Origin of the sequence: Amycolatopsis acidicola (assembly GCF_007713735.2) — a bacterium.
Classification (GTDB): domain Bacteria; phylum Actinomycetota; class Actinomycetes; order Mycobacteriales; family Pseudonocardiaceae; genus Amycolatopsis_E; species Amycolatopsis_E acidicola.
The window spans coordinates 1-115,343 of sequence record NZ_VMNW02000016.1; the positions used below are offsets into that span (position 1 = coordinate 1).

At 68.8% G+C, this 115,343-nt stretch carries 103 protein-coding genes and 1 tRNA gene (1 of these 104 running past the window's edge); 53 read left to right on the forward strand and 51 right to left on the reverse strand.

The genetic code is table 11. From position 1 onward, the window contains the following. Window positions 1-478: 478 nt before the first annotated feature. The 6 genes from rbfA to rimP all read right to left on the reverse strand — a co-directional run bounded on the left by rbfA (window position 479) and on the right by rimP (window position 6,296). The gene (rbfA, locus tag FPZ12_RS13650) at window positions 479-946 is read right to left on the reverse strand and encodes a 30S ribosome-binding factor RbfA (protein WP_144762619.1); all 468 of its coding nucleotides are present in this window, start codon (window positions 944-946) and stop codon (window positions 479-481) included. Window positions 947-962: 16 nt separating this feature from the next. Then, complete coding sequence (locus FPZ12_RS13655) at window positions 963-1,256, reverse strand: DUF503 domain-containing protein (protein WP_144762616.1); 294 nt, start codon at window positions 1,254-1,256, stop codon at window positions 963-965. Window positions 1,257-1,318: 62 nt separating this feature from the next. Then, on the reverse strand, window positions 1,319-4,279 hold the full coding sequence (gene infB / locus FPZ12_RS13660) for a translation initiation factor IF-2 (RefSeq protein WP_150980317.1): 2,961 nt from the start codon (window positions 4,277-4,279) through the stop codon (window positions 1,319-1,321). Between the two features lie 117 nt (window positions 4,280-4,396). After that, window positions 4,397-4,735, reverse strand: a complete 339-nt coding sequence (locus tag FPZ12_RS13665; RefSeq protein WP_144761127.1) for a YlxR family protein — start codon at window positions 4,733-4,735, stop codon at window positions 4,397-4,399. Between the two features lie 23 nt (window positions 4,736-4,758). After that, window positions 4,759-5,787: a transcription termination factor NusA gene (gene nusA / locus FPZ12_RS13670; RefSeq protein WP_144761130.1), complete on the reverse strand. Its 1,029-nt coding sequence runs from the start codon at window positions 5,785-5,787 to the stop codon at window positions 4,759-4,761. Next, window positions 5,784-6,296 (reverse strand): ribosome maturation factor RimP, encoded by a 513-nt coding sequence (rimP, locus tag FPZ12_RS13675; protein WP_144761133.1) that lies wholly within the window; start codon window positions 6,294-6,296, stop codon window positions 5,784-5,786. Before rimP ends, nusA begins: the two co-directional genes overlap by 4 nt. Window positions 6,297-6,436: 140 nt before the next feature. Between rimP and FPZ12_RS13680 the strand changes: the two genes are divergently transcribed. Further along, entirely contained in the window at window positions 6,437-7,312 is an 876-nt protein-coding gene (locus FPZ12_RS13680; RefSeq protein WP_166462734.1) for a ferritin-like domain-containing protein, read from the forward strand. A gap of 7 nt (window positions 7,313-7,319) precedes the next feature. Here the strand turns inward: FPZ12_RS13680 and FPZ12_RS13685 are convergent, their stop codons facing one another. The 3 genes from FPZ12_RS13685 to FPZ12_RS13695 are packed head-to-tail and all read right to left on the reverse strand — an operon-like array spanning window position 7,320 to window position 10,542. Continuing rightward, window positions 7,320-7,952, reverse strand: a complete 633-nt coding sequence (locus tag FPZ12_RS13685) for a hypothetical protein (RefSeq protein WP_144761139.1) — start codon at window positions 7,950-7,952, stop codon at window positions 7,320-7,322. A 33-nt stretch (window positions 7,953-7,985) separates the two neighbouring features. Then, window positions 7,986-9,008 carry an aminotransferase class V-fold PLP-dependent enzyme gene (locus tag FPZ12_RS13690; protein WP_144761142.1) on the reverse strand — a complete coding sequence of 341 codons (1,023 nt, stop codon included), beginning with the start codon at window positions 9,006-9,008 and terminating at the stop codon, window positions 7,986-7,988. A gap of 25 nt (window positions 9,009-9,033) precedes the next feature. Beyond that, complete coding sequence (locus FPZ12_RS13695) at window positions 9,034-10,542, reverse strand: ArnT family glycosyltransferase (protein WP_144761146.1); 1,509 nt, start codon at window positions 10,540-10,542, stop codon at window positions 9,034-9,036. Between the two features lie 134 nt (window positions 10,543-10,676). Between FPZ12_RS13695 and FPZ12_RS13700 the strand changes: the two genes are divergently transcribed. Both FPZ12_RS13700 and FPZ12_RS13705 read left to right on the forward strand, forming a co-directional pair. Continuing rightward, window positions 10,677-11,435 carry a rhomboid-like protein gene (locus tag FPZ12_RS13700; RefSeq protein WP_208025842.1) on the forward strand — a complete coding sequence of 253 codons (759 nt, stop codon included), beginning with the start codon at window positions 10,677-10,679 and terminating at the stop codon, window positions 11,433-11,435. Window positions 11,436-11,446: 11 nt separating this feature from the next. After that, entirely contained in the window at window positions 11,447-12,232 is a 786-nt protein-coding gene (locus tag FPZ12_RS13705) for a tyrosine-protein phosphatase (RefSeq protein WP_144761149.1), read from the forward strand. On the opposite strand, the gene FPZ12_RS13710 is transcribed toward FPZ12_RS13705, so the two are convergent. The 5 genes from FPZ12_RS13710 to cysD all read right to left on the reverse strand — a co-directional run bounded on the left by FPZ12_RS13710 (window position 12,233) and on the right by cysD (window position 17,073). After that, window positions 12,233-12,862, reverse strand: a complete 630-nt coding sequence (locus tag FPZ12_RS13710; RefSeq protein ID WP_144761152.1) for a dihydrofolate reductase family protein — start codon at window positions 12,860-12,862, stop codon at window positions 12,233-12,235. A 69-nt stretch (window positions 12,863-12,931) separates the two neighbouring features. Further along, window positions 12,932-13,528, reverse strand: coding sequence for a DUF5684 domain-containing protein (locus tag FPZ12_RS46005; protein ID WP_208025843.1), 597 nt, complete (start codon window positions 13,526-13,528; stop codon window positions 12,932-12,934). 331 nt (window positions 13,529-13,859) lie between these two features. Next, on the reverse strand, window positions 13,860-14,351 hold the full coding sequence (locus FPZ12_RS13720) for a pyridoxamine 5'-phosphate oxidase family protein (protein WP_144746074.1): 492 nt from the start codon (window positions 14,349-14,351) through the stop codon (window positions 13,860-13,862). Next, entirely contained in the window at window positions 14,351-16,168 is a 1,818-nt protein-coding gene (gene cysC, locus FPZ12_RS13725; protein ID WP_144746073.1) for an adenylyl-sulfate kinase, read from the reverse strand. The genes FPZ12_RS13720 and cysC overlap by 1 nt, the downstream gene beginning before the upstream one ends. After that, the gene (cysD, locus tag FPZ12_RS13730; RefSeq protein WP_144746072.1) at window positions 16,168-17,073 is read right to left on the reverse strand and encodes a sulfate adenylyltransferase subunit CysD; all 906 of its coding nucleotides are present in this window, start codon (window positions 17,071-17,073) and stop codon (window positions 16,168-16,170) included. The genes cysC and cysD overlap by 1 nt, the downstream gene beginning before the upstream one ends. A gap of 59 nt (window positions 17,074-17,132) precedes the next feature. On the opposite strand from cysD, the gene FPZ12_RS13735 reads away from it, so the two are divergent. The 4 genes from FPZ12_RS13735 to FPZ12_RS13750 are packed head-to-tail and all read left to right on the forward strand — an operon-like array spanning window position 17,133 to window position 20,731. Beyond that, window positions 17,133-17,603: a nuclear transport factor 2 family protein gene (locus tag FPZ12_RS13735; RefSeq protein ID WP_144746082.1), complete on the forward strand. Its 471-nt coding sequence runs from the start codon at window positions 17,133-17,135 to the stop codon at window positions 17,601-17,603. 28 nt (window positions 17,604-17,631) lie between these two features. Further along, window positions 17,632-18,795, forward strand: a complete 1,164-nt coding sequence (locus tag FPZ12_RS13740) for a hypothetical protein (protein WP_144746071.1) — start codon at window positions 17,632-17,634, stop codon at window positions 18,793-18,795. Next, a complete protein-coding gene (locus tag FPZ12_RS13745) occupies window positions 18,795-19,571 on the forward strand; it encodes an SDR family oxidoreductase (protein WP_144746070.1) in 777 nt (258 codons plus the stop codon). Before FPZ12_RS13740 ends, FPZ12_RS13745 begins: the two co-directional genes overlap by 1 nt. After that, the gene (locus FPZ12_RS13750) at window positions 19,568-20,731 is read left to right on the forward strand and encodes a sulfotransferase family protein (protein WP_144746069.1); all 1,164 of its coding nucleotides are present in this window, start codon (window positions 19,568-19,570) and stop codon (window positions 20,729-20,731) included. The genes FPZ12_RS13745 and FPZ12_RS13750 overlap by 4 nt, the downstream gene beginning before the upstream one ends. Here FPZ12_RS13750 and FPZ12_RS13755 read toward each other — a convergent pair. Together FPZ12_RS13755 and FPZ12_RS13760 are read right to left on the reverse strand one after the other, a co-directional pair. Then, window positions 20,644-21,657, reverse strand: a complete 1,014-nt coding sequence (locus FPZ12_RS13755) for an asparaginase (RefSeq protein ID WP_144746068.1) — start codon at window positions 21,655-21,657, stop codon at window positions 20,644-20,646. The genes FPZ12_RS13750 and FPZ12_RS13755 overlap by 88 nt on opposite strands. A gap of 59 nt (window positions 21,658-21,716) precedes the next feature. After that, entirely contained in the window at window positions 21,717-23,369 is a 1,653-nt protein-coding gene (locus FPZ12_RS13760) for a homocysteine S-methyltransferase family protein (RefSeq protein WP_243769828.1), read from the reverse strand. Window positions 23,370-23,682: 313 nt separating this feature from the next. Between FPZ12_RS13760 and FPZ12_RS13765 the strand changes: the two genes are divergently transcribed. Then, window positions 23,683-23,756: transfer RNA gene (locus FPZ12_RS13765), tRNA-Ile, on the forward strand. 262 nt (window positions 23,757-24,018) lie between these two features. Then, a complete protein-coding gene (locus FPZ12_RS13770; protein ID WP_208025844.1) occupies window positions 24,019-25,923 on the forward strand; it encodes a DNA/RNA helicase domain-containing protein in 1,905 nt (634 codons plus the stop codon). On the opposite strand, the gene FPZ12_RS13775 is transcribed toward FPZ12_RS13770, so the two are convergent. Beyond that, on the reverse strand, window positions 25,924-29,073 hold the full coding sequence (locus tag FPZ12_RS13775) for a DEAD/DEAH box helicase (RefSeq protein WP_166462726.1): 3,150 nt from the start codon (window positions 29,071-29,073) through the stop codon (window positions 25,924-25,926). Between the two features lie 310 nt (window positions 29,074-29,383). Here FPZ12_RS13775 and FPZ12_RS13780 point away from each other — a divergent pair, with 310 nt between their 5' ends. The 4 genes from FPZ12_RS13780 to FPZ12_RS13795 are packed head-to-tail and all read left to right on the forward strand — an operon-like array spanning window position 29,384 to window position 37,675. Continuing rightward, complete coding sequence (locus FPZ12_RS13780) at window positions 29,384-30,826, forward strand: PD-(D/E)XK nuclease family protein (RefSeq protein ID WP_166462727.1); 1,443 nt, start codon at window positions 29,384-29,386, stop codon at window positions 30,824-30,826. Next, window positions 30,823-31,980, forward strand: coding sequence for a restriction endonuclease-related protein (locus FPZ12_RS13785; protein ID WP_144746064.1), 1,158 nt, complete (start codon window positions 30,823-30,825; stop codon window positions 31,978-31,980). The genes FPZ12_RS13780 and FPZ12_RS13785 overlap by 4 nt, the downstream gene beginning before the upstream one ends. Next, window positions 31,977-35,207, forward strand: a complete 3,231-nt coding sequence (locus FPZ12_RS13790; RefSeq protein ID WP_208025845.1) for a hypothetical protein — start codon at window positions 31,977-31,979, stop codon at window positions 35,205-35,207. The genes FPZ12_RS13785 and FPZ12_RS13790 overlap by 4 nt, the downstream gene beginning before the upstream one ends. Window positions 35,208-35,209: 2 nt before the next feature. Further along, window positions 35,210-37,675: an RNaseH domain-containing protein gene (locus FPZ12_RS13795; protein ID WP_144746063.1), complete on the forward strand. Its 2,466-nt coding sequence runs from the start codon at window positions 35,210-35,212 to the stop codon at window positions 37,673-37,675. On the opposite strand, the gene FPZ12_RS13800 is transcribed toward FPZ12_RS13795, so the two are convergent. Further along, complete coding sequence (locus tag FPZ12_RS13800; protein ID WP_144746062.1) at window positions 37,669-38,871, reverse strand: SEFIR domain-containing protein; 1,203 nt, start codon at window positions 38,869-38,871, stop codon at window positions 37,669-37,671. The genes FPZ12_RS13795 and FPZ12_RS13800 overlap by 7 nt on opposite strands. 88 nt (window positions 38,872-38,959) lie before the next feature. Here FPZ12_RS13800 and FPZ12_RS13805 point away from each other — a divergent pair, with 88 nt between their 5' ends. The 5 genes from FPZ12_RS13805 to FPZ12_RS13825 are packed head-to-tail and all read left to right on the forward strand — an operon-like array spanning window position 38,960 to window position 47,529. Beyond that, complete coding sequence (locus FPZ12_RS13805) at window positions 38,960-40,492, forward strand: TIGR02677 family protein (RefSeq protein ID WP_144746061.1); 1,533 nt, start codon at window positions 38,960-38,962, stop codon at window positions 40,490-40,492. Then, on the forward strand, window positions 40,489-41,703 hold the full coding sequence (locus FPZ12_RS13810) for a TIGR02678 family protein (RefSeq protein ID WP_144746060.1): 1,215 nt from the start codon (window positions 40,489-40,491) through the stop codon (window positions 41,701-41,703). Before FPZ12_RS13805 ends, FPZ12_RS13810 begins: the two co-directional genes overlap by 4 nt. After that, complete coding sequence (locus FPZ12_RS13815; protein WP_144746059.1) at window positions 41,700-45,725, forward strand: TIGR02680 family protein; 4,026 nt, start codon at window positions 41,700-41,702, stop codon at window positions 45,723-45,725. The genes FPZ12_RS13810 and FPZ12_RS13815 overlap by 4 nt, the downstream gene beginning before the upstream one ends. Beyond that, window positions 45,722-46,939 (forward strand): TIGR02679 family protein, encoded by a 1,218-nt coding sequence (locus FPZ12_RS13820; RefSeq protein WP_144746058.1) that lies wholly within the window; start codon window positions 45,722-45,724, stop codon window positions 46,937-46,939. Before FPZ12_RS13815 ends, FPZ12_RS13820 begins: the two co-directional genes overlap by 4 nt. Before the next feature lie 23 nt (window positions 46,940-46,962). Then, window positions 46,963-47,529 carry a hypothetical protein gene (locus FPZ12_RS13825; RefSeq protein ID WP_144746057.1) on the forward strand — a complete coding sequence of 189 codons (567 nt, stop codon included), beginning with the start codon at window positions 46,963-46,965 and terminating at the stop codon, window positions 47,527-47,529. Between the two features lie 155 nt (window positions 47,530-47,684). On the opposite strand, the gene FPZ12_RS45555 is transcribed toward FPZ12_RS13825, so the two are convergent. Beyond that, on the reverse strand, window positions 47,685-47,837 hold the full coding sequence (locus FPZ12_RS45555) for a hypothetical protein (protein WP_166462728.1): 153 nt from the start codon (window positions 47,835-47,837) through the stop codon (window positions 47,685-47,687). 232 nt (window positions 47,838-48,069) lie between these two features. Between FPZ12_RS45555 and FPZ12_RS13830 the strand changes: the two genes are divergently transcribed. Together FPZ12_RS13830 and FPZ12_RS13835 are read left to right on the forward strand one after the other, a co-directional pair. Then, on the forward strand, window positions 48,070-48,618 hold the full coding sequence (locus FPZ12_RS13830; protein WP_166462729.1) for a response regulator: 549 nt from the start codon (window positions 48,070-48,072) through the stop codon (window positions 48,616-48,618). A gap of 491 nt (window positions 48,619-49,109) precedes the next feature. Next, window positions 49,110-49,952, forward strand: coding sequence for an SAM-dependent methyltransferase (locus FPZ12_RS13835; protein ID WP_144746055.1), 843 nt, complete (start codon window positions 49,110-49,112; stop codon window positions 49,950-49,952). A gap of 41 nt (window positions 49,953-49,993) precedes the next feature. On the opposite strand, the gene helR is transcribed toward FPZ12_RS13835, so the two are convergent. The 3 genes from helR to FPZ12_RS45560 all read right to left on the reverse strand — a co-directional run bounded on the left by helR (window position 49,994) and on the right by FPZ12_RS45560 (window position 54,610). Further along, on the reverse strand, window positions 49,994-52,159 hold the full coding sequence (gene helR / locus FPZ12_RS13840) for an RNA polymerase recycling motor ATPase HelR (protein WP_208025846.1): 2,166 nt from the start codon (window positions 52,157-52,159) through the stop codon (window positions 49,994-49,996). A 1,106-nt stretch (window positions 52,160-53,265) separates the two neighbouring features. Continuing rightward, the gene (locus tag FPZ12_RS13845) at window positions 53,266-54,366 is read right to left on the reverse strand and encodes a ketopantoate reductase family protein (RefSeq protein ID WP_166462730.1); all 1,101 of its coding nucleotides are present in this window, start codon (window positions 54,364-54,366) and stop codon (window positions 53,266-53,268) included. 88 nt (window positions 54,367-54,454) lie between these two features. Beyond that, complete coding sequence (locus FPZ12_RS45560) at window positions 54,455-54,610, reverse strand: hypothetical protein (protein ID WP_166462731.1); 156 nt, start codon at window positions 54,608-54,610, stop codon at window positions 54,455-54,457. A gap of 153 nt (window positions 54,611-54,763) precedes the next feature. On the opposite strand from FPZ12_RS45560, the gene FPZ12_RS13855 reads away from it, so the two are divergent. After that, window positions 54,764-55,861 carry an aldo/keto reductase gene (locus FPZ12_RS13855; protein WP_144746053.1) on the forward strand — a complete coding sequence of 366 codons (1,098 nt, stop codon included), beginning with the start codon at window positions 54,764-54,766 and terminating at the stop codon, window positions 55,859-55,861. Here FPZ12_RS13855 and FPZ12_RS13860 read toward each other — a convergent pair whose 3' ends face one another. Then, window positions 55,862-56,461, reverse strand: a complete 600-nt coding sequence (locus tag FPZ12_RS13860; RefSeq protein ID WP_144746052.1) for a TetR/AcrR family transcriptional regulator — start codon at window positions 56,459-56,461, stop codon at window positions 55,862-55,864. 127 nt (window positions 56,462-56,588) lie between these two features. Between FPZ12_RS13860 and FPZ12_RS13865 the strand changes: the two genes are divergently transcribed. Further along, entirely contained in the window at window positions 56,589-57,329 is a 741-nt protein-coding gene (locus FPZ12_RS13865) for an SDR family NAD(P)-dependent oxidoreductase (RefSeq protein ID WP_144746051.1), read from the forward strand. 1 nt (window position 57,330) lies between these two features. Here the strand turns inward: FPZ12_RS13865 and FPZ12_RS13870 are convergent, their stop codons facing one another. Both FPZ12_RS13870 and FPZ12_RS13875 read right to left on the reverse strand, forming a co-directional pair. After that, window positions 57,331-58,296: a quinone oxidoreductase family protein gene (locus FPZ12_RS13870; protein WP_144746050.1), complete on the reverse strand. Its 966-nt coding sequence runs from the start codon at window positions 58,294-58,296 to the stop codon at window positions 57,331-57,333. Window positions 58,297-58,365: 69 nt separating this feature from the next. Beyond that, entirely contained in the window at window positions 58,366-58,959 is a 594-nt protein-coding gene (locus tag FPZ12_RS13875; RefSeq protein ID WP_144746049.1) for a TetR/AcrR family transcriptional regulator, read from the reverse strand. An 87-nt stretch (window positions 58,960-59,046) separates the two neighbouring features. On the opposite strand from FPZ12_RS13875, the gene FPZ12_RS13880 reads away from it, so the two are divergent. Both FPZ12_RS13880 and FPZ12_RS13885 read left to right on the forward strand, forming a co-directional pair. Further along, on the forward strand, window positions 59,047-59,883 hold the full coding sequence (locus FPZ12_RS13880; protein WP_144746048.1) for a mycofactocin-coupled SDR family oxidoreductase: 837 nt from the start codon (window positions 59,047-59,049) through the stop codon (window positions 59,881-59,883). 18 nt (window positions 59,884-59,901) lie between these two features. Next, entirely contained in the window at window positions 59,902-61,092 is a 1,191-nt protein-coding gene (locus FPZ12_RS13885; RefSeq protein ID WP_144746047.1) for a cytochrome P450, read from the forward strand. A 241-nt stretch (window positions 61,093-61,333) separates the two neighbouring features. On the opposite strand, the gene FPZ12_RS13890 is transcribed toward FPZ12_RS13885, so the two are convergent. Both FPZ12_RS13890 and FPZ12_RS13895 read right to left on the reverse strand, forming a co-directional pair. Then, complete coding sequence (locus FPZ12_RS13890) at window positions 61,334-62,080, reverse strand: sulfite exporter TauE/SafE family protein (RefSeq protein WP_144746046.1); 747 nt, start codon at window positions 62,078-62,080, stop codon at window positions 61,334-61,336. Beyond that, on the reverse strand, window positions 62,077-62,802 hold the full coding sequence (locus tag FPZ12_RS13895) for a GntR family transcriptional regulator (protein WP_144746045.1): 726 nt from the start codon (window positions 62,800-62,802) through the stop codon (window positions 62,077-62,079). Before FPZ12_RS13895 ends, FPZ12_RS13890 begins: the two co-directional genes overlap by 4 nt. Before the next feature lie 122 nt (window positions 62,803-62,924). Between FPZ12_RS13895 and FPZ12_RS13900 the strand changes: the two genes are divergently transcribed. From FPZ12_RS13900 to FPZ12_RS13925, 6 genes are all read left to right on the forward strand, one after another. Continuing rightward, a complete protein-coding gene (locus FPZ12_RS13900; RefSeq protein ID WP_144746044.1) occupies window positions 62,925-63,842 on the forward strand; it encodes an amidohydrolase family protein in 918 nt (305 codons plus the stop codon). Window positions 63,843-63,929: 87 nt separating this feature from the next. Then, window positions 63,930-64,649, forward strand: a complete 720-nt coding sequence (locus tag FPZ12_RS13905; protein ID WP_144746043.1) for an SDR family NAD(P)-dependent oxidoreductase — start codon at window positions 63,930-63,932, stop codon at window positions 64,647-64,649. 23 nt (window positions 64,650-64,672) lie between these two features. Then, complete coding sequence (locus FPZ12_RS13910; RefSeq protein ID WP_208025847.1) at window positions 64,673-65,977, forward strand: MFS transporter; 1,305 nt, start codon at window positions 64,673-64,675, stop codon at window positions 65,975-65,977. Next, window positions 65,974-67,104, forward strand: coding sequence for a C45 family autoproteolytic acyltransferase/hydrolase (locus FPZ12_RS13915; RefSeq protein ID WP_144746042.1), 1,131 nt, complete (start codon window positions 65,974-65,976; stop codon window positions 67,102-67,104). The genes FPZ12_RS13910 and FPZ12_RS13915 overlap by 4 nt, the downstream gene beginning before the upstream one ends. Next, window positions 67,101-67,931, forward strand: coding sequence for a polysaccharide deacetylase family protein (locus tag FPZ12_RS13920; protein WP_144746041.1), 831 nt, complete (start codon window positions 67,101-67,103; stop codon window positions 67,929-67,931). Before FPZ12_RS13915 ends, FPZ12_RS13920 begins: the two co-directional genes overlap by 4 nt. Next, entirely contained in the window at window positions 67,928-68,626 is a 699-nt protein-coding gene (locus FPZ12_RS13925; RefSeq protein WP_144746040.1) for an SDR family NAD(P)-dependent oxidoreductase, read from the forward strand. The genes FPZ12_RS13920 and FPZ12_RS13925 overlap by 4 nt, the downstream gene beginning before the upstream one ends. On the opposite strand, the gene FPZ12_RS13930 is transcribed toward FPZ12_RS13925, so the two are convergent. Beyond that, on the reverse strand, window positions 68,619-70,289 hold the full coding sequence (locus FPZ12_RS13930) for an ABC transporter substrate-binding protein (protein WP_166462732.1): 1,671 nt from the start codon (window positions 70,287-70,289) through the stop codon (window positions 68,619-68,621). The genes FPZ12_RS13925 and FPZ12_RS13930 overlap by 8 nt on opposite strands. A 160-nt stretch (window positions 70,290-70,449) precedes the next feature. On the opposite strand from FPZ12_RS13930, the gene FPZ12_RS13935 reads away from it, so the two are divergent. Further along, complete coding sequence (locus tag FPZ12_RS13935; protein WP_144746038.1) at window positions 70,450-70,872, forward strand: hypothetical protein; 423 nt, start codon at window positions 70,450-70,452, stop codon at window positions 70,870-70,872. A gap of 135 nt (window positions 70,873-71,007) precedes the next feature. Then, on the forward strand, window positions 71,008-72,342 hold the full coding sequence (locus FPZ12_RS13940) for a hypothetical protein (RefSeq protein WP_144746037.1): 1,335 nt from the start codon (window positions 71,008-71,010) through the stop codon (window positions 72,340-72,342). Window positions 72,343-72,408: 66 nt separating this feature from the next. Here FPZ12_RS13940 and FPZ12_RS13945 read toward each other — a convergent pair whose 3' ends face one another. Genes FPZ12_RS13945 through FPZ12_RS13960 form a run of 4 tightly spaced genes read right to left on the reverse strand, consistent with a single transcriptional unit; the run spans window position 72,409 to window position 77,220 of the window. Further along, window positions 72,409-73,875: a dihydroorotase gene (locus FPZ12_RS13945; protein ID WP_144746036.1), complete on the reverse strand. Its 1,467-nt coding sequence runs from the start codon at window positions 73,873-73,875 to the stop codon at window positions 72,409-72,411. Beyond that, complete coding sequence (locus tag FPZ12_RS13950; RefSeq protein WP_144746035.1) at window positions 73,872-75,251, reverse strand: FAD-dependent oxidoreductase; 1,380 nt, start codon at window positions 75,249-75,251, stop codon at window positions 73,872-73,874. Before FPZ12_RS13950 ends, FPZ12_RS13945 begins: the two co-directional genes overlap by 4 nt. Continuing rightward, window positions 75,248-75,856: an aspartate/glutamate racemase family protein gene (locus FPZ12_RS13955; protein ID WP_144746034.1), complete on the reverse strand. Its 609-nt coding sequence runs from the start codon at window positions 75,854-75,856 to the stop codon at window positions 75,248-75,250. Before FPZ12_RS13955 ends, FPZ12_RS13950 begins: the two co-directional genes overlap by 4 nt. Before the next feature lie 26 nt (window positions 75,857-75,882). Next, window positions 75,883-77,220, reverse strand: a complete 1,338-nt coding sequence (locus FPZ12_RS13960) for an MmgE/PrpD family protein (RefSeq protein WP_144746033.1) — start codon at window positions 77,218-77,220, stop codon at window positions 75,883-75,885. Between the two features lie 214 nt (window positions 77,221-77,434). On the opposite strand from FPZ12_RS13960, the gene FPZ12_RS13965 reads away from it, so the two are divergent. From FPZ12_RS13965 to FPZ12_RS14000, 8 genes are all read left to right on the forward strand, one after another. After that, window positions 77,435-78,202 carry an IclR family transcriptional regulator gene (locus FPZ12_RS13965; RefSeq protein WP_144746032.1) on the forward strand — a complete coding sequence of 256 codons (768 nt, stop codon included), beginning with the start codon at window positions 77,435-77,437 and terminating at the stop codon, window positions 78,200-78,202. Window positions 78,203-78,227: 25 nt separating this feature from the next. Then, window positions 78,228-79,415: a CaiB/BaiF CoA transferase family protein gene (locus FPZ12_RS13970; protein WP_144746031.1), complete on the forward strand. Its 1,188-nt coding sequence runs from the start codon at window positions 78,228-78,230 to the stop codon at window positions 79,413-79,415. After that, complete coding sequence (locus FPZ12_RS13975) at window positions 79,412-80,257, forward strand: HpcH/HpaI aldolase/citrate lyase family protein (RefSeq protein WP_144746030.1); 846 nt, start codon at window positions 79,412-79,414, stop codon at window positions 80,255-80,257. The genes FPZ12_RS13970 and FPZ12_RS13975 overlap by 4 nt, the downstream gene beginning before the upstream one ends. Beyond that, the gene (locus FPZ12_RS13980) at window positions 80,242-81,066 is read left to right on the forward strand and encodes a cyclase family protein (RefSeq protein ID WP_144746029.1); all 825 of its coding nucleotides are present in this window, start codon (window positions 80,242-80,244) and stop codon (window positions 81,064-81,066) included. Before FPZ12_RS13975 ends, FPZ12_RS13980 begins: the two co-directional genes overlap by 16 nt. Continuing rightward, window positions 81,063-82,469 carry an MmgE/PrpD family protein gene (locus FPZ12_RS13985; protein WP_144746028.1) on the forward strand — a complete coding sequence of 469 codons (1,407 nt, stop codon included), beginning with the start codon at window positions 81,063-81,065 and terminating at the stop codon, window positions 82,467-82,469. Before FPZ12_RS13980 ends, FPZ12_RS13985 begins: the two co-directional genes overlap by 4 nt. A 136-nt stretch (window positions 82,470-82,605) precedes the next feature. After that, on the forward strand, window positions 82,606-83,895 hold the full coding sequence (locus tag FPZ12_RS13990; protein ID WP_144746027.1) for an MFS transporter: 1,290 nt from the start codon (window positions 82,606-82,608) through the stop codon (window positions 83,893-83,895). A 736-nt stretch (window positions 83,896-84,631) separates the two neighbouring features. Beyond that, window positions 84,632-85,357, forward strand: a complete 726-nt coding sequence (locus FPZ12_RS13995; RefSeq protein WP_144746026.1) for a hypothetical protein — start codon at window positions 84,632-84,634, stop codon at window positions 85,355-85,357. Beyond that, entirely contained in the window at window positions 85,357-85,722 is a 366-nt protein-coding gene (locus tag FPZ12_RS14000) for a GntR family transcriptional regulator (RefSeq protein ID WP_144746025.1), read from the forward strand. Before FPZ12_RS13995 ends, FPZ12_RS14000 begins: the two co-directional genes overlap by 1 nt. Before the next feature lie 301 nt (window positions 85,723-86,023). Here FPZ12_RS14000 and FPZ12_RS14005 read toward each other — a convergent pair whose 3' ends face one another. Next, window positions 86,024-86,212, reverse strand: a complete 189-nt coding sequence (locus tag FPZ12_RS14005; protein ID WP_144746024.1) for a hypothetical protein — start codon at window positions 86,210-86,212, stop codon at window positions 86,024-86,026. After that, entirely contained in the window at window positions 86,209-87,090 is an 882-nt protein-coding gene (locus tag FPZ12_RS14010) for a hypothetical protein (protein WP_150980322.1), read from the reverse strand. The genes FPZ12_RS14005 and FPZ12_RS14010 overlap by 4 nt, the downstream gene beginning before the upstream one ends. A 139-nt stretch (window positions 87,091-87,229) precedes the next feature. On the opposite strand from FPZ12_RS14010, the gene FPZ12_RS14015 reads away from it, so the two are divergent. Then, complete coding sequence (locus tag FPZ12_RS14015) at window positions 87,230-88,603, forward strand: amino acid permease (RefSeq protein ID WP_144746022.1); 1,374 nt, start codon at window positions 87,230-87,232, stop codon at window positions 88,601-88,603. Window positions 88,604-88,739: 136 nt separating this feature from the next. Here FPZ12_RS14015 and FPZ12_RS14020 read toward each other — a convergent pair whose 3' ends face one another. From FPZ12_RS14020 to FPZ12_RS14030, 3 genes are all read right to left on the reverse strand, one after another. Further along, a complete protein-coding gene (locus FPZ12_RS14020) occupies window positions 88,740-90,224 on the reverse strand; it encodes a peroxidase family protein (RefSeq protein ID WP_144746021.1) in 1,485 nt (494 codons plus the stop codon). Between the two features lie 253 nt (window positions 90,225-90,477). Further along, window positions 90,478-90,879 (reverse strand): DNA glycosylase AlkZ-like family protein, encoded by a 402-nt coding sequence (locus tag FPZ12_RS47095; RefSeq protein WP_424923604.1) that lies wholly within the window; start codon window positions 90,877-90,879, stop codon window positions 90,478-90,480. Between the two features lie 412 nt (window positions 90,880-91,291). Continuing rightward, complete coding sequence (locus tag FPZ12_RS14030) at window positions 91,292-92,749, reverse strand: MFS transporter (protein WP_144746020.1); 1,458 nt, start codon at window positions 92,747-92,749, stop codon at window positions 91,292-91,294. An 80-nt stretch (window positions 92,750-92,829) separates the two neighbouring features. On the opposite strand from FPZ12_RS14030, the gene FPZ12_RS14035 reads away from it, so the two are divergent. From FPZ12_RS14035 to FPZ12_RS14045, 3 genes are all read left to right on the forward strand, one after another. Next, complete coding sequence (locus tag FPZ12_RS14035) at window positions 92,830-93,462, forward strand: TetR/AcrR family transcriptional regulator (RefSeq protein WP_144746019.1); 633 nt, start codon at window positions 92,830-92,832, stop codon at window positions 93,460-93,462. Between the two features lie 378 nt (window positions 93,463-93,840). Continuing rightward, window positions 93,841-94,188, forward strand: coding sequence for an SEFIR domain-containing protein (locus tag FPZ12_RS14040; protein WP_144746018.1), 348 nt, complete (start codon window positions 93,841-93,843; stop codon window positions 94,186-94,188). Beyond that, window positions 94,181-94,999, forward strand: a complete 819-nt coding sequence (locus FPZ12_RS14045) for a hypothetical protein (RefSeq protein ID WP_144746017.1) — start codon at window positions 94,181-94,183, stop codon at window positions 94,997-94,999. The genes FPZ12_RS14040 and FPZ12_RS14045 overlap by 8 nt, the downstream gene beginning before the upstream one ends. Here the strand turns inward: FPZ12_RS14045 and shbA are convergent. From shbA to FPZ12_RS14060, 3 genes are read right to left on the reverse strand one after another with little or no spacing between them, the layout of a single operon-like run. Continuing rightward, window positions 94,996-95,613, reverse strand: a complete 618-nt coding sequence (shbA, locus tag FPZ12_RS14050; RefSeq protein WP_144746016.1) for an RNA polymerase sigma factor ShbA — start codon at window positions 95,611-95,613, stop codon at window positions 94,996-94,998. The genes FPZ12_RS14045 and shbA overlap by 4 nt on opposite strands. After that, window positions 95,610-95,879: a hypothetical protein gene (locus tag FPZ12_RS14055; RefSeq protein ID WP_144746015.1), complete on the reverse strand. Its 270-nt coding sequence runs from the start codon at window positions 95,877-95,879 to the stop codon at window positions 95,610-95,612. The genes shbA and FPZ12_RS14055 overlap by 4 nt, the downstream gene beginning before the upstream one ends. Window positions 95,880-95,882: 3 nt before the next feature. Beyond that, a complete protein-coding gene (locus FPZ12_RS14060; protein ID WP_144746014.1) occupies window positions 95,883-96,230 on the reverse strand; it encodes a hypothetical protein in 348 nt (115 codons plus the stop codon). Between the two features lie 290 nt (window positions 96,231-96,520). Here FPZ12_RS14060 and FPZ12_RS14065 point away from each other — a divergent pair, with 290 nt between their 5' ends. Continuing rightward, window positions 96,521-97,288, forward strand: coding sequence for a toll/interleukin-1 receptor domain-containing protein (locus FPZ12_RS14065; RefSeq protein WP_144746013.1), 768 nt, complete (start codon window positions 96,521-96,523; stop codon window positions 97,286-97,288). Between the two features lie 176 nt (window positions 97,289-97,464). Next, entirely contained in the window at window positions 97,465-97,848 is a 384-nt protein-coding gene (locus FPZ12_RS14070; protein WP_144746012.1) for a hypothetical protein, read from the forward strand. Between the two features lie 477 nt (window positions 97,849-98,325). Here the strand turns inward: FPZ12_RS14070 and FPZ12_RS14075 are convergent, their stop codons facing one another. Continuing rightward, complete coding sequence (locus FPZ12_RS14075; protein ID WP_243769829.1) at window positions 98,326-99,294, reverse strand: hypothetical protein; 969 nt, start codon at window positions 99,292-99,294, stop codon at window positions 98,326-98,328. A gap of 600 nt (window positions 99,295-99,894) precedes the next feature. Between FPZ12_RS14075 and FPZ12_RS14080 the strand changes: the two genes are divergently transcribed. Then, complete coding sequence (locus tag FPZ12_RS14080) at window positions 99,895-102,063, forward strand: ATP-binding protein (protein ID WP_144746011.1); 2,169 nt, start codon at window positions 99,895-99,897, stop codon at window positions 102,061-102,063. 619 nt (window positions 102,064-102,682) lie between these two features. Continuing rightward, window positions 102,683-102,841, forward strand: a complete 159-nt coding sequence (locus FPZ12_RS45565) for a hypothetical protein (RefSeq protein WP_166462733.1) — start codon at window positions 102,683-102,685, stop codon at window positions 102,839-102,841. 43 nt (window positions 102,842-102,884) lie between these two features. Here the strand turns inward: FPZ12_RS45565 and FPZ12_RS14085 are convergent, their stop codons facing one another. Then, entirely contained in the window at window positions 102,885-103,622 is a 738-nt protein-coding gene (locus FPZ12_RS14085; RefSeq protein ID WP_144746010.1) for a TetR family transcriptional regulator, read from the reverse strand. A 198-nt stretch (window positions 103,623-103,820) separates the two neighbouring features. On the opposite strand from FPZ12_RS14085, the gene FPZ12_RS14090 reads away from it, so the two are divergent. After that, on the forward strand, window positions 103,821-104,285 hold the full coding sequence (locus tag FPZ12_RS14090; protein WP_144746009.1) for a hypothetical protein: 465 nt from the start codon (window positions 103,821-103,823) through the stop codon (window positions 104,283-104,285). 56 nt (window positions 104,286-104,341) lie between these two features. On the opposite strand, the gene FPZ12_RS14095 is transcribed toward FPZ12_RS14090, so the two are convergent. The 7 genes from FPZ12_RS14095 to FPZ12_RS14125 all read right to left on the reverse strand — a co-directional run bounded on the left by FPZ12_RS14095 (window position 104,342) and on the right by FPZ12_RS14125 (window position 110,900). Next, window positions 104,342-105,283, reverse strand: a complete 942-nt coding sequence (locus tag FPZ12_RS14095) for an NAD(P)H-dependent flavin oxidoreductase (RefSeq protein ID WP_144746008.1) — start codon at window positions 105,281-105,283, stop codon at window positions 104,342-104,344. Continuing rightward, the gene (locus FPZ12_RS14100) at window positions 105,280-106,845 is read right to left on the reverse strand and encodes an AMP-binding protein (RefSeq protein ID WP_144746007.1); all 1,566 of its coding nucleotides are present in this window, start codon (window positions 106,843-106,845) and stop codon (window positions 105,280-105,282) included. The genes FPZ12_RS14095 and FPZ12_RS14100 overlap by 4 nt, the downstream gene beginning before the upstream one ends. After that, window positions 106,836-107,576 (reverse strand): enoyl-CoA hydratase/isomerase family protein, encoded by a 741-nt coding sequence (locus FPZ12_RS14105; RefSeq protein ID WP_144746006.1) that lies wholly within the window; start codon window positions 107,574-107,576, stop codon window positions 106,836-106,838. Before FPZ12_RS14105 ends, FPZ12_RS14100 begins: the two co-directional genes overlap by 10 nt. Then, a complete protein-coding gene (locus tag FPZ12_RS14110; RefSeq protein WP_144746005.1) occupies window positions 107,576-108,754 on the reverse strand; it encodes a CaiB/BaiF CoA transferase family protein in 1,179 nt (392 codons plus the stop codon). The genes FPZ12_RS14105 and FPZ12_RS14110 overlap by 1 nt, the downstream gene beginning before the upstream one ends. After that, window positions 108,751-109,482, reverse strand: a complete 732-nt coding sequence (locus FPZ12_RS14115) for an enoyl-CoA hydratase/isomerase family protein (RefSeq protein WP_144746004.1) — start codon at window positions 109,480-109,482, stop codon at window positions 108,751-108,753. Before FPZ12_RS14115 ends, FPZ12_RS14110 begins: the two co-directional genes overlap by 4 nt. Then, window positions 109,475-110,383 (reverse strand): hydroxymethylglutaryl-CoA lyase, encoded by a 909-nt coding sequence (locus FPZ12_RS14120; protein ID WP_144746003.1) that lies wholly within the window; start codon window positions 110,381-110,383, stop codon window positions 109,475-109,477. Before FPZ12_RS14120 ends, FPZ12_RS14115 begins: the two co-directional genes overlap by 8 nt. A gap of 67 nt (window positions 110,384-110,450) precedes the next feature. Then, window positions 110,451-110,900 (reverse strand): MarR family winged helix-turn-helix transcriptional regulator, encoded by a 450-nt coding sequence (locus FPZ12_RS14125; RefSeq protein ID WP_144746002.1) that lies wholly within the window; start codon window positions 110,898-110,900, stop codon window positions 110,451-110,453. A 115-nt stretch (window positions 110,901-111,015) separates the two neighbouring features. Here FPZ12_RS14125 and FPZ12_RS14130 point away from each other — a divergent pair, with 115 nt between their 5' ends. Further along, window positions 111,016-112,341: an MFS transporter gene (locus FPZ12_RS14130; protein ID WP_243769830.1), complete on the forward strand. Its 1,326-nt coding sequence runs from the start codon at window positions 111,016-111,018 to the stop codon at window positions 112,339-112,341. Between the two features lie 19 nt (window positions 112,342-112,360). On the opposite strand, the gene FPZ12_RS14135 is transcribed toward FPZ12_RS14130, so the two are convergent. Beyond that, window positions 112,361-112,732, reverse strand: a complete 372-nt coding sequence (locus tag FPZ12_RS14135; RefSeq protein WP_144746001.1) for an STAS domain-containing protein — start codon at window positions 112,730-112,732, stop codon at window positions 112,361-112,363. 251 nt (window positions 112,733-112,983) lie between these two features. Here FPZ12_RS14135 and FPZ12_RS14140 point away from each other — a divergent pair, with 251 nt between their 5' ends. Then, a complete protein-coding gene (locus FPZ12_RS14140) occupies window positions 112,984-113,337 on the forward strand; it encodes a DUF427 domain-containing protein (protein ID WP_243769831.1) in 354 nt (117 codons plus the stop codon). A gap of 235 nt (window positions 113,338-113,572) precedes the next feature. After that, window positions 113,573-113,923 (forward strand): hypothetical protein, encoded by a 351-nt coding sequence (locus tag FPZ12_RS14145; RefSeq protein ID WP_144745999.1) that lies wholly within the window; start codon window positions 113,573-113,575, stop codon window positions 113,921-113,923. 4 nt (window positions 113,924-113,927) lie between these two features. On the opposite strand, the gene FPZ12_RS14150 is transcribed toward FPZ12_RS14145, so the two are convergent. Continuing rightward, on the reverse strand, window positions 113,928-114,791 hold the full coding sequence (locus FPZ12_RS14150) for an SAM-dependent methyltransferase (protein WP_243769832.1): 864 nt from the start codon (window positions 114,789-114,791) through the stop codon (window positions 113,928-113,930). A 207-nt stretch (window positions 114,792-114,998) separates the two neighbouring features. Between FPZ12_RS14150 and FPZ12_RS14155 the strand changes: the two genes are divergently transcribed. Further along, window positions 114,999-115,343, forward strand: partial view of a M4 family metallopeptidase gene (locus tag FPZ12_RS14155; RefSeq protein ID WP_144745997.1) — the 5' end (the start) only. The gene runs 699 nt beyond the window's last position; only the first 345 of its 1,044 coding nucleotides appear in the window; the start codon lies at window positions 114,999-115,001; its stop codon lies beyond the right edge, outside the window.

The following is a 115,343-nucleotide window of genomic DNA, read 5'->3' on the forward strand; positions in this document are numbered from 1 at the left end:
CGCGGTAAGCAGCGTCAGTTGTGTATAAGAGACAGGGTGTCCCCAGCTTTCGTTGCCGGGCGGCGGTTTTTGTCGTGGGGCGGTTGGCGAAGTGGATCCGCTCCTACTTCCCCGTCACCACGCTGGCTCGGCCCGGCGAGCGGGAGCCGCCTCTACTCCTCAGCCCGCGCCAGCTCGGCCTGGCAAGCCGGAGCCCACCACTCCCCAGCCTCCATGCCAAATCAGCCCGGCTAACCCGAGCCGCGCCAACTCCCCCGCGCCAAACTCGGCCCGGCGAAAAAGATCCGCCCCGCCCTCCAGCCCGCGCCAATTCAGCCCGGCAAACCGGAGCATCCCCAGTCCCCAGCCTCCGCGCTGGCGCGGCCCGGCAAACCCGGGCCGCGCAACTCCCCCGCGCCGACTCAACCCGGCGAAGCCGAGCATCCCCGCGACCCCAACCCGCGCCACATCAGCCGACCAAACCGAGCCGCCCCGGCCGCTACTCCTCCTCGCCGTCCTCCGCGTCTTCCTCGTCTTCGCGGGGGGCTCGGTACGGGTCCGGGTCACCGGCGTGCTGGGCACCGGCCGAACGGCGGGCCACTTCGGCGTCGGCCTCGCGGGCTTTCGCCAGCAGGTCCTCGATGTGCTGCGCCGTCTCCGGCACCTTGTCGGCGACGAAGGTGAGCGTCGGCGTGAAGCGGACACCCGTGCCTTGCCCCACCTTGCTCCGCAACACCCCGCGCGCCGAGTCCAGCGCGGCGGCCGCACCCGCGAAATCCGGTGCCGCTTCGAGGCTTTCCCCCAAAACCGTGTAGTACACGGTGGCGTCGTGCAGATCCGCGGTGACCTTCGTGTCGGTGATCGTCACGTAGCTCAGCCGCGGGTCCTTGATCTCGTGCTCGATGGCCGAGGCCACGATCTGCGAGATCCGCTTGGACAGCCTCCGCGCGCGTGCCGGATCGGCCATCACACATCCCTACTTTCTAGTCTTCCGGTCCGAACAGCCGACGGCGCGCGGACAACAGCTCCAGTTCCGGCCTGCCCGCGACCAGGCGTTCGCATTCGTCGAGGACGTCACGAACATGGTCACCGTCCGCGGCGACCACCGCGACCCCAATCAGCGCCCTGCGATGCAGATCCTGATGCCCGGCCTCGGCGACCGACACCTCGAACCGCTTCCGCAGCTCCGCGACCAAGGGCCGCACCACCGAACGTTTCTGCTTGAGCGAACGGACATCGCCCAGCAGCACGTCGAACTCATACGCACCGACGAACATGGTCTCCTCAGAGAGTGCGGGGGCCGGTCCGCTCCGGACCGGCCCCCGACACCAACTCACCCTTACGCGCGCGGCTTCTCGCGCTGTTCGTAGGTTTCGACGATGTCGCCGACCTTGATGTCGCTGTACGACCCCAAAGTCAGACCACACTCGTACCCGTCGCGCACCTCGACCACGTCGTCCTTGAACCGCCGCAGCGAGTTGACCGGCAGGTTCTGCGCGATCACCACGTCGTCCCGCAGGAGGCGGGCCTTCGCGTTGCGGCGGATCTCGCCCGAGGTGACGAGACAGCCGGCGATGGTGCCGAACTTAGAGGACTTGAAGACCTCGCGGACCTCCGCCTTGCCGAGCTCGACCTCTTCGTACTCCGGCTTGAGCATGCCCTTCAGAGCCTGCTCGATCTCCTCGATCGCCTGGTAGATCACCGTGTAGTACCGGACGTCGACGCCCTCGCGGGTGGCCCGCTCGGTCGCCTTGCCCTGCGCCCGCACGTTGAACCCGAGCACGATCGCGTCGGACGCGGTCGCCAGGTCGATGTCGGACTCGGTCACGCCACCGACACCGCGGTGCACCACGTTCAGCTCGACCTCGTCACCGACGTCCAGCTGCAGCAGCGCCGCCTCGAGAGCTTCGACGGTACCGGAGTTGTCACCCTTGATGATCAGGTTCAGGGTGGACGTCTCCTTCAGCGCGGAGTCCAGGTCCTCCAGGCTGACCCGCTTGCGCCGCTGCGCGTTCATGGCGTTGCGGATCCGGGCCTGGCGCCGCTCGGCGATCTGCCGCGCGACCCTGTCCTCCTCGACGACGAGGAACGTGTCACCGGCACCCGGCACCGAGGTGAACCCGATGACCTGCACCGGCCGCGAAGGCAGCGCCTCCGTGACGTCCTCGTTGTACTCGTCGACCATGCGCCGCACACGCCCGTAGGCGTCCCCGGCGACGACCGAGTCGCCGACCCGCAGCGTGCCGCGCTGCACCAGCACGGTGGCCACGGGACCGCGGCCGCGGTCGAGGTGCGCTTCGATCGCGACGCCCTGGGCCTCCATGTCGGGGTTGGCCCGCAGGTCCAGCGCCGCGTCGGCGGTCAGCAGGATCGCCTCGAGCAGACCGTTGATGTTGATGTTCTCCCGCGCGGAGATGTCGACGAACATCGTCTCGCCGCCGTACTCCTCGGCCACCAGCCCGTATTCGGTGAGCTGCTGGCGGATCTTCTGCGGGTTCGCACCTTCCTTGTCGATCTTGTTCACCGCGACCACGATCGGCGCCTTGGCCGCCTGGGCGTGGTTGATCGCCTCCACCGTTTGCGGCATGACGCCGTCGTCGGCGGCGACCACCAGCACCGCGATGTCCGAGGAGCTCGCGCCACGCGCACGCATGGCGGTGAACGACTCGTGACCCGGGGTGTCGATGAACGTGATCAGGCGCTCGTTGCCGTCGAGCTCGGTCTCCACCTGGTAGGCACCGATGTGCTGGGTGATGCCACCGGCTTCACCTTCGCGCACCTTCGTCTTCCGGATGGTGTCCAGCAGGCGGGTCTTACCGTGGTCGACGTGACCCATGACGGTCACGACCGGCGGCCGGACCTGCAGGTCCTCCTCGTCACCGGCGTCCTCGCCGTAGGTGATGTCGAAGGTCTCCAGCAGCTCGCGGTCCTCCTCCTCGGGGGAGACGACCTGCACCTGGTAGTTCATCTCCGAGCCGAGCAGCTCGAGGATCTCGTCCGACACCGACTGCGTGGCCGTGACCATCTCACCGAGGTGGAACAGCACCTGCACCAGCGAAGCCGGGTTCGCGTCGATCTTCTCCGCGAAGTCGGTCAGCGAGGCACCGCGCGGGAGCCGGATGGTCTCGCCGCTGCCCTTGGGCAACCGCACGCCACCGACGCTCGGCGCCTGCATGTTGTCCATGTACTCCTGGCGCTTCTGCCGCTTCGACTTGCGGCCCTTGCGCGAGGGACCACCGGGACGGCCGAAGGCACCGGCCGTGCCACCACGGCCACCGCCGCCACGGCCGCGGAAACCGCCGCCGCCCGCGGGGGCGCCGCCACCGGGACGGAAGCCACCGCCGCCGCCACCGCCACCGGGGCCGCCGCGGAAACCGCCGCCGCCACCGCCACCGCCGGGACGACCGCCGCCGCCACCGGGACGACCGCCGCCACCGGGACCGCCACGAGCGCCACCACCGGGACCACCGCGGCCACCACCGGGCGCCGGCCGCTGCGTGCGGCCGGGCATCATGCCCGGGTTCGGGCGCGGCGGCATGTTGCCGGGGCTCGGCCTGTTGCCGCCACCGGGACGCGGTGCCTGTGCCGGCCTGTCGCCACCGGAACGCTCGCCGCCCGGACGCTCGCCACCGGGGCGCGGGCCACGGTCACTGCCGGGGCCGGGACGCGGCGGAGCGGGCCTCGGCGCGGGCGAACCCGAGCCGACGCCGAACGGATTGTTGCCGACCCGCGGGGTACGCGGACCGGGCTTGGGGCCGGCGGGCTTGGGGCCCTGCGGCTTCGGCGGCACCACGGAACCGCCGCCCTGCTGGGACGACGGGGCGGGGCCGGGACGCGGAGCCTGCTGCTGTTGCTGCGGCTTCGGCTCCGCCTTCGCGGCCGGAACCTGCGGTTTCGGCTCGGCGGGCCGGGGCTGCTGCGCCGGCTTCTGCTGCTGCGGTTGCTGCTGCGGCTGCTGTTGCTGGGGCTGCTGCGCCGGGCCGGGACGCGGCCCTGGGCGCGGACCGGGGACCGCGTTCGGGCGCGGACGGTCCTGCGAGCTTTCCTGCTTGGGCGCTGCCGGAGCCTGCCCGTTCCCGCCCTGCGCGGGGCCGGGGACCGGCTTGCGGCCGCCCTGCTTACCGCCGGACTTGCCGCCACCGGCGGTGAACGCGTCCCGCAGCCGCCGGGCAACGGGTGCCTCGACGGTGGAGGACGCGGACTTCACGAACTCGCCCTGCTCCTTGAGTTTGGCGAGAACTTCCTTGCTTGTCACACCGAGCTCTTTCGCGAGCTCGTGCACACGGGCCTTGCCTGCCACTGCTCTCCTCAACTGGGGAGGCCAGCCAGGCGGTAAGGACCCGCTGACCTCGTCCTATCGTCGCGCGTTCATGGCTTCAGCTTCACGGCTGACTCATGACGGGTCGACCTGCTTCCTTCATTCCGGTCGAGCGAGGGAGGTTCCCCCACCCACAGTTCGTTCGGCGTGCGGCTCGAGACGCCTCCGCACGGCCTGGACGCCGAGCGTGCCCGGAACCCGTAACGCCCGGGGAAACGCCCGCCGCCGCTCGGCCTTGGCCAGGCATCCGGGATCGGGGTGCAGCCAAGCACCCCGGCCCGGCAACCGCCGACGCTCGTCGACGACCACCTGCCCGTCCTTCGCGACCACTCGCAGCAACTCACCGACCGAAGCCCGTTTCCGGCACCCCACGCACGTGCGGACCGGGGTTTCCCGTTCCTTGGCGCGCGCGTCCTCCGGGTACGGCCTTCGAACCACGTTCGAGTTTAGCTCGTGCCCTGTCACTCAGCCGAACCGGTTGTTGCCGCGCGTGGTGTGTCCTCCGCCTCGTCGTCCCCGGCGGCGTCGCTGCGGATGTCGATCCGCCATCCGGTGAGCCGCGCGGCGAGGCGGGCGTTCTGCCCTTCCTTGCCGATGGCCAGGGACAACTGGAAGTCGGGCACGACGACGCGGGCCGTCTTCGCCCGTTCGTCCACCACGCGCACCGACACAACCTTGGCCGGGGACAAAGCATTCCCGACGAAGCGGGCCGGGTCCTCGGAGTAGTCGATGATGTCGATCTTCTCCCCGGCCAGCTCGCTCATCACGTTGCGCACCCGCGCGCCCACCGGGCCGATGCACGCGCCCTTGGCGTTGACGCCGGGCACCGTGGAGCGGACCGCGATCTTGGAGCGGTGCCCCGGCTCGCGGGCGACGGCGGCGATTTCGACCGTGCCGTCGGCGATCTCGGGCACTTCGAGCGCGAACAGCTTGCGCACCAGGTTCGGGTGCGAGCGGGACAGCGTGACCTGCGGGCCGCGGCTGCCGCGGGACACCGTCACCACGTACGCCTTGATGCGGCTGCCGTGCGCGTAGGACTCGCCGGCCACCTGCTCGGCCGCGGGCAGCACGCCCTCGATGTCCCCGATCTGCACCACGACCATGCCGCGGGCGTTGGCGCGCGCGTCGCGCTGGATGACGCCCGCGACGATCTCGCCCTCCTTGGTGGAGAACTCGCCGTAGGTCTTCTCGTGCTCGGCGTCGCGCAGGCGCTGCAGGATGACCTGGCGCGCGGTGGTGGCCGCGATCCGGCCGAAGCCCTCCGGCGTGTCGTCCCACTCCTCGTCGACTTCGCCGTTCTCGTCCAGGGTGTGCGCGAGCACGCGCACGAACCCGGTCTTGCGGTCGATGTCGATCCTGGCGTGGGGCTGATGGCCCTCGGTGTGCTTGTACGCGGTCAGCAGCGCGGTCTCGATGGCCTCGATGACCGTATCGAAGGGGATGTCCTTGTCCCGCTCGATCGCCCTCAGCGCGGCGATGTCGACGTTCACTCCGACTCCTTCCCGGCCGCGTCCTCTTCAAGCAGCTTGAGGTCCTCCGTCGGCGGTTGCTTGAACTCGATTTCGATCACGGCTCTGGCCACGTCGCGGAACCGCACCTCACGGATCTCCCCGTCCACGAGCACGCGCGCCGACTCCTCGCCGGCGTGCCCGACGCGGCCGAGGAAGGCCGCGCCCTCGTGCGGGCTGATCTTCACCAGCCGGTACTTCGCCCGCCGCCAGTGCCTCGGCCCGCTCAGCGGCCGGTCGACGCCCGGGGACGTGACCTCGAGCGTGTAGGCCCCGGCGATGAGGTGCTCGTTCTCGTCGAGCGCGGCCGACACGGCCCGGCTGGCCTCGGCGATCTCGTCCAGGCCGACCCCGTCGTCGGAATCGACGACGACCTTCACCAGCTTGCGCCGCCCGGCTTGCTGGACGTCGAGCGCGTCGAGGTCGAAACCCGCGCCGGCGACGGCCTCGGCCACGATCGGCTCGAGCTGGCCGGCGAGTTCTCCTGGCACCTTGGCGCTCTCCTGTTTGTTCCGCGATGGTCAGTGGTGGTCAAGCTTATCTTGCTTGCCCCCGTCACCGCCCGTGGTCACTCCCGGGACTGGCAGACTGGCGCCCCGTGAGCTTCCGTACCCGTCGTGACGTCCTGCGAATGAGCGCGCTGGCGGCCCTGGCCGTCCCGCTGGCCGCCTGCCAGACCGGCTACTCCGACGAGCCCGATCCGCTCGCCCTGCTCGCCGAACAGGCCAAGGCGGACGCGGCCGCCGCGAACGGCGTGGGCGGGGATCTCGGCAGCCAGGTGGCGACCGTGCGCACGGCGCACGCGCAGGCGCTGCAGGCCGAAGTGGACAGGCTGAACCGGCCGAAGTCCTCGGTCCAGGTGGTGACGCCGTCGGGCTCGGGCACGGCCGCGCTGAAGGAGCGTCTCGCCACTGCGCGGGAGCAGGCGGAGAAGCTGGTGCCCACGTTTTCGCGCTACCGGGCCGGGCTCGTGGCCGCGGTGGCCGCGGGCTGCGCGGGGCTGCAGCAGCTGGACGACAAGCTCGGCCCGGGCACGGATCCCGGCACCGTCACGGCTTCGGCGTCGACAGTCCCGAGCGACGCGGTGTCGCCGTTGCAGAAGGCACTGGACGCCGAGCACGCGGCGGTGTGGGTGTACGCGCTGGTGAGCGCCTTCCTGCCGAGCAACTACACGGCGGGCGTGAGCGACGGGGCCGACGAACACCGCAACCGCCGCGACGCGTGCGTGCGGATGCTGGACGCCGTCGGCGCGACACCGGACGGAGCGGAGCCCGCGTACATCACGCCGAAGCCGGTGACGGACGCGACGTCGGCGAAAAGCGTTGTGGCGAGCGCGGAAGCCGACACGGCCGCGGCGTGGCGCGGCGTGCTGGAGGGCACGGACGACGAGAACCTGCGGAAGGTGGCGCTCGTCGCGCTGCTCGGCTCGGCCCGCCGCGGTACACGCTGGCGTCAGGCCGCGGGCGAGTCGCCCGCCGCCGTGCCCATGCCGGGCGCGGCGGCCTGAGCCCCGCTCAGCCCGTACGCAGCTGCGAGGAGAGGTCGAGCGCCTCGTTCGCGACGCGGCCGATCGTGGCGTCGTCCTTGTGGTCGCCGAAGAAACCGGCCAGCACGACCGTCACCTGGTTGCTGGTGAGGCGCGAGGCGTATTTGCCGGTGTAGAGCTTCGGCGCGTCGGCGATTTTCGCCGTGCCGTCGCGGACGAGGTCGTTGACGTTGCCGGTGTTGTCCCCGTCGAGGATCGTCTTGAGCTGCTGGGCGTCCGCGGGCGTCGGCATCGTCACCAGCACGACCGAAACGAGCGCCTTGTTCCCGCTCGCCGTCGTGTCGTACAGCGCGCGGGACAGGCCCTGGCACGGGTGCTCGGAGAAGTACTTCTTCACCGACGCCGTCGACTTCCCGGCGCAGTCGGTCGACGCGACGGGGCCTTCGGCGGGCGTGAAGGTGAACTCCTTCGCCGGCGCCTGCGCGACCGGCGTGGCGCCGGAATCGTGCTGGATCAGCCACCAGACCAGCCCGGCCACGACCGCGACGGCCACCAGGCCGAGGCCCTTGAACAGGGGGCCTCGGGTCTTGTTCCGGCCGGCGGGGATCCGGGGCAGCGGCGCGGTGTCGCCACGGGCCGGCGGATATTGCGGAGCAACCACGAGCCAGTACGGTACCGGGCCACCCGGCCGGACTCACCCCACAGCGTGGAGAACCCGTTCTACATCACTCTCGGTGTTGTAGAGGTGGAAGCCGAGACGCACCTTCCCGGCACGGGCGCTGGCCTTGATCCCGGCCTCGGCGAGGCGGGCCGGATCGGCCTCGATCGAGACGATCGCGCTGCCGCGTTCGGCCAGGCCAAGCCCCCTGAGCAGGGAATCCGCCAGCCCGGCGCAGTGATCCCGGACGGCCTTGAGGTCGAGGGAGTTCAAGTACTCGAGCGCGACCGCGGCGCCCGCGTGCGCGAACCAGACCGGTGACAAGTCGTATCGGCGCGCGCCTTCGGCCTGCCGCAGCGGCATCCCGTACAGCGCGTCCCACTGCCCCTCGCTCGCGTACCAGCCGGCAGCGACCGCCCTGCCGGTGTGGACCGCGCGCGGATGCACGGCCAGCCACGCGGAGCCGCGCGGGGACAGCAGCCACTTGTAGCCGGCGCCGACGACCCAGTCCGCCCAGTCGAGCTGGAGCGGCAGCCAGCCCGCGGCCTGCGAGACGTCCAGCGCGACGGGGACGCCCGCCGCTTCGGACGCGGCCCGCAGGGCGTCGAGATCCGCGATCGCCCCGTCCGCGGACTGCACGACGGCGACGGCGACGAGGTCGTGCCCTTCGACGTGCTCCGGCAGCTCGGCGAGCGGGACTTCGTGGACGGTGGCGCCCGCGGCCGCGAAGGGGAACGTGACGCTGGTGAATTCTCCTTGCGCCGCAAGGATTTTCGCCCCCGCCGGGAGCCCGGCGGCGATGTTGGCGAACAGCTGGGAAGCGCTGGCCCCGATGGCGATCCGGTCCCCAGGGACGCCGATCAGGTCCCCGAAACCCTGCCGGGAGAAGGTGACCGGCTCGTCGAAGTCGGGTGGGGAGTCGGCGCCGCGGCGCCAGCGGTCGACCAGCCGGACCACCGCGTCCGCCACGTGCCGGGGCGGGAGTCCGATGCTCGGGGTGTTGAGGTAGCCGTCCGGGACTTCGAACTCACCGTTGCCCCAGGTTCTGTGGTTCGCCATGACGCCACTATGCCCACGGGCGGGGTCAGGCGCGATGCATTTGCTGCCAGAGCCGCGGCCACGGGGCGCGCGGAGCGTGGCACAGATAGACCGGGACGTTCTGGTTGACGTTGTCCGGTTTCGTGGCGATGCGGACCGTCGCCACCTGCCGGACGTCGCCGAAGAAACGGCTCAGCTGAGCCGGATCCGAGCCCGTGTAGAGCACCGGACCGGCGTCGGCGGGCGGTTCGCCGTTGTACCAGGAGCCGCGTTCCGGGCCGTACGCCGCGGGCAGACCCTGTTGCCGCCCGTAGAAGTCGAGCGCGCTGGCCTGCCAGTAGGTGTCGCCCATCAGCACGGCGTGCTGCTGTTCCGGTGGCGGCAGCTGGTGGTACGCGGCGGCGACCGTGTCCACGAGCTGCGGCCAGCCGTAGCTGCCGCTGGCGACGAAGTTGGTGTTGGTGATCGCGGAGAGCGGCTGGACGGGCAGCCCGGCGAACACCGAAACCGCCGCGGTGACCACGAAAACGGGCCACGTCGGCACCCAGCGCCACCACCTCGCGGGCCGGTGCTGCTCGATCCGTACGGCGGAAGCGGCGAACACCAGCCCGTACAGCCCGGAAACGTAGTAGTAGCGGCCGACGGTGACGATGAAGATCAGCGTCACGAGCAACGCCGTCACGCCGAGGAACCGGTACTTTTCCGACCGCAGGAGCTGCCAGGTTCCGTGGCACACGAGGAAAGCGCCCGCCGGCAGCCCGGCGAACACGATCGCCAGCGGGGCGAACAGCCCCGGCCCGCCCATGAAGCGGTTGACCTGCTCGGCGACGATCGCCTGCATGTCGAAGTAGGGCCAGCCGTTGCGCGCCTGCCACAACACGGTCGGCACGGTCACCGCGACGGTGATCACCGCGCCCACCCACAGCAGCGGGCGGCGCAGCAGTTCCCGCGGCCCGGTGATCAGCGCCGCGATCCCCAGCCCCAGCCAGAAGAAGACGATGAGGAACTTGCCCTGCATGGCCAGCGCGGTCGCCAGCCCGGCCAGGAGCAGCAGCCGGTCCTGCCGCGTGCGCAGCCAGCGCACGACGAGCCAGCACGTCAGCGTCCACAGGAACGGGTCGACGGTGTATGTCGCGAGCAGATGCCCGGAAGCCAGTAGCTGCAAGGAAGTGGCGAAGGCGGCCGCGGCGATCGCCTGAGCGCGCCTGCCTCCGCCCATCTCCCGGGCGATCAGCGCGGTCAGCACGATCCCGCCGACGGTGAGCAGCATCGCGGGCACGCGCAGCGCGACCACCGAACCGGGCGCGATGGTGTCCATCAGCGAGGCGAGCGCGGGCACCAGCCACGGGTTGTCGGCGTAGCCCCAGGCGAAGTGGTACTTACCGGATACGAGGAAGTACAGCTCGTCGCCGAAGTAGCCGAACCGGCCGGACAGCGCGAGCAACAGCACCCCGGCCGCGGCGGCGATACCGAACACGGGCAGCCGCGCGAACGACGGGAGCGATTCCCGCCCCTCGGTGACGGGCGCCTCGGGTGCTTTCGCCGGGGAATCCACGGGTCGGCATCCTAGAGCAGCGGCTCACCACGCTTTGTCCACACACGGAAACGCTGCGCGATCCCGGCCCCGCGCCGCACCCTTCAAAGCAGGTTCACAGGCCGTTATAAGGTTGAGACTTCACACTGGGATCCGTGCCCCAGGACTCGATCACGCGCCTCGGCCGCCCGCGCTGGACCACCCGGGCGGCCGTTCTGCTGCCCAGTCCCTCGGCCACGCCGTTCACGTTCTGGTACCTCGCGCTGCTGCTCGCGACCACGCTCGTGCAGCGGATGGTCGGCGAAACGGTGTCGGCGAAGCTGCTGGCGATGGCCAGCACGGACGCGCACAACCTGTGGCACCGGCCGATCCTGAGCCTGATCAGCAGCGCGCTGTGGATCGAGGACTCCGGCTGGCTGGTGTACGTGCTGATCTTCGCGCTCGCGGTCGCCCCCCTGGAGCGGCGGGTGGGCGCGGGCTGGACGTTCGCGGTGTTCGCCAGCGGGCACGTGCTCGCGACGCTCGCCACCGAGCTGCCGGTGATGTGGGCGCTGACCCACGGCTGGCTGCCGCACGCGGATTCGCGGTGGCTGGACATCGGGGTCAGCTACGGGTTCTTCGCCACCGCGGGCGCGATGGCGCCGGTCCTCGAACGCAGGCTGCGGTTGTGGGCGGTGCTCGCGATCGAGGTGACGATAGCCGTGATATACGTCACCGACGATCCCGGTTCGCTGCTGTCGATCGTGACCGTCGCGGGGCACGCGATCGCCGCGCATATCGGGATGCTGGGCTGGCAGCCGTGGTTGCGGCGGCGCGGGCTCGTGGGCACGCTGCGCCTGCCGCGGCGATCGGAGGCTCCGATCGAAGATCCGGTTCCCGCCGCGGCTCCCTTGGCCGACTCCGTGGCGCCGTGAACTATGGGGGCATGACCTCCTGGCTCGATCTCGAAGGGGCGGCGAACGCCCGCGACGTGGGCGGTCTGCCCACCACGGACGGAAACCGGACGGCTCCGCGGCGGCTGCTGCGCTCGGACAACCTGCAGGGCCTGACCCCCAAGGACGTCAAACTGCTCGTCGGCGATCTCGGCTTGAGCACCGTGGTGGACCTGCGCAGCAGTCGTGAGGTCGAGTTGGAGGGGCCGGGGCCGCTGCGCGCGGTGGGCTCGGTGCGGCACGTGCATTTGTCGATGCTGCCCGAGGTCGGCGACGCCACGGACGCGGGCGCGGAGGCGCTGTTCGCGCGCCGGGAGGCGACGATCGCCCGGTTCCCCGGCAACACGATGACCGCGCTGTACCTGGGATATCTGGCCGACCGGCCGGAGAACGTGGTGGCCGCGCTGCGCTCGATCCGGGACTCCGAGGGCGCGGCGATCGTGCACTGCGCGGCGGGCAAGGACCGGACAGGGGTCGTCGTCGCGCTCGCGCTGAGTGTCGCCGGGGTGTCGAGGGAGGACGTGATCGCCGACTACGCGGCGAGCGGCGAACGGATCGACGGCATCCTCGGGCGGTTGCGTGCTTCCGCCACCTACGCGCGGGATCTGGACAAACGCCCGTCGTCGGACCAGAAACCGCGCGCGGAAACGATGGCGTCGTTCTTCGACCAGGTCGACCGGCTCTACGGCGGCGTCCAGCCCTGGCTGACCGAAAACGGTTTCGGCGAGGCGGAATCGGCGGCACTGCGGGAAAAACTGCTGAGTCAGCAGCGCGCGTGATCACTTCACCCGGTACTTCAGGTGCGTCACGCCCGGGGCCTCGATCACCCGTACCTGCTCGAAGGTGAGCTGCGGCGGCACGTCGGCCAGCAGGCGCGAGCCGCCACCGAGGACGACGGGAACCACGTGCAGGTCCAGCTCGTCGACGAGACCGGCGGCGAGGGCCTGGTCGATCGTCCGTGCGCCGCCGTGGATCAGGATGTCCTTGTCCCCGGCGGCTTTCCGTGCCTGCGCGCAGGCGGCATCGATCCCGTCGCCGACGAAGACGAACGTGGTGTCCGAGACGGTGAGGGGCTCGCGCCGGTGGTGGGTGAGCACGAACGTCGGGACGTGGAACGGCGGATTCTCGCCCCACCAACCGGTCCACGTCTCGTCCCACGGCCCGGTGCCCGCGAACATGCCGCGGCCCATGATCCCGGCGCCGACGCCGGCCACCGCTTCCCGCATGACCTGGTCGCTGGCGTTGACCACGCCACCTTCCTCGCCGTGGCGTTCGCGGAACACCTCGAGCGCGACGGCCCACTCGTGCAGGCCCTCCCCGCCCTCGCCGAGCGGGTTCTCCCTGGTCTGCCGGGGCCCGGCGACATACCCGTCGACGGAAACCGAAATGTCGGCGCGCACCTTGCCCATCGTTCCTCCCGTGTCAGCGGTTCCGGCTGTCACGGGGGTAGACACGCGCGGCAGCGCGAACTCACCGGTTCACCACTGGCCGGGCGGCTGCTGGCCTGGGTAGGGAGGTTGGCCGGGGTATGGGGGCTGCTGCTGGTAGGGGTTGCCCGGGTACGGCGGCTGCCCGGGGTAAGGCTGGCCGTACGGCGGCTGTCCCGGGTACGGGGCCTGGCCGGAGTAGGGCGGCTGGCCCGGGTAGGGCGGGTCCTGCTGGTACGGGCCGCCCGGGTAGGGCGGCCGCCAGTGGGGCGAACCGGCGGGGCCGAGGTAGCGGGACGAGCCGAAGCCGAGGATCGGGATGCAGATCCAGCTGAAGAACACCGTCAGCACGCCGAACCCGGTGCCGTGCCCGAACGACCGCGCCAGGTCGATGTAGATGATGAACAGCAGCACGACGTTCACGAGCGGGATGAGCATCAGCAGGATCCACCACCACGGCTTGCCGACCACGCGCAACAGCACGATCGTGTTGTAGATCGGGATGATCGCGGCCCAGCCCGGTTGTCCCGCCTTCGAGAACACGCGCCAGAACGCGGCGATCATCAGTACCGAAAATGCCAGCCCGATGAGGCCGATCGCGATCAACGCTCCCGCGCCGAGCGTCGCGTGGTACTCGTAGTGAAACACGAACGGTCCTTCCCCTCAGCGATGACGCGGACAGGGTAAGGGCCATTACGCGGCGGGACCACGCGGAAAACACAGTATGGAGTCAGTGGTGGCGGAATTCACCCGGAATGGTGTCGCATTCAGGAAAAAACCGCCCCACTGTGGCCGTTGATCACGAACGCACCATTGTCCAGAATGGTCCTCCCGAATTCGGTTTCCCCGAATAGACTCGCGGCGCCGGCGGGATCCAGGCGGTTGATTCCGGGCAATCCGGGAAAGCCGGGTATCGGTTTCATCGAGGATGATTTACCCGGCGCGATGCCAAGGCTCCGCCAGTCAGGCCGCACCTAACTCAAGGCGCCGTGCTCCCCGCCACCGGCATCGCGGGCAGGCCGAGTTTGTGGTGGTCCCACGATCGCGTGCGCCGCACATCCAGCCGCACCACCAAGCGTTTCGCCATCATGTACTCGACCGCCGGCTTGACTTCCTCGCTGTACGGGCCGTTGTAGCGCTCCCACACGCTGACCCCCACGCGCCAGATCTCGTCCGGGTCCTCGCTGATCACCGCGCGCCCCTCGAACGAAACGCCGCGCAGCGAGTCGTACGTCCGGCCGTCTTCGATGAGACAGCTCATCCGGTCGTCGCGCCGCAGGTTCTTCACCTTCTGCGACTTCGCCTTGGTTTCGATCCAGATCTGCCCGTCCAGCACGGCATACCACATCGCCACGAGGTGCGGGAACCCGTCCGGCCCCAGCGTCGCGATGGTGGCGGTGCGGCTCCGCTCGACGAACTCCGCGATCTCGGCGTCGGTCATCCTGATCTCCGCCCGCTGGTTCGTGCCCATCAGCGATCCAAAAGGGCCAGGACGGCCGAGGCCATCGCGGTCGGGTCGCCGTCGCCGGGGCGCAGCACCAGCTCCGGGGCGGCGGGTTCTTCGTACGGGTCGTCGATCCCGGTGAACCCGCGGATCTCCCCCGCCCGCGCCTTGGCGTACATGCCTTTCGGGTCACGGGATTCGCACACCTGCAGCGGTGTGTCCACAAATACCTCCACAAAGGACAGTCCAGCGCTCTCGTGCGCCGCGCGCGCACGCGCCCGGTCCACCCGATAAGGGCTGATCAGCGACACGATCGCGATCAGGCCGGCGTCGGCGAACAGTTTCGCCACTTCCCCGACCCGGCGCACGTTCTCGGCGCGGTCGGCCGCACTGAACCCGAGATCAGCGTTGAGCCCGTGGCGCAGGTTGTCGCCGTCCAACAGGTACGCGGGACGCCCCGCCGAAACCAGCAGCCGCTCCAGTTCAACGGCCACAGTGGACTTTCCGGACGCCGAAAGTCCCGTCAGCCAAACGGTTTTCCCCTGCGTCGACCGCTCGTCACGGGACACCGCGGCCGAATGCCACACCACCCGGGAGGCAGGCAGGCTCGGACCGGTGATCATGCCCGCCGCGACGGTGTTGTTCGTCGCGTTGTCGATGAGGATGAAGCTGCCCGTCTCCCGGTTGCGCCGGTACGGATCGAACAGCACCGGCTGCCGTGTCCTGATCCGCACACGGCCGATGTCGTTGAGGGACAACGAATCCGCCTGCTCGCGGTGCAGCGTGTTCACGTCGAGCCGGTAGTCCAGCGCCGCGACCTCGGCGGTGGTACTGCGCGTGGTGTGCTGCAGGGTGTACGTCCCGCCCACGCTCAGACTGCTCGGGTCCGCGAACCAGCACACCATCGCGTCCAGATCCTGACCCGTGTGCGGCCGGTTTCCCGGGCGGCACAACAGATCCCCGCGCGCGATGTCGAGCTGGTCCGCCAGTTCCAGCGTCACCGCCTGCGGCGCGAACGCCCGCTCCAGCGGCCGCCCGCCAGGGCCCCACACCGAACGAATCCTCGTGCGGTGCCCCGACGGCAGCACGAGCAGCTCGTCACCGGGACTGAACACCCCGCCCGAGATCGTGCCGGCGTAGCCGCGGAAATCGGTGTGCCGGATGACGTACTGCACCGGCAGCCGCGCGTCGATCAGGTTGCGGTCGGAGGAAATGTGCAGCTCTTCGAGGTGGTGCAGCAGCGGACTGCCCTCGTACCACGGCATGGTCGCCGATCGGTGCACGATGTTGTCCCCGTGCAGCGCCGAAACCGGGATGAACGTCAGGTCGTGGATGTCGAGTTTCGCCGCGAACGCACGGAACTCGTCCCGGATCTCGGCGAACCGCTCCCGCGAGTACCCGACGAGGTCCATCTTGTTGACGCACAACACCAGGTGCGGGATGCCGAGCAGGGTGGCGAGGAACGCGTGCCGCCGGGACTGGTCGAGGATCCCGTGCCGGGCGTCGATCAGGATCAGCGCGCAGTCGGCGGTGGACGCGCCGGTCACCATGTTGCGCGTGTACTGGATGTGCCCCGGCGTGTCGGCGATGATGAACGTCCGCCGCGGCGTCGCGAAATAGCGGTGCGCCACGTCGATCGTGATGCCCTGTTCCCGTTCGGCGCGCAGCCCGTCGGTCAGCAGCGCCAGGTTCGGGTAGTCCTCTCCCCGGTCCCTGCTGCTGCGCTCGATGGCCGCCAGCTGGTCCTCGAACAGGGTTTTCGAGTCGAACAGCAGCCTGCCGATGAGCGTGGACTTGCCGTCATCGACGCTCCCCGCGGTCGCGATCCTCAGTAACGGGGCCATCAGAAGTACCCTTCCTTCTTGCGGTCTTCCATCCCCGCCTCGGAAATCCGGTCGTCGGCGCGCGTGGCCCCGCGTTCGGTCACGCGGGTGGCCGCGGTTTCGGCGACAACGTCGGCCGGGGTCGCGGCGGTCGACTCGACGCATCCGGTGCACGTCGCGTCGCCGACGGTGCGGAAGCGCACCTGCGCCTCGTAGGGCTCTTCGCCGTCCAGCAGGGTGAGGTGCCGGGTGTGCGCGAGCAGCATCCCGTCGCGCTGCACGACCTGGCGCCGGTGCGCGAAATACAGCGGTGGCAACGGGATCTTCTCCGCCGCGATGTAGGACCAGATGTCCAGCTCGGTCCAGTTCGACAGCGGGAACACCCGGATGTGCTCGCCGCGCTTGTGCCTGCCGTTGTAGAGATGCCACAGCTCGGGGCGCTGGTTGCGCGGATCCCATTGCCCGTACTCGTCGCGGAACGAGAACACCCGCTCCTTCGCGCGGGCCTTCTCCTCGTCACGCCGCGCGCCGCCGAACACGGCGTCGAAACCGTGTTCCCGGATGGTCCGCAAAAGAGTCACCGACTGCAACCGGTTCCGGCTCGCGCGCGGGCCCGTCTCGGCGACCACGCGCCCGGCGTCGATGTCGTCCTGCACGCTGCCGACGACGAGCCGGACGCCTAGCTCTCCGACGGTGCGATCGCGGAAGGCGAGCACCTCGTCGAAGTTCTCCCCGGTGTCCACATGCACCACCGGAAACGGGATCGGCGCAGGCCAGCAGGCCTTCGCGGCGAGGTGCAGCAGGACGACGGAATCCTTGCCGCCGGAGAACAACAGCCCGGGCCGCTGATGCGTCGCCAGCACCTCGCGCACGATGTGCACCGACTCCGCCTCGAGCGCATCAAGATGCGACAACTCGTAGGTCACCTGGAAAAAATTAGAACACGTTCTTGCCTTCGGTCAACCGCCGGAGGATGCTGTTCGGCATGGACCTCGTCGCGCTCGAAGAGATCAAACGCGTGAAGTACCGCTATCTCCGCTGCGTCGACCTGAAGCAGTGGGACGACGTTGCCGACACGTTCACGGCCGACGCTGTCGCCGACTACGGCACGCCCGCCAAGGGCGACTCCTCGCCGCTCGAAGGCCGCGACGCGATCCTCGCCTTCCTGCGCCAGAGCCTGGACAACGATCTGATCACCACGCATTTCGCGGGCCAGCCCGAGATCGAGATCGACGGGGACACGGCGACCGGGACCTGGGCGTTCCAGGACAAGGTGATCTCGGTCAAGCACGGCGTGGTGATCGCCGGCGCGGCGTTCTACGAGGACGCCTACCGCCGTGACGAGGACGGCCGATGGCGGATCGCGCGCACCGGCTACACCCGCACGTACGAGCTCACCGCGTCGCTGAAGGATCTGCCGAACCTCAAGTTCACCGCGCACCGGTGGGCCGAGTAGCCAGAACGCGTTCCAGTCAGGAGAGAGAGTGCTGACCCGTTCCTTCGCCGAAGCCGTCGAAGCCGCCGAAAAGATCATCGAGGAAGCGCCGTTCGTGCGCACCGAGCAGGATCTGATCGAGGGCTACGACTACCTCGCCGGCAGCATCCGGGCCTCGCTGCAGCTGGCCTGGGCCTACGAGCGCGACTTCCCCTTCTTCGCGAACTCGACCAACCAGGGCACGAAGATGGGCCTCGACAACCCGGACACGCTCTACTACCACTCGTACCTGCGCCCGGACGCCGAGTACGTCGTCACCGGGAAACGGGGCAGCACAAGGGATCTGAACTTCCAGGTGCTCAACGGCGACTACTCCCCCGTGGACGTGCCCGACAGCCTCACCGCGTTCGACGACCGCGAGATCGACATCGAGCCCGACGGCAGCTTCGAGATCCGGTTCGGGCCGGGCAAACCGGGTCGCAACTACTTCCCCCTCGGCGCGGACGCGGCGATGCTCATCGTCCGCGAGTGCTACAGCGACTGGGCGAACGAGCAGCGCGGCACGATCCGGATCCAGCGCGCGGACAAGATCGGCCAAGCCCCGCCGCCGCTGGCGAAAAGCACGCTGGAGAAGCGCTACAACGTGGCCGGGAAGATGCTGACCTCGCGGCTCAACACGTTTCTCGCCTTCCCGAAATGGTTCTACCTCAACCTGCCGGTGAACACGATGACCGAGCCGCGCCAGACGCCGGGCGGGCTGAGCACGCAGTTCTCCTCCGCCGGGCACTACGAACTGGCCGACGACGAGGCCATGATCGTGACGGTGCCCAAGTCCGACGCGCCGTACCAGGGCATCCAGCTGGGCAGCCTCTGGTACGTGTCGCTGGACTACATCAACCACCAGACGAGCCTGAGCGCCGACCAGGCCCGCGTGGACGAGGACGGGAAGATGCGGTTCGTGATCAGCGAACGCGACCCCGGCGTGGCGAACTGGCTGGAGCGCACGGGACACGACCGCGGTTACGTGCAGATCCGCTGGCAGCGCGTGTCCCACGACGTCCCCGAGGACGACGGCCCGGAGGTCGAAGTGGTTCCGGTGGACGAGATCCCCAAGCGGCTGGCGTATTACGACCAGGCCAGGGTGACGCCGGAGGAATGGGCAGACCGGATCGCGGCCCGTCAGGCCGCCGTGGCGACAAGGATGCTCGGCTGATGCTGTTGCGGGACAAGGTGGTCGTGGTCTCCGGGATCGGTCCCGGGCTCGGCCGGTCGATCGCCGTGCAGAGCGCGCGGGCCGGCGCGGACGTGGTGCTGGCTTCGCGGACGGAATCGCGGCTGACGGAGGTGGCGAAGGAGGTCACCGACCTCGGCCGCCGTGCCGTCGCGGTGCCGACGGACATCAACGACGAGTCCGACGCGGAACGGCTCGTGTCGTCCACTTTGGACGCCTTCGGCCGAGTGGACGCGTTGGTGAACAACGCTTTCGCGATGCCGCCGATGACGGACCTGGTGAAAGTGGACGTCGACCAGGTGCGGCAGGCGTACGACACCAACGTGTTCTCGGCGCTGAAACTGACGCGGCTGTTCGTGCCCGCGCTGGAGGAGTCGCGCGGGTCGGTCGTGATGATCAACTCCGCGGTGCTGCGGCATTCCCGGCGAACCTTCGGCGCGTACAAGATGACCAAGTCGAGTCTGCTGGCGCTGGCGCAGAGCCTGGCGACGGAGCTGGGCCCGCGCGGGGTCCGGGTCAACTCGGTGGCGCCCGGCTACATCTGGGCGGACAACCTCAAGTTCTACTTCGCTTACCTGGCACAGAAACGCGGGATCACGGCGGAGGAGGTCTACGAGGAGACCGCGTCGACCATCGACCTGCGGAAGCTGCCAGAGCCCGACGAAATCGCCGACGCGGTGGTGTTCCTGGCGTCGGAGCTGGCGCGGGCGATCACCGGGCAGTGCCTGGACGTCAACGGCGGGGAGTACCACGCATGATCGGCCGCGACGATGTGGGCACGATCGACGACCTGCACGCTTCCGCGACGCGCTTCTGCGGCCTGGACGACTTCGGTGACGACGGGTACCGCGAAGGGCTCGAAGTGCTGCTGGAGTCCTACAAGCGTGACGCCCAGCTGACGCCCTTCGGGAACAAAATCAACCGCGCGTTCCTTCGCGGCGCCCTCGTGGCGCGGCTGCTGAGCGAAGCGGCGTGGAAGCAGAACCCGTCGTATGCCGATGTGCCGATCGAGCGGCCGATCTTCGTGACGGGGCTCCCCCGCACCGGCACCACGGCGTTGCACCGGCTGCTCACCGAGGATCCCGGGCATCAGGGGCTCGAGGTGTGGCTGACGGAGGTGCCACAGCCGCGGCCGCCACGGTCGACGTGGGCGGACAACCCGGTGTTCCAGCGGATCCAGGCCGGGTACGAACAGCATCACGTCGAGCGGCCGGAGTTCCTTGGGCTGCACCATTCTTCGGCCGAGATGGTCGAGGAATGCTGGCAGCTGCTGCGGCAGTCGGCGAAGTCGGTGTCCTACGAGTGCCTGGCCTACCTGCCGACGTACTCGGAGTGGCTGGCGCGGCAGGACTGGACGGATGCCTATGCGCGGCACCGGAAGAACCTGCAGCTGATCGGGCTGCCGGACAAGGACCGGCGGTGGGTGCTGAAGAACCCGAGCCACCTGTTCGCGCTGGACGCGCTGATGGCGGTGTACCCGGACGCGCTGGTGATCCAGACGCACCGCGCGCCGAGCACGATCATCGCGTCGGTGTGCAGCCTGAACGAGCAGGCGACGAAGGGCTGGTCGACGGCCTTCCACGGCGAGACGGTCGGGCGGACACAGCTCGAGCTGTGGGCTCGGGGTGCGGAAACGTTTGCTGCGTCACGGGCCCGATACAACCCGGCGCAATTCCTGGACGTCGACTACGCCGACTTCGTCAGCGACCCTATCGGGACCGTGGAATCCATCTACCGGCACTTCTCGTTGCCACTCAGCGACGAAGCCCGAACCGCGATGACCGACCTGCACACCCAGAGCGTGACCGGCGCCGGACGCCCCTCACACCACTACACCCTCGCCGACTTCGGCCTCACCACTAAAGAAGTCGACGAACGCTTCGCCAACTCCTCCCCCACCCGCTCCGGATCCCGGTGATACCGCGCGATCAACGCTGCCAGCAGAATCCGGGCCTGTGACGGGCGAAGCGCACCGGTCGGCACGGCGCCGGCCTCGATGAGGTCGGCGCCACCGCCGTTGCCGTAAAGCCCGGCGACGACTCCTTCGTGCACCCGGGTCGACAACGCGACGACGATGCCGGCGTCGGTGAGCCTCGACACGGCGTCGCGGAAAGCGAGGTTCCCGTTGCCCGCGCCGGTGGCTTCGAGCACGATCCCGGCCGCGCCCGCGGCGACCACGGCGTCGAGTGCGGCGGTGTCGGCGCCCGGGTAGATCGGCACGATGTCGACGCGGACGCCGCTGAGGTCCTCGAGGTCGAAGGCCGGGAAACGCTCGGGCGTGGCGACGAACGTGACGTCGCCTTCGCGGAGGTAACCGAGCGGGCCCGCGCCGGGCGTCGTGAACGCTCCGGTGGCGACGGTGTGGGTCTTGCGGGTGCCACGGGCGCCGAACACGCTGCCGTCGAAGGAAATCAGCACGCCGCGCCCGCGCGCTTCCGGCGAAGCGGCGATGGTGATCGCGTCGGCGAGGTTGCGCGGGCCGTCGGTGTCAGGCGCGTCGGCCGGGCGCTGGGCGCCGGTGAAAACCACGGGGCGCTCGTCGTCGTGGGTGATCTCGGCGAGGAAAGCGGTCTCCTCCATCGTGTCCGTGCCGTGCGTCACCACCACGCCGAGCACCGACTCGTCCGCCAGCGCCGCGCGGATCGTCCACACGATCCCGGCCATGTCGGACGGGGTGAGCAGGTAGCTGCCGACGCACAGGACGTCCCGCCCCTCGATCGGCACGCCGACGTCGAAGGGCAGCCGCGCGAGCAGCGCCCCGGCGTCGTCGCTGGCGACCGCGCCATTGCTGCCCGCGCGCGACGCGATGGTCCCGCCCGTCGAAATCACGACTACTCTGTTCACCCTCTCTTGCTACCCATCCGCGTACCGGATCCGCAATGAGGTGTGCCGCGAATGACTCTTCAGCCCAGGAGTTTCGTGATCTCCGAGCTGTCGCGGATGTGCAGGACCACGCCGTCGGCGAGCTTGCGGGCGGCGGCGAGCAATTCGCCCGCCACCTCGTAGCCGGTCCGCTCGCCGGCCTGGAGCGCTTCGAGGGTGTCCGGCGGCACCCGCACGTCGGGGACCTCATGGGCGAGGTACTCGGCCTCGGCGTAGCCGCTGAGGGGGTGCACGGACATCAGGATCGGGATGTCCTCTTCGGACAGTTCGGTGAGCATCCAGGCGAACGATTCGAGGTCGTAAACCGGGGTGGTGACGAGAAACTGGGCCCCGGCGGCGATTTTCGCCTTGGTCCGGACGAGCTCGGCGTCCAGGTCAGCGGCGCCGGGGTTGAAGCGCGCGCCGATGTGGAAGGCCGTGCGCGTGACGAGCGTGTGCCCGGTGCGGTCACGGCCGGCGTTGAACGCGGCGAGCAGCTCGATGAGGCCGATCGAATCGACCTCCAGGATCCCGTCGGCGTCGGGGTAGTCGCCGAGCGGCGGCGGTGAACCGGTCTCGCAGACGACGGTGCGCAGGCCGAACGCGTGGGCGCCGTGGAGTTCGTCCTGCAGCGTCGTGATCGTCTTGTCCCAGGCCGTCATGGTGGCGATGTCTTTCCCGAAGACGAGGTCGACGCCTTGGTGGTCCCCGGGTCGCGAATACTGAGCCGCGACGACGAATTCCTTGTCCCGCAAGCGTTGCGCGAGCTTGCCCCGGGCGGGTTCGCTGCTGCGCTTGTGCTTGCTCACCTTGCGGCGCTGTTCGGGTGGACGCAGGTCCGCCAGCCGCGCGACCACCTCGCGGATGTGCCCCGGCGTCGTCCCGCAACACCCGCCGACGATCGATGCCCCGCTCTCGGCGTGCGCGCGGGCGTAGCGGGCGAAGTACTCCCCGTCGACGCCGTACTCGAACCGCCGCCCGATGCGCCGCGGGATGCCGGCGTTGGGCTGGGCGCTGACCGGGAGTGTGCCCCGGAGCCGCTTCACGATGCCGAGCATGTGCTGCGGCCCGACCGTGCAGTTGGCCCCGATCGCGGCGACTTCTGTTCGTGCCAATGCCTTTGCCACTTCCTCCGGCGTCTCACCGTCGAGCGTGCGACCCTCGGCCGTGAACGTCGCCTGCGCGATCACCGGCACGTCGGTCTCGACCGCGATCGCGACCGCCTCCAGGAGCTCGCCGAGCCCCCCGAACGTCTCGAGGACCAGCAGGTCGACCCCGCCGTCGATGAGGGCCGTGACCTGCTCACGGATTACGTCGATGCGCTCGTCGGGGCTGTACGCGGCACCCTGGCCGGCCTTGGCCGCCGGTGAAACCGAGCCGCCCACGAACACCGTCCGCCGTGCCCCGCGCCGCGCCTGCCGCGCCAGCCGCACGCCCGCCATGTTCACGTCGCGCACCGTCGCGGACCCGCCCAACTCCGCCAGCCGCAACCGGTTCGCCCCGAAGGTGTTCGTGAGGAGAAGATCGGCGCCGGCCGCCACGTAACTCTCGTGGACCGTGCTGACCAGCTCGGAGTTGCTCAAGTTGAGCTCCGGTAACGCCCTGTCCAGCGAGTTCCCCGCCGCGTGCAGCATCGTGCCCATCGCGCCGTCGCACACCAGAACCCGTTCGCTGAGGTGCTCGGTGAAGTCCACAGACCCTCCATCCCGCCACGTCCCCGGCCTGGATCTACCACCCTGTCTCGCGTCGGCGCCCAGTTCAATGGTGATCGGTTGCTCTATTCGGCGGATGCACGTGCAGGTGGGCGTGCTGATCGCGGCGCACTGGCGTCGCGGGGCCTGGATGGCCGGGGTTCTGGCGCCTGGGGGGTCCGGCTCCTGCCGCAGCTGTGCCGGGATGCGCGACTTCGGAGCCGGGGTTGCCCCGGTTCGGCGGGGGTCGCCTGCTATCTTGACCTGCGACCTTGGGTCTCGGCCCGGGGTCAGGGCGCTCCCGCCGGGCGCCCGGGGGCCGGTAGCTCAGTTGGTTAGAGCAGGGGACTCATAATCCCTTGGCCGCGGGTTCGAGCCCCGCCCGGCCCACAGGGTTTGACCTGCATGTTCATGAGGGTTTCGGTGGTCAATTCCCGGATCCTCCATCTTCGGCGCCGTCCTGCCAACGCGAAACGTGATGGAGCCGGTCCTGCTCCCCGGCACTCCCGGAAGACCGCTACCGGCCGCGATACCGCGCATGATTTGCGTGATCACCGGCGCTACCATGATCACGGAAACATGAGAACTAATCGGAATACAGGCCGACGCACGGAACTGGTTCAGTATGGCAGCGAGCAGTGGATGGAAGCCCTTGGAGGCGTACTGGCCCGCCGGGGACTTTCTGCGGGACAGCGAACGATTGATTCCCGAGATCGAGCAAAGCTACGTGGATGCGCACCCGGGCAACAGCAAGCCCTCCCCGGGAGATGTGACATCCTGGCGCCAGAGTGTCTACTGGCTCGCGTCCCTGCTGGATCGCCTTGACCTCGATCAGGTCTGGATGTTCGTCGAGTACCGGGTCGATCCCGCCATGGACCCCATCGACGTGGTCCTCGCCGGCCGGCACCCCGAGGGCGGCCTCAGCTTCGGGGTGATCGAACTGAAGCAATGGAGCCACATCGATCACCCTCAACCGGATATCGTCGCCGGCTTGTGCGCGGCCTGCCGTAGAGCAGGGCCGGGAACACTGTGCCAGTCATGCTCCGTCGGCAAGGTCTTCGTGCCCGCGTACCGGAAGCACAAGAAACACCCGGCGGTCCAGGTGCACGACAATATGACGGCACTCAAAACCCACCACAACATGTTCGACGATCGCTACGTAACCCTTGTCGGCGCGACTTACCTGCACAATCTCAAAGACCCCGAGAGCCAATGGATCAGGAACGTTTCCCCGCATCCCGGAATCGACACGTTCACCGCCCGCTCCCCCGCTGGGCTCGAAACTTTCCTCAAGGAGAACTTCACCAAAGAATCGGGTGCCGACGCGGCCGAGGCGCTGCTCTCTCGTCGTCGTTCCACCGCACTGCTCGAACCGGAGATCGGATCGATCCTCAACGGGTACACGCAGTTCAGTCTTGTGGAGAACCAGCTGACCGCCGTGAACAGCGTGTTGGAGAGAGTGCGCAACCCGCGCACGCCGGGCGCCAAAAAGGTCTTCGTAATCAGCGGCCGGGCCGGTAGCGGCAAATCGCTTGTCGGCCTCACTTTGCTCGGCGAAGCGCTCAATGCCGGTTACGACGCCTCTTACGTTTCCGGAGGCGTCGCTTCGCGTGAAACGTTCAAACGCGCATCCAATGGCCGGGGCAAGGCATTTGCCACACTGAACAGCATCGCCGACCATCGGACGGCAGACGAGTTGGACCTCATTCTTTGCGACGAGGCGCACAGAATGACGGAACGTCCGATGAGAGGGTCCTACTCGATGCGACCCGGTGAATCGTCAGTGTCGGTCGTCGTCGACCGGGCCAAGGTGCCGGTTTTCTTCATCGACGGCGACCAGCGTCTCTTCGCCGACGAGGTGTGGTCTCCCGAAGAACTGACCCGCGAGATTCAGCGCCTGGGCGCGGAGGTTGTGCCGATCAGGTTGGAACGCGTGTTGCGCGCGGTCGGCAGCTCGACCTACGACACCTGGGTCAGGCACCTGCTCGCCGGCGATCAGCTTCCCTGGAAGGCGGCGGGACACCACGATCCGGAGCCGTTCGAACTGTACTATGCCGACAGCGCCGCTGTTATGGAGAGTTTCCTGCGCGGCAAGGAAGACGCTGGGGAACGCGCTCGGATGAGCGCCGGAATCTGCTGGAAATGGGAGGACCAGACCGGCACCGAACCGGAAGTCACCCCGGAACCGGGCTGGGCGCGCCCGTGGAACGCCGGCGACTACCACCACACGCCCGGGGCGCCGAAACGGAAGTACTGGGCGACCGAATCCGGCGGCTTCGGACAGATCGGCTGTGTCCACACGGCGCAGGGTCTCGAATACGAATGGGGCGGTGTCATCCTCGGCCCGGACCTGACCTGGAACGGCGCCGGTTGGGCAGTGCATCGCGAACATGTGCTGAACAAGGCCAACAAGATTCGCTCGGACGACGAACTCGCGCGGGCGATCCGAAACGCCTACGGCGTGCTCCTGTCCCGGTCGATCCGTGGCACGGTCTTGTACTCGGTCGATCCGGCGACCAGGACGCTTTTCTCCGAGCTGGACGTCCCGAGGTTGTGATCACGCGGGCTGATCATCATAGGGAGACAGGATATCCTCCAGCGACGGCTCGCCGGCTTCCTCCTTCGCGACTTGCGCGGCGGCCACCACCGATCGCCACATTTCCGCATCACCGTTCAAACATTCCACTCCACGCTGGTCCTCCGCGGAAAGAATCGCCGCATAGTCGTCGAGTCCCCCCTTCAGCAACCCGATGAACACATCCCTGGGCACTTCGATCCCCGCGTGCCGGGCGATCGACACATGGCCCGCCACGATCCCCAATTCCAGCCGGGCTGGAAGCAGGTCGGGGAGCTCGCCGAGACGTGCGCCGGGAACAACGCAACCCGCTATGTCGATGACCGCCCCGATCACGCCTGCCGCGCGTTGCATCGCCTGCTCGACCGGCCCCGGATTGGTGCGCCGCGCCCTCAAGAAAGTCGTCCCGAGCAATCGTTCGATCCTTTCCAGGCTGCTGCCACGGACCCACGCTGTACTGGCGATCGCGCGCCGGCCGGCCGATACGCCCTGTTCTCCACCCGAAGTGAACAGGCGGCTGACCACCTCCGCGGCTGCCCCTGACTTGCGCAGCCACGAGCCCAGCACGGCATCGGCGCTCTCTCGCCTCGGCAGCTCCCCCGCGAATCTGACGTCGCGAACCTCCTCGGCGAGCTGGGCCGCGCATAGCAAAGTTCCGACGGTAATCGCATCACCTGAGATCGCCCGGAGCGCCTCGGCGACCGTCGCGGCCGAAGACACGCTGATGCCAGAGCGGGCGACGATCTCACCAAGGGGGGCCAAGGCGACCCCGTTCGGGGTTTCGCGCACGAACCGGTGTTCGACCAGGTACTTGACCGCGTTCCGAATGCGGTCGCCGGGGAATGGTGCGGGCTTTCCCGCATTGTGTGCCTGATAGGCGGCCAGAGTCCGGTCGAGGAATGCCAGTATTTCGGCGTCGGTACCCCAGCCGCGGTCGGCCGACAAGGTCGACAGCACACGAACGACGAGGGTGCCGGTGTCAATCGTCGGCTCGATGAGCGCAGACCGGCCCGGCGCCGGACGAGCGGTCACGTACCGTCGCCGCTTCTCCTCGGCGTCGGCCCCGCCCTCGGTGAGGATGATCGAGCGTCCTTCGGTGATGCCGTGCCCCGGGCGACCGGCGCGGCCCGCCATGTTCTTGTACTCGGCCACCGTGTATTCGGTGTCGTCCGGATGCCGCAGCTCACAGAGGAGGACCACATCGGCGGGGAGATTCACGCCCTGCGCAAGGGTCGTGGTCGCCACGACGACCCGGATCGCGCTGTCACGGCACCGAAAAGATCTCACGACAACCCGCTGCTGCGCGTCGGACAGGTCGGCGGTGTGGAATCCGACCCCACCTCTCAGGCAGGTCATCAGATGATCGCTCACACTGCCGGCATCGTTCCGCGGTAACGCGGCAATCTCAGCATCGGCGGCCCGTAAGCTCAAGACACGGGCAAGACGTTCGGCAGTGGTCCGCGCCGCGTCTCGCGTACCTCGGAAAACGATCACTTGCCGCCCCGCCGCTACCACCTCCTCCACGACCGTGACGAGCGCGTCCTCGCGGGAGTCGGCTTGCCGCAACGAAACCCAACCTGGTTCGTCGACGTCCACCTGGCCGTCCGCGCCGCTTCGGCGACCGACGAACCGTCCGTCGAGCCCGAGGGTGCCCTCGACCAGTGGCACCTCGCGGAAATCGCTGACCACAGGAACAGCCCCCAGCCATTTCGCAAGGCTCACAGGATCGCCCAACACCGCCGACAGCCCTATCAGCTGCGGCTCGCGACCGCGGGACACCCGTGTGAACAACGTTTCCAGCGCGGGCCCGCGCTGCGGATCGAAGATCGAGTGGATCTCGTCCACCACCAGAACGCCGGTCCGGTGGAGCAGCCCAGGATCCGCCAGCACCAGACCGGTGAACTTTTCATACGTAAGCACGGCGAAGTCGTACTGGCCACGCCGAAGATCCGGGAGATGGTCCCGCAGCTCGCCGGTCGCCCGGATGACCTTGATCCCGAGCGGTGCGTACCGGTCCCGGAACCGCTCGTACTGCTCGTTCACCAGTGCCCGGCTCGGCAGCAAGAACACTGTCCGCTTCCCGGCGTATTTGGCATGGACCGCGGCCAGCTCACCGACCAGCGTCTTACCGCTTCCGGTCGGGGCGCTGACCACCACGGACCCGCCCCGGAGCACCCCTGCGACGTTGATCGCCGCGAGCTGAACGTCGTTGAGCTGCTTGATCTCGCGCCGCCAAAGCTCGATGAACGGCTCAGGAACTTCATGCGCGGCCAGCGATGACAGTGCGGGTGTCGCCTGGGGCGGAACTGTGCCGCCGAGCCGGGCGTAATGCGGGCCCGGGGTGAACACCGGCAGGCGCGCATCGCCGAGCGCACCTTCGAAACCCGCGTTCTGCCTGTTTCCGGTCAAGCCGTGCCGGTGCCATCCCACTGAGGTGAGCACACTGTGGACGAGCTTGAGAACCGACACCCCCTCGCCGTCGGCCATCTCACCCCGGCCGAGGAGCCCGTCGATGAGGTAGTGGGTGAGCAGACCGTGGCCGAATTCAGCTTTCTCGTACGCGCGTTCGTCGGCCGCGCAGGCGGCGAGAACCACCTTGCCTTTCCCCCGGACACGGTCCAGCGGTTCTGTTCGCCACGCATCCCGCGCGACATACTCGTCCATCGGCTGCGCCAGTGATTTCGCCTGATACGTCACCTCTGCCCGACGCAGCGTCTCGGTCAGGGCGTCGCCGGAGAAGCAGCAGTCGAGCACGACGATCAAGAGCCGTGCCGGAATTCGCTCGACGAGCCCGACGAAGTCCGTGAGGGGCAAGGCAGTCTCGGCCAGCCGATCACTGACCGCGTCATAGGTGGCCAATTCCCGAGTTGGGGTCCCATGTCCGGAAAACGTCACCATGACGACGTCCGATTCAGTCGAGCGCCGATGGAGCTGTCCTATTTCTGTCCTGATTCTGGCCTTGGTGGCATCGGTGTCCGCCACTAATGTGGCGCTACCGGCGGGGAAGGTGTCCCGGAACAGCGCGTCCAGCACTTCGGCATCTCGCCGGGCAAAACGCAGGTCACCGAAAGCGGGGTCCCGGTAGTGATCGAGGCCGATGAAGAGGCCGTGGAAAGTGGTTGCCTCGGTCATCCGGGGTTTCCTCCTATTCGGGAGCGCTTCCGAAACGACATCATTGCCAGCGAACGGGCGGGAGTAGACGATAGCGTTCACGACCGCGGGGAATTGGGCAGGCGGCTCGTCGCAAGGGGGAGGATCAGAAATGACCGGTTCGACAGAGCCCGGTGGCCAGGCCACGCACGCCGGCATTGTCCGGATTCAGTCATGGCAAGTACGCGGAATGCGGCAGCGGTGCCCGGCCAGATTCGCGGTTGACGTCCGTCCCGCGGTTGCCCACGCCAAAGCCGGCGCTGACGTGGGCCGGACGAGGAGCGCGTCAGCGTTGTCCGCGCTGCATGCCGTGCTCGACCTCATCGAGTTCGACCAGCTCTCCGGGGACGCCGCGATCCGGCGGTGGACGGAGAAGTCCGATCCCGATCCCACCTTGGCACGCTGGGCGGCACAAGCCGTCCGAGCGATACAGGAAGCCGAGCCGAAGATCGCGGCGACGAGGCCTGACACACCCGTTCTGGAGCCGGTATCCCGTAGCTGGGGACGGCAGCGGCTCAACGCCGAGGACGTGTACGAGGAGGCAGTCGTCGGCCGGCGGTACGAAGCAGACGGAATCCGGGAGCTTCGGCTCCTGTCCACGAACTCTGTGGCCGGTGCCGCACGGGAGCGGACCGACGACGCGGAAATCGCATTCTTGGTAGGCGTGACGGCCGGTGCCCGACCGATCCTCGGTGGACGGTGGGATCATCAGCGCCGGTTCAGCCTTGGCCGGTTCACCGCGCCGGAACGCATCCGGGTGGTGGAGGTCGGTTGCGCCGACGGCTCGATCGACGTCAGATTCGACGGAAGTCCTGCGGAGGCGCTCCGCCTCTACGAGGACGAGGCAGCCGGGCCGCTGGCCGAATTACTGGCCGACGACTCCTACCGGCCCGGCTACGACTGCGCCAAATGCTTACTCGTCGAGAGCTGCCCCGGAGTGCCTTCGGTCCCCGGCCTGCTCGGCGTCACCGGGGACACCCGGCGTACCTGGTCGGTCACTTCCGGGCGTGAGCACCAAAAATGCCCTGACCGGTATCGGTTCGGCGAGATGTTCCTGCCCCGTGAGAGGGCAGCGGAGGACAGCGATGGCACGCGGCGCGGGCGCGCTGTCCACTCTTGGATAGCCCAGCGACACGACCGGCGGCCGATCCAGGCCTGCCGCGCCTCAGATGTGCCTGCCTCCTCCGAGACATGGTCTGCCGGGTGGGCCGGCCGCGACGGGATTGAAGCCAGGCTCGGCGTCCAAATGATCGGCGACCACGCACTGGTCTGTCCTCTGGCGGGACTCGCCGGGGACACGGTGCGCACCGAGCATCTCGTCGTGGCCTTCGATCCGGTCGCGAACGCCGTGATCGTGGCCAAAACCGACCTGCTGTACCGGGATGACCACGGCTGGGTCCTCCGCGAAATCAAGACGGCCCGTTCGCCGGAGACCGGCGACCTGCTCACGAAGTACCCGCAGCTCGCACTGGCGGTGCTTCTATCAGAGGCCGGTGTTCTCGCGGAAGAAGGTGCTCCACTGCGTGTCGAATTGGAGGAGCTGACCGGCAGCGGCCCGGTGCTGGCGACGCTCGACGTGAGCAGTGACGCTGTGCTCGCGGCCGCCCGGAGAGCGGTGAACCGCTTGGCGGGACCGATGTTCACCATGGAGACTTCCGGCCCTAACCCGGGTAAGGCTTGTGCAGACTGTGGTTTCGTCCGCTGGTGCCCCGCGGCGCGAAAGACGGCGGCATGACCGACCCGCGCGAGGCACAGGCTTTCCAGCCGATCCCGCAGTGGCGCCGCGTCGTCGCGGCCGCGCTGCGCGCCGCCTATGCCTGGTCCGAACGCCGGACCCAGCCTACCGCGATGCGGGAGGTGTCCCGGATGACAGGTGTCGTCATGGCGGCGCACGGGCCCGGTGTCGGGCCCGTGACCCCTCGAGAATTCGCGACTGCGCTGCACCGGCCCCTGGGAGAGCTGCGCGCGCTCGCGGATTGCCCCGAAACCGAAGCGGCAGCGGTCGTCTTGCTCGAGGCAGGTCAGCTGACCGCCGAGGCTTTCGATCTGGCGTCCGAGTACGCGGCTCCCCTCGGTACAGCGATCGACCGAGCAACGTGGATGCCGACGTGGACACGGATGCACGCCGAGCAGATCCGGCACGAGACCTACGCCGCGATGGTCGCGTCCGGCCGGCAGGACGACTACGTACGCTCGCGGCGGTTCCTCATCGAACACCCGGCCGGCAGCTCCGCCGAGCTGGCCGATCAACGCAGCAAGGCCGGGGTGCAGCTACCGCCCAACGGGTACGGGCCCATCCCCGCCGGGCAGCTCTACCACTCGCGTAGTGGGTCGGCTTGGTGGTTCCCTTGTCCGTCGTGTCGCTGGCCGATGGCCGTAACGGGAGAACTGACCCGATGTCGCTACCGGCCGCACTCGGCGTCGTACCGGATTCGGCCCGGCGCCACACCCGAGCGGCGACCGGTGCTCGAACGGGCCGATCCCGGGCCATCGGCACGCGCTCCGAAGGCCAAGGCCGCCGCGGGGGCGGTCTGTGTGGACACCGGCGTCTGGCGATTCGTCGTCGTTCCCGGTGTCTCCGAACTGCGTCTGTTCCACGCGCTCGACAAACCCGGCGTGGACGTGGAGCTGTGGCCGGACTTCGACCGGTACGACCTCCGGGTGGAGATCGGCTCCACCGTCCACCAGGCCGACCTCAAGGAATACCAGTCGGTCGGACGACTCATAGCCGACCTCACCGCGCAACGTCCGGCCGCGGACATCGTGCTGCCCGCTACTCACGAACATCAGCTGGAGGTCCTCCGGCAGGCCCTTCCAGCAACGGTCCACATCACTACCGAAAAACGATTCCGCGACCGGATCCTCAGACAGCTCAGGAGAAACACGTGACGGAGCGGGCGAACTCGGCCAATGTCAGGCGGGTCGGGCCGCGAGTGCTCAAAACCGCGATCGGGCTGGCCGCGGAGCTGTTCCCTCTCGACACGGGCGACGGCACACCCGCCACCTCCCGGGCGCACGTGCTGTACTTGCTCGACGGGCACATCACCGCGTGGTCCGGGTGGTCCGGCAGAGTGCCCGAAGCCGACCGCATACGCGTCACGCGGCTACTGAAGCGGCGCACGAACGACTTCGCCAACGAGCAGACGACAGGCCAGTTACTGGACCGCCTTCTCACCGGCGACGAACTCGACGGATGCTTGCCCGGTCCGGACTACGAACCGGGCAGCGGGGGAACGATCGTGGTCGATGCCGGAATGCCGTTGACGGACTTCGTCGACGGTGTCCTGCGGGAACTCGACGACCTGTTCACGGCCCGCAACCGCGCGTTGTCTCCTGCGGGCCCAGGCCATTACACGACGACAGTGCGCGTACCGCGCGATGGCGCGGACAGTTACTACACCAGCTTCCGCTTCGAGATCGGGGCACAGCACCGTGACCCCGGGCTACCCCCACCGGCCGTAACAACGTCGCGACCGCTCGACCGGCTCGATGTTCCGTTCTCCGAGCTCAAGGCGGTGGCCGTTGAGCTGGACGGGCATCCGGCCGTGCCCGGCAACCACCGCACCGAAGTGGTGGAGCGGTTCGAAACATCGATCCGCTCCACCAAGGATCCTGTCACCGCACTGGATCTGACGGCCGGGTCGCTGAACGAGCTGCTCGCCTACACCGGGTTCGGAAAATCGGTGGTGCTCATCGAAGTATTCGCCTGCTGGGCTGTGACCAACGACCACGTTGCCGCCTTCGTCCTGCCCACCAACGCGGACGTGGTGAAGACTGCTCGTCAGATCGAGATCTCGCTCGCGGGACTGGGCAAGAGCGGTGACGTGGTCGCGCTCACCTCACCCCGTTCGCGTATCGACGTCGCGGAAGCGGTGACCGGCCGCGCCGCGCCCAGCGGCCCGGAACAGGACTGGGTTTGGGACCGCTTCGGCTACGGCTGCGCCATGGCGGCGGTGGCCGCCGACGAAGATGCTGTGGACACGTGGATTCCCGGCCGGGAGCCGTGCGCCACGCTGCGCCAGCCGCGCCCGGACGGAGGTACCAGGACCGTCGCCTGCCCATGGCGAACCACCTGCGGGCGGTTCAGCGCATCCCGCGGGGCCTGCACGGCGAACATCATCGTGACGTCCCACGTCAACCTGCTGCTTGGCGTTCTCCAGACTCCGGTGGATGACGGTTACGGCGTCAACGACCGCCTCAGCGTGGAAGAACTCGTGCTTCGCCGGTGTCAGATCGTCGTCATCGACGAAGTGGACGAGTTCCAGCAGCAAGCCATCGAGCTGGCCGGCCGCGGACTGGTCCTCGACAAGGCCCGGCGAACGAACACCCCGCTGCGCAAGCTCGACGCGGATTTCGCGGGCGCGCTGGGCGCGCTGCACGACGACGTCGACGCGAACGTGCGCGACGCCTACTTCAGCCTGCGCTATCTGTCGGAGAATTATGTCAGCCACCTGACTTATCACCGTCTCGGGCCTGCACGGCACAGAAGCGGGCGCCGGCAGCCAGGACCGGGACGGGCCTGGATCGTGCCCCGGCGCCGCGACAACTGGCTCGCCGCCAAATTGTTCAAGATGGAGCTCGATCAGGTCACCGGGGCCGAGCTGAAGTCGTTCGAATCGCTGTTCCCCGGTGAACCCGAGCCTGATCCGGACGCGCCGGAAGGCTTTGCCGAGGCCAGGCGACAGCTTGAAGCGATCGTCGGCAGCGGCGTGGCCGGCGCGGCCATCACGGCCGCGAGAGAAGCCGTGAGCGGGCTGGTGGAACACCTTTCCGTCGATGACCGGCGCGAGTTCGCCGACTGGGTGCTCCGGCGCGCGATGCTCGAGCGGATCCGCGGATTCCTCCACCGGCTGATGGCGAACAACTCTCAGCTCGTCGACGCCGGAGTCGAATCGGCACAGGAGGTCGCCGACGCACTCGGCACCTACGGCCGCTGGCGCGCGACGCCGACGGGGCCGCTCGGCCGTCTTGTCTTTGCCTTCAACGAATACTTCGACGACACCGGCACCGAACCGGCCTCACTGTCGACCGCCGCGTTCGGCGGGGACCCGCATTCCTACACCGTGACGCTTGGCGATGTCACAGCATTGGCGCACGCGGGCACCCGCCGCATCGTGCTGGGCCTTTCGGCGACCTCGTACTTCCCTGGCGCGCCACACCATCACCTGCACACCACTCCGAAATGGTGGGTGCCGGACGCGTCACCGGGAAAGCTGCGCATCGAGACGGCAACCGTGCTGGGCCGCGGAGACGTGCCCGAGCGGATCTCGGGTCTCGACGGCCCGGCCAGATCGGCCGCCGTGCGCCGGATCGCCGCCGGGCTCTGGAACACCCACCTGGCAGCCGAGTTCCGCCGGCTCGCTCAGGAAGATTCGAAACGTCAACGAGTCCTGCTGGCCACGACTTCCTACGCTGCTGCGCGTGAAGTGGCCGAGGGGCTGGCCGAAGCGGGCGTCAACCCGCCGAGAATCTGCCTCGCCGTGCCACCTCGAAGCGACGCACACGAAGGCAGACTCTGGCGAGAACTGCAGAGCGACCGCTTGGAGGAGTTCCCGTCACTGCCAGGTGCGGACATCCTGATCGCGCCGCTCGCGCGGGTGCAACGCGGGGTCAACATCCTCGGAAAGGATTCGCGATCGGCGCTCGGCTCGGTATGGCTGATCGTGCGCCCCGTTCCGGTCATCGACGAGCCAGCGGAACTGGTCGCGCACATCCAGTCCGCAGCGCTCGCCGAACATCCAGGCCCCGCGACTGATCCACTGTCCCTGCTGGCCGCGCGGCGCCGGGAAGCAGGTCAGTTCCTCGACTCCATCTTCCGTTGTCCGCCGTACTTCCAGGCACAGCCCGAGCGAGTCAAGCTCGGGGTGGCCGCAGAGATCATGATCGGGGCGATCCAGCTCATCGGCCGGGCTCGTCGTGGGGGCACGCCCGCCGTGCTGCACCTCGTGGATGGGGCGTTCCACACCGCGGACCGCGGCACTGACCTGGCATCGCTCATCAACCGCCTTCGCGGCCGATGGCGGCCCGATCAGCTCGACGCGATGACCGAGTACTACGGCGACATGCTGCAGGCGTTTCTCGACTACGCGGCCGAAGACGCCGGTGAGAGGGAATGAACATGTTGAGCACACTGGCCTACCGGATTCCGCGTGAACACATCACCGCGTTGCTCGGCACGGTGACGGCCTATCCGCTTTCCGAAGACTTCGTGACAGCGTGGTCGACGCTTCCGGGAGAGCAGCCGAGGTACTCGGCCCTGGCTACCGGCCTGGTCGCGGCGACCGGCAAACCAGTACGTCTGTTCGGCGAAACCACGCTCGGCGGACGCGATACCGAGGAGGGCACCAAGGCGCTGTTGCTGACCACCGACAACGGCCTGGACAACCGGCTCAGGATCGCTGTTCGCGCCTGGGAACGGCATCTGCGAAGCGGCGGTGTTCCCGTACTCCCCGAGCTCATCCCGGAGCCCGAGGCCGCCCGGCCGTTCACCGACTTCTTCGAGTTCCGGCCTGGCCACGCCCCACATGCCCCCGCCTGGGTCTTCCGTGTAGCCGCCTGGCAAATCGCACGCGCTCTGGCAGCACACCCGATCGCGGTGGACACGCGCGAGATCAGGCTGCGAATGGATACGGTAGGCCGGGTTGTCGCCTGGGACAGCCATGATCTCGTCCAGAGCCCGCGAGGCAACGCCTTCTCGCTGGCCAATGTGACCGTACAGCTCGTCACGCGCCCGGGAATCGAGGACCCGGTACTCGCCTTCGACGCGCACCTTTCGAGGCTCGACCCCCAACGACAGTGGTATCGGAACGCCTGGGTGGAGCGCGAAGAAGGCCAGGCGCCGATCCCCTATCTTCCCGTCCCAGCCCGCAAAGTCCGAACGAACGGTGAATACGCCAACCGCTTCGACCCCGCGATCGCGACCATCCTCGCCGACTGCCAACTCGCACCGCTGCAAGTTCCGGAAGACGAAGAGTGGCCCGGAAAGTTTCGGCCGAAGCTCAGATCGACCGGTTTCCACGCACTGGGCAGCGGCCTGGGACCGCGGTTTATGGCCCGTCTGCACGAGCACATCACGGCTTGCCTGCCGCTGCTGGTGCCGTTGACCTACGTTTCGGACACCGCGATCAAGTTGCCGCGCCGGATCACGAAGTACTCACCGGGCGGCTTGCTTCCCCAGACGATCGGCCCCACCGGCCACAAGAAACTGACCATCGCATGTCTTTACCGGACTCCCGAAGCACGGAAACGCATGTTCGACGAACTCGAGAAACTCACGGGCATCCGCCCGGTCGATACCGTGCCCACCGTCGTGCACGAACGACTCACCGTGATCAACAGGTACTGCCCGGCACTGCTCGACCACCAGACCATCAACCGGGCCGCCGAGCTGGACGCGATCGAGCTCCCTGCCGATCCCGAAGTCCTCGTGGGCGCGTGGGTGGAGACCGAATACCACCCTGAGATGGAAAAACCACAGCTGGATGCCAAGCCACACCTGCGGAGACTGCTGGCACACCGGGGAATTCCTGCGCAGTTCCTGGCGACCGAGCCCGCGGCGCTGCCGCCAGGAGCAAAACCGCAGAAGCCCGGATCGAAGGAACATTCAGCGCGTGCGGCCTTGCGCGACCTCCTGCGCGCTTGCGGTGTGCTGGACGAACGGATCCGCGATTCGGTGGCCAAGAAGGATCTCACGACACGACTGAATCGGCGGACGCTTCTGGTGGGGATCAGCGCGAGAGCGCAGCAGACCAGAACCGGACCGAGCTCGTTCGTCCTCGTCATGACGGCCGTCCTGGCCGATCCGGACCACCTCGAGCACTGGCGGGTCCTGGTGTACAGCGAGTTGCGCCATCGGTGGGTGCGAGCAGCCGAAGGTGTCACCGACTTTCACGCGGGGCCGATCGGCTCCCTGCATTTCGGCAGAAGCGGCGAGAAGGCAACGCTGACACGTGCGGAGGTCGAACGCCGCCTTCGCGCACTCGTCACCAGCGATCTGGCGGGGTTTCCGGTCGTGGTGTTCGTCGACGCGCAAGCCACCCGTACCGTGTGGCCCGGGCTGCGGAACCCCCAGATCGGCGAAGGAGAACTCCCCGGAGACACCTTGCGGGCGACAGGTGCCGATGTTGCTGTCGTGCGCACACACGCGGACATGGCAGATCTCGGCAGGCCCGTCGCCCGGCTCGACCGGCGCAATCGCCCTCACGACCCGCGCCAGCCCGCCGCGCCGGGCAAGGGGGTTTACAAGCTGACTGAAGCCAAAATTCCTTCGTGGCTGTTCGGGGGCGCGTCAGTGACGCTGCTCGCCAAGGGTGGGAACGCGGGAGCGAAGTACACTCGCTGGACTCTGCCTGGTAAGGATCGGGCGGAACTGGGTATTCCTTGGCACTCCTACACCGGCCGGGAGATCGTGGTCGTCCGAACCGGACGGTGGCGCTCGGTGGAGCTGGCTGCGATGGCGGCCCGGCTGTGCGAACAACCGATCGCCTGGGACGGCCGAACGCTCACCCCGAGCCCGCTACACCTCGGGATCAGCATGGACAAAGACCATCCGGACTACCGGCTGAAGGGGGAGGACGCCTATTGAAGGGACCAGGTGCGCCGCTCGGTCCCGCGGATCACGGACAGGAGCTCGACAACTCCCGCGGCCGTGTAGTCGAGCACTGGATAGTAATTCTTCGTCTCGGGCGCGAGGAACCACGGAATATCCAATTTGGACTGTTCAGGCAGCACAACGGGGAGGACGTACCGAGCCCACTGGGCATAACGCTGGTACAACGTCCGCAATGCGTCAAACTCGGACCGCAAACCGGCATGTTTGGTGAGATCGGCTTTACCGTCCCCCACCTCTTTGCACATCGGCGATGCCATGACAAGGACGAAATCCCGCTCACGGAGGTTCTCGTAGGCCCAATGTGCCCAATCCTTGCGGAACCCCGGGTCGTATTGATCGAGGTGCACGTCCACACCTTCGTCGAGCAGCACATCCGCGAAGCGCTGCACGTTGGCCTTGTGCTGCGGCGTATCGTGCGCATAACAGATGAACACCGAACGAGCTGTTTCGTCCGTAACGACGCGCATGTCACTGACGACGGGAGTCACGGCAGGCCGCGATTCCGGCGGCCGCAGTGTCACACTGAACTCCGCCGGCTCCTGCGCCGGCAGATATCCGGAATCGTTGTCAGCGCGGAGGTCGTACCGCACGGACACGCGGACCGGTTGCTCTGTCTGACGCTCGGGAACCACGAGCACGAGCCAAGCCGACCGAGATCCCGGCTGCACGCCCTCGGTATGGCCGGACACGTGGCGCCACCGGATCGAGGCTCCGGGAACTCCGTACCGGTACACCGAGTCATCCACGGCCGGCTGGTGTACGTGGTCCTGCCGCGGGGACTCTGCCCGGACCAGCTCGAGGTAGTTCGTGAGGTCGTAGGTCGCCGCTGGCACGGCGGATCGGGCGTTACGGGGTACGGCGTCCACAACAGTCACCGAGTCACTCCCGTGGAATTCCAGCCCCAGCTCGAACCAGCGCATCGGCGACAATTCCGGAACCAGCTGCAAATCGTAGTTCACCTTGACGAGGTAACCAGCCATTCCATCGAACTCGCCCGGCTCCAATGCGACCTTGTGAACCTGCCACGGAAGCAGCCGCACTTCGCCGATACCAGTCCCATCGGGCGCCGTATCGAACCAGCGGCCACTGTCATCGACGATCGCCAACTCGACGACTGCTACAAAACCCGACGACACAGAAACACCCCCAGAATCATCCGTGGCTTCCACGTGCCGAACAGTACCCGGCCGATCAGCTCAACTGCCTTGTCGCCCCCATCCTCTACTCTCGGATACAGCCAACGACCTGGGGAGGAGCATGGAGCGCATACCGCCGCAGCTGTTCAGTTTCAGCGTCGGCGAAAACTCGGAGCTTTACATCGCCATCCTGCATGCGTTCGCGGAGGCCAACGAGCGGCTCGAGACATCACTGAGCCTGGACGGGCTGCACGAGCGACTGCGGACGGTCGGCTGGTTCGGGGCGCTCGACGACGCCGACCTTACGCGCGCGCTGGCGAGTTTGCGGGACTGGCGGCTGGTCGACGTGATCCAGAGCCAGACCGAAAACTACCGTACGGCCGAGGAATACGAGCGGCGCAACCTCCAGTACTCCCTTACGAAGCGCGGTGAAGCGGCCTTCGCCGGCGTGCAGCACGCGCTCACCGTGCTCGCCTCCAGCGGCGCGCTGCAGACGGCGGTGCTGGACGCGATCGCGGACCGGCTCGGGGAGCTGCATCGACTGTTGACGGGGCTGCCGGTAAGCGACCGGAAGATCTACACCGCGCTGACGGAGCTGGAGACCCACCTCGACGCGCTGCGCACCAACACCAAGCAGTTCAACGGAGAGCTGCAACGCCTCCTCCGCACCGAGAACGCGGACCATTCGACGTTCCGCGAGGTCAAGTCCGCGACCGTGGCCTACCTCGAAGAGTTCCTCACGAACCTCGACCAGCGCACGGAAGCGATCGCCGCCGGCATCACGCGTGTCGAGGCGCACGGCACGGCTCAGCTGCACCAACGCGCGCTCGCCGGAGCCGAGTTGCCGCCATCGACCGGCGACGCGGCGAAAGCGGACTGGCTGGCGCACCGCCGCAGCCGGTGGGCCGGCTTGCGGGCGTGGTTCCTCCCGGCGGACGGCACGCAACCCCGGGTGGCCGACCTGCACCGGGTGGCGCGGCGAGCGATCGTGACATTGCTCCAGGTGCTGGACCGCATCTCCGAATCACGGCTGCGGGCCACGAGCGCGGTCGCGGACTTCCGCGCGCTGGCGCGCTGGTTCGCGCAGGCGCCGACCGAGCACGACCTGCATCGCCTGTATTCGGCCGCGTTCGGCCTCGGTTCGGCGCGGCACGCGCACCTCGGGCACCCGGACCCCGAGCTGGTCAGCGCTTCGACCGCCTGGGACGAGGCGCCGCCGGTCCCGGTCTCTCCCTTGCTGCGCACAGCCGGGAGAACAGAGAAGATCGCGCGCACCGGCCGGGTGCCCGACGTCAGCGCGATCAAGCGCGAACGCGCCGAACGCGCCCGCGCCCAGCGAGCGGAGCTGCAGCGCGCGTGGCAGGAGCTCGACACCGGCGGCACGGTGCGGCTGTCCGCGTTCGCCGAGCTCGACTACGCGACATTCGAGCGTCTGCTGGATCTGCTCGGCCGGGCGCTCGCGACCGCACCGGATTCGTCCGGTGCTCGCCGCGCCACCACCGCCGACGGCCGAGTGGAGATCGCGCTGAGCCCGCCCCGCGATTCGGCGACGGCGACCGTACGCACCCCTCGTGGGATTTTCCGCGGCCCCGACTACCTCGTCACGATCACCGCGCCCGGTGCCGGGCGCGGGCGAGAGGAGGAGACGGCGTGAGCAATCTGGCGAACCAGCTCGTGCTCGCCGAACGGCAGGACGTCGCCAAAGGAATCCGGCTCCTGCTGGCCACTCCCCTCATCACCGAGAAGGCCGCGCCCGAGGCGTTCGATCTGGTCCGCAAGCGTCAGCTGCCGATAACGAAGTGGTTCGAGTACAACTGCGGCTGGCGGCTCGTGGTCGAGCCCCGGCTCGGATACGCCCGGCTGGCGAAGATCAAACCCGAGCCCGACCACACCCGTCCGGCCCGGCGTGCACGGTCTGGGCGCGCGCCCTTCGACCGCAGGCGCTACACGCTGCTGTGCGTGGCCGCCGCGGAACTGCTGTCCGGGCCGGTCACCACCATCGGCCTGCTGGCCGACCGCGTCCGCCAGGCTACGGCGGCCGACTCCGTCGTCGCCCCGTTCGACACGGCGTCGAGAGCGGAGCGCATGGCGTACGTGGACGCGTTGCGGTTCTTGGAGTCGTGCGGCGCACTGGAAGTAGTCGACGGCACCACGGACTCGTTCGTCGAGTCGCGTGAAGCGAAGGTTCTCTACCGAGTCGACGCCACCCTGCTGGTGCGCCTGCTGTCCGCGCCCAACGGCCCGTCCCAGATCCAGCCCGCCGGACAAGAGTGGTCCGATGCGACCTCGCTGCTCGTTCGCGAAAAACGGTACGGGGAAGGCGAATCATCCACCTCGGACGTCCAGCGCAACCTCTGGCTCCGCCATTCGATCTGTCGCAAGCTGTTCGACGAGCCGGTCCTCTACCGCGCCGACCTCAACGACGAACAGCGCGCATATCTCGCCTCGCCGACCGGGCGACAAGTCCTGCACCGCGCGGCCGAGCAGGCCGGCTTCCTGCTCGAAGAGCGCGCCGAGGGCTACCTGCTCGTCGACCCGGACGCGATCGCGACGGACCGTAAATTCCCTGACGACGTGAGCACGGCCGGCGTAGCCGCCCTGCTGCTCCTCGACGTCCTCAACACCGCCCCGCCCGGCCTGACCGTCGAGCAACTGCACACCGAGGCAGACGAGCTACTGGCGCGTTTCCCGCGCTGGGCCAAGACTTTCCGCGGCGACGACGGTGCGAGCCGGCTCGTTGCCGACGCACTGGAAGTACTCACCTCGTTCCGGCTCGTGACACAGTCCGGCGGACGAGTACGAATCCTCCCCGCGGCCGCCCGGTACTCGCTGGCCGAAGTCCGCACCACCGAGGAGACGCCGTGACGATCGCCGAACTCCCCCACCACCCCACGGCCACCATCGCCGCCACTCCGCACAGGTGGCGGCCGACGCGCGCGGGTATCCTCAACATTTGGCGCTATTACGACGAAATCTTCGAGTTCCACCGCGGCCGCCTGCTGTTGAGAGGGCCCAACGGAACCGGAAAGTCCAAGGCGCTGGAACTCTTGCTGCCGTTCCTGTTCGACGCGAGCCTGCGCCCGCACCGCCTGTCGACCTTCGGCACCGCCGAACGCACGATGCACTGGAACCTCATGGGCGAAGGTGCCACGGGCGCTACCCGAGTCGGGTATGTCTGGCTGGAATTCGAGAACCTCACCGGCCGGGACGAGTACTTCACCTGCGGTGCCCGGCTGCAAGCCACCACCCGCACGACTGGTGTCACACCCGACTACTTCACCACCTCGCTGCGGATCGGCACCGACTTCACCCTCACGAACTCCGCGAACCAGCCCTTGACCAGGGCCGTGCTCGCCGACACGCTCGGCGAGCACGGCATTGTCCATGCCAGCCCATCCGAGTACCGCGCGGCCGTGCGGCAAGCGCTGTTCCCCGGTCTGTCCGAACAACGTTACGAAGCACTGATCACCGCGTTGCTTCAGCTGCGCACTCCGAAGCTGTCCCAACGGCTCGACCCGGGCCTCCTGTCGAGTCTGCTTTCCCGCGCCCTGCCACCGTTGGACCAGGAGGACATCGCCGAGCTGGCCGAGGGCTTCGAACGACTCGATCAGCAACGCGAACGACTGAAGGCGCTGGACGAAGAAGTGGACGCCGCCAAAAAGGTCGCTGCCCGCCAGAAGTCGTATGCCCAACGGGCATTGCGCAAAGCCGCCGCCGAGCTGATCTCGTCCACCACGCGAATGGACGACCTGACCCGCGCGGCCCGGCGATCGGAAGAGGAGTACGAGAGCGCGACGAAAGAGCTGGCAGCCACGGAATCCTCGCTGGCGGAGACGACGCGCCGGGTGAACGCGGCGCAGAGCGCCATCGAAGGAATCGTTGCCAGTGAGGCATACCGGGGTGGTCAGCAGCTCGACGAACTGCGCGATCGTGTCGGCATCGCCCGGCGCGCCGCGGCCGGGCAACAGGCGAAAGCGACGGAAAAGCTCGCGACAGCACAGGAAGACGAAGAAAAGGCCGAAGCAGCCCGTCGTGACATCGACGAGCGCACGGAACGGGTGCGGGCAGCGCACGAGGACAGCGGTCTCAAAGCCCGGCGTGCGGGCCTGACCACGACGCATAGTGAGCTCGCCGAGACACTCGGGTCCACCGGCGACCGGCTGCTCCAGGCAGCGGTGACGAGCCGGCTGGAAGCGATCAAGACGGTGAGCCGCGCGCTCGACGTACACGAAAAGGCCGTCGATGCGCGCAAAGCCGCCGAAGACATCCTGGAAGAGGCCCGCGAAAAACTGTCGAAAGCGAACGAGAACCGGGAAAAGTCCGCCTCGCGATACCAAGTTGTCGTGCAGGAACACGAGCGGGCGTTGCTTCGCTGGGCAAGCGAATGTCGTGAACTCCATTTCGCCGAACCCGCTGAATTGGCCGGACGGGCAGAGTCCGAAACGGACGTTCTCGCCTATGTACACGACGTGGCCGAACTAGTCGTTCGCACGATCACCCTCGAGGAAGCCCGGCTCGATGGCGAACGCCAGAGCACTGAAAAACGCCGGGAAGCGCTGACCGTGCAACTCGAGCGGCTGCGAAGCGAAGTGGACCTGCCGCCGGACGCACCACCGTACCGGACGGCGGCGCGGGAAAACAGGCCCGGCGCACCGTTCTGGCGGCTTGTCGACTTCGCGGAAGGCTTCCCGGCGGAGCAGCGGCCGTTGGTCGAAGCCGCGCTTCAATCGAGCGGCCTGCTCGACGCTTGGGTGGCCTCTACCGACGGAACGGTGACGGTCGAGGGGCACGACGCCTTCGCTGACGGGACCCTTCTCGCACCGGCGCCCGGAGGCTCGCTCCGCGATGTGTTCCGTCCCGAACCCGGGTCAGCTGTTCCGGCCGAACGCCTCGATCGTCTGCTGTCGGCCATTGCTTTCGGGGAGACTCTTCCGGAGGAGCATCCGGCGGCCTACGGAGCGGACGGCACCTGGAGGCTCGGCGCGCTCACCGGCAGCTGGGAGAAAGAAGACGTCTCACATCTGGGTGCGGCCGCACGGGAACGAACGAGGCAACGACGCATCGCCGAACTGAGCGAGGAACTCGAGGAAACCAACGGCGAAATCACCCGCCTCACGGAGCAACTCGCCCTTCTTGAATCACGGCGACGCGCGGTGGCGGTCGAGCGCAAACGCTTGCCTTCGTTCGCCCCGGTCGCGGAAACGCGGCAAGCGCTCGACCAGGCCACGGATCGGGTCACCCAAGCCGACAGTGCTGTGCATGACTCGCTCGGGAAGCTGATCGCGCGCGAAGAGGATGCACGTGGCGCCCAGCACGAACTGCACCTCGCCGCCACCGAACACAACGCGCCGACGAGCCGGGCGGGGCTGGAGGACCTCGGCAGCGCCGTGGAATCGTTCCGCGCTGCCGCGGTCGGCTGGCTCGCCCGCCACACCGAACTGACCTTGGCGGCACGAACCGCGGCGACGCTCGACAGCGCCGCAGCGCGCTCCGCGGCAGAAGCCGCCGAACTCGCGGCAGCGGCGGAAGAAGCTGCGGAGGACGCCGAGAACCTGGCGGAAAAGCTCCGTGCGGTGGAACGCACGGTCGACACCGACGACTACAACCAGATTCTGGAGGAGCTTCGAACCCAACGGGAGCTGCGGGATCACCTGCGCACGAAAGAGTCCGCCGCACGGGACAGGGCGGTCGGGCTGCACACCCGCCTCGGGCAGCTGCAAGAACGTCGTCATGAGGACGCGGCGAAACGGGATAGCGCTGTAGAGGCGCGCGATGTCGCCGCCGGACGGTTCCGCGGCGTTGCGGTGGGAACGCTCGCCGAGGATGCGGAGGCCGAAGTCGCACTGTCCACAAGCGACGGTGTCACGGCGACACTGCGTGCGGCCCAATCCGTCGCGGCGAAGTGGCCGGTCGTTCCACACGAGCAGAAGAACGTCGATGACGCGCTCCACCGGCTGCGCGAAGTGGTCTACGAGACCCGCGACACGCTCGGTGCCCGGGCCGAGCTCGAACTGAGCGACGACGAAACACGTGTGCTCACGGCAGTGCTGGACGGGGTGCGGATCAGCGCGCACACCCTGCTGGAAACACTGAAGTCGGAGGCCGGACACAGCCGCGAGGACATCACGGAACGCGAGCGCGAGCTGTTCGACCGCACCCTCACCGGCGATACGCGGCGCCAGCTGGCCGAGCGGATCCGGCAGGCCGGAGAACTCGTCGACGCGATGAACGCGCGGCTCGAACGGGTACGCACCGCGTCCCGGGTATCCGTACAGCTGGTCTGGCAGGTGGACGAGGATCTCCCCGCGGGCACGAAAGAAGCGCGGCAGCTCCTGCTCAAGGATCCCGCGCGGCTGTCCGACGCCGACCGGGAATCGCTGCACCGCTTCTTCCGCGAGCGCGTCGACCAGGCCAAGGAAGACAACACTGCGGCCACCTGGCAGGAGCAGCTGGCTCAGGTCTTCGACTACACGGCATGGCATCGGTTCGTCGTGAAGCTGGACCGCTCCGACGGCAGGGGCTGGCAGCCACTGACGAAGAAACTGCATGGCGCGCTCTCCGGTGGGGAGAAGGCGATCGCGTTGCACCTGCCCCTGTTCGCGGCGGTCGCGGCGCACTATCAGGCAGTACCGGGCGCGCCGAGGCTGATCCTGCTCGACGAGGTTTTCGTCGGGGTCGACTCCAGCAACCGCGGCCAGGTGTTCGAGCTGCTGACCTCGCTGGATCTGGACCTCGTGCTCACTTCGGACCACGAGTGGTGCACCTACCGGGAAATTCCCGGGATCGCGGTGCACAACCTGTTGACCGGCGATGATGGCGACAACGCGGTGACGACGGCCCGGTTCGTCTGGACCGGCGAAGGCTGGGCCGATGAGGATGGCGAATGACCGTTCCCGACTCGCTGCGACAGACCGCGCTCAAGCCGCTGTGGCTTGCGGTGCACGACAGATTGTCTTCGGGGCAGGCCGTGAGCCGTGTTCGCGTCGGCCCGCTCGACGACACGCAGCGCGCGGCCATCGCCGACTTGCTCGGCCTGGATCGGTTACCAGGCGCCGAATACGTGATCGCCTTGGCCAAGCTCGAACGCGCGCTGACCGAAGCGGGCACCGACCTGCCGTCCGTCCTCGCCGCACTGATCGGCCCCATCGGCGATCGCGCGTCGGAACGCGCGCGGGCCAAGGCCGAACGCGCTGGCCTGTGGGATTGGCTCGAGAACCATCCCGAGGTCCGGCGTCAGCCCGCATTGCTCGGCTGGGCAGGGCAAGTCCGGCGCACCGGCCTGGTCGGCGCTTCGGTGGAACGGACGCGCGAGGCCCTGTCGGCCGCGCTCGCGGTGCTGAACCGGCTTCCTGCCGAAGGGCAGCCGCTGCCCACCCTGGCTAGTGAAGTCACCGGCGATCCCCATGCGCTGGACGACGGAACCCGGCTCGGCAATCTGGTTCTGCGGGCGCTCGCCGAGATCTTCGGCACCGGCATGCCTGGGACGGCTTACGACAGAAGGATGTTGTGGGAACGAGCCGGGGTGGCCGACGATGAACTGTCGAGTGTGGTCCTGGCGGCCGGGCTGCGCGTTCCGGGGCAAGGCATTGCCGGTGCGGTGGCGAAGTACTGCGCTGAGGCCGGGCACGTCGCCGCATTGACGTTGGCGCAGCTGCGCGCGACGGAATGGCGGTCAGCGCCGGCTCGTGTGTGGATCGTGGAGAATCCCAGCGTCCTGGCGATGGCCATCGGTCGTTTCGGCACCGGCTGCCCACCTCTCGTCTGTACATCGGGCTGGCCGACCACCGCGGTCATGATGCTGTTGCGCCGTTTTGCCGAGCTTGGATCCGAACTGCTCTACCACGGGGATTTCGATGGCGAAGGGCTGCGGATCGCCGCGTATGTCCTGGAGAAAACCGGGGCACGCCCGTGGCGCATGGGCAGCACCGATTTCCTCCGTGGGCTACGGGCGGGTATTCCAGGGCCGGCGCCGGGCAGGCTCACGGAGGCATCGTGGGATCGCGACCTGGCACGCACGATAGGCGAGCACGGCCAGTCGCTCGCCGAAGAGCAGGTGGCGGAAGAATTGCTCGCGGACCTTCGGGACGCCGTCGTCGGCTGAATGTGGCGGCGTCACCGCAGCCGGTGACGGCGGACTCTCGCCGGTCAGACGATGAACAGCAGTGCGAGCCCACCGATTCCCAGAACAAGCTGGACCAGCGTAACAACAGCCGCCGTGGTGCGGTTCGCGCGCGCCATATTGCGGCGCTGCACCCGAGCAGACCGATCACACACAACACAGGGAGGACAATCCGGACGCTTCGGTGTTGCGGATACACGAATACCACCGCGACAAGAAGCACGATCGCGAACGAGATCCCGACGAGACGCCAGCGCAGCGGAGCGCGAAACGGCGGGCTTGACGTCGAAGGCTGGGTCAAGGAAAGGTTCGTCGGTGATTTCGAGGCCGTGGCGAAGAGCCGTAATGCGGTCAAGAATCTCGCGCTGTTCGACGCGGCCGCGACAACCGACACCGGCGCGCTGGACGCGGCGGCGTGGCCGCCGGCCGGTTGCTTGGCAGAGGTTCCCGGTTTGGACGCGCTGATGGACATCATCGGTGGATGGCGGGTGACCAAGGTCGTGCTGAAGGTCCACGAGGTCGCCAACACCTGGAACATCGCCTGGTCGGCAGCGAGGGCATCATGGCGCTGATCGCGGGCCTCACCGGTGGTTTGTCCGGTTACGACACTTCCGCCAAGTTGCCGAAAATCGGCTAATACAGCGCGGCCGAAGGCGGCAAGCCCGATGACTCGCCTGCCGCCGAGCATCCGGAAGGCCCTTCTTGACATGGACTCGCACACATCGGTCTATCGCCCGCGGACGAGGCCGACGCCCGCGAGCTGCGCGCGAATCTCGCCCGCTTCGCCCGCCATGCGAACACGACCACCGAGTTCCAGGGTGTTGTCACGAACCGGCTCGGCAACATCGAAACCGGCCTCGCGCAGCTGACCGACGAGCAACGCGCCGAAGTATGGAGCCGGGACCGGCCGCGCACGTCACCCGAAGCCTTGGCCGCCCTTCGCGAACCGAGGAAGGCAACGCAGTGGGATGACGAGGATTTCTCCCGCAACTCCTCTCTGCGTTGACTGGTTCGCGAGCCATTCGAAATGGAACGTGGATCCTGTAACACGATTTTCCCAGGTCACGATCTTCAGTCTGCGACGAAGGGGGAGAGCAGGCGGAGGAGGGTTGATGACCGACCACGAGCGCCCGGCCGACGACGGCCACCAGAACTCGATCGAGGGGAACCCCGGCAACACCGTGCAGCTGCGGAACCTTCACGGCGGAATCTACATCAACTCGCAGATCCACGCGTCGTCCGGAAATCCATGCTCGTCGGAACCCCGCCGGCCTCTGCACGTTCTGGCAGTCGACGATGAATCCCACGGCCTCGAGGAGCTGGTCTTCTTGTTGCAGGAAGATCACAGGGTCGGCGAGGTCGCAGCGTTCACGGATACGACGGACGCGGCCCGCTACCTCGGGCGGGCACCCCACGATCATCCGGTTGACGCTGTGTTTCTGGACGTGCGGATGCCGGGCTTGGACGGACTCGATCTCGCCCGGCTGGTGGCGAGGTTCGCGCGGCGGCCAGGCATCGTTCTTGTCACGGCGTTCGAGGGCCATGCTGTCGAAGCATTCGACATCGAGGTGCAGCATTACCTGCTCAAACCCCTCAGTAAAACGAAGCTGGGCCATGCGATAGACCGCCTCTGGCGGGCCGGTCACGGGAAGCAGGACTGAGGAGTCCACAAGGCGCCGTCGTCCGGAAGACCGGTGGTACGGGGCAGATCGGCGCAGGGTGTGTGCCGCGGCCCGGCCAAACGGAGCAGCACGGGCTCCGGCAGCCGGCGATCAAGATCGAGCCGATCGCGAAGCCACTTTCCGGGTCCAGCAAGGGCGGCGATGCCGTTCGGCTCAGGGTGGTTGTCACTGAAGGAAAGCGCATACCCCTCACGGTGGATCCGGACGAGCGGCGATGTCAGGTGGCGAGGACCGAGCGGCCGCACCGCAGAGCCGGCCTACGCGGCCGGGGCCCTCGATGCAACGCCGACGTGACGAAGGTGTCGGAGACGCTTTCCCTGCTGCACCAAGGACGACCACGACTACACGTACAGCGCGATCCTTCGGCGCAACGTGATCCGCCGGATGGACTGACCACCAGTGCCCTTACCACGACGGAACGCCGTCGTCGCTAGGCTGATCGGGCGTCGAGGCGAAGGGGCGGGCGCGGTATGAGTGATGATCTTCCGAGAGGCGAAGAAGTGGATCTCGAGCGACCCAGCGCGGCGCGCGTCTACGACTACTTGCTCGGCGGCACGACGAACTGGGCGATCGACCGGCTGCTCGGCGACCGGATCATCGCGGCGAACCCCGACGCCCGGCACGGCGCGAAGACGAACCGCGAGTTCCTCGGGCGCGCGGTGCGGGAATGCGTGCGCGGCGGGGTAACCCAGTTCCTCGACATCGGGTCCGGGATTCCCAGCGCCGGCAACGTGCACGAGGTCGCCGACGAGCTCGACACCTCCAGCCACGTCGTCTACGTCGACTACGAACCGGTCGCCGTCGCACACGCCCGCGTGATGCTGGAGGACCACGGCGACCCGGCCCGGCACGCGATCGTGCAGGCGCGGATGGAGAACGTCGACGAGGTCTGGCAGCAGGCCGTCAACACGGGCGTGCTCGACCCCACCCGGCCGGTGGCGCTGATCATGGCCGCGCTGCTGCACGTCATCCCCGATCCGGTCGCGCAGGAAGCCATGCAGCGCTACCGATCCCTGCTGCCCAGTGGTTCATACCTCGTGATCAGCCACGCCAGCCAGGACGGGGTTTCCGAAGAGACCCGCGAGCGCCTCGCCAAGATCGTTCAGCAGGGGCACCAGACCAGCACTCCGATGGAGGCCCGGGACCGCGCCGCGGTCACAGCCCTCTTCGGCGAGTTCGAGCTGCAGGATCCCGGCGTGGTCTGGATCCCGGAATGGCGCATCGACGCCGCGCCGTCGCCGTACACGCGGCAGAACTTCTCAGCCGATCCCAGCAGCGTGTGCATCCTGGGCGGGATGGCGATCAAGCGCTAGGGAAGGAGTGGCCGGCCCCGCCGGGGGCCGGCCACTTCGCGCTAGATCTCGTTGAGCCCGCGCAACGCCGGCGGCAGCGGGCCCTCATGCAGCACACCGAGCCGTTGTGTGGCGCGGGTGAGCGCGACGTACAGCTCTGCCGCGCCACGCGGCCCGTCGTCGATGATGCGCTCCGGATCCACCACCAGAACCGCGTCGAACTCCAGTCCCTTTGTCTCCGAAGCAGGCACCGTGCCCGGCACTCCCGGCGGCCCGATCACCACGCTGGTGCCCTCCTTTTCGGCCTCCGCGCGGACGAATTCCTCGATGGCGGCAGGAAGTTCGTCTCCGGTGACCCGCTTCGACCACGGCTGGATCCCGCACGCACGGACGGACTCGGGCGGCTGGACATCGGGCGCGAACTCGGCGAGCAGCGCCGCGGCGACGGCCATGATCTCCGCCGGGGTGCGGTAGTTCACCGTCAGCGAGCGGTAGTCCCAGCGGCCGGGCACGTAGGGGTCCAGCATGGTGCCCCACGACGTCGCCCCGGCCTCGGAACGGCGCTGGGCGAGGTCCCCGACCACGGTGAAGGACCGGCCGGGGCACCGCCGCATCAACGCGCGCCAGTCCATTTCGGACAGTTCCTGCGCCTCGTCGACCACGATGTGCCGGTAGGTCCAGTCCCGGTCCGCGGCGGCGCGCTCGGCGAGCGTGCGGGTGTCCTGCTCGACGAAGCGGTCCGCCAGATCCTCGGCGTAGAGCAGGTCCGTGGCGAACAGGTGGTCTTCGTCGTCCATCGACTCCTTCCGGTCGACAAGGCTTTCCAGCACTTCGGCGGCGTACTGGGCTTGGGCCTGCTGTTCGCGCTTCGCGGTGTCCTCGGGCTGCTTGCCTTGGCCGAGCATGTCGATGAGCTCGTCGAGCAGCGGGACGTCCGACACCGTCCATGCTTCGCCGTCTTCGCGGGCCAGTGCCTGGTCCGCGCCCGCGTTTCGCAGTTTTTCGGGGGATGTGTACAACGAGGACAGGAGCGATGCCGGTGTCAGGACAGGCCACAGCTCGTCGAGGGCCGCGCCGAACTTCTCGTCCTGCGCGAGTTGCTTGAGCAGGCCCTGCCGCATCTCCTCCCACTCCGTGCGGTCATCACGCGTCAGCCAGCCGCGGCCGATCCGGCCCAGTGCTCGCTCTGTGAGCACGTAGGTGACGATTTCGGTGAACACCGCGCGGGCTTCGTTGTGCGGCAACCCACTTTCGCGTGCCTCCTCCCTGGCCCACTGCGCTGTCTCGGCGTCGATGCGCACTGTCACGTCGCCGAGGCTGATCGGAATGGGTTCCTCCGGCAGCCGCTGCCGGTCGGCGATCGCCGCCGCGAGCACGTCCAGGATCTTCAGGGATCCCTTGTACCGCGCGACTTCCGGAGTGTCCTCGGCCGTGACGCGCAACCCGGGCAGGAGGTCACCGGTGGTCGTGAACACCACGTCGGTCTCGCCGAGCGACGGCAGGACGCGGCCGATGTGGTTCAGGAACGCCGGGTTCGGCCCGACCACGAGCACGCCGTGGCGTTCCATGCGTTCACGATGTGTATACAACAGATATGCGACGCGATGCAGCGCCACCACGGTCTTGCCGGTGCCGGGGCCGCCCTCGATCACCAGCACGCCCGGGTGGTCGAGCCGGATGATCTCGTCCTGCTCGGCCTGGATGGTCGCGACGATGTCGCGCATTCCCTCGCCACGCGGCGCATTTACCGCCGCGAGCAGTGCCGCGTCGCCGTGCTCGCCGCCGCCGGGGCGGCCGAACACTTCGTCGGTGAAGTCGACCAGCCGCCTGCCGCGTGTGTGGAACTGGCGGCGCCTGCGCATGTCCTCCGGCGAAACCGCCGTAGCGACGTAGAACGGACGCGACGCCGGCGCCCGCCAGTCGAGCAGCACCGGCTCGTGCCCGTTTTCCTCGTCGAACAACCCGATCCGGCCGATGTAGGACCGTTCGCCCGCGACAGTGTCCAACCTGCCGAAGCACAGCCCGTTGTCCGCCACGTCGAGCCGCTTGCTCTCCCTCGCCAGCGAGCGGACTTCGACGTTCCGCTCGACCGCCGTCCCGCCGTTCCCCCGCAACGCGGCGTCGAACTCTTCCTTCACCCGCGCGCGCTCGTCGTCCAGCCGCGTGTACAGCCCAGCCACGTAGTCACGCTCGGACCGCAGTTCGTCTTCGTACCCCTGGCTTGACACATGCCCCTCACAGCGCTAATCTGATGTTAGTTCGGCGGGTTTTTCCATGGGATTATGGGGAACACGCCGATTTTTTATTGTCCACCCGCTGTCAAGTTCCCTGGTGGATCAGTGGGTGGCGGGGCTTTGGCGGCCCCAGGGACTTCTGGTTTTTTCGGTCTTCAGCTTCATGAACGTCCGGCGTCGCGTGCCTCGCTGGACGCTCGAAACCCGCGGGATTTTTCGGGTCAGGGTGTGATTCGTCATGCCCTGGGGATCACCGCGCACAAGATCGACGCGTTACGCCATGTCCTGCCCACCTGCTATCGCCGGTTCCGCGCGCTGGATCGGCGCAGCACCCCATCCCTTGGAGGCCCACACGACCATCGCAGTACCCGGCCGCCGCACGCCGCCATCAACCCACGGCGCCATCAACCCACGGCGCCATAAACCCCACTGCGCTCTCAGCCCCGCGGCGCCCTCAAGACCAAGGCGCCATCAACCCCACGGCGCCGCCGGGCCCAGCACACGAACCCACGGCGCGGCGGGCCCCACTCGGCTGGTGGTCCCCTTCGGAATCACCGCACGCCCGGATCACCACGCCCTCGAACCACCACGGCCTCGAATCACCGCACCCGTGAACTGATGCCTCGCCACAGCCCGGATCGCCGCTTTCACCACACCCTGAAACCACCGCGTCGCCAGACCACCGGCACCCCTTCGCCGCGCCCCGGAAGCACCGCCTCGCAACATCCCCAACCGCCACTGTCGCCCCCCGAACCGCTGGCTCCCCACATCACCGCACCCAAATCACCGCACCCGCGAACTCCCGCCTCGCCACAGCCCGGATCGCCGCGTCGGCGAATCACCGCAGTACCCGCGCGGGCGTTCCACCACCAAGGCTTCCCGCCGCCGCTGGGCATCGTCGACGTATTCGACGGTGCTGATCCCCTAAACCATCACAAGGAGGTCATCGATCGACACATCCTTACCCACCGCACCGCGCCGCACCGCGCCGGCCCGCCGCTGCCGCCTCAGCCCTCGAATACCCCGCGCTCGCTTCGAGCTACCGCCGCACCGTGCACTGATCACCGGGAGGTGCCGTCCGCGGGCGACACCTCCCGCCTTCAGCGCAGACCCCGCAACAGGCGGAGAACCGTGGTAGTGACCGGCGTCGGCACGCCGTGCTGCTCGCCGCGGGAGACCACCGGGCCGAGCAGTCCGTCGTGCTCCAGCGGACGGCCCGCCCACCTGTCCTGCAACATCGAGGTGGGCAGCTGTGGGTCGATGCCCGCGATCCACTCGACGACCCCGTGCGCGCGCTCCACTGTCAGGGCGGCCCCGTCCGCCCGGGCGACGGCGGCGGTCTCGGCGGCCAGCTCCAGCGCGAGCGCTCGCAGATCGGGGTCGCCGAGCATCTCCATCCGGCGGCCGGTGAGCGCCGTGAGCGAGTTCGTGACCACGTTCACGACCAGCTTTTCCCAGACGGCGGTGGAAAAGTCCGCCATTACGTCGACGATCAGGCCACTGCCTTCGTAAAGCCCCGCCACGGCGCGGCCACCGTCGTCGTCGGGCACGACGATGCCCCGGCCGGTCCTGCGGGTGAGCGAATGCCCGGGCCCGAGCCGCTCACAGTTGAGGTACGCCAGCGCCGGCACGGCCTTCGCCGCGGTGAACGCGCCGACGCGTTCGCGCTGGTCGACTCCGTTCTGCGCCACCAGCACTCCCCCGTCGGCGGGCAGCCTGGCGAGCCAGTCCGCGACTTCCGCGGTGGCGCCGATCTTCGTCGCGAGCACCGCCCAGCGCACGGCGGGCAGTTTTTCCGGCGCCGCGACCCATTTCACCGGTTGCCCGCGTGGTTCGTCCTCATCGAAGGTGACCGCGAGCCGGTCCACCTCCGTCCGTCCGCACACGACCACCGGACGCCCGGCCGCGGCCAGGTGGTAGCCCAGCACGGTGCCGAGCGCCCCGGCCCCGATCAACGCAACAGGCTCGTTCATCGCACAACCTTCATGACCTTCACCGTATACACCGATCATCAACAGCGCGTCGAACCGAAGAACCTCGTGCACGGCGCCTTCCGCCAGCGTCACGAAGGTGATGACGGACCAGCAGGCCGACGACGAGTCCGGCACCCGCGACGAGTCGACGGTGCGGGTGACCGAAAGCGTCCGGGTGAGCGAGCGGCAGCTGCTCGAACTGATGCTCGTCCCGTCCTGCAACAACAACGCGCGCCTGCTGGCCCGATGGGACGCCGGCAGCGAGCGGGCTTTCGTCGCGAAGCCCGAGCGTCGTGGTGCGAGGCGTACCGGGTCGCTACGCCAACACGAACACGTTGCTGGGCAAGGACGACGTGGTCGGAGTGAAGACGGAATCCAGCTCGGCGGCGGGCGGCGCGCTGATGTGGGCGGCGAAACCGTTGGCGCCCGGGCAAACCGGGCTCGTCCTCGGGGCGGTGTTGGGCCAGGACACCGGCGACTCCCCCAAATGCAGCGCAGTCCGCCGCGCTCGACACGGCGGAACAGCTGATCACCGGCGTGCAGCGGAAACAGGCCCCCTTACCGCAATGAAACCAACCCGAATTCTGTACTTGCGGGTCCAATTTTCGCTCTCCATGCTGAAGACATGGCACTCGACCAGTACTTCCTGCTCGGCCGGTCCGGCTTGCGCGTCAGCAGGCTTTCGCTCGGCACGATGAACTTCGGCGTGGACGGGTTCCACGCCGCGTACGGCAAGAACGCCGACGACGCCCGCCCGATCTTCCGGCGATACCTGGAAGCGGGCGGCAACTTCGTGGACACCGCTGACTTCTACACCGCGGGCGAGAGCGAGAGGATCCTCGGCGAGCTGATCGCCGAGGCCGGGGCGCGGGACCGCCTCGTGCTCACCAGCAAGTTCACCAACAGCGTCGAGGCCGGCGACCCGAACGCGGGCGGCAACGGCCGCAAGCACATGATCCGCGCGGTCGAGAACTCCTTGCGCCGCCTCAAAACCGACTACCTCGACGTGTACCTGCTGCACACCTGGGACAGGATCACCCCGGTCGAGGAGGTGCTGCGGACCTTCGACGACCTCACGAGAGCGGGCAAGATCCGCTACGCGGGCCTGTCCGACGTGCCGGCCTGGTACGCCGCGCGCGCCCAGACGCTGGCGGAGGCCGACTCGCTCGTGCCGATGGTCAACCTGCAGCTGCCCTACTCGCTCGCCGAGCGCACGATCGAGACGGAACACGTGCCCGCCGGGCAGGCGCTCGGGCTGGGCATCACCGCGTGGAGCCCGCTCGCCGGCGGCTTCCTCACCGGCAAGTACCGCAACTCGGACAAGGGAATCGCCGGTGAAGGGCGGCTCACGGGCGCCGGTGGTGTCGGCTACGAGTGGACCGATCAGCAGTGGGAGCTGCTGAAAACGGTCGAAACGGTGGCCGGCAAGCTCGGGGTGTCGATGGCGCAGGTGGCGCTCAACTGGGTGGCCACGCAGCCCGGCGTCGCCTCGGCCATCGTCGGCGCCAGCAGCGCCGCGCAGCTCGACTCGTCGCTGGCGGCGCTCGACTTCGAGCTGCCCGCCGAGCTCCGCGCCGAACTGGACAACGCCTCGTCCGTGCCACCCGGCAAGCCGTACACGATGTTCACGCCGGAGTACCAGTCGTGGATCGTCAACACCGGCGCCAAGGTCGGGGACAAACCGGCCGGATACCACCCGGCAGTCCGGAACTGGGCCGCCTGATCACGCGGCGGCGGGCGCTCCGGCGCGCAGGTGGTCGAGGCACAGATCCAGCGCCGACTCCAGGTGTTCCGCGGATCCCGTGGACATCAGGATCGTGACGCCACCCTGGATCGCGGCGATCAGCGCACCGGACGCCCGCCGCGCATCGACACCACGGGACATGAGGCCGCCGCGCTGCATCTCCTCGATGCCGAGCCGCACCTCGTGCTGCCACTTTTCCAGCAGCTGCCGGGTGATCGCCTGCCCGGCCGGGGTGTGCCTGCCGACTTCGGTGATCAGCACGCCGAGCGCGCAGTTCGTGCCCTGGCGCCGGTAGCGCTCGATCACCGTGTCGCGCCACTGACCCCACGCCTCCCACGAGGTGAGCCTGCCGAGGTAGGGCTGCTGGTCCTCGATCACCTGGTCGGCCTCCCACTGGGCGACCGCGATCAGCAGCTGCTCCTTGCCGTCGGGGAAATAGTGGAACAGCTGGCTCTTGCCGGTACCGCTGCGGCGGCAGATGTCGTCGAGGGTGGTCGCGTTCACGCCACGTTCGCGGATCTCGGCCGCGGCGGCCGTCACGATGCGATGCCGCGTGGCGGCGCCCTTCTTGGTGAGCACGGAACCTCCCGGGACTGTACTTCGGAGTCCATTATGCGCCGAGGACGCTCATCCTAGGAGGAACACGCCCTCCCAAAGCCGCCCGTAGTCCCGGAAGCTCGAGCCGGAAACCGAGCGAAGGGAAACCATGACCGGACGACTCACCGGCAAGGTCGCGCTGATCACCGGGGCGACCGGCGGCATCGGGCAGGCCACCGCGGAACTGTTCGCCCGCGAAGGCGCGCGGCTCGTCATCGCCGATATCGACGGCGACGCGTTATCGGCGCTCGCCACGCGGCTGGACGCGTTGCCGGCCCGGCTCGACGTCTCCTCCGCCGACGAATGGGCGGACGTCATCGACCTGGTCCGGCGGCATCACGGGCGGCTCGACGTTCTGGTGAACGTCGCCGGGATCGTGGACTGGCCGGGAATCGAGGAAACCACCCGGCCCGCCTGGGATCGGGTGATCGCGGTGAACCAGACCGGCACGTGGCTCGGGATGAAGGCCGCGCTGCCGCTGCTGCGGGAGTCCGGCACCGCGTCCATTGTGAACACTTCGTCGGTCCTCGGCCTCGTCGGCAGCGGTTCGGCCGCCGCGTACCAGGCGTCCAAAGGGGCCGTGCGACTGCTGACCAAGACCGCCGCCGTGGAGTACGCGACGCGCGGGGTGCGGGTGAATTCGGTGCACCCCGGCGTGATCCGTACCCCGATGATCGAGGACCTGCTCGAAGAACAGGGCGATCAGCAGCCGGACATCGTGCGCACGCCGATGCGCCGCGCGGGCCGCGCCGACGAGGTGGCGCCGGTGATGCTTTTCCTGGCCGGTGACGAGTCCTCGTTCGTCACCGGCGCGGAGTTCGTCGTCGACGGCGGCCTTACGGCGCACTGACTCAGGGCAGCAGGAGCAGCTTTCCCGTGGTGCGCCGGGATTCCAGGTCCCGGTGCGCCCGCGCGGCGTCGGCGAGCGCGTAGCGGCCACCGATCCGCGGTGTCAACTGTCCTTTTCGGACGAAGTCGAAGACCTCGCCCGCGCGCCGGAGGAGCGCCTCACGGGTCGGGACGTGGTCGGCGACGGCCGGATACGAAAGCAGGATGCTGTTCGGCATGCCCGCCGGGTCGATCCTCGGGTTTTCGCCGATCAGCACGCCGTAGTACGCGTGCACGCCGTGGCGGCGAAGCGCGAGCTGCGACGAGCGGAACGTGCTCGGCCCGGAACCGTCGTAGACCACGTGCGCGCCTTCGCCGCCGGTGAGCTCCCGCACCTGCTCCTCGAAACCGCCGCCGCTGGACACGAGCACGTGGTCGGCACCGGCCTCCTTCGCGACGGAAACCTTGTCCTCACGGGAAACCAGGCCGATCACCGTGCCGCCCCGCGCCTTGATCAGCTGTGTCAGCGTCAGCCCGACGCCGCCGGCCGCGGCGTGCACGACGGCCGTGTCACGAGGCTGGATCGCGTAGGTCTCGGTGGTGAAATGGTGGGCTGTCAGGCCTTGCATCAGGACGGCGGCGGCGGTTTCGTCGCCGATCTCGTCGGGCACGCGCACCAGCGAATCCGCGGGAATGGCGAGCTGCTCCGCGTAGCTGCCTTTGTGGTAGTACCAGGCGACCCGGTCGCCGACAGCGAACTCGCCGACGCCCGCGCCGAGCGCCGTCACCGTGCCCATGCCCTCGACGCCCAGCACCGCGGGCAGCGACCAGGTGCGGACCGGGGCGCGCCGGACGCCGGTGTCCATGTAGTTCACCCCGGCCGCGCCGAGCCGCACCCCCACTTCGCCGGGACCCGGTTCGGGGTCCGGAAAACCGGTCCACGACAGCACTTCCGGGCCGCCGTGTTCGCGCACGAAGATCGCGTGCATCGGAACCTCTTTCGTTCGGTGGACGCTCCCGAACGTAGGCCCGGAGAATTGGACCGGCAAGTACAGAAATCAGTCGTGGTCGACCGCGAGCGACGAGGAACCGTAGAACCGCTTGAGCAGATCCTCGATGAGGGCGACGGTTTCCTCGTGCCCGCCGGTGATCCCGAGCGCGCTCTCCATGCCGAGGATCCGCGCGATACCGGTGGTCGCCACGACGAGCGCGGCGGGTGAGACGTCGGGCAGCCCGGACTCGGCCTTCCGCATGATCGCTTCAACCTGGGCTTTGCGGTAGCGCTCCGCGTCGGCGGCGAAGGCGACGCGCACGGCTTCGCGGTGGTTCGCGAGCGCCATGAACTCGGTGATCAGCGCGAGTCCCGGGTCCCGGCTCAGCTCCCACAGCGCCTGCAGCGGCGGCTTCGAGTCGAGAAGGCGTTGCTGCCGCTCGAACTCCCCGTCGGCGCGCCGTTTGAGTACGGCGAGGAACAGGTCATCGAGCGTTTTGAAGTAGTACAGGACCAGCGCGGGCGCGACCCCGGCCTCCCGTGCCAGCCGCCGGACGCCGACGGCGGCGTAGCCCTCTTCGAGCATCAGCCGCTCCGTCTCGTCGAGCAGCAACTGGCGCGTCGGGGAGCTCTCACTCCCCCTGCGGCGATCGGCTGTCATACCCGCATTGTGCTTGACGGGCTCGCCAGGCGGGTGTTAAACACTTGTTTAACCATCCGGTTTCCCCGCACACCGAACGAGGTTGCGATGCCAGGACGAGTCGAAGGCAAAGTCGCTTTCATCACCGGCGCGGCAAGGGGGCAGGGGCGCAGCCACGCTGTGCGGCTGGCCGAAGAGGGCGCCGACATCATCGCCGTCGACGTGTGCAAACAGCTCGACGGCGTGCTCTTCCCGATGTCCACCCCGGAGGATCTGGAGGAAACGGCGGCGCAGGTGCGCGCGCTGGGCCGCCGCATCCACGCCGTCCCGGCCGACGTGCGTGACCAGGCCGCCATGAAAGCCGTGCTGGACGAAGGCGTGAAACAGTTGGGGCGCCTGGACATCGTCGTCGCGAACGCCGGGATCGGCAGCGAGGGCGCGCCCGCGGAGAAGATGACCGAGGAGATCTGGCGCGACACCATCGACATCAACCTGACCGGGGTGTGGTTGTCGGCCAGGGTCGCGATCCCGCACATCCTCGCGGGCGGGCGCGGCGGTTCGATCGTGCTGACCAGTTCCGTCGGCGGACTCAAGGGGCATCCGCACATCGGCCACTACGTCGCCGCGAAACACGGGGTCGTCGGGCTGATGCGCACGCTCGCGGTCGAGCTGGGGCCGCGGAACATCCGCGTCAATTCCCTGCACCCGACGCAGGTCAACACCCCGATGGTGATGCACGAGGGCACCTACAGGATGTTCCGCCCGGATCTGGAGAACCCGACCGTCGACGATTTCGCCGCGGTCTCGCAGGCGATGCACGTGCTGCCGACGCCGTGGGTGGAGGCGCGGGACATCAGCAACGCCGTGCTCTTCCTGGTTTCCGACGAAGGCCGGTTCGTGACCGGCGTGACGCTACCGGTCGACGCCGGGGCCCTGCTCAAGTAACCGCTAGGAGAGGTCGTCGTGAGCACTGTCGCAGAGCTGTACTGGGATCCCTACGACGGCGCGCTGGCGCAGGACCCGTATCCGGTCTTCAGCCGGCTGCGCGAAGAAATGCCGTTGTACTACAATGAAAAGCACGACTTCTACGCGCTGAGCCGGTTCACCGACTGCCAGCGCGGGCTCGCCGACTGGCAGACCTACTCCTCGTCGAGGGGCGACATCCTCGAACTGATCAAGACCGGGTTCGAGATCCCGGCGGGCACGCTGATCTTCGAGGACCCGCCGGTGCACGATCTGCACCGCCGCCTGCTCTCCAGGGTGTTCACGCCGCGCCGGATCGCGATGCTCGAACCGCAGGCGCGGGCGTTCTGCCGGAACGCGCTGGAGCCGGTGCGCGACGCCGAGCGGTTCGACCTCGTCGCCGCGGTGGGCGCCGAGATGCCGATGCGCGTGATCGGGATGCTGCTGGGGATTCCGGAGGCCGACCAGGCCGCGATCCGCGATCAGACCGATGCCGCGCTGGCGACAGAAGACGGCGGGCAGATGGAACACGGCATCCTCGCCTTCGACGCGTTCAAGGAATACATCGCCTGGCGCAAGAAGAATCCCTCGGACGATCTGATGACCGAGCTGATGACCGCCGAGTTCGAGGACGAGAAGGGCGTCACACGCACCCTCACCGACGACGAGGTGCTCACCTACTGCACCGTGGTCGCCGGCGCTGGCAACGAGACCACGGGGCGGCTGATCGGCTGGTTCGGCGCGCTGATGGCGCGGTATCCCGGGCAGCGGCAGGAACTCGTGGCCGACCCTTCGCTGATTCCCAACGCCATCGAGGAAATCCTGCGCTTCGAACCGACGGGTCCTTTCATCGCGCGATATGTGGCGCGGGATGTGGAACTGTACGGGCAGACGGTGCCCGAGGGCAGCGCAATGGTTTTCATCCAGGCCGCGGCCAACCGCGACCCGCGCCGGCACGACAACCCGGACCAGTTCGACATCCACCGTGTGGCGCAACAACTCAGCTTCGGCGTCGGCGCGCACTACTGTCTGGGTGCCGCGCTCGCGCGGCTGGAAGGCCGGATCGCGGCGGAGGAGATCCTGAAGGCGTTCCCGAGCTGGGACGTCGATTGGGAGCACGCGGAACTGGCCCAGACCTCCACGGTGCGCGGGTACAAGACGTTGCCGTTGCTCGTCTCCGGGGCGGCGTGACGGCGCTCAGACTCCCGGGACCGCGGATGAAGCCTGGCGCGCTTCGCTGCGCTCGGTCACCGTCGTCGCCGGAAGCCTGCGTCTCGGTTCGCGGAGCTCCCGATGCGTGCGCGACGGCAGCTACGGCCTGGCGCTGCTGGCTTTCGCGGGCCCGCATCCCGCCGCCTGGTTCCTGCTCGTGGTGTCGATCATCCCGCTCGGCGACACCATCCTCGTCCTGCGCCACGGTGGAATGCACTCCTCAACCATGCAGGGCGACATACGGGGCGACCGCGAGCAGAGTCCCGATGAGCACGAACTTGAGCTTGCGGGTGGGCAGCGCGCGGGCGATCTTCCAGCCGACGAGCACGCCCGCGAGTTCCGGGATGCCGACCAGCGCCGCGAGCGGCCAGTCGACGCTGCCCGCCGCCACGTAGGCGACACTGCCGACCGACGCGATCACGATCGACTGTGCCTGCGCGGAAGCGAGCGACTCCAGCACGGGGATGCCGAGCGCGACCAGCAGTGGCACGGAAAGCATCGGCCCGCCGATGCCGACGATCCCCGCCACGACGGAAACCGCGAAACCCAGGCAGAAAACCGTGAGCACGCCAGGGTGTGGCCGGCCGGACGCCGGTGGCCGCCGCTCGCGATACCACACGAGCACGGCAGCTCCGGCCACGAAAATCCCCAGTACCAAACCGAAAAGCCGCTTCGACACCAGCGTGTTGACGAGCACGCCCACCGGGGTCCCGGCGACCGCCGCCCCGGCCAGCGCGAGCGCGGTGCGGCGGGTTTCCGGCGCGCGCAGGTGCCCGGAGCGGGCGTAGGCGGCCGTGCCGAGTGCGCCGGTCGCGACATGGGTGACGATCGCCGTCCCCGCCACCTGCGCCGGTGACAGGCCGGTCAGCGCGAACAATCCGATCGTCGGCAGCACGCCGCCCGGGCCGATGGCGGTGATCCCGATGCCGCCGAGGAACCCGATGACGGCGAGCCAGAACAGCGTCATCGGACCGGCCTGCGGTGCAGCGTCGCGTGCAGGGTCAGCCGGTCGGCGCGGATGTGCAGGGACTCCGCGTCGACGGGGCGGCCGTCGGCGAGGCTGGTCACCCGGTCGATCGCGAAGATCGCCGCACCGGCGGGAATGCCCAGCAGTGCCGCGGTGTCCGGCCCGGCGGAGATCGCGTGCACGTCGACCTCGGCGCTGCCCAGGCGCTCGCCGGTGGTCTCCTCGATGAGCGCGAACAGGTCGCGGCCCGCCAGGTCGTGCTGCAGCAGCGGGCGGCCGATGTCGGCGGCGAGGTACGTGGTGTCGAGCGAGAGCGGGATCCCGGCGAGCCGCCGCAGCCGTTCGATGTGGACGACTTCCGCGTCGGGCGGCAGCCGCAGCTGTTCCGCGATCGCCGCGGGCGGCCTGGTGACCGACGCGGCGCGGACCTCGTTGGTGACGGTGCCGTGCCCATCGAGCGTTTCGGCGAGCCCGGCGAGTTCGTCGAGCCCGTGCCCGTACTTCGGCTTCACCACAGTGGTTCCGACGCCCTGGCGGCGCGTGATCAAGCCTTCGGAGCGCAGCAGTGAAAGCGCTTCCCGCACCGCGTTGCGCGATGCGCCGAGGCGCTCGCCCAGGGCGCGCTCGCCGGGCAGCACGCCGTCGGCGAACGCGCCCTGGGTGATCTGCCGGCGCAGCACGTCGGCCGCCTGCCGGGCCCGCTGCGCTCGTGGTGTCTCCATCACGTGCGACCGTATCCGAAACGGCGCTCCGCCACAGTTACGCCACCCACTTTGACCTGGGCAAACCGCTGACGTGCGCGGTTGCGGAGGCACCTGGGTGAATCCGCCTGCACACTCGGGGCATGAGCGACCGCATCGACACCCACCAGCACTACCTCCCTGGCTTCTACCGCGACCTCCTCGACCGCCACGGGAAGAACGCAGGCGGCTGGCCCATGCCCGACTGGAGCACGCAGTCCGCGCTGAACCTGATGGACGAGCTGCGGATCGCGACCGGCGTGCTGTCGCTGAGCTCCCCCGGCGTCCGCTTCGGCGACCAGAGCCGCGACATCGCGCGGCGGGTCAACGAGTTCGGCGCCGAGCTGGTCAAGGACCGGCCCGATCGGTTCGGCCTGTTCGCCAGCCTGCCGCTGCCCGACGTCGACGGCGCGCTCGCCGAAGTGGCCTACGCCTTCGATGAGCTGAACGCGGACGGCGTGGTGCTGATGTCGAACGTCGAGGGGACGTACCTCGGCGAGCGTTCGTACGAACCGTTGTGGGAGGAGCTGAATCGGCGCGGCGCCGTCGTGTTCGTCCACCCGGACGCCCCGCCGATGCAGATGCTCGACGGCCTTCCCGCGCCGCTGCTCGACTTCCCGTTCGACACCACGCGGACGGCCGTGCACATGGTCGCCAACGGGGTGCTGAGCCGCCACACCGCGATGAAGGTGCTGCTGTCGCACGCGGGCGGTTTCCTGCCGTATGCGGCCTACCGCTTCACCGGCGCCGCGATGTTCAACGAGGGCATCACCGCGGAGAGCGTGTTCACCGACCTGCGCCGCTTCTACTTCGACACCGCCCTCTCATCCACCCCGGCCACCATGCCTTCCCTGCTCGCCTTCGCCGACCACACGCACATCACCTTCGGCAGCGACTTCCCGTTCGCCCCGGCCAGCGCCCAGATCACAGCCATGCTCGACGACGCCGGCCTGGACGACGGCCTGCACACCGCGATCAACCGAGGCAACGCGGAGCACCTGTTTCCGCGGTTGGCCCGCTGAGGCTTGTCCGCATCGGTCGAACGACCGATGTTCGCTCCTGGGTGCGTACCTACTGTCGTCGGCATTGTTTCGACCAGGAGGTAGGACGTGGCACAGCTGGCGGTGGTCACCGGCGCGGCCGGGGGGCTCGGGGCGGCTTTCGCCGGGCGGTTGGCCGAGCTGGGCGCGACGGTCGTGCGCGCCGACGCCCGGTACGCCGCCGAGACCGACACCGAGCTGCACCTCGACGTGACCGACCCGGCGTCGTGGGAGCGGCTCCGGCGCCTGGTGCGCGAGCGGTTCGGCGCCCTCGACCTGCTGGTGAACAACGCCGGGATCAGCGCGCGCAGCGGCCTGCTCGACACGGCCGACGAGGACTTCAGCCGGATCCTCGCGGTCAACGCCTTCGGGGCCTGGCGGGGCATCAAGACCTTCGCCGACGACCTCGCCGAGACGCGCGGCGCGGTGGTGAACATCGGCTCGATCTACGGCGTGACGACCCCGCCGTCCGGCGAAGGCACGGTGCCGTCGTCGGTCGCGTACCAGATGAGCAAGGCCGCCGTGCACCAGCTCACCAAGGTCGCCGCCGTCGAGCTGGCGCCCCGCGGGATCCGGGTCAACGCCCTGCTCCCTGGCGTCTTCCATACCCCGCTGCTCGAAGACCTGCCACCCGCCGCGCTGCGGGCCCGCGTCTCCGGCGCGCCGATGGACCGGCCCGGCGGTACGGCCGAACTCGCCGACGCGCTCGATTTCCTCGCCGGGCCACGGGCCTCGTTCGTGACCGGCGTCCTGCTTCCCGTCGACGGCGGCTACCTGGCCGCCTCCTGACCCCACCCGAGGAGCAAACCCCCATGACCGCACAAAAAACCGGACCGGCGGACACCGGCACCCGTTCCGGGGGCAAGCTGCGCGCGCTCATCTCGGGCAGCATCGGCAACCTGCTGGAGCAGTACGACAACCTCGTCTACGCCTACTCGACGGTCTACCTCAGCGCCGCGTTCTTCTCCGGCGGCGGCTCGCTTTCCTCGCTGCTGTCCACGTTCGCGGTGTTCGCGGTCGGGTTCCTCGCCCGTCCCGTCGGCACGGTCGTGTTCGGGCACATCGGCGACAAGGTGGGCCGCCGGCCCGCGTTGTTGATGAGCGTGCTGCTGATGGGCAGCGCGACCGTCCTCATCGGACTGTTGCCGGGTTACCACACGATCGGCGTCGCGGCCCCGATTCTCCTGGTGCTGCTGCGGTTGTTCCAGGGCTTCGCCGTCGCCGGGGAATGGGCGGGCTCCGCGGCGATGCTCGTCGAGTTCGCCACCTCGCGCACCCGCGGCCGCTACGGCAGCCTCAACCAGGTGAGCACCGCGGCCGGATTCCTCGTCGCCGCCGCGGTCGTCGCGCTGAACTCCCTGTTCTGGACCGAGGACGGCATGCAGAGCTTCGGCTGGCGCGTGCCGTTCCTGATCGGCGCCGTCACCGCGCTGGTCGCGCTCCTGCTGCGGCTCGGCCTCGAAGACACCCCGGCGTTCCAGCAGCAGCAGGACGCCGGCGCCACCAGCGGCAGCCCGTTGAAGCTCGCCTTCCACACCCAGAAAGCCTCGATGGCAAGGGGTTTCTTCTTCACGGTCAGCTGGACGGTGGCCTACTTCTTCTTCCTCACCTACCTGCCGACGCATCTGCGCAAGGAGGTCGGGCTCAGCTCCGGCGTGGTCGAGGCGTCGAACATCGTGGGACTGATCGTGCTCACCGCGGCGATCTTCTTCTTCGGCGTGCTGTCCGACCGGATCGGCCGGAAACCCTTGCTGCTCATCGGTTCCGGCGGGTTCGTGGTACTCAGCTTTCCGGTGATGTGGCTGTTCAGCACCGGAAGCGTGGCCGGCGCGTACCTCGGGCAGATCCTCATCGCGCTCGTGCTCGCCGCCTTCTCCGGGCCGGGACCCGCCGCGCTGGCCGAACTGTTCCCCACCAACGTCCGCTACTCCGCGCTGGGCATCGGCTACAACTTCTCGGTGATGGCCTTCGGCGGCACCGCCGGGTTCATCGCGACCGCGCTGATCGACGCCACCGGCAACGCGCTCGTCGTGGCCGCCTTGCCCACCGCGGCAGCCGTGATCACCTTCGTCACCGTGTGCCTCATGCCCGAGACCTACCGGAGTGAACTGAAATGAGTGAACCGAACCCGCGCCTGATCGTCGTCCAGGGCGGCTACCGGCAGATGGGCGAACAGCTCGGCGAACAGACCGCGGACCTCATCGCCCGCAGCCTCGACACCTACGTCGGCCGCTTCAAGAACGACGCCGGGCTCAGCGACGCCGACATCGACCGCTGGGGCCGGGTCTACCTCGACGTCGCCGCCTCCTACTCCCCCGAAATCGCCGCAATGCTGGAAGGCATGGCGGACGGTTCGGGTCACCCCGCGCACCGGCTCGCCGCACTGAACGCCCGTACGGAAATGCTGTACGGCACGGGATATCGCGACGAAGGGTGCACCTCGATCTCGGTGCTGCCCCGCTACACCGCCAACGGGCACACCCTCATCGCGCAGAACTGGGACTGGCACCCGGAGCAGGCGGACGTGACCTTCCTGCTGGCCACCAGGGACGAGACCGGCTTCAGCGTGCTTTCCCTGGCAGAGGCGGGAATGCTGGCCAAGAGCGGGCTCAACTCCGCGGGCCTCGGCGTATGCGCCAACCTGCTGATCTCCGACCTCGACCACGGCGGCAAGGGCGTGCCGTACCACTACCTGCTGCGCGGCGTGTTGCAGGCGAAGACCATGGCGGGCGCGCACAAGAAGCTCCTGCCCGTCGAGCGGATCTCCTCGGGCAACGTGCTGATCGCGGACGCGGGCGGCGAGTCGATCGACTTCGAACTGGCGCCCGGCGTGTTCGGCACGCTGTTCCCGGAGCAGGGCCTGATCACCCATTCGAACCACTTCCAGGCTCGGCTTCCCTTACAGGACAAGAAAGCCGCGAACAGCGCGCTCACGCTGCTGCGCCCGGTCCGCGCCCGGCACCTGCTCGAACCGGCACTCGAGGAGCGCAAAGTACGCGTGGCTGACATCGTCGCGACCCTGCGCGACGAATGGTCCTATCCGGACGGAATCTGCCGCCACCCCAACCCGGAAGAGCCCGCGGCCGAACGCAACGCCACGGTCTATTCCCTCGTGATGGACCTCGACGACCGCGTGCTGTGGATCGCCCCCGGCCCGCCCAGCCGGCACGCCTACACCCGCTGGGAACTGGACACCCTCTTCGACAACCCAGTGGGGACAACGGAATTCGAGGTTCCCGCGTGAGCAGTGTCTGCCTGACCTTCGACTTCGACGCCATCTCGCTCTGGATCGCGCGCGGCCAGACCACGCCCGGCCCGGTCTCCCGCGGCGAATTCGGGGCGCACGCGATCCCGCGGATCCTGGAACTCCTGCGCAGGCAAGAAGTCCCGGCCACGTTCTTCATCCCCGGCCACACCCTGGAGACCTACCCGGACCAGTGCACGGCCATCGCCGACGCGGGGCACGAGATCGCCTTACACGGCTACGCCCACGAGCCTGTGTCCACTCTGGACAGAGCTACCGAGCTGGCGGTGAACAAGCGTTCGGCCACGCTGATCGAGAAGCTCACCGGCGCACTTCCGGCCGGGCATCGCACGCCGAGCTGGGACTTCACCGAGCACACCATCGAGATCCTGACCGAGCTCGGCGTGGAGTACGACTCTTCCTTGATGGGCACCGATTTCGAGCCGTACCTCGCCCGCTCCGGCGATGTGTGCGACGCGGATGGGCCGTACCGGTTCGGGCCCAAGTCCGAGGTCGTGGAGCTGCCGGTTTCGTGGACGCTGGATGACTATCCGCACCTGGAGTACTTCCGGTCCAGCACCTTCGTGATGCCGGGCTTGCAGGACGCCGAAGCCATGTTCAGCCGCTTCCTGCGCGACGTCCGGTACATGGCGGACAGCACCGGCGACGGCGTCACCACCGTCACGCTGCACCCGCAGGTCGTCGGGCGGGGCTCGCGGATGGTCGCGCTGGAGCAGTTCGTCACCGGCTGCCGGGACCTCGGCGTGACGTTCGAACGCTGCGTCGACGTCGCCCGGCGAGCGCGCCCCGCGTTGGTGGGGCGATGAAATCCGTCCTGGTTCTCGGCGCGAACGGCGGGATCGGCAGCGCCTTGACGGCTCGGCTGGCCCAGGACGGGCACGCTGTCACCGGTGCCGATCTGCCCGGACTGGATCTGGCGCGGCACGGCGTCGCGGCACACATCGAACGACTGTGGGCCGAGAACGGCGGATTCGACGCGCTCGTGCACGCGGCGGGTATCTTCCCGGCCGCCCCGGTGGCCGAAAGCGACGAGGAGTTCTTCGACCGCGTCATGGCCGTCAACACCCGTTCCGCGCTCAGCGCGGGCGCGCAGTTCGTGCGCTCATGTCGAGCCGAAAAGCGTTCTGGCGCAATGGTTTTCGTGAGCAGCGGCGCGGCGCGACGGGCCCGTCCCGGCACCGCCGTCTACGCCGCTTCCAAGGCCGCGCTCGACGCACTCGTGCGGGGTTTCGCGCTCGAGCACGGGCGCGACGGGATCCGGTGCTGCGCCGTCGCCCCGGGTTTCGTGGATGTGGCGTCGGAAATCAACCCTGTGCCACAGTCCTATATAGACGCGCTGACCCGAGCCAGCGTGCGCGGCAGGGTCGGCCGCCCCGCCGACATCGCCGCCGTGATCGCCTGGCTGCTCGGCGAGGATGCGTCGTGGGTGAACGGCCGCACGATCCCCGTCGACGGCGGGGACGGCATCGGCTCGGCCGACGCCCCGACCTGGCTCAGCTGAACACCGGTGGCGCCAGCCTCCGGTTGGTGCCACCGGAAATCCGGTACACGAGATGGGGATGGCCGCGCGTGGGGTCGACCGTGTCGTCCGGATAGCTGAGCCCGCGCTGGCCGAGCCCGACGAACTGGTGCGCGCCGGTCACGCCGAACGACACCGCCGAGCGCAGCTGCTCGCGCACCGCCGCGAAATCCCACGGCCTGCTCACCCGGCTCCACGCCTGCGCGAGCACGTTGACGATGTCGTAGTGCACCGCCGCGGCGGCGAGGCCCGGCTCCGCGCCGAACGTCGACCGGAAGCGCTGCTCGAACCCGGTGCACACCGGGCTTTCCACATTGCCGATCACGGTGGACCACAACAGTCCTTCGCTGAGCCCGCCCAGCCGTTCGGTGAAGCCGGGCGCGACCGGCGACCACGCCGCGTGCATCAGCGCGTGTTCACGCAGCGGCGCGGCGGCGGTGAGGAAAGACCGCAGCGTCGGCTCGGGGAAGATCGACAGCGACACCGCGTCCGGCTCGGCGCGCTCCAGGCGGCGCACCATTTCGCCGAAGTTCGCCGTGTGGTCGGGCACCGGTTCGAGGAACACGAGGTTCCAGCCCGCCTCGTCGGCATGCCGCTGGACTCGTTCGAAGAGCCCGTCGTCGAAGGTGCTTTCCCGTTGCAGCACGGCCAAACGCTTGCGCCCCGGCCGGAAAGCTCCGGTGCCGGCGAGGAAACGCACCGTGCGGAGCAGGCCCGGCACGTAGGCGGACTCGGTGGAGCAGACCTGGAACACCGAGCCGAGCCCGCCGGGATCGGCGTGCACGTCCTCGGAAAGCGCCTGGCCGGTCATGCTGTGCAGCACCGGGATTCCCGCGGCGGCGACGGAAGCGATCGCCGGGCGCGCGTAGGGCAGCGGGAAGTTGCCCAGCAGCACGGCATCCACGCCCCGCTCGGTGAGCCCGTTGACCTTCTCCAGCAAGGTTTCCGGTGTCGCGGCGACAGTCACGTGTTCGACGCGGCGCCCGCCGATCCCGCCGCGCGCGTTCAATTCCTGCACCGCGAGCTTCGTGCCGCGACGCATCGCGACGACATCCGCGCCGCCCGCCGGGTACACGGTGCCCAGCACGGCGGGCTGCCTCTTCGGGGCACGGGAGACAGAAGGCGCAGGCGGCTGCTCGCGCAGGACCGTGAGCAATGGGCCGGGCAGGACCAGGCCGGGGCTCGGCAGCGGCGCCACGTACGCGTCGTGCGTCGCGATCAGCGTGGCCACCAACGCGCGCGAAGCGGCGCCCGTCTTGGCGAAAACGTGCTCCAGGTGGGTGGCGACGGTGCGCCGGGTGCAGCCGAGCGCGTCGGCGATCTCCTGGTTGCCGAGTCCCCCGGCGACACAGGTGGCGACTTGCAACTCACGCACGGTGAGACCAAAGGGGGCTTCGGTGTCGGTGATGTCGAGGCGTGCCACCCCATGGTCGGCGTCCGGCACGTCGATCGTCACCCTGCGCACCCGGTTGCCGGTGACGTCGAGGTAGCGCACGAACTCGCCGCGCAGCCCGCGGGCGGCTCGTTGCGCGGCCAGCACCAGATCCGGTCGGGCGGCGAAGAACTCCTGGTCACTGCCGCGCCCGCGCCCCGCGTCCGGCTGCAGCCAGCGCCGCACGCCGTCGAAGGGACTGTTTTCCTGCACCGGGTCACCTCCTCCGCGGCACGTTTCCTCGAATCTATCCCAGACGCGGACCGTGACGAAGCGATGTCGGTGGCGGGAAAAGGCCGTTACCAATCCGGATTGGAACCAACAGGCCTGTCAGCGTGCCCACGGCCTGGGCCGACGCATGGCGACCCGGGCGATGAGCACCACGACCGGAACGCTTCGCATGCGTTTCACCACCGAGGACCTGCTCACGCCACGGGCCAGACTGTCGCACGATCTGGATCCCGGCGAGTTCGGCTGGCCGGCCACCCCGTACACCAGGGCGCTCGGCGAGGGCGACCGCGAGGCGATGAACGTGCTCGTGCACGCGATCGAGAGCTACTACCACGCCGTCATCGAGCCGCGGTGGCCGTTGATCCAGCGCACGGCCGCCGCGGGGCACGACAGCGTGCACCGGCGGATGGGCGAGGCCGGTCACGTGCTCGGGCGCACTCGGACGATGATCCTGGTGCGACGAACAACGCCTGCACCACCACCGGTCTCGCTGACGCGCTGGGCATGTCGCCTGCCACGGCCAGCCAGCAAGTGGGCCTGCTGCGCCGGGCGGGGTTCGTGTTGAGTGTCCGGAAAGGACAGTCGACGGTGTACATGCTTCGCCGTACGGGCGCAGCATCGTGGAGGCCTGAACCGGTCGGCGATCCGCGCGAAACGATCCGGCGGGAACCGGGTGTGGATCTTGGGCGTCCCATTCCGCATGAGCAGCCTGACGAAACCGCCGGACCACAGCACCTTCCGGGCACGCGCGAGTGCCGGCTTCGTGGGCGTGGTCAGCGCTTTGAGTCTCGTCGCCTGCGGTTCCTCCGGAACCCCGGTCGCCGCGCCCACGCCGGCCAGCGTCGATCCGGCCGCGGCGGGCAAGGCGGTCCCGCAGGCTTTCGACAACACCAAGGGCTGGATGGCGAAGGACGCCGAGGGGACGCCATTGACCGATCCAGCGCTCGCCTCGCACGCTGGGCTCGTCCTGTTCGCGTCCGTCTCCTCGGACGAGCAGACCGCGCGCGTGCTCGGCAAGGACGAGCGGACCGGCGCCACCCGGTGGACGAGCGATCCCGTCTCGCTGCCGAAATCGCGGGACACCGGCACCTCGGCGGGGCCGCGGCTGTACACCACGAGCGAGAACGGCAAGGACTACGCCATTTTCGCGGCCACCGGCGAGGTCGGCGGCGACGAGGTCAACAAGGCCGAAGAGGTGACCCGGCTGGAGATCTTCGACCTCTCGACGGGCGCGACCACTGCCCGCGAGGTCACCATCCCGGCCGAGGCTGGCACGTTCACCGTGCAGGACGGCGGCAGCGTGCTGGTCGAGATCGACCGCGCGACCGCCGTCGTCGACGCGGCCACCGGCAAGAACACCACCTATCAGCACACCGACCCGGCGCTCAACGCCCCGAAACCGTGCACCCACGACATCGGCGACTGCAACCTGAACCTCGAGATCCCCGGTATGACGGCGAAAGGCCCGCTCGTCGAGGGCTACGAAGCGTTCTGGGTTCCCGGCGGCTGGTTCAGCGACGACGCGATCCCGCACGGCGCGTCGGCCGACATCGGCGGCTCGGTCGTGCACACCTACGGTTCGCCCGATGGCCGCACGGTCGTCGCGGACTGGCCCTCCGAAGGCGACCCGGGCGACATCTGGTCCGTGCATGACGCGGCGACCGGCCAGGTCATCGCGTCGGTCCCGTGCGCGCTCACGGGTCTGGACGATTCCAGCACCGGCAAGACGAAGCCGCCGGCCGTCTCCGCGGACGGCCGGTACCTGCTCGCCGGGCTGACAGTGTTCGACCTGCGGGCGAAAAAGGGTTACTGCTTCGCGGAAACCGATACCCGCAAGCAGATCGACCTCGTCTCCGTGGATCCGGATGGCACCGTCTACGGCACCACCGACAGCGACACCCCGGTGAGCGTCGCACTGCCTTCGGGTGACGCCACGCCACTGCCGGAAGACACCCTCGTCCCCACCACCATCGACGACAAGGTCGCGGTGGTGGACGACAGTTCCGACGGCGTCTACGTCTACCCGCGGCGCTGACCGAAACCACGCAGGCCACACGATGGAAGCCCGGCCCGGCCCGCGCGGGACCGGGCCGGGAAGCCGTCAGCGCGCCGAGGGCCGCCGCACGTACTGGCCGGTGGGCTGCCCCGTCACCTTGCCGTCGGCGAAGATCTCGGTGCCGCGCAGGAACGTGTTGGTCACCGTGGACCCCACCTCGAGCCCGCGGAACGGGCTGTACTCCTGCGTCGACTCCGAGTCCTCCGGCCGGATGACCCACGAACGGTCCGGGTCGACGAGCGCGATGTCCGCGTCGAAGCCGGGCGCGAGGTCACCCTTCGTGTGCAGGCCGTAGCGCTGCGCCGGGTTCCACGCGGTCAGCTCCGCGACCTGCCGCATCGACAGGCCCCGCTTGCGCCCCTCCCCGACCAGGCCGGGCAGCAGATACTCGGTGCCACCGAAACCGGACTTGGCGGCGAAGACGTCCGTCGGGTCGTCGCCGAACTTGGTGGCCTCCTTGCAGCAGGCGTGGTCCGACACCACCCAGCTGACGTCACCCGCGAGCAGGTGCTCCCACAGCGCCTCGACATCCTCGCGCGGCCGCAGCGGCGGGTTGACCTTGCCGCCGATGCCGTCCGCGGTGGTGATGTCGGTGAGCAGGTGCCCGATGGTGACCTCGCGCCGGAAGTTCACGTGCGGGAACGTCTTCTGCATCAGGACGGCGGCTTCCAGCGCCTTCGCCGAGGACAGGTGCAGCAGGTTGATGTTCGGCAGCCCGGTCTCGTGCGCCAGGTACGACGCGATGGTGACGGCGAGGCCCTCGGAGTGCGGCGGCCTCGAAGCGCTGTAGGCCTCGAGCCCGGACAGTTTCCCTTCCTGCTGCACGATCTTCGTGTAGGCCGTCATGATCTCGGCCGTTTCACAGTGCAGCGAAAGGGAAATCGAGTCGGCGTGCTCAGGGAACTGTTCGCGCGCCTTCTGCACGCCGCGCATGACGAACTCGAAGTGCGCGATGTCGTAGCGCTCTCCCTCCGGGATCATCAGGAAGGAGTTCTGGTCGTTCGAGGCGCCGTGCAGGCCGTGGCTGCCGTAGAACATGAAGATCTTGAACGACGTCACCCCGTGCTCCGCGATGAGCGAAGGGATCTCGTCGATGTGCGAGGACTGCATGGGCGCCAAGTGAAAGGCGTAGTCCACATGGGACTTCCCGGCGGAAGCGGCGAGCACCTCGGGGAAGACCTCGGAGTAGTTCCCGCCGCGGTTGAGGTAGTACTGCCCGGTGCGCATGTAGATCAGCGACGTGGTCACGCCGCCCTGCGCGCACGCCCGGCTTTCGGTCTCGGTGTCCTCGTCGAGCGGGTTGTAGATGCCCCAGTGCTGGTGGGCGTCGACCACGCCGGGGAAGGCCAGTTTGCCGCCGCCGTCCACCACCTCGCGCGCCGAGGAGGCATCGAGGCCCGGCCCGACTTCGGTGATCTTCCCGCCGCTCACCGCGATGTCCGCGAGCGGGGTCTCGTCGACCCCGGGGCGGACGACGCGCACGTTGCGGATGATCAGGTCGTGGTTGGTCATGACTTACCTTTCACTGTCGGGAGTGTGGCCGCAGAATGCGTGGCCGCGAGATAGGCGAGGCCGAGCGCGGGGAGCAAGCCGTTGCCTGCCAGATAACCCGCCGCTCCGTGGCCGGAAATGCTGACCGCTGAGCCGCCCGCGGCGTAGAGGCCGGGAATGGGCCGGTTCGCGGAGTCGAGCACACGGGCGTCGCCGTCGACGTTGAGCCCGCCTTGGGTGTGGAACAGCGCGGGCAGGATCCGCACCGCGTACAGCGGGCCGGTCAAGGGCTGCTCGAACCGGGTGCGGCCGAACCGGTCCTTCGCCTGCTCGCCGCGTGCGACGGCGGTTGCTTCGGCGAGTTCGACTTCGAGCGCCTTGGCGGGAACGCCGATGGCGGCGGCGAGATTCTCGACCGAGCCGCCGTGGCGCACCGCGCCGCTTTCGACGACGTCGACGTAGTCCCCGAAAGCCAGGCTGGCCTTGTGGATCCGCTCGTCGTAGATCAGCCAGCCCGCGGAACCCGGCTGCGCCGCGAGAACCGCGGCGTACTCCGAGTAGCCCGTCGTCTCGTCGCCGAACCGGCGACCGTCCACTGTGGTCACGAATCCGCCGTGCATGACGACGGTCCAGGTGACCAAGGTGCGCGCCTCCGCGGACAATCCGGCGTGGCCCTGATAGGCGTCCAAATAGGACGTCGCTGCTCCGAAGCTCGCGCCGATGCGCAGCGCGTCCCCGGTCGAGTACTCGCTGCCATGGTACCCGGCATCCGCGATCTCCGGCAGGTACTCGGTGACAAGCTCGCGATTCGCGCCGTAACCGTTGGTGGCCAGCAACAAGGATCCCGTGGAGATCTCCTCGTCACCACCGTCCGGATAGGACACTGTGACCAGCAAGCCGTCTCCGTCACGACGTGCCGCGGTGACCTTCCCCGGCACCAGAACATCGATCCGTGACTCGCGCGCCACGGCGTCGGCGAGGTAGCGCAGCAGGCGCGAACCGTGCCGCCCGGGGATGGAGTGCACGCGCTGCGCGGAGTGGCCCGGGTAGTGGAAGTCGGTGGGCAGCTCGATCGGCAGCCCGGCGTGGTCGGCCAGCCACTCCACCAGCTCCGCGCTCACCCCGGCCAGAGCCTCGGCGACGGGTTTCGCATAGTCGCCATGGGTTTTCGCCGCGATGTCGCCGAGGAACTTCGGCGGGGAATCGTCGATCCCGGCTTCGCGCTGCCAGCGCGAACCGGCGCCCGGGATCATCGCGGTGGACATCGAAGTGTTGTTGCCACGCAGGTAGTGCTCGTTCGCCTCGACCACGAGCACCCGCGCGCCGAGCTGCGCGGCCCGCAGCGCGCCGGCGAGCCCGCCGCCCGCACCGGCGACGACCAGATCGACGTCGGTCATGCCACCTCCACCAGCAGCCGCAACGCGTCGGCGACCGGGTCGACGACGAGCGGGCCGCCCTCGGTGCGCTCGACCTCGACCGCGGAACAGCCGTTGATCACCGCCGTCGCGCCGCGCGCGGCCAGACCGTCCAAAGCGGACCGCATCGCCTCGTTCCACCGGGCGGTGTCGGCGACCGCCGCGAGATCCAGGTCCAGCACCGCGACGCCGAGGAAGGACGCGCCGTGGCCGTATTCGGCGACCTTGCGCGCCAGCTCGTCCGCGATCACCTGGTTGCGCGTGACCGCGGCGACCTTGTGCCCGTCCGCGACGAGCTTGTCCACCACGACCTGCAGCATTCCCCGTTCGCCCGCGGGCACTCCAGGATCGAGCACGCAGTCCGGCAGGCGGAAGTCGTAGCCCTCGATCCCGTCCAGCACGGCGGCGACGGCCTTCTCCGAAGCCTGCAGATCGGCTTCGGTGGCCAGCTGGCTGGGCGCGTCCGGGCCCGCGTCGACCAGCTCCACGGTGACCCCGTCCGGAGCCAGCTCGTTGTAGCGGCGACTGCGGCGGGCGAGTTCGTCCGCGTCGACGTGGATCGGGGTCACCGAGAAGATGCGGCGCATCAAGGCTCCTTCGTGCGGTGGGAGGGTCATCCGGCGAGCGGGGCGAGCAGCGCGCGGGCACCGGGCGCGGCGGGCATCCCGTCGACCACGGCGCCGACCGCGCGCAGCACGGCCTGGTCGCCGTCGAGCAGCCCGGCGAAGACCACGCCGAGCCGGTCACGGTCGAGGGGCTGGAAATCGGTGTCGCCGACCGGGTTCGCGGCTTCGGCGGTGTGGCTGCGGCCGTCGGCCAGCCGGACGGTGATCCGGGCGGCGCGGTTGGCGGGCAGCCTCTTCGTCAGCTCCGGGTCTTCGATGACGCGCACGCGCTTGGCCAGGTCCGCGATCTCGGGCGCTTCCTGCGGGGCCAGCTCGGTGTAGCGGGGCGCGACTTCGCCGTGCAGCAGGGCGACCGCGGCGACGAACGGCGTGGAGAACATCGCGGACAGCTGGTTGTGCCAGGTGGTGCGGTCGAGCCCGGCGGCGAGCGCGTGGGTGTGCACCTCGATCTCGGTCACCTCGGCGACGTCGACGTGGGCGCGGGCGTCGATCAGGAGGTCCGCCACGGGATGGGTGTACGAGCACGACGAATGCCGCTTGAAGTAGTTGCCGGAGATCAAAAAGCGGCTGCCCAGGCCCTCGCCGAGCTTCTCCGGGTCGAAGCTGCCGAGCAGCTCGCCCAGCGTGCGCGCGGCGGTGCCGGTGTTGCGCGCGGAACCCGCCACGGCGAGCCGGGCGGCGGCGATTCCGGAGGCGTTGGCCGCGCCGAGCCACGTGTCGCGCACCGGGTTTCCGTCCAGTGCCGAGTCGAAATGCCCGGCGACGGGCAGTCCGGAACCGGCGTCGATCGCGGCCGCCGTGCGTTCCGCGTCGAGGCCGAGCAGCCGGGCGCAGCCCGCGGCGGCCCCCGCCACGCCCCAGTTCCCGTGCGGATGCGTACCGCTCCGCAGCGAAGTCGCCTCGCCGAAACGGGCCGCGACCTCGTACCCGGCGAGCAGAGCCGCCGCGAGTTCCTCGCCCGCGACGTCCAGCTCGGCGGCCAGCGCCAGCACCGCCGGAAACACGTGCGCGGCCGGATGTCCCTTGGCGTACTTGTTGCCCTCGTCCAGCTCCAGGCACACGGTCGCGGGGCCGTTCAGCCAGGCCGCCGTGACCGGATCGGTCAGCGTGCCGCCGCCGACCACCGGGCTGTGCCCCGGCGGCGCCGGCCACGCGGCGCGCCAGGCGCGCTGGCCTTCGGTGCGGGCGCCCACGGCGTTCGCGGCCAGCACGTCGAACAGCACCGTGCCGAGTCGTTCCGCGACCGGGGCCGGGACCGCGTCCCACCGCAGCCCGGACACCCAGGTGCCCAGTGCCGCCACGGCTTCGGTGACCGAGCGGGTCATCGCCGGCCTCACCGCCTTCCGGAAATTTTCGCCGTACCGCTGAGCGGACCGCTTGACGTTCCTTCGATCCTGACACCGAACCGGCCCATACGTCAACACTTCGCTATATGTCCGGGTAAGACCCTCTTGACAAGACTCCCACCAGGGATGATTTCCTGGAACAGGACACCGCAAGAACGTTCCGCTAAGCGGTACGACTCACCGGGGAGTAGCCATGACCGAGCCCACGCCGGGCACCGAGGCGGCCGCGCGGGTCGCCGACGTCCTGCTGCTGTTCACCGACGGGCCCTCCCGGCTCGGGGTCAGCGCGATCGCCCGTGAGCTCGGGCTGAGCAAGGCCGTGGTGCACCGGATCCTGCAGTCGCTGGCCACCCGCGGCATGGTCGCGCTGGACCCCGAAAGCCGGCAGTACCGCCTCGGCGCGGCCGCGACCGCGCTCGGCGCCCGCGCCTTCCGCGACTCGGATCTGCGCTCCTCCGCGCTGGACCTGCTCCGGGCGCTGCGCGACGAATGCGGTGAGACGGCGACACTGACCGCGCTGGTCCCCGACGGCAGGCTCTACCTCGACCAGGTCGAGGGCACGCACGAGATCAAGATGACCGTGGAACTGGGCCGCCGTTTCCCGTTGCACGCCGGCAGTTCCGGCAAGTGCATGCTCGCGTTCCTGCCGGAGGAAACCCGCGACCGCGCGCTGGCGGAGCCGCTGGCCGCCTTGACTTCCAACACCGTCACCGATCCCGGGGCGCTCCGCAGGGAGCTGGACGAGGTCCGCAAGCTCGGCTTCGCGCGCTCCGGCGGCGAGCGCCAGGCGGACGCCGGTTCGGTGGCGGCACCGGTGTTCGGCATGACCGGCGAGGTGATCGGCTCGATTTCGGTGTGCGGGCCGCGCTACCGGGTCACCGAGGAGTTCGTGGAGAAGATCGCGCCGCGCGTGGTGGACACCGCCGAGCGCATCTCCCGCCGGATGGGCCACCGCGGCTGAAAAGCCGCAGTACGAAGGGAAAGACATGAGTGTGCAAGCGCTCGCGGGCATCAAGGTGCTCGACGTGGCCACGCTGTTCGCCGGGCCGATGGCGGCCACGCTGCTGGGCGACCACGGCGCCGAGGTGATCAAGGTCGAGCACCCGCGCGGCGACCCGGCCCGCACGCACGGCGCAAGCAAGGACGGCGTCGGCCTGTGGTGGAAGATGCTGGGGCGCAACAAGAAGTCGCTCACGCTCTACCTCGGTTCCGCCGAGGGGCAGCGGATCTTCCGCGAGCTGGCCGCCGACGCCGACGTGATCATCGAGAACTTCCGCCCCGGCACGCTGGAACGCTGGGGCCTCGGCTACGACGTGCTCGCCGCCGACAACCCGGGCCTGGTGCTCGCGCGGGTGACCGGGTTCGGCCAGTTCGGGCCGTACTCCTCGCGGCCCGGCTTCGGCACGCTCGCCGAGGCGATGAGCGGGTTCGCCGCGCTGACCGGTGAGCCGGACGGGCCGCCGACCCTGCCGCCGTTCGGCCTCGCCGACGGCGTCGCCGCGCTGACCACGTCGTTCGGCATCATGACCGCCTTGCGCGCCAGGGAATCCACGGGCCGCGGCCAGGTGCTGGACATGGCGATCATCGAACCGCTGCTGACCGTGCTCGGCCCGCAGATCACCGCGTATGACCAGCTCGGCACGCTGCAGGCCCGCACCGGCAACCGCTCCACCAACAACGCGCCGCGCAACACCTACCGGTGCTCCGACGGCAACTGGGTGGCGGTTTCCACGAGCGCGCAGTCGATCGCCGAGCGTGTGATGCGCTTGGTCGGCCGCGCGGAGCTGATCGACGAGCCGTGGTTCGCCACCGGCCGCACCCGCGCCGAGCACGCGGACGAACTGGACGAAGCCGTCGGCTCCTGGATCGCCGCGCGCGATCGGGACGAGGTGGTCGCCGCGTTCGAGAAGGCGGAGGCCGCGGTCGCGCCGATCTACACGGCGGCGGACATCATGGCGGACTCGCAGTACGCCGCGCTGGGCAGCGTCCTGCAGATCGACGACGACGAGCTCGGCCCGCTCAAGATGCCCAACATCCCGTTCCGGCTCAGCGACACCCCGGGCGAAATCCGCACCACGGGGCCGAAACTCGGTGAGCACACGGCGGAGATCCTCGCCGGCTTCGGCGTCGACGAGGCGAAACTGGCGAGCCTGCGCGAACAGGGTGTCGCGTGATCGGCAAGGCGCGCAGCTGGCTGTACGTCCCGGCGCACCGCCCGGAGCTGCTCGCGAAAGCGATGGCGGGACCGGCGGACGCGGTCGTGTACGACCTGGAGGACGCGGTCGGCGCTCAGGACAAGGACACCGCCCGCGCGAACGCCGTGGACGCGGTCGGGAAGTCGTGGCCGAAGCCACTGTGGGTGCGCATCAACCCACCGGAAACCCCTTGGGGCGAACGGGATGTCGCCGAGCTCGCCGGGCGCGGTCCGGCCGGGGTGCGGGTGCCGAAATGCGACAGTCCCGACGCGGTGGCCCGGGTCGCCGACCGCCTCGGCGCTCCGCTGCACCTGCTCGTCGAGTCCGCGCTGGGCCTGGAAAACGCTTTCCGGCTCGCCACCTGCCACTCACTCGTCGCGTCCGTCTCGCTCGGTGAGGCCGATCTGCTCGCCGATCTCCGCGTCCGAGACCAGACGGCGCTCGACTGGGCGCGCCAGCGTGTCGTCACCGCGAACCGCGCGGCCGGGCTGCCCAGCCCGCCGCACGCGGTGTGGACCGACGTCACCGACACCGCCGGCCTGACCGCCGACAGCGAAGCCGCGCGCGACCGCGGGTTCTTCGGCCGGTCGGTGGTGCACCCCAGGCAGATCGCACCGGTGAACGAGGTGTTCACCCCGGACCACACCGAGGTCGATGATGCCCGGCGGCTGCTGGATTCCTTGCGGGACAAGGAGTCCGCCGCCTGGCTGGACGAACGCGGCCGGTTCGTCGACCCGGCCGTCGTCGCCCGCAGCAGATGGGTGCTCGACCTCGCCGCGCAATTCGCAACCGAAGGGACCAAGGCATGTCCGACGCCGTAACCAGCAGCCTGCTCGAAACCGTCGCGAAAGGACTGCGCACGATCGAGCTCGGCCAGCCGCTGTTCACGGGGATGCCGTGTTCGCCGAACCACCCCGGGTTCCGGATGACGCTGCAGCGCCGCCACGGCGACATGATGCGCCCGGACGGCGGCTCGGCGAGCAACGAGGTGATCATCACCGGCGGGCACGTCGGCACCCACATCGACGCGCTCTCGCACGTCAGCCAGGACGGCAAGCTGCACGGGGACGTCGACGCCCAGAAAGCCCAGCACGGCGGGAAGTTCAGCGAGCACGGCACCGAGAAGATCCCGCCGATGGTCACCCGTGGCGTGCTGCTCGACGTCGCCGGTGCGAAGGGCGTGGACACGCTGGAGCCCGGCTACGGCGTGACCGAGGCCGACCTCGTGGCCGCCGCCGAGCGTTCCGGGGTACGGCCGGAGAAGGGCGACGTCGCGGTGGTGCGGACCGGATGGGCCCGCAACTTCTCCGACGCCACCACGTACATGGGCCACGACACCGGCGTCCCGGGGCTGACCGTGGACGGCGCCCGCTGGCTCGCCGCGCGCGGCGTGATCGCCACGGGCGCGGACACCACCGCTTACGAGCAGATCCCCGCCGGCGCCGGGCACCGCGAGCTGCCGGTGCACCGGGTTCTGCTGGTGGAGAACGGGATCTACATCATGGAACACCTGAACCTGGAGGACGTGGCTGCCGAAGGGCTCGCCGAGTTCCTGTTCGTGGTCGCGCCGCTGCGCATCGTCGGCGGCACCGGGTCGCCGATCCGTCCCGTCGCGGTGGTGGGCGCGTGACACCCGCACAGCAATTGGGCGCGCTGGCTGACGAAGTGCGCGCCAAGGGCCTGTCCGCGGACCTGCGCACCGATCTGGCCGGGCGCGTGCTCGACCTGCTCGGCAACAGCCTCGCCGCGCTCGGCGAGAAGCCGGCCCAGGTCATCCGCGAAGTCGTGGCCGACTGGGGCGGCAAACCCGCGGCCACCGCGCTCGGCATCGCGGGCAAGCTGCCCGCGCCGTCGGCCGCGCTGGTCAACGGAACGCTGGCGCACAGCCTCGACTTCGACGACACCCACCTGCCCTCGGTGCTGCACCCGTCTTCGGCCGTGATCCCGGCCGCGCTCGCCGTGGCCGAGCGGACCGGCGCGAGTGGTCCGTCCTTTTTGGACGCGGCGACCGTGGGCATCGAGGTGACCTGCCGGCTCGGGATGGCGGGCTACGACGAGGAGAACGCGAACTCGGTGTTCTTCGACCGCGGCCAGCACGCCACCGCGATCTGCGGGGCGGTCGGCGCCGCCGTCGCCGCCGGGATGCTGCTCGGCCTCGACTCGGACGGGCTGACGTCGGCGATCGGCATCGCGTGCAGCATGGGTTCAGGCGTGATCGAGGCGAACCGCACCGGCGGCACCGTGAAGCGCGTCCACTGTGGATGGGCCGCGCACGCGGGGGTTGTCGCAGCGGAGATGGCCAAGCACGGGCTGACCGGGCCGCCGACGGTTTTGGAGGGCCGGTTCGGGTTCCTGCAGGCGTTCTGCGGCGACCGGTTCGACATCGGCCAGGTCACCCGCGGTCTCGGTGAGCACTGGGAAACGCCGGGGATCTTCTTCAAACCCTATCCCTGCAACCACTTCACGCACGCGGGCGTGGACGCGGCACTGCGGCTGCGCCGGGCGGGCATCGACCCCACCCGGATCACGGAGCTCACGCTCGGCGTTCCGGAGCCGGTGCTGCGCACGATCGGTGAGCCGATCGAGGAAAAGCGGAAACCGCGTTCGGGCTACCACGGGGCGTTCAGCGGCCCGTACACGGTGGCGGCGGCGATGCTCGGCGGTGGCGGTCTCGGGGTGTTCCATGAGGACTTCACCGACGGCGCGGCGCAGGATCCGGCCCGGCTGGCGCTGGCGGAGAAGGTGAACGTGGTCGCGGACGCCGAGTGCACCAGGATCTTCCCCCGGCAGTTCCCCGCGGTGCTGACGGTCCGCCTCGACGACGGATCCACGCACAGCGAACGGGTTTCGCACAACCGGGGCGGCCCGGCGAACCCGCTTTCGGCGGACGAGCTGACGCTGAAGTTCACGTCGAACGCGGCGCGGGCGGTCCCGGAGGAGACGGCCGGGCGGCTGGCCGAGGCGGTCTGGCGGCTGCCCTCGGGTGGTTCGGTGAACGACGTTCTGGGCATTGTTCCTACCAGCGGAACATAGCGAGTGCACTTTTCCGAGAGTTAACACGGAAAAGGGCACGAAACCATTGTGCTGAAGCTGCGCAGGACGCATACTTCCGGCACCTTTTATCCGAAATGTTCCGCACAGCGGAACGGTGGACAATGAGGTAACCACCATGCGCCAACACTTCCGCTGGGCCACGGTCGCCATGATCGTCGTCCTCGTCGTGATCAACTACATCGACCGCAGCGCGATTTCGTATGCGGTCAAACCCCTCGAGGCCGAGTTCGGCATCGACTCCGCCGGGTACGGCATCATCAGTTCCGCGTTCTCCATCGGGTACATGGTGTTCGCGTTCCTGGCGGGGCCACTCGTCGACAAGTACGGCCCGCGCCGGATCCTGTTGGTGGGCATGGTCTTCTGGTCGATCGCCACCGCGATCACGCCGATCTCGGGCGGGTTCACCGGGCTGCTGCTGATCCGGATCGTGCTCGGCGCGGGCGAAGCGCCGTGCTTCCCCGCGGCGACGCGGACGATCAGCCGCTGGCTGCCGAGCGTCGAGCGTGGTTTCGCGCTGGCGCTCGTCGGCGGGGTCGCGGTGTCCGGCAGCCTGCTGATCGGCGGGCCGATCGTCACGCAGCTAATCGCCGGCCTCGGCTGGCGTGGGATGTTCTGGGTGCTGGCCGCGCTCGGCGTGCTGTGGGCGCTGGTCGCAGTCGGGTTGCTGTACAACACCCCGGCGGCGTCGCCGCGCGTCTCGGCTGCCGAGCGCGCGCACATCGAGGCCGGACAGCTGGCCGAGGAAGTCACCGAGACTCAGGAGAAGGTGAACTGGCGGCGGATCCTCACGAACCGCAACCTGTGGATCGTCGGCGTCGGGTATTTCGCCTGGGGCTTCATTTTCTGGGCGTTCATGTACTGGCTGCCGGAGTATTTCTCGTCCTCGTACAACCTGAGCATCAAGCAGGTCGGCGCGTTCACCATCGCGCCTTGGGCGGCGGGCGTGGTCGGCGCGATCGTCGGTGGCGTGCTGGTGGACCGCGTGTTCGCCAGGACGGGGCGCATCCGCAGCCGGTTCACGATCATGGGCGTCGCGCTGCTGCTGGCCGGGGCCGCGCTCATCCCGATCATCGTCGCGCCGGGGCTCGTCACGGCCGTCGTGTTCATCTCGATCGGTGTCGGGTGCGGGTTCGTGACCGGCGGGATCTGGTGGGTCGCCGCGATCGACGCGGAACCGAGCCACCCCGGCAGCGCCGCCGGCTTCGCGGACGCTTGCTTCGCGCTGTCCGGTGTCGTGGCGCCGCTGGTGATGGGCTTCATCGTGCAGAGCACGGGGACGTTCGCCAGCGGGTTCGTCGTGATGGTGGTCCTGGCGCTCGTCGGGGCGGGGCTGATGCTGTTCGGCACCCGCGAGCCGGCCAGGAACCCCGCCGCGGCCGAGGTCGAGGCGAGTCCTGCGCCGTAGGGGCGTTGGGGCTTTGGCTTGTTGAGGTTTGCTGGACTTGGGGTGGTTGGGCTCGGGGTTGCTGGGCTCGGGGTGACTGGGCTCGGGGTGACTGGGCTCCGGGATGTTGGGCTCCGGGATGTTGGACTCCGGGATGTTGGACTCGGGGTTGCTGGGCTCCGGGTGACTGGGCTCGGCGTTGTTGGGCTTGGCGGCGTCGCGGTGCTTTTGCGCCGTGGCGCCGCTTTGCGGTGCGAGGCTTGCTGTGCGGTGCGAGGGTTGCTGTGCGGCGTGGGGGTTGCTGCGCGGCGTGGCGAAGCTGCGCTGCGGCGTGGCGGCTGCTGCGCCACCCGGCGGTTGCTGCGCGGCCCGGCGGTTGCTGCGCGGCCCGGCGGCTCCTGTGCGGCCCGGCGGCTCCTGTGCGGCCCGGCGGCTCCTGTGCGGCCCGGCGGCTCCCGTGCGGCCCGGCGGCTCCCGTGCGGCCCGGCGGCTCCCGTGCGGCCCGGCGGCTCCCGTGCGGCCCGGCGGCTCCCGTGCGGCGCGGCGAAGCTGCGCCATAGCCCCGCCTACTACGGGCCGGGCCCGCGCAGCCTCGCTCCTTCCGCGCTCCTTCCGCGCTCCTTCCGCGCCGAGGCCCGGCGGCAACCCTGATATAACAACCCACCGGCGCCGCAAGCCCGCCGGGCCGCGCGCCCCGGTTGTGTCGCCCGCCCTCCCTCTTGTATCGTGTCCTTGATACAAGAGGGAGGGCTCGTCCATGAATCTGGAGCGCACGCTCGCGGTGGCCTTCTTCATGGGCCTGTTCGGGCTGGCCATGCTGATCGTGTTGTGGCCGGGGGAAAAGAGCGCTCGGAATATGCTGGCCAAATGGGGCGTGCCGGATCCCTCCGCGGAGGAAACCGTTGTCGCCGTGCGGTATCTGCGCCGTCGCCGCTTCTGGTACCCGTGGCTGTATCTGGTGCTGCCGTTCATCCCGGGCGCGACGGGCCTGAGCGGAAACGAGGCGACGACCACGATCGCCGGCACGCTCTTGTCGGGTGCGCTGCTGGCGGAACTGTTCGCGCAACGCCCGGCTCGCGGCGCACGGCGTGAAGCGGTGCTCGAACATCGTGGCACGCTCGACTTTGCTCCGATGTGGACACTCGTGGTCAGCGCGATCGTCGAACTGGTCGCGTTCGGATACCTGGCCGCGGAACAGCTTTGGGTCACTCTCGCCGTGGCGGTCGTCGCCGTCGCGGCTTCGTGGGCGATCGTCCTGCTCGCTGTCCGCCGCCCGGCCGATGGTACCCGGCGAGCAGATTTGGCGCTGCGCCACCGGAGCGCGCGCGTGGCGCTCGGGTTGGGCATCGGCACCGCGGCCATGGTCTGCTGGCACCCGAACAACTTCCCGACGTTCCTGGCGTTCATCGTCTCGATCGCGGCCATCCTCGCCATCGCCTCGCCGCCGCGGAGGCTGCCGCCGATCGCCGCTCGGGCGGGCTGATGCCGTTCCGCGTCGTCGTCGACACCGAGAACGGTGTCGCTCCCTGGCGCCAGGTGCATGACCAGATCGTCCGCGCGATCTCCGGCGGCGCGCTCGCCGAGGGCACGCGGCTGCCGCCGATCCGCCAGCTGGCAAGGGATCTCGGCCTGGCCTCCGGCACGGTGGCCCGCGCCTACCGTGAGCTGGAAACCTCCGGCTGGGTCAGCACAGCGCGGGCGAAGGGCACGGTGGTGACCGTCCCGTCGGACCGCCCTGACCCTGGCGCCCTGCTGGCGGCCGCGGCCGCGGAGTTCGCCGCCCGCGCACAGGAGTTGGGCGCGGACAGCGAAACCGCGATCGCCGCCGTGAAGGCTCAGTGGCAATGACCGAACACCCCAGCGGTGTTGGACGACAGGCTTCAGTGGCGGTGCCCGTGGAGAGCAGCGCCCGTGAAGGCGGAATTTTGCTGCGGTGACTGGGAAGCTTCAGTGGCGGTGAGGGGCCCGCGCCCGTGAAGGCGGAACTACTGCCGCGGCGGCTGGGAAGCTCCAGTGGCGGTGGAGGGCTAGCGCCGTGAAGGCGGAACTTCTGCTGCGGTGACCGTGAAGGCTCAGTGCCGGTGCCCGGCAACGCCCGTGAACGCCGGGCAGCGGCGAGCGCGCCAGTTCCCCGGCGGCGCCCCGAAACTCACCGGCGTTGACTGGTTTTCCTTGCCACGCCGAGGATCGGGTATCCGGGCAGCCCGACGACGAGCTGGCGCTGCGCCGGATCACCGAGCACCCACAACCGGCCTGTGTCGCGTAGGTTGACGAGGAGGTCGAGCGAGACCCGGACGAACGAGACCTGCGTGACCTGCCCGGTGGGCAGCGTGATCACGGCCGTAGTACTGCCCAGACAAGCGGGTGAAGCTTGATCGGAGCATCGAGGGCGGCCGGGAGTTCGTTCCACGGCTGGGAACGCACGGCGTTCGCGAAGAGCCTGTTGCGGGCGAAAAGCCGCAGCAGGATCAGGACTGTCAGTACCGCGAACACCGCGTCGACGGGCACCATCGCCGCGGCGAGTGCGGCGTCCTCCGTAAGGTCGACCGCGATCAGTGGGACAGCGGCGAGCACGAACACGACAACCGCCGCGACCGAGCTCTGCCACATCGCCCGGACGAACGCGGTCATCACCGGATCCTGAGCAGCCGGGCCGAAAGTACGGGACACACCAGGCAGAATCTCCGAACCGGGGTGCGGCTCGGTCCGCACACGGCCGAACGAGGTGCGGAACATTCCGGGAAGCGCGATCAGCACCCGCCCACGCGCGTTCGGCCCCAGCAGGAACAAGCGCCGCTCCCCCGCGAGAAGTACTCGGTAGGGCCGGGGCAGCCGTGCCACGATCCAGCGCGGCTCGACTCCCGGCACCGCGACGCTGACCCGGCGGCCGGACACCAGCAACTCCCCTTCGCCGAGGGACAGCGCCATGACGGGGAGATCCAGGTATTTCCGGCTCGGCAGCAGGTAACCGAACAGCGCCCAAAACGTCAGCGCCGTGACGAGCACGACCATGACGGCGCCCGTGACGGCAGCGGGCCGCCAGTCCCCGACCGCCGCCAAAGCCAGCAGCCCAGCGCTGACCAGGCCGAAAATCACCGCGCGGGCCACCAACCGGTCACGGGTGGTTTCGTAGGCCGGAACCTCCAGGGGATCGTGCGAGGCCGACAAGCCCACCCGGGGTTCGTAGGTGAGCACTCGTCGGGGAGTCAGTTCCACGATCACCTGTCGTGACTTACGCGATCACCGTTACTCGTTTTCCGCGCTGTTTCCGGAATGCCTCGATCCGCGCCCCGCTGTTGATCACTCTCCGCAACAGGGTTTCGAAGTAGGCGGGGTGTTTGCCAATATCTTACGGATGACGACGGAACCGAGACCTCGTTCGAACCTCCGGCAACGGCATGTCCGCATGATCGCGCTCGGCGGCATCATCGGCGCCAGTCTGTTCATCGGGAGCGGCGCGGTGATCCACACCGTGGGGCCCGCGGCTGTGTTGTCTTATGCGATCGGCGGCCTCCTGGTCGTGCTGGTGATGCGCATGCTCGGCGAAATGGCCGCGGCCTCACCGCGGCTGGGCTCGTTCATGGAGTACGCCCGCGAAGCGCTCGGCGGCTGGGCGGGATTCACGATCGGCTGGCTGTACTGGTACTTCTGGGTCGGCGTGGTGGCTTTCGAAGCCGTCGCCGGGGCGAAGATCCTGGTCGGCTGGGTGCCCGCTGTACCGCAGTGGGTGTTCTCGCTGGTGCTGATGCTTCTCCTCACCGCGACGAACCTGGCTTCGGCGCGATCGTTCGGGGAGACCGAGTTCTGGCTGGCCTCGATCAAGGTGGCCACCATCGTCGTGTTCCTCGTGCTGGGCGTGCTGTTCGTACTGGGCTGGTGGCCGCACGGCACGTTCTCGGTCGGCAATATCGGGCTCGACGGATTCTTCGCCACCGGCGGGTTTTCGGTCGTGCACGGCGTGGTGATCGTGATCTTCTCCTATTTCGGTACCGAGATCGTGACAATCGCCGCCGCGGAATCCGATGAGCCCGCGAAGGCCGTCACCAATGCGACCACCACCACGGCGTGGCGGGTAATCCTGTTCTACGTGGGCTCGGTGGCGCTGATCGTGATGATCACGCCCTGGCGCGACGTCCCGACCGACACCAGCCCCTTCGCCGCCGCGTTCGGCCGGTTCGGTATCCCGGCCGCCCAGACGATCGTCAGCGTTGTGGTGCTCACCGCGGCCCTGTCCGTGCTGAATTCCGGTCTGTATACGGCTTCTCGCATGCTGTTCGCGCTCCGGCGGCACCAGTGGGCACCGCGCTGGATCGCCGACACGAGCCGGCGCGGGGTGCCGTGGAAGGCGATCCTGTTGTCCACCGTGGTGGGCTACGTCGCGGTGATCATGAGCTACGTAGCCCCGGACACCATCTTCTATTTCATCATCAACTCGGCGGGCGCGGTGGCCTTGTTCGTGTACGCCATCATCGCGGGCTCCCAGCTGAAGATGCGCCGCACCCTCGAAACCGAATCGCCCGAGCTGCTCACGTTGCGAATGTGGGGCTATCCGTGGCTGACATGGGTCACCCTTGCCGGGACGCTCGCCGTGGTGATCTCGATGCTGTTCGTCGAGGATGCCCGCTCGCAGTTGTCCCTGAGCGTGATCAGCCTGGCGGTGATCCTGCTGCTGTATCCCTTGGTGCGCCGTCGATCCCGCTCGCGGTCGAACGCAGCGGTTCCCTCATAGTCCGTCAAAGCCATAGTCAGTCAAAGCCATAGTCAGAGTCGCCGTAGACCTGTGCGGCGCGGGTGAAACGCTCGTCCGGCCGAGCGTTTCACCGCGTCACCGCCCTTTCCGCCTCACCGTCCGGTGCCCCGCGAACTCACCGTTCGTCGATCACCCCCGCGATGCGCAGCAGTGCCGCGAGGTCGAAATCGCGGTCACCGAGCGCGAGCGTCGGCCGCCAGGCGGGGAACGCCGAGCGGTACGAGGTCGGGTCGGCGTCGAGGATGCCGATGAGCACCTCGGCCACCAGTCGGCTGCCGACGGGGCCGAGGTGCCGCCCGTCCGCCAGCACCTCGGCCTCCTTCAGGACGTAGTACCAGAGGTAGACCGGCCCCTCGGTGCCCAGCTGCTCGTCGGTCAGCGGGACTTCTCCGATCTTCCTCGCCACGTCCTGCCCGGATGGCAGACCCTGCGTCTCGCTGCGCAGCAGATTCCTGACCACCAGCGAAGCGACCGGCCGCGCGAGCGCGCCGTCCTTGGCGCCGGGCACCGCACTGACCGGCAGATCGAGCAGCTGGCTGTTCAGCGTCGCGTCGATCCGCTTGGCGTACTGCGGCTTCTTCCGCTGCCCGACGTCGAAGAACAAGGTGAAGTCGAGCGCGTGTTCGGCGTCGACCGGGCCGCCGCGGAGGTCGATGCGCGGGGTGGTCCCGGCCTCCGGGTCGTCCGGGAAGATCTTGCCGGTGAAGTTCTCGTTGACGCGGTAGCTCGAGCGCACCGTCGGATGCCCGAACCGGAAGGCGGCGACGGCGAACTCCGCGGGGATGAACGGCCACCTGCCCGGACGGTAGAACTTCGGGCCGTGGCTTTCGACATCCCGCACCACGGCCGCGTCGGCCACCGTCGGCAGGAACTGGTGCACGATGACCCACTGGTAGTGCCAGCGGACCAGTTGCTGCGCCTTCGCGAACAGGTCGTTGTAGTAGTTGTCGACGTCGAGCAGCTGCTCGAGGGTGGCGCCGGGCTGCTCGTCGTCCGGCTCGTCCGGCGGCTTCGGCGCCAGGTGTTCCCCCAGCGCGTCGGTGATCTTCCCCGCCTGCACCAGATCCACGACCCGGTTGTGGAACTTGATCATCGCCAGGTGCAGCTGGGCGAGGATGAGGTTCTCGTCGTTGCGCGGGTCACCGATCAGGGCCACGCCGTCGTCCGTGCGGGCGAGATCGACCCCCTCACGCGAATGCCTCAGCTTGGTGCCGTGGGACTTCGGGTCGTACAGATGACCGCTCACCACCGGGCCGGTGCCGTACACGTTGTCCATGTCGAGCCGGGGCGAGCGGAAGTCCACCAGCCCGTTCGGATCCGCCTGGCGGTCGAACGAGGAGGTGGCGTCGAGCGTGAGGTCGTGGTCGATGAACTGGCCGAAGTACGTGAAACCGGAAGGGAATCCGCGGTTCTGCTGGTCGTCGGTGGTCTGCCCGCCGTCCATGAGGCCGCCGGGCAGGCCGAACCGTTTGGCCATCTCCAGCCCGGTCGGCTTGCGGGCCTGCAGATCCGGGAACATCCGGCCGAAACTGCCCGCGGTGCCGGACGTTCCCGGCGGGATGGTCAGACCGCGCGACAAAGAACCATGTGCCGTAGACATGTTTCACTCCTGAAAAGAGCAGGTGGGAACCAGCACGCGGACGCGGCTGTTCCGCGCACGTGCCGAGAGGAAGGTGTGTCCTACGCGAACGTCAGGAAATCAGTACTGTCAAAGGTAGCCCCCATCGTGAAAAAGCCATGCTCAGCCGCTTGCCCCCGCAAGTGACGAACAACCCCAGTGCTCTGCACGCTACCAACAAACGGCACGTTCGCCAAGCGATATCGCCGAATACGACGGCAGTTCGCCCGATCGACTAATTCGGTCCTTTGTAGACTATTTTAGCAGGACTACGCAACTTTCGTTCCCCCACAAGGAAAGCCGCCAGTTCCTTGCCTTCTTCCACGACCTCCGCGCGTTCGCTGCGGGAGAAGCGGCGCAGCGGACGAACAACCACAGCATCGTCTTCCACCGTCCAGGTCGCTGAGACACGGCCGTCGACCAACACGAAGCGCGCACCCGCGACGGACAGCCCACGGTGCGCGTCATCGATGATGCGAGTGCGGTACTGATAGCCGAGGACCACATAGTGGAAGGCGGTCAGAAACCTAACAGTGGCAGGCATTTCCGGCTCCGGACGCGGCGCGCCGGGGAGGTTGATCAGCTCGCGGCCGCGCTCGTCGCGAAACGTCACCAGCCGGTCGCGGACCGAGGCCACCGCGGCAGGCAATCCGGCCACGCCGGACCGCGCGGAGATCAGCGACGGTCCTGGGCCCGAACGCGGCGCGATAACGGAGCACCAGCGCTTCGCCCGCGGGGTCCCGGCGTGAGAAGGCAGGTGTGCGCAGCGCGATGATTTCGTCTTGGCTGGAAAGGGAAATCGAGCCGCTCGGCCCCGAAGGTGCCCGCTGGGCGAGTTGCTGATCGCCGCCCTGATTCCGATGGCGCCGGTGCCGCCGCGCGGGATCGACTCCGTCGAGTTCGCCGCGATAGACGCCGAGAACCCGTTGGCGCAGCATGGCTTCGTGCCGGGCGCGCACGTCCGGGTCGAACCGCCGGGACGTCGGCACGGTCGAGCAGGTACTGCCGGGCGAGGGTGGTCCGGTTGGGAGCGCGATCGTCCAAAGTGGTCATCGCTGGAGAGTGTCCCCGGAAATGCGGTCAGTTCCCGTCCTCTGCAACGACGCGTCCACGGTTTTCCGCCGTGGCAACAGGAGGCTGGTCAGCAGAGCCGCGGCGAAGAGCGCGAGGCCGAGGAAGAGCGCCGCTTCGGTGGCGGCCGCGAAACCCTCGCCCGCGGCCAGCCCGCCGAAGAACACGGTGCCGGCGGTGGCCGGTCCCGCGGCCGTGCCGAGCTGGACGACGGTGTTCACCACCCCGGAGGCCGCGCCCGCTTCGGCGGCGGCGACTCCCTCGATGGTGATCAGCATCAGCGACGACGCGCCGAGGCCGAGCCCGGCGCCGTAGAGCAGGATCGGGCCGGTCAGCGCCCACGGCGTGAGCCCGTCCCCGATCGACGCCACCACGGCGATCACCCCGCCGGTGGCGGCCATCAGCGCCAGCAGGCCGAACATCGGCAGCCTGCGCCCGAGCTTCGGTGCCAGCGGCATGCCGATCCCGTTGCCCAGCACGATTCCCACCGTCGCGGGCAGCATCGTGAACGCCGTCTTCAGCGGCGAGTAGCCCAGGCCGTTCTGAAGGTGCAGGGTCAGTACGAAGAACGCGCCCATCCCGCAGTAGAAAACCAACATGATGAGCAGGCCCACGGGCAGCTGACGGTGCCGGAAAAGCGTGGGCGGCACCAGCGGGGTGCGCCCCCTGCGTTGTTGGAACCGTTGCCACACAACGAAGAGCGCGATCAGCGGGACGGCTGCGGCCAGTACCGCGAAGATCCACGCCGGCCAGCCCAGCTCACGTCCCTGGACGAGTGGGTAGAGCAAGGCCAGCGAAGCCGCCGCGAGGATCGCCGCAGCCGGCACGTCCACGCCGACGCCCTCGCGGCCGCGGCGGCGAGGCAGCACGAACGCCGCTCCGACCGCCGCGATCAGCGCGAACGGCACGTTGACGAAGAAGATCGCGCGCCATTGCCAGCCGAACAGGTCCGCCTGCGTGAGCAGGCCGCCGAGCAGCGGGCCGGCGAGGCCGCCGAGTGGGAACGTCGCGCCGAAGAATCCCATCGCCCGGCCCTGTTCGGCCGGCGGGAACTCGGCGTGGATGAACGACAGCACCTGCGGCACCATCAGCCCCGCGCACACGCCCTGTGCCACGCGCGAAACGAGCAGCGCCGTGACGTCGGGCGCGGTGCCCGCGGCGAGCGAAGCGGCGCCGAAGCCCGCTGTGCCCAGCACGAACAGCGCGCGGTGGCCGAACCGGTCGCCGAGGCGGCCGCCGGTGATGAGCGTGGCGGCGAACGCGAGCGTGTAGCCCGTGGCCGTCCACTGGAGCGCCGAAGGGGCGGCGCCGAGGTCACGTTGGATGACCGGCAGCGCGATCGTGACGATCTGGCTGTCGACCATGTCCATGAACACCGCGGTCAGCAGCAGGGCCAGCGCGGCCCAGCGTCTGGGATAAGGCCGGATTCCCGTCATGCGGCGAGTGTCATCCGTTCGACTGAGTTTGTCAAACAGATGAATGATTAATTTCCCCGGCCGGATGGCAGAATGGGATCATGAGTACCGACAAGGGGCGCCGCGCGCCCGCGCCGCACGAACGCCAGCGAGACCCGGAGCGGACGAAGGCGCGCATCCTGGAGGCCGCGATCCAGGAGTTCTCCGCGAAGGGGTTCGCCGGCGCGCGGGTGTCCGCAATCGCCGCTCGAGCCGGGGTGAACCAGCAGCTCATCGCCTACTACTTCGACGGAAAGGAAGGGCTGTACCGCGAGATCGGCCGGCAGTGGCGGGCCTACGAGTCGGAGGCGTTCCCCGACGACATGGAGCTGCCGGAGCTGGTCAAGCACTACGTGGGCGCGAGCGTCGACCCGCGGCTCGGTGGGCGCCTGCTGGCGTGGGAAGGCCTGGCGGACACGGGCGAGGACGACGAAGAAGGGCGGGAGCGCAACGCCCGGCTGGCCCAAGAAGTGGCGGCGATGCGCAAACGGCAGGAGTCGGGCGAAATCGACGACCGGTTCGATCCGGCCGCGCTCGTGCTGATCGGGATGAGCGCGGGGAACGCGCTCGCGGTCTACCCGCAACTGGCGCGCGGCCTCTTCGGCGAGGACGCCGATCCGGCGGACGTGGCGGAGCGCTATGGGGATGAACTGGCGCGGTTCATCGGGTTGCTTGTGCGGAAGGCTCGGTCATAGCGCCGTGGGGGCCGGGGCGGCCGGGGAGTCGGCTTCGAAAACGTTTAGCTGTCCCAGGCGACGACTCGGTCGTCCTCGAGCTGCACCTCAGCCGTGACGAATTCTCTGGAAGCGTCGGCCGGTCGCATTTTCTTCCACCGACTCCGCCGCGAGAACCCGCTTGGGCTAGCCGATGTACTTGTCCTCTACCGGTGGCGCTGATCACCGCCGCGATCTCCGTTCCGCCGCTTCCGTGGTGCGATCAAGATCTATCCGGTCGCCGACGGAGATCGGTTACACGGGGCCGGTGCTATGCGGGAGAGGTCCGGGGGTTTCCAGTCGGCTGCTCGGATATCGTCGAGTACGCAGTTCACTGGGCCCGCGTGAAGGAGACCGTTCGTGCGTGTGTTCGTTTCTTACACCCATGACGATGACCGGCATCGTCAGGACGTTCATGAGTTCGCCGAGTTCCTGGTGGCCCAGGGCATCGAAACGGATCTGGACTCCTGGACGGGTACCAGCCGGCAGGATTGGCACGTTTGGGCCACCAAGCACATGTCCGATGCCGACTTCGTGCTCGTCGTCGCTTCGACCGGATACCGCGCGATGGGCGACGGGCTGGGCCCTGCTGGCCAGAATCGTGGCGGGCAGTCGGAAGCGGCATTCCTGCGGGACCGTCTGCAAGTAACCGGGCCGCGTGGACCCAGAGGATCCTGCCGTCGTGCTGCCTGGTCACAGCGTGGATGAGATCCCGCTGTTCCTCCAGCCTTACACGAACGACCACTACCGGGTGGACTCGTTCACGGTGGAAGGTGCCGAAGGGCTGCTCCGCGCGATTACCGGCCAGGCCGCGTACATCAAGCCGCGCCTGGGAAATCTGGTCCGGCTGCCACCTCGGGTCGAGTCCCGCGGCGAGCCTTCATGGCGTTTGCTGCCGGAACCGGCTCCCGTACTGTGGATGGACGAACTGTTCCGCCAGAGCTATCGACCGCAAAAAGCCACCGTCGAACTCCATCTCGCACCGGCCGAGCCGCGTAGTCTGCTGGGGCTTCGGCGGCTTCAGCAACTCGCCGAAGAGCTGGCCGGGCTGGGCCGCGCGAAAGGACTCTTCACACAGCGCCAAGGACTTGAGATCGACTTCTCGGACCAGGCTGCTTGGGCCTACTCGAAAGACTGGAGGACAGGCGAAGCCGGCCTTCTGGTGCACAGGCGCGGCCAGCGAACGTGCTGGTTCAACCTGCCCGATGCGAAGCTCGGGTGGATCCTCGACGAAGCAGACCTTGCCAAGCAGCTCACACGCCACATTCTCGCGCTCCTCCGCATCGCCATCGAAGCGCCGGACGAACTGGCTCCAGCCATCGGGCTGGAACCGACGACCACTGTACGCATCGGCCACCTGAGCGAGGCGTCCGCGACCAGCGCATCTTTCCCGATGGGGCATCGGAACCGGGTCCGGATCGACCCCGTGGAAGCGCTTTCCGTCCACGACCTCCAAGCCCGGACGGCCAGCGTCGCCGATGAGCTCGTGGCAGGGCTCGCTCAGCCTTTCCGGCTTTAGAAATCCCTGTCCGCGGCCAGGCGGCGCAGCTTCTCCAACGCGCGGTGCTGCCGGACCCGCACGTTGCCCGCCGTGATGCCCAGCGCGGCGCCGGTCTCCGCCGCGGACAGGCCGACCACGATCCGCAGGACGAGGATCTCCTGCTGGTCCGCGGGCAGAGTCGCGAGCAAGCTGCCGAGCTGGGCGCCCAAGTCCGCGTTCAGCACATGCGTCTCGGGCTGGCTCTCGACTGGGCCGAACTCCGGGAGTTCAGGTACCGGGTTCGCGCGCTCCCTGGCGATCACCCGGAAGGCGTCGGCGACCTTGTTCGCCGCGATCGCCCGCACCAGGAACAGGAACGAGCCGCCGCGGTCCTGGTACCGGGGAAGCGCTTTCAGGACCGCGAGGCACGCCTCCTGGGCCACGTCATCGGCGGACAAGTACGACAGGTCGCGGCCACCGATGCGGGCCCGGCAGTAGCGGCGGACCACGGGCTTGAGTGTCTCCAACAGAGCCCTCACCGCGCCGGACTCGCCCGTGCGCGCGGCAGCCACGAGTGGGCCGATGGTTTCGCTCACCGGCCGGCCGGGCCCTCGCGGGGAAGCCCGCCGCACGGCCAGTTCCGCAGTGGTCATCGGCCCACTCCCGCCGCGATCCGCATCCGCATCCGCATTTCGCGTACCTGCTGGCACGGCGCCCTGTCAAGGCCGAGCGTTACCGGCAGCCTTCCCCGGCCCAGCGACAGATTCCGGCCCTCCTCGTCGCGGCGGGCGACGGCGACCAGACTCAAGCCCCGTTCCATCGAGCTGGACACCGGCAGCAGCGGGAGCGAGTAGGTCGACAGCGCCGCCCACACATACAGGCAGGCGCCCAGCACGAGTGCGATGATCAGCGCGGTCATGGTTCAGCCCACCTCCCTGTTGGAATGACGGATGACGGCGATCCACGCGGTCGTGCGGCGGCCCTGTTCCCGCACTGGCAAGGCAAATTGCTGACGGATCCCGGTGAGCAGGGTGGACTGCGCGCGATCATCGGCGGGCCGTCGTCCGCGACGGACCAACCCACGAACGCGACCTTTTCGGCGAAGACGGCTCGCAGCTGGACCGAGCTGAGCGTCACGTCCTGCGTTCGCGGCCGGGAACCGTTCGCGTTGCGGGCGTTGCAGGGCGCAGTAGCCGCCGATCAGGTTGATCGGCAGCACGTTGACGAGCGCGGTGCTGGGCCCGCCCGAGGCTGCGTCGGCGAGTTCCATGACTTCCTCCGGGGTGGTGAGTCGGTTGCCGGGGTAATCGGGCCGCCGGACCACCGTGTTGCCGGGTGGCAGTTGTTGTCCTGAATTTGTCCGTTAACCGGTCACCAGAAATCCCGTTTTCCTCAAATCAGGAACCGGACGCTGTCGGTTAAATCATGGACATTTCCTGTTCAGGCGTCGAAAACGGTAGCGGAATCGTCGCCCGAGGCGATCACGAGACGTGATACGCCGACGCACCCCTGGGCCGAAACCGTGATCGCCCCTTGAGCAACAGCGGAAAGAGTGTTGCGATGCTTCAGCCCGGACCCGGACTCCACGACTCCCGCACCACCGGCCGGTTCGAGGTGCTCCCTTGTTTCCCATGTGACGATCCGGTAGGGGCCTCGGCGTGGCCGGACGTCGAGGACGCACTGCGCCCGGCGGGTTTGCGTGTCTTCCGCGCCGAAACCATCGACGAATTCGAACCGGTCACGCGAGAGATCGCCGACGCGATCGCGAGCTCGCGGGTGCTGCTGGCCTACTATTCCCGCGCGCTCCCGGGCCAGTACACCTCCCAATGGGAACTGACCGCGGCGTTCGTCGCCGCAGCACGGCACGGGGACCCGGCGCAGCGTGTGCTGGCAATCAACCCCGAAAGCGGCACCGACCACCTGGAACCCGTGGACCTCCAGGACGCCAGGTTCTTCTCCGGCCCAGTCACCCCCGAGTCGATGCCACGTCTCGTCGAGCTGGTCCGCGAGGAGGTCACGGCGACCGCCGTCCCACTTGGCCCTCCGAGTGCGAGGGGGCGCATTCCACCAGGACACCTCATCGGCCGCTGTCCACAGCAGTGGTCCGTCCACAGTGCACTGCACGGCGCACGTTGTCCCGGTTCAACACCCTATTCACGGCCAGTAGCGGTGGTGCACGGCCTCCCCGTTGTTGGCATGACCGCCCTCGCGGAGCAGTACGCGTATCTGTTCCACAGCGCGTTCGATGGGGGAACCCTCCTGACGGGCTCCCGACGGGCGTACTCGATCAGGTCGTCGTACCGTCGGCCCAGGTCTGCACGCTCGTGACCGCGCGAGTCGCGTCCTCGGCCTGGGACGCCACGGCGATCTACTTGACGGGCCTCAGCACCGACGAGGGACTCCAGCTCTTCGCGGAAACACGATCGCCGTCCGACGCCGAAGAACGAGACGGTATAAGGCGGTTCGTCGAACGCTGTGGCGGCCATCCCCTCACGCTCCGAGCGATGGCACTGGTGCTCCAACTCTCGCCCGCGCGGTTGACCGACGAGCTGTTCGCCGCCCAACCGGACAGTGCGCCCCAAGCCATCCGCATCCGCCTCGCCACACTAAGCCCTACCGCCCGCCGTGTTCGAGCAGCTCCTGTCCGAAACGCGCGATCTCGGACTGAATCCGAGGACCTGCGTCAGACGCTGCGACTGGAGTACGCCCGCAGCGTCCTGCCGGCAGGCCATCAGGGCCGTGCCCGCGAGATGGCCGGTGAGGTGGCCGCCGTTTACCACGTGGACGGCAGGCATCAGCACGCCCGCTGCGCCGAAGCGGAAGTCGTCCTCGCCGACGCCGGGCTGCCCCTCGACATCCGTGATCTGCGCGCGCGAACGGTGGAGTGAAGGCACTCCACAGGAGCACTCGACGCACACGAGCGCTTCCCGCGGTTTGCCCGGTACTGGTAGGGCGCGGTCGGCCACCACCGAGGCGATGAGCGCCAGCGGGTTTTCGGCGCTACACCGGCGGCCGTAGATTTCGACCCAGCGATCCTCGAACCCTAGGCGCGGCTGCTCGGCCACAGACATCCCGAGGCCATCGAATTGCCGGTTCGATCTCGGGATGGCGATCGCGGTGAGCGGCTGCGGGCCATGAACCCCATCGAACTCGTCGACCCCGCAGCCAAGGACCCGAACCTGGTGTCCCTGCTGGACATGGTCACCGACGGCAGCACTGTCGCGAACGTGCCGGAGCTGGTGCACGACGGCTTGTTGCGCAAGTGGATGGCCACCTCGGTGCACGTCCTCCTCGCAGAGATCACCCAGAGCGACTTCGGCAGACCGGCCAACTCACCACCCGGCTGGAGCGGCGTGCCCACCGCCTCAATCAGGCGACCCATTCTCCTGCCATCGCAGGCCGTACGCGAACCCCGGCGCCAGATGCCGGAACTGCGCGTGCACCTCGGCCGCGCCATCGGCCGCGAGCTCAGGTCCCCGCGTCGAGCGGTCCCTCGCGTCTTCCTGGAACACCTTGTCCAGTCTGATGATCCGCTCCGGGAGCGCACTACCGAACCGGACATGGAGGTCGAACAGGTCACACGGATGCCTTGGCACGCAAACGTAGTGGGGGTGCCGGAACTCGGCCCGGAATCGCAACGCGATGTCGTGCCGCGCGCCCCGGGCGAGCGGCTCCGGCAGCCGCAGCGCCAGCCCGATCCGGTCACTGGACTCCATCTGGCGTCCGGTCAGCGTGCCACCGTAGAACACGTCCACCTGCAGATCCGATTCGCGGACCGGGCTGGGTTTCCCGTCCGGCGCGGTGAGCGTGAGCGCCAGGTCCAGCTGGAAGATCTCGTCGGCGTCCGCGACCACGCGCCGGAACTCGAACACTTCGGGCACCGGCTGGTCGAGCGCGACGGCCACGCGTAGCTCCTCCGTGTGCCAATCCAGGCTCGGATAGGCCGCGGCGGGCTCCGGGGCGAGCGCCGAAACCGCCGCCTCGGCGAGCTGGTCAATGCCCTCGTCGATCCGGCGGCGGACGGTCCGGCCATCCCGCTTGAGCGCGCTGGCCGCCCAGTGCACCCGGTCCTGGTAAAAGGGCTGGCGCGTGTCTTCGTGGAGGCCGAAACCGGCCAGCAGCACGGTGCGCAGATCATCCGGAAGCGGTTCGATCAGCTCGCGCAACCGGGCCGAGATCTTGCGGCGGATCGTGCCGGCGTCATCCTCTTCGGATATTCCGCATACCGCTCGTATCGCCGGTCCGACGCGTTCCATGAGGTTGACGACGGAGACCCCGCGCCCCTTCCGCAGGATCTTCAATTCGGCCGCCACATCGATGGTGCTGACGTTCACCCGTCCTCCCATGCCTTCCCGCGTCAGGACGTCCATTCTGTCCAGCCAGGACAACACTGTCCAGCAGCAACATCGGCGATTCCCGGTTTCCGCGACGTGTTTCGTTTTCCGGGAAAGCAGGAAACGGGAAACTCCTTGTCCGCAATTCGACGAAGAACGCATTCTTGGATGGTCCCGGAAATTCCGGTGGCGACAATCACCAGAAATCGACCGCGGAGTTCCCGTGAGCCCGGGCAACGCCCTGAGGCGAGGAGTCGGAATTGAAAATCCTGTGTTCGTTCTCTCTGCTCCTGAAACTGGCCCTGTGGCTGGTCGTGGCAGGTGTCGTGCTCGGCATCGCGCTGGGCCATCAGCGTGACGCGGCGCCAACGGCTCACCCGGACGCCACAGTCGCCGGCTACACAAAGGAGGTGTCGTCATGCAGACTCACGTCATCGGGCTGATCGTGACCCTGCTGTCCATCGTCTTCGGCTGAGCTGAGCCCCGATGGACGGCCACGAAACGCACGAACGCCGGCAGGACGGGGTTTTTTCCCTGTCCTGCCGGTTTTCCGGCGGCATCCGCCGGGGCATACTGACCTTCCGGCGAGGGTGGGTGTCGATGAGCGAACGAGCGAAATTCGGTGCGGAACTGCGCAGACTCCGGGCCGCCAGTGGTTTGTCGCTGGCCGATCTGGAAAAGCGCGTGCACTACAGCAAGGGATTTCTCAGTAAGGTGGAAACTGGCCTCGCTACACCGAGCGCGGCACTCGCCGCGTTGTGCGAGGAGCAGCTCGACGCTCCCGGCGCGTTGACAGCCCTGTTGCCCGGCAGGCCTGCCCGGCGACGGACCAGGCCGGATACCCGCCCGTCCGGACTCCCACCGGCGACGAACACCTTCGTGGGACGACAAGCCGAGCTTTCGCGGGTGCGGCAGGCCCTTTCGTCCGAGGGTGGCGTGTGCGTGATCTCCGGGCTCGGCGGCATAGGGAAGACCGAGCTGGCGGTCCGTTGTGCACACCGGCTCGAAGCCGGTTTCGCCGATGGCTGCCTCTACGTCGACCTTCGAGTGTCCGACGAGCCTTCGGTGGTGCAGGACCGGCTCCTGCGGATGCTGGGTGAACCACCGGAGTCGATCCCGGCCGATCCGGACGACCGGACCGCCTACTATCGGAACAGGTTGGGCGGCAGGAGTTTTCTGCTCGTGTTCGACAACGCCGGCAGCGCCGCGCAGGTGCGGCCGCTGCTCCCGGCAGAGCCAAAGAGCCGGGTGCTGATCACCAGCAGGTCGCGGCTCGCGGCGCTCGACGAGGCGGCCCACGTTTCCCTCGACGTGTTGTCCGAACCGGCCGCGAGCGAGCTGTTCGCCTCGCTCACCGGCGTGGAACCGGACGAGGCGGTAGCCGGCATCGTGACCCGGTGCGGACTGCTCCCCCTCGCCATCAGGATCGCGGCAGCCCGGCTCCGGTCACATCCGGCCTGGGACGCGGCCGAACTTGAGCGGCGGCTGGCCAGAGCACAGGTGCGGATCGCGGAGCTGGACGACGGCGAACGAAGCGTGTCCGCGGCCTTCGACCTGTCCGTTCAGCAGCTGCCGCACGCGGAATCCCGGCTGCTGGGGCTGCTCACCCTCCTTCCTGGTGCTGATTTCGATCTCGACACTGCCGGCGTGCTGGGAGGCCGGGGCACCGAGCGCGTACTGGATCGCCTGCACGACGTGCACCTGCTGACACAGCCCGCGATCGACCGGTACGCCTTCCACGACCTGGTTCGTTCGCACGCGGGCGGGCACCTGTTCGCCACGACCTCGGCCGCTCAACAGGCGACGATGTTCCGTCACGTCATGGATTTCGCCGTCCGCTCGGCGGAAGCTGCCGACCGGTTGATCACCCCTGGCCGTTACCGTCCCGAGCTCGCCTGGCCCGACGACACGCCTGCGAAGGAGCTGGAAACCGATGACGACGCCGTCAACTGGCTGAGCGCGGAATGGCCGAACCTCGTGGCGTTGTGCCAGTCGGCCGGCGAGCGTGGCGAGTTCGACCGTTGTTGGCGGCTCGCCTATTCCCTGCGAGGCTTCTTCTTCCTCGCGAAGCTCTGGGAGCCGTGGATCGAGACCCACGAATGGGCTCAGTCCGCCGCCCGCGCGTCCGGCGACAGGTGGGCGCTGGCCACCAGCACGGCCAATCTCGGAGTGGCGCTGGCGGATCGAGGCGATCCAGACGCCGCCTCGGTCCGTTACGAGCAAGCGCTTTCCCTGTACCGGGAAATCGGCGACGGTCACGGCGAGAGCACGGCACTCGCGCACCAGGCATGGGCGGACCACTACCGCGGCCGGCACGAGGAAGCGCTCCAGAACCTGCGGCGCGCGGCCGCTTTCTACGAACAGGAAGGCAACGAACGCAATGCCGCGATCACGAACCGCGGCATCTCCCTCGTGCTGACGTCGCTGGGCTCGGCCGCCGAAGCAGCCGAGCTGGCGGCAAGTACGTTACCCGTGTTCGAGGAGCTCGTGCTGAACCTGGACGCCGTCATGGCGCTCAACTGCATGGGCTGGGCGTATTTCCACAGTGGAGACTACGAACGCGCCACAGCTGCCTATGACGAAGCGACAGCCCGAGCCGAACGCTGTAGCAGCACGTACGAAGCGGCACGCGCGTTCACCGGTTTGGGCAACATCGCCCGGGCCCGCGGAGACAAAGTCGAGGCCACCATCTGGTGGGCGAGGGCCGACGAAATCCATCCGGCGTTGCCCCCGGCGAGCGTCGGCGAAGCCCGCGTGCGTGCCACCTAAGGACCTTTTCCCCTCGGTTCGTGCATCCGCCGGTCCGCCTGGACGTCGCGCTCGGCCAGCGGGCCGACGGCCGCCGCCTCGGCTGGTCGACGTGGGCGCTGTGGGAGCGACGGCCGGAGCGCCCACTTCGAAGGACCGCGAAACCTACCTCGCGCGGCTCCTCCCACCAGTGCTGCCGGGGATGTCGGTTGGCGACATCCTGGGTTCCCAACCCGTTCAACGCCACGTATACATCGTGGGCTCGTGCTAGCTAGAGGATTCGGGGATGCAGGGCCTGATTCGTGCGATAACCGAGCGGGCCGAATACTTCCCGCCTTGCGACGAGTGGGGCGAGTTCGTCGGGGCGGATTCCAACGCGCGCCGCAGCCTGCCACCAAACTGTCGCTCACGACGCATCCGACACCGGCGACGACAGGCTCGGACGTCCGCCAAGGTGCCGTGCGGATCAACGGAGTCGGCTACGGCGACAGCCTCGCCGACCGGTTCTCGATGTTCTGCACCAAACGCCGCAGGCCGGGATGTTGGACGACGCGGTGGATTCCCGAGCAGACCAGGCATTCGAGCCGTTCGCTGATGGGTTCAGGTGCAGTCCTCCCAGACACGGCGCAGGCAGCCCGCAGTGAGGTCCGTCAACATCCCGAACACGCGGCTGCTGCGGCTCGTCGCGTACCGGCCGGGCACGACAGTGAACCCGATACTCGCGGGCACGCGGGTGGCGGGCCAGCAGAGTAACAGGTTGCCCGAGCTCGGCTGCGGTAACCCGACACTGGTCCTGTAGCGGTGTCACTCCCCATCGTCGCTGTTGGTGGCACTGCGTGCCACTACGTATCGCGGAGTGCTTCGCTGATTTGGCGGACCACGTCGGAGAGTCCGGCTGACGAACGCAGGACCGCGATCACCGTGTCCTCGTCGGGTTTCTCTTCCGTGGCCACGTCCGCCGAGAACGCGTCGACCACGAGCGCGAACGCCTCCTTGGCGTGCGCGTGCGCATTGTCCTTACCACCACTACGAAGCCACCGCCGGAGTACGTGGTTGTGCGCCGCGGCGACGGCGGCCGCGGCGACCGACCCACGCAGGTCCGCCATCGGCTCCCCGTCCGCTTCGAACCGGCCCCGCAGGTACCGGGCGAGCACACGCTGATACCGGTCGACACTCGCGACCTCCTTGTCCCGCAAGGAAGGCACGGTCCGGGTGAGCGCGTACCGCTTCACCGAGACGTCCGGGTCCGACAGGTAGAAGTCGAGCACCAGCCCGACCCCCGCGCACGCCACCTCGACCGGGTTCTGCGCCGGGTCGGCGGTGGCGAACAGCTGCTCGATGTCGAGCAGCACCTCCTCGTGGTTCGGGAAGATCGAGTCCTCCTTCGACCGGAAGTACCGGAAGAAGGTGCGCCTGCCGACCCCGGCGGCGGACGCGATCTCATCCACCGTGGTGGCGTCGTACCCCTGGTCGAGGAACAGGTCGATCGCCGCCACCGTCAGGGAATGACGCAGCTTGCGGCGGCCGGCGGTGGTCCGGCCCGCGCGCGGCCTTGGCGAACGCCGGGGCTCATCGGACATGGGAAGAACCTACTGCATCGCTGGTGACCGCCCCGGTCACAGCCACGGCGGAAACGGATCACTCCAGGTGGATCGGCCGCGGCCCGTATCCGCCTACTTTTGGACCGGATCGGTCACAGGCCATCTTGCTAAAGGCACTCCGTGCCATTAGAGTGTGGAGGTACGGACACCGACGTACCGCCCGAAGGGACCCCGCTCATGCGCGTCGAACAGCATGTGGTGCCACAGCAGCCCGCTCCACGGGTCGATTACCGCGGTGCCTTCGGCTGGCCGGTGCACTGGCACGAAGGTGGCTTGCGCCTGGTCACGGGCTCCGGCATCGGAGCGGTCGCGGTCCCCAAGTCACTGTCGGACCGGGTGCTGGAAAGCGTTGCCCGGCAAGGGTGCGCGGGCCCCACGCTGAACGTCCCCACCAAGCACGGCATGATCGTCGTCCTGCTGGTGGACGCCGACGTGCTCGCCCCCGGCGAGACCGAACTACCCCCGGGCGTCCGCGTCCTCACGGCCGGCACGGCCATCCCGCTGCCCACCGAGCAGCGCCCGAACGAGATCGCCCGCTGGGTGATCCCGCCGGACACCAGCCAGCGCTGGCTGCCCAGCCTCGCGGCGGTGCTGACCAGCATCCACACCGTGTCCCCGGCCCGGCTCGCCGCCGCGGTCTGACCCCCAGACGGACCCCGCAGAGCCTGCCGCTCCGGCTCTGCGGGGTTTTTCCAACCTCAGCGCGGCAACCCTGCCACCACGGCGAGGTACTCCTCCGCGATCCGGCGCACGAGATCGCCCGCGGGCTCCAGCGAGTCGATCAGCCCGGCCGACTGGCCTGCTTCGACCTTCCCGTTCGCCACATCGCCTTCGTGCGCGGCCATCTTCAGCGTCGACTCCGCGAAGCGTTCCCGGCGAACCTCCTCGGCAACGCCGTCCCGCTCGAGTTTCTCCATCTCCGCCGTGAAAGCGTTCGGCAGCGCGCGGATCACCCCAAGGTCCCGGCCCACCGGCCGCGCGTCCGAAACCGACGCGTCCAGCACCGCCTGTTTGTACGCCGGGTGCACGTTTCCCTCGTGCGTGGCCAGGAACCGGGTGCCGAACTGCGCCGCCCCGGCCCCCAGTGACAACGCGGCCGCCAGCCCGGCGCCATCGGCGAACCCGCCCGACGCGATCAGCGGAACCCCCGGCACCGCACAGGAAACCGCGCGCAGCATGACCAAAGTGGACACCTGATCGGGCGGCGGATGTCCACCCGCCTCGGCCCCGACGACGACCAGCCCGTCCACCCCGGCGTCCGCCGCCTTCCTGGCGTGCCCCGGGCTCGCCACCACGTGCAGGCAGATCGTACCGGCCTCACGGAACCGTGCCAGGTAGCGCTTCGGCCCGCCCTGGGACGCGATCAGCACCGGCACCCGGCGCTCCAACAGGAGGTCCATCGTGTCCTCGGCGCCCTTGCGGTACAGCGGCAGATTCACCGCGAACCGTTGCCCCGCAAGCACATCGAGCGCTTCGGACAGCGCGTCCGGACGCATCGGGCCCGCCGCGAGCACGCCGAGCCCGCCCGCGCGCGAGACGGCCAGTGGCAGCGCGGGCGCGGAAGACGCCCACGACATCCCGGCCTGCACGATCGGCAGGTCGATGCCCAGCAGCCGGGTCACGTCCGTGCTGATCTTCACGCTTCCTCCAGCAACCGGCGCGCGTGCTCGGCGAGCTGCTTCTTCTGGATCTTCGAGCTGGCCGTCATCCCGATGCCCTCGAACCCGGCCACGACCCGCAGGTACCGCGGCACCTTGAACCCGGCCATCTCGCCCCGGCACCAGTCGAGCAGCTCGTCCGGCTCCGCGTCACCGTTGAGCACCACGAACGCGAACGGCACCTCGACCAGCCGCTCGTCGGGCACGCCGACCACGGCGGCCTGCCGGATGGCCGAATGCCGGTGCAGGATCGCCTCGACCTCGGTCGGCGCGACGTTCTCCCCGCCGACGCGGATGATCTCCTTGGCGCGCCCGGTGAACGACAGCCTGCCGCGCTCGTCGATCCGGCCGAGGTCACCGGTGGAGAGCCAGCCTTCGCCGTCGAGCGCCGCCGCCGTCTGCTCGGGCATCGCGTAATACCCGCGCATCACGTTCCAGCCGCGCACCTGGATCTCGCCGGTTTCGCTCAACCGCACCGAAACCCCGGGCTCCGGCGGCATCGACCCCTCGACCCGCAGCTCCTCCGGCTCCCACCAGCACGACTGCGCGACGTTCGGCGAAGCCTCGGAAAGACCATATCCCACAACGGCTTCCGTGGCGCCGAGCTCGTCGATCACCCGCCGCACCACGGTCGGCGAGGCCGCCAGCCAAGCGCCCCGCAACGAAAGCCGCCGCCGCGGGCGATCCGGATGGTTGAGCAGCATCAGCGCGATGGTGTCGTTGCCCGCGAAATGGGTGCACCGCTCGGCTTCCAGCAACTCGAGCACCGCTCCAGGCTCGAACCGCTCGGCCGTCACCAGGGTCGCCAGCTGTTGCAGGCACGAGAGAATCGACAACGTGGTCCCCGCGACGTGAAAGAACGGGCGTCCACTGTAGAACCGGTCGCCCGCGCGCAAGCCCAGCCTGGTCCCGGAAAAGAACGCGTCCGCGCACATGCTCCGGTGCGTGAGCAGCACGCCCTTCGGGAACGACGTGGTCCCCGAGGTGTACTGGATCAACGCCACGTCGTCGGGCTCGCACACCGCCGGGACCGGCTCACCCGCCCCGTCGAGGAACTCCTGCCACGACCGTGCGCCCGCCGGCACGTCCACGCCGACCACCACGACCTGGCGCAATTCCGGCAACGCGGGGTCGGGCAGCCGAGCGTCCACCGCGGGGCAGATCTCCCTCAACAGCGGCACGAATGACGAACTCAGCACCTTCTCCGCCACGAACAGCAGCCGTACCTCCGACTGCCGCAGCGCGTACTCCAGCTCACCGGCCTTGAAGCGGGTGTTCACCGGCACGGTCACCGCGCCCAGCGACGTGATCGCCAGGAACAACGCCACCCAGCGCGGTCCGTTGCCGAGACACAGTCCAATGTGGTCACCGCGCCGGACACCGGCCGCGGCGAGCGCGGCTCGTACCGTCTCGACTTCCCTTGCCAGCCCGGCGAAAGTGACCCGCTCGTCCGCGTTGACCACGGCCTCCACGTCCGGCACCACGGCGGCCGCGCGGCGCAGCACGGCGTCGGTGGTCAGCGGGCAGATCCCGGTCAGGTCCATGTGCCGAACTCCTCCACCCCGCGCCGCCAGCCGCCGTCGGCGAGATTGCGTTCGATGGCCGCCATTTCGATACGGATTCCTTGGGACAGCGTGGTTTCCTCCCCGAGGTCCACCGACTGCTTGGTCAGTTCGATTGCCAGCGCCGGCGCTTCGGCGATAGCGGCCGCCGTCTCCGCCGCGGCTTTCTCCAGCTCGTCCGGCTCGACGAGCCGGGTGATCAGCCCGAGCCGGTGCGCCTCCCCGGAATCCATCACACGACCGGTGAACAACAACTCCTTCGCGCGGCGTTTCCCGATCACGCGCTGCAGCCGCTGCGTGGCGCCGACGGTCCCCCGGTGCGGTTCCGGGAAGCGGAAGGTGACCGCCGTGGACGCGAGGGTGAAGTCGCAGCTCATCGCGATCTCGCCGCCGGATCCGACCACCGGGCCCGCCAGGACGGCGACCACCGGCTTCGCGCAGCGTTCGATCGTCTCGTACGCGGCGAACGACGCGAGCCGCCGCGCCCGCACCCACGCTTCGTCCTTTCCCTTGCGCTCCTTGAGATCCGCGCCCGCGCAGAACACCGGGCCACGGCCGCCGAGCAGCACCACACGGACGTCCGGATCGGCGTCGAGGGCGGTGAACACGTCACGCAGCGCGCGGCACATCGGCAGGTTCAGCGCGTTGCGCGCCTCCGGCCGGTTCAGCTCCACGGTCGCGACGCCGCCGGAAACGCTGTACTCGACCTCCATCAGACCACCCCCTCCGCGCGCAGTCCGCGCAGCGCCTCGGCGTCGAGCCCCAGGTACTCCGCGAGCACTTCCTCCGTGTCCGCGCCCAAGACCGGCGGAACCGCGACCTCCGGATCGTCGAACCCGTCGAGCCGCAACGGCGTGCGCAGCGCCGGGAAACCGCCCTCGCGCGGATGCTCGAACCGCCCGACCATCCCGCGGGCCACGGTGTTCGGGTCCTCGAGGATTTCGCGGACCGAGTTCACCTCGCCCACCGGCACCCCGGCCTCGCGCAGTGCGGCGACCACCTCGTTTCTGGGCCGCTGCGCGAAAGCCGCCCGCAGATCGCCGACCACGCGCTCTCGCTCGGCGAGCCGGCCGGCGTTGGTGGCCAGCGCGGGATCGTCGGGCAGACCGAGCACCCGGCACAACGGTGCCCAGTGCTGATCGCTCGCGCTCAGGTGCAGCCAGCGCCCGTCGCGGCACTGGAACGCCGCCGACGGCACGCGGCCCGGGTGCTGCGTGCCGGCGCGCACCGGGTCCTCGCCGAACGCGAACACCCGCGCGGCGGCCAGCGCGAGCAGGCTGACCTGCACGTCCATCATCGCGACGTCCACGTGCGCCCCGCGCCCGGACGTGCCGCGCCCGAGCAGTCCGGTGAGGATCGCGATCGTCGTCCACAGCCCGGCGGCCAGGTCCGACACCGGCACGCCGACCTTCGCCGGCGGCCCGTCCGGATAGCCGGTGAGGTGCATGATCCCGGACAGGGCCTGGAAAATCGTGTCGTAGCCCTTGCGGTCGCGGTACGGCCCGTGCTGCCCGAAACCGGTGTTGGACACGTAGACCAGGCCAGGGTTGTCCGCGGAAAGCGCTTCGTAGCCGAGGCCGAGTTTGTCCATCCCGCCGGGCAGGAAGTTCTCCACGACCACGTCGGCCTTCGCGGCCAGTTCACGCGCCAGCTGCTGCCCGCGCTCGGATTTCAGGTCCAAAGTGAGGGAACGCTTGCCCCGGTTGAACGCGAAGAAGTACGCGCTCTCCCCGTGCGGCAGTTTCGGCTCCCAGGCACGGGATTCGTCCCCGGCGCCCGGACGTTCGATCTTGATCACTGACGCGCCCAGCTCGGCGAGGATCTGCGTGGCGAACGGCGCCGCGAGCACCCGGGAGAAGTCGAGGATGGTGACCCCGGCGAGCGGTTTCATCGTGCCTCCCGGAAGCCGCGCATGATCACGTTCACGTCCCGGCCCGCGCGCATCGCCTCGGCGTAGGGCAGATCCGCGACCCGGTGGAACAGGTTCTTGGTCGCCGACATGGCCAGCGGGTTCGCCGCCGCCCACTTCCCGGCGATTTCCAGCGCGACGTCGAGCACCTCGCCCGGCTCTGCGGCACGGTTGGCCAGGCCGAGTTCGAGCATCTCCGGCGCGGTGAGCATGCGGCCGAGGCTGATCAGTTCGAACGCCAGCTTCGGGCCCAGCTGGCGCTGCAGTCCGGTCATCACCACCGCGGGCACGATCGAATGCCGCATCTCCGGGTAGCCGAACTTCACGTCGGTGGCCACCACCGTCATGTCGCAGCCGATCGCCAGCCCCGCTCCCCCGCCGACGGCGGGCCCCTGCACCGCGCCGACGACCGGAGTGCTCAGCTCGCGCAGCAACGACTGCGTGCGGCTGGTCAGCTCTGCTCGCTCCAGCACGGCCTCGGGGTTTTCCGTGGTCAGGTGGGAAAACTCGCTCAGATCGGCGCCGGCGCAGAAACCGCGGCCGCTCCCGGCGAGCACCACGGCCCGCACGCCACGATCGCGATCGGCCTCCAGCAGCGCGTCGTGCAACGCGCGGGTCAACGCCGTGTTCAGCGCGTTCAGCTTTTCGGGGCGGTTCAGGGTCAGGACGCGGATCGCCTCGCGGTCCTCCGTCAGCAGTACCTCAGGCATGCGCCACCTCCCCGGCGCGGGCGACGAGGCTGTGCAGCTCCCGGCCCAGCGCTCGCTCGCATTCGCGCGACGCGGCGGCGACCGCGTCGCGGTCCAGCCCCGTGTCCACGCCCATCGACTCGAACAGCTCGACCAGGTCCTCCGTGCAGGCGTTGCCGGTCATGCCCTGGCCGTAGGTGATCTGCGCGGGATGCCCGCCGACACCGCCGAAAGCGCTGTCGAAATGGCGGCAGCCCGCGTCCAGCGCCGCGACGCAGTTGGCCAGCGCCGCCCCGCGGGTGTTGTGGAAATGCGCGACGGCGGGCGCGTCCCCGAGGCGGTCGAAGAGCGCTTTCACCGAGCGCGGGTTCGCGACCCCGACCGTGTCACCGACCGTGACCAGATCCGCTCCCAGATCCCGGAAACGAGCGACGTCCTCGGCGACCGAGCCCGGGTCGACCGCGCCCTCGAAGGGACAGCCGAAAGCCACCGACACGACGCCGACCAGGCGAAACCGGCCACCCGCCAGCTCGATCATCTCGGCGACGTTGGCCCACTGCCGGTCACGCGTCGTGCGCAGGTTCCGCTCGGTATGCGATTCGGTGGCCGAGACCAGCAGGCTCAGTTCCTCGGCGCCGCGCCCGGCGTCGAGGTCCGCGAGCGCACGCTGAACGGCGCGCGGGTTCGGGCAGGTCGCCTTGTACGCGACGCCTTCGGTGCGCGGCAGCCGGGCGAGCAGCTCGCTCGCGTCCGCGAAGGCGGGCACCCGGGCCGGGTTGCTGTAGCTGGTGGCCTCGATCCGGGTGAAGCCCGCCGCGGCGAACGCGCCGAGCAGGCCGAGCTTGGTGGCCGTGGGCACGAACTGCTCCTCGTGCTGCAGCCCGTCACGGGCGAAGCACTCGCAGATCGTCACGTCTGCCATCGATGTACCTCCTGGAACCGGCGAACGTTTCCAGGAGTACACGACCAGTGTTGACAAAGTCAACACATCACCGCGGCGCCTCCTGGCGCTCCAGAGCCCTGGCCAGCGTCGCGAGCTTGGTCAGGGCCGAGTCCAGCACCTGCCGCTCCTGCTCGGTCAGGCACACCAGGAAGGCGTCGTTGCGCTCGTTCGCCGCCTCGATCAGCCCCTTGTACAGCGCTTTGCCCTTGCGGCTCAGGCTCAGCTGCGTCGTGCGACCCGCGCCGGACTCGCGCAGCAGCAGCCCGCGCTCGTCGAGCTTGGTCACCACGCGGCTCATCTGCCCCTTGTCCAGGCTCGCGAGCCGGGCCAGCCTGTTCAGGCTCAACGGCGCTTCGGCGCCGAGCAGCGCGATGGTGCGCCATTCGCCGAGGCTCACGTCGAAATCCCGGCGGTACCGGGTCGCCGCGCTCCGGGAGATCGCGTTCGCCACCTGATGCAACCGGAACGACAACAGCTCGGTGATGGTCACGCTCATCCGGCGATCCTAGGCGACCGCCGCGGGCGCCCCGCCGGGAACTCGGGTGTTGACTTTCTCAACACCGAGGTCGCAGACTCTGGGCATCCCCCACTCGAACCCCTGGAGTGAGACAGTGACGTCGACTTCGCAGCAAGGTACCGGCCAAGGCACCGCGACCGCCGCCCGCGACCGGCTCTATCGCAAGGTCGCCCTGCGGGTCATGCCGCTGCTGCTGGCCTGTTACGTCGTGAGCTTCATCGACCGCACCAACATCGGGATCGCCCAGGTCCGGCTGCACGCCGACCTCGGGTTCAGCGCCGGGGTGTACGGACTGGCCGTCGGCCTGTTCTTCGTCGGCTTCATCCTGTTCGAAGTGCCGAGCAACATGCTGCTGGCCAAGATCGGCGCGCGGAAGACGCTCGTGCGGATCATGCTCTCCTGGGGCGCGGTCACGATCCTGACCTCGCTCGCCACCACGCCGACGCTCTTCTACGGCGCGCGTTTCCTGCTCGGTGTCGCCGAAGCCGGCTTCTTCCCCGGCGCGCTCTACTACCTCGCGCAGTGGTTCCCGTCCGCCCGGCGCACCAGGATGACCGCGCTGTTCTTCCTCGGCGTCCCGCTCTCGGGCATCATCGGCTCGCCGCTGTCCGGCTGGATCATGCACAGCCTCGGCGGCGTCGGCGGCCTGCGCGACTGGCAGTGGCTGTTCGTGCTCGAAGGCGTGCCGCCGATCGTGCTCGGGCTGCTCGTGCTGTTCCTGTTCCAGGACAAGCCGAGCGAGGCGAAATGGCTCAGCACCGCCGAAAAACAGCTCATCACCGAGGACCTGGCCGCCGACCAGGAGCACAAGGGGACCAAACACGGCAGCCTGCTGCGTGCCCTGCGCGACCCGCGGGTGTACATCCTCGGCCTGGTCTCGTGCGGGGCGTACACGCTGGCCAACGCCGTCTCGTTCTGGACGCCGCTGATCATCAACAGCGCGGGCGTCGGCAACGTGCTCAGCCTCGGGCTGCTCTCGGCGATCCCGCCGGTGCTGGGCATGGTGGTGATGCTGCTGGTCGGCAGGCATTCCGACCGCACGCTGGAACGCCGCTGGCACGCGGCGGGCGCCGAGTTCTTCGCCGCCGGCTGCCTGATCGGCCTTTCCTTCGCCACCGGCAACCCGTACGTCGTGATCGTGTTGCTGGCCTTGATGACCGCGGCGCATTACTCGGGGCTCACGGTGTTCTATTCGATCCCCTCGATCTACCTGTCCGGCCCCGGCTCGGCGAGCGGCATCGCGATGGTGACCACGATGGGTTCGTTCGCCGCGGCGGCGAGCCCGACGATGCTGGGCTGGATCAAGACCACCACCGGGAAACTCGACCTCGGACTGCAGATCAGCGCCGCGGTGGTCATCCTCGGCGGACTCATCCTGCTGATCGGGATCCCGGCGCGGGCACTGCGGGAACGCGCCTGAAGAGTCCACTTCGGACTGTTCAGGCCTGCTCCTCCAGCGCGTCCGCCAGCCGCCGGTACACGGGCACCGGCGGCCAGCCCGCGTCCTCGGCCAACTCGAAAACCCGCGTCACGCACCGGGCTCCGGCGACCAGGCGCAGGTCGATCCCGCGGCGGGTGGCGAGCAAACGGGCACGCAGCACCAGGTTCAGCCCCGCGGCGCCGAGGAACGTCAGCCCGGAGAAATCGAGCACCAGCGAGCGCGCGCCGTCGAGGCGGGGCAGGATCAGGGACTCTGCCTGCGGGGCGGTGGCGAGATCGAGCTCGCCGGCGAACCCGAGCACGGTGACACCACGGCCCGGCCGGTCTTCGGACCAGCTCAGCTGTGGTTCGGGGAGAGCGCTGACGCTCATGGGGCTGCCTCCTTGCGGGGCAGCTAGTGGAGAAAACGGCCAATCAGGTGCAATCAGTCCGAGACCCCGCTAACTACCTGGAACCTGCGTAGCGGCGGTGCTTGCGGCTGGTGAGTCAACCGTCGCGAGAGAGACCGACCTGTCTCGCCCGCACGTTGTTGGTATCACGCCGGCTCGGGCGCTGTCCAGCCCGTGCCGCCGGCCGGAATACGGCCGCGGCGGCCGCGGTTGTCCCTGGCATGACGAGGTCGATGAAGGTTCCGGGACCGGACCACCCGATCACCATCGAACAGAGCACGGAACACGTGCGCGTGCATGCCGGCGGCAAGCTGATCGCCGACACGAGTTCACCACTCGTTCTGCACGAAGCCGGTTATCCGGGCGTTTATTACATTCCACTGGCGGACGTCGAACAGGGCGCGCTGGAAAAAACGACCAGCACCACGTACTGCCCGTACAAGGGGGAGGCTTCTTACTACAGCATCATCGGCGCCGAGGAAGGCACCGATGCGGTCTGGACGTACGAGTCGCCGTACCCCGCTGTCGGTGAAATCGCAGGCCATGTGGCTTTCTACCCAGACAGGGTCGAGTTCGGCACGGACTGAGAAATCCGCCGATCAGGCGTCACCCGGGTGAGCTAGACTGTTCGGCTCACCAACCTGGCCCCCTGAGCCGGAATCGGGCGCCGACCTGCCGGAAAATCGCGTTAGCCGAATATGCTGCGAATTTTTTTCGATTCCACCCGGCGCCGTTTCCTGGTAAGCAGGGAATTGGTCGTCGCCGTGCCGGACCGGAGATTTCCCGCATCCCGGGGGGACAGCTTCGCTGCTGGAGACGCGGGTGAAGACCGGCCCGCACGGCGGCGGCCCCGGCGGGGTGGGGATGAACATGGACGTGCACCAGGATCGGCGACCGTGGCCCGCCTGGCCCGCCCGCTTCCAGGCGGACGGCAGGCCACGCATTCTCTGCGCGGGCCGCGAGGTCACCGTGCTCACGGTTTACCAGCCGGCGCAACGGTTGCAGCTGTACAGCCTGGCCGAGCTGGTCGTGTTTCCCTGCCGGCACTGCCGTGAATGGTGCGAGACGGCGATCGTCGCGATCGTCGAACGCGCGCTGATCTGCCCGCCCTGCTACGCCACCGCGATCGGGCTGCGTCGGCGGGAAAACGCTGCCGGGAACCTGTGCGCCTGAGCCCTCAGGGCTTCTTGCCGACGCCGGCCCAGATCACCGACTCCTCCGGTTGGGCGAAGGTGATCACCGGGGCACCGGGGCCGCTTTCCTCCGGATGCCACAACGGCGTCCACGTCATGCCGGGCTCGACGAGCTCGAAATCTCCCAGCAGCGCGCGGATTTCCCGCTGCGAGCGCCAGACGACGGGACTGGTCGACCGGTCGTACATCTCCTTCAGCTCCGCCAGCTTGTCCTCGAGCTCCGGCGGCACGCCCTCGTCGGTCACCTGGGAAATCACCAGGTACGAACCGGATCCGAGCAGCTCCCGGTACCGCGCGACCGCCGCCGGCCCGATGTCGGTGCCGTCGTGGCCCGGCTGCTGGATGTGCAGCACCGCCACCAGCAGCAACGCGACGGGTTCGGCGAAGTCGATCACCCCGGTGTCGGCGACCTGTTCCCACAGGCCGTCCGGGTCACGCATGTCGCCGCGCACCACCGCGTGCCGCCGCGGATCCCCCTGGTTGTCCAGCAGGTACCGCGAATGTGCGACCGCGACCGGTTCGTTGTCCACGTAGACCACGCGTGAGTCGGCCGCGACCTCGTCGGCGATCTGGTGGGTGTTGCCCATCGTCGGGATGCCCGAGCCGATGTCGACGAACTGCCGCACGCCGAGGCGCACCAGGTGCCGGACCGCGCGGTGCAGGAACAGCCGGTTCGCCACCGCCACCGATTTCAGCAACGGGAACCCGGCGAGCACCTTTTCCCCGAACTCCCGGTCGATGGCCCAGTTGGCCGAACCGCCGAGCAGGAAATCGTAGACCCTGGCGACGCTCGGCCGCTCCAGATCGACGCCCTCGGGCGGAAAGGGATCGGGTCCCCGTTCGCTCACAGTTCTCCTCCAGTCGTCGGAGATCATGATAGCGGGGGCGCGGCGGATCGGGGCCCTTCGGCCCTTAGCCCGCCGCTTTCCCCGGCGCATACTGGGCTTTTCGCGAGGGAACTGCCGAGGAACGCGATTTTTCCCTGTTACACAGAGATTTCTCCGCGTCACGCCGGCTTCGGCCCGAACCCCGTGGCGAAGAACGGAGGAGGTCCGATGACGCCCTGTTTCATCCTGCCGCAGGTGGTACTGGACCGGTTGGCGGAACGAGAGGACCCGGAGGTACGAGCCGCCGCGCTGCGCACCATCGCGGCCTCGGCCGCGCTGCGCACCCAGCGCACGGCTTTCACCCAAGTGGTGCAACAACTTCAGGTGAACTCCACCGCGCTCGCGACGCTCACCCCGGACAGCGGCGAACGCAAGTCCGTCTACGACGTGGCGCACGGCGAGGAAGAGGACCTGCCCGGCGAGCCCGAGCGCAAGGAGGGCGAGGGGCCGGTCGCGGACGTGGCGGTGAACGAAGCCTTCGACAACGCCGACCGCACCCACGACTTCTACCGC

Bases quoted from the DNA above. Each gene is read 5' to 3' on its own strand.
- FPZ12_RS14085 (WP_144746010.1), bottom strand. From the start codon at position 103,622: ATGTCCGATGAGCCCCGGCGTTCGCCAAGGCCGCGCGCGGGCCGGACC.
- FPZ12_RS14090 (WP_144746009.1), top strand. From the start codon at position 103,821: ATGCGCGTCGAACAGCATGTGGTGCCACAGCAGCCCGCTCCACGGGTC.
- FPZ12_RS14070 (WP_144746012.1), top strand. From the start codon at position 97,465: ATGGCACTGGTGCTCCAACTCTCGCCCGCGCGGTTGACCGACGAGCTG.
- rbfA (WP_144762619.1), bottom strand. From the start codon at position 946: ATGGCCGATCCGGCACGCGCGCGGAGGCTGTCCAAGCGGATCTCGCAG.
- FPZ12_RS14110 (WP_144746005.1), bottom strand. From the start codon at position 108,754: ATGAAACCGCTCGCCGGGGTCACCATCCTCGACTTCTCCCGGGTGCTC.
- FPZ12_RS13910 (WP_208025847.1), top strand. From the start codon at position 64,673: ATGACCGCACAAAAAACCGGACCGGCGGACACCGGCACCCGTTCCGGG.
- FPZ12_RS13900 (WP_144746044.1), top strand. From the start codon at position 62,925: ATGAGCGACCGCATCGACACCCACCAGCACTACCTCCCTGGCTTCTAC.
- FPZ12_RS14140 (WP_243769831.1), top strand. From the start codon at position 112,984: ATGAAGGTTCCGGGACCGGACCACCCGATCACCATCGAACAGAGCACG.
- FPZ12_RS14125 (WP_144746002.1), bottom strand. From the start codon at position 110,900: ATGAGCGTGACCATCACCGAGCTGTTGTCGTTCCGGTTGCATCAGGTG.
- FPZ12_RS14020 (WP_144746021.1), bottom strand. From the start codon at position 90,224: ATGTCTACGGCACATGGTTCTTTGTCGCGCGGTCTGACCATCCCGCCG.
- FPZ12_RS13965 (WP_144746032.1), top strand. From the start codon at position 77,435: ATGACCGAGCCCACGCCGGGCACCGAGGCGGCCGCGCGGGTCGCCGAC.
- FPZ12_RS14065 (WP_144746013.1), top strand. From the start codon at position 96,521: ATGCTTCAGCCCGGACCCGGACTCCACGACTCCCGCACCACCGGCCGG.
- FPZ12_RS13655 (WP_144762616.1), bottom strand. From the start codon at position 1,256: ATGTTCGTCGGTGCGTATGAGTTCGACGTGCTGCTGGGCGATGTCCGT.
- FPZ12_RS13855 (WP_144746053.1), top strand. From the start codon at position 54,764: ATGGCACTCGACCAGTACTTCCTGCTCGGCCGGTCCGGCTTGCGCGTC.
- FPZ12_RS13960 (WP_144746033.1), bottom strand. From the start codon at position 77,220: ATGACCCGCTCGGTCACCGAAGCCGTGGCGGCACTGGGCACCTGGGTG.
- FPZ12_RS13935 (WP_144746038.1), top strand. From the start codon at position 70,450: ATGAGCACCACGACCGGAACGCTTCGCATGCGTTTCACCACCGAGGAC.
- FPZ12_RS13690 (WP_144761142.1), bottom strand. From the start codon at position 9,008: ATGGCGAACCACAGAACCTGGGGCAACGGTGAGTTCGAAGTCCCGGAC.
- FPZ12_RS13775 (WP_166462726.1), bottom strand. From the start codon at position 29,073: ATGACCGAGGCAACCACTTTCCACGGCCTCTTCATCGGCCTCGATCAC.
- shbA (WP_144746016.1), bottom strand. From the start codon at position 95,613: ATGACCACTGCGGAACTGGCCGTGCGGCGGGCTTCCCCGCGAGGGCCC.
- FPZ12_RS13940 (WP_144746037.1), top strand. From the start codon at position 71,008: ATGAGCAGCCTGACGAAACCGCCGGACCACAGCACCTTCCGGGCACGC.
- cysC (WP_144746073.1), bottom strand. From the start codon at position 16,168: ATGGCCCCGTTACTGAGGATCGCGACCGCGGGGAGCGTCGATGACGGC.
- FPZ12_RS13875 (WP_144746049.1), bottom strand. From the start codon at position 58,959: ATGACAGCCGATCGCCGCAGGGGGAGTGAGAGCTCCCCGACGCGCCAG.
- FPZ12_RS14120 (WP_144746003.1), bottom strand. From the start codon at position 110,383: ATGGCAGACGTGACGATCTGCGAGTGCTTCGCCCGTGACGGGCTGCAG.
- FPZ12_RS13785 (WP_144746064.1), top strand. From the start codon at position 30,823: ATGACCGACCCGCGCGAGGCACAGGCTTTCCAGCCGATCCCGCAGTGG.
- FPZ12_RS13895 (WP_144746045.1), bottom strand. From the start codon at position 62,802: ATGGAGACACCACGAGCGCAGCGGGCCCGGCAGGCGGCCGACGTGCTG.
- FPZ12_RS14115 (WP_144746004.1), bottom strand. From the start codon at position 109,482: ATGCCTGAGGTACTGCTGACGGAGGACCGCGAGGCGATCCGCGTCCTG.
- FPZ12_RS14015 (WP_144746022.1), top strand. From the start codon at position 87,230: ATGACGACGGAACCGAGACCTCGTTCGAACCTCCGGCAACGGCATGTC.
- FPZ12_RS13945 (WP_144746036.1), bottom strand. From the start codon at position 73,875: ATGACCAACCACGACCTGATCATCCGCAACGTGCGCGTCGTCCGCCCC.
- FPZ12_RS13995 (WP_144746026.1), top strand. From the start codon at position 84,632: ATGAATCTGGAGCGCACGCTCGCGGTGGCCTTCTTCATGGGCCTGTTC.
- FPZ12_RS13680 (WP_166462734.1), top strand. From the start codon at position 6,437: ATGAGCGCGCTGGCGGCCCTGGCCGTCCCGCTGGCCGCCTGCCAGACC.
- FPZ12_RS13805 (WP_144746061.1), top strand. From the start codon at position 38,960: ATGGAGCGCATACCGCCGCAGCTGTTCAGTTTCAGCGTCGGCGAAAAC.
- FPZ12_RS13970 (WP_144746031.1), top strand. From the start codon at position 78,228: ATGAGTGTGCAAGCGCTCGCGGGCATCAAGGTGCTCGACGTGGCCACG.
- FPZ12_RS13950 (WP_144746035.1), bottom strand. From the start codon at position 75,251: ATGACCGACGTCGATCTGGTCGTCGCCGGTGCGGGCGGCGGGCTCGCC.
- FPZ12_RS14135 (WP_144746001.1), bottom strand. From the start codon at position 112,732: ATGAGCGTCAGCGCTCTCCCCGAACCACAGCTGAGCTGGTCCGAAGAC.
- FPZ12_RS14080 (WP_144746011.1), top strand. From the start codon at position 99,895: ATGAGCGAACGAGCGAAATTCGGTGCGGAACTGCGCAGACTCCGGGCC.
- FPZ12_RS13990 (WP_144746027.1), top strand. From the start codon at position 82,606: ATGCGCCAACACTTCCGCTGGGCCACGGTCGCCATGATCGTCGTCCTC.
- FPZ12_RS13955 (WP_144746034.1), bottom strand. From the start codon at position 75,856: ATGCGCCGCATCTTCTCGGTGACCCCGATCCACGTCGACGCGGACGAA.
- FPZ12_RS13750 (WP_144746069.1), top strand. From the start codon at position 19,568: ATGATCGGCCGCGACGATGTGGGCACGATCGACGACCTGCACGCTTCC.
- FPZ12_RS13830 (WP_166462729.1), top strand. From the start codon at position 48,070: ATGACCGACCACGAGCGCCCGGCCGACGACGGCCACCAGAACTCGATC.
- FPZ12_RS13720 (WP_144746074.1), bottom strand. From the start codon at position 14,351: ATGGGCACGAACCAGCGGGCGGAGATCAGGATGACCGACGCCGAGATC.
- FPZ12_RS13745 (WP_144746070.1), top strand. From the start codon at position 18,795: ATGCTGTTGCGGGACAAGGTGGTCGTGGTCTCCGGGATCGGTCCCGGG.
- FPZ12_RS13865 (WP_144746051.1), top strand. From the start codon at position 56,589: ATGACCGGACGACTCACCGGCAAGGTCGCGCTGATCACCGGGGCGACC.
- FPZ12_RS13890 (WP_144746046.1), bottom strand. From the start codon at position 62,080: ATGACGCTGTTCTGGCTCGCCGTCATCGGGTTCCTCGGCGGCATCGGG.
- FPZ12_RS14060 (WP_144746014.1), bottom strand. From the start codon at position 96,230: ATGGAACTCGCCGACGCAGCCTCGGGCGGGCCCAGCACCGCGCTCGTC.
- FPZ12_RS13710 (WP_144761152.1), bottom strand. From the start codon at position 12,862: ATGGGCAAGGTGCGCGCCGACATTTCGGTTTCCGTCGACGGGTATGTC.
- FPZ12_RS14000 (WP_144746025.1), top strand. From the start codon at position 85,357: ATGCCGTTCCGCGTCGTCGTCGACACCGAGAACGGTGTCGCTCCCTGG.
- FPZ12_RS13915 (WP_144746042.1), top strand. From the start codon at position 65,974: ATGAGTGAACCGAACCCGCGCCTGATCGTCGTCCAGGGCGGCTACCGG.
- FPZ12_RS13870 (WP_144746050.1), bottom strand. From the start codon at position 58,296: ATGCACGCGATCTTCGTGCGCGAACACGGCGGCCCGGAAGTGCTGTCG.
- FPZ12_RS14035 (WP_144746019.1), top strand. From the start codon at position 92,830: ATGAGTACCGACAAGGGGCGCCGCGCGCCCGCGCCGCACGAACGCCAG.
- FPZ12_RS14030 (WP_144746020.1), bottom strand. From the start codon at position 92,749: ATGACGGGAATCCGGCCTTATCCCAGACGCTGGGCCGCGCTGGCCCTG.
- FPZ12_RS13835 (WP_144746055.1), top strand. From the start codon at position 49,110: ATGAGTGATGATCTTCCGAGAGGCGAAGAAGTGGATCTCGAGCGACCC.
- FPZ12_RS13705 (WP_144761149.1), top strand. From the start codon at position 11,447: ATGACCTCCTGGCTCGATCTCGAAGGGGCGGCGAACGCCCGCGACGTG.
- FPZ12_RS13735 (WP_144746082.1), top strand. From the start codon at position 17,133: ATGGACCTCGTCGCGCTCGAAGAGATCAAACGCGTGAAGTACCGCTAT.
- FPZ12_RS14055 (WP_144746015.1), bottom strand. From the start codon at position 95,879: ATGACCGCGCTGATCATCGCACTCGTGCTGGGCGCCTGCCTGTATGTG.
- FPZ12_RS14100 (WP_144746007.1), bottom strand. From the start codon at position 106,845: ATGGACCTGACCGGGATCTGCCCGCTGACCACCGACGCCGTGCTGCGC.
- FPZ12_RS13795 (WP_144746063.1), top strand. From the start codon at position 35,210: ATGTTGAGCACACTGGCCTACCGGATTCCGCGTGAACACATCACCGCG.
- FPZ12_RS13925 (WP_144746040.1), top strand. From the start codon at position 67,928: ATGAAATCCGTCCTGGTTCTCGGCGCGAACGGCGGGATCGGCAGCGCC.
- FPZ12_RS14105 (WP_144746006.1), bottom strand. From the start codon at position 107,576: ATGGAGGTCGAGTACAGCGTTTCCGGCGGCGTCGCGACCGTGGAGCTG.
- FPZ12_RS13980 (WP_144746029.1), top strand. From the start codon at position 80,242: ATGTCCGACGCCGTAACCAGCAGCCTGCTCGAAACCGTCGCGAAAGGA.
- FPZ12_RS13880 (WP_144746048.1), top strand. From the start codon at position 59,047: ATGCCAGGACGAGTCGAAGGCAAAGTCGCTTTCATCACCGGCGCGGCA.
- FPZ12_RS13820 (WP_144746058.1), top strand. From the start codon at position 45,722: ATGACCGTTCCCGACTCGCTGCGACAGACCGCGCTCAAGCCGCTGTGG.